Below are 89,285 nucleotides of genomic sequence, written 5' to 3'. Positions count from 1 at the left end.
GCGACTTACATTTTGTAGCGAGGTTAACCGTATAGGGGAGCCGTAGGGAAACCGAGTCTTAACTGGGCGTCTAGTTGCAAGGTGTAGACCCGAAACCGGGTGATCTAGCCATGGGCAGGTTGAAGGTTGAGTAACATCAACTGGAGGACCGAACCCACTAACGTTGCAAAGTTAGGGGATGACCTGTGGCTGGGGGTGAAAGGCCAATCAAACTCGGAGATAGCTGGTTCTCCCCGAAAGCTATTTAGGTAGCGCCTCGGACGAATACTACTGGGGGTAGAGCACTGTTTGGGCTAGGGGGTCATCCCGACTTACCAACCCCATGCAAACTCCGAATACCAGTAAGTACTATCCGGGAGACACACGGCGGGTGCTAACGTCCGTCGTGAAGAGGGAAACAACCCAGACCGCCGGCTAAGGTCCCAAAGTTCTGGTTAAGTGGGAAACGATGTGGGAAGGCTCAGACAGCTAGGATGTTGGCTTAGAAGCAGCCATCATTTAAAGAAAGCGTAATAGCTCACTAGTCGAGTCGGCCTGCGCGGAAGATGTAACGGGGCTCAAACCAGGCACCGAAGCCGCGGATTCACACTAAGTGTGAGTGGTAGGGGAGCGTTCTGTAAGTCTGCGAAGGTGTGTCGAGAGGCATGCTGGAGATATCAGAAGTGCGAATGCTGACGTAAGTAACGATAAAGGGGGTGAAAAGCCTCCTCGCCGGAAGACCAAGGGTTCCTGTCCAACGTTAATCGGGGCAGGGTGAGTCGACCCCTAAGGCGAGGCCGAAAGGCGTAGTCGATGGGAAGCAGGTTAATATTCCTGCACGACTTGTAATTGCGATGGGGGGACGGAGAAGGCTAGGTGGGCCAGGCGACGGTTGTCCTGGTGAAAGTGCGTAGGTGGTGTTTCTAGGCAAATCCGGAGACACAACACTGAGACACGAGACGAACGCACCACGGTGCGGAAGCCATTGATGCCCTGCTTCCAGGAAAAGCCTCTAAGCTTCAGATTACAAGTCATCGTACCCCAAACCGACACAGGTGGTCGGGTAGAGAATACCAAGGCGCTTGAGAGAACTCGGGTGAAGGAACTAGGCAAAATAGAACCGTAACTTCGGGAGAAGGTTCGCTCTTGTTGGTGAAGTCCCTTGCGGATGGAGCTGACGGGAGTCGCAGTGACCAGATGGCTGGGACTGTTTATCAAAAACACAGCACTCTGCAAACACGAAAGTGGACGTATAGGGTGTGACACCTGCCCGGTGCCGGAAGGTTAATTGATGGGGTTAGCGCAAGCGAAGCTCTTGATCGAAGCCCCGGTAAACGGCGGCCGTAACTATAACGGTCCTAAGGTAGCGAAATTCCTTGTCGGGTAAGTTCCGACCTGCACGAATGGTGTAACCATGGCCATGCTGTCTCCACCCGAGACTCAGTGAAATCGAATTCGCCGTGAAGATGCGGTGTACCCGCGGCTAGACGGAAAGACCCCGTGAACCTTTACTACAGCTTGGCACTGAACATTGAACCTACATGTGTAGGATAGGTGGGAGGCTTTGAAGGCGTGACGCCAGTTGCGCTGGAGCCGTCCTTGAAATACCACCCTTGTATGTTTGATGTTCTAACGCAGGGCCCTGAATCGGGCTCGCGGACAGTGCCTGGTGGGTAGTTTGACTGGGGCGGTCTCCTCCCAAAGAGTAACGGAGGAGCACGAAGGTTGGCTAATCCTGGTCGGACATCAGGAGGTTAGTGCAATGGCATAAGCCAGCTTAACTGCGAGACGGACAGGTCGAGCAGGTACGAAAGTAGGTCATAGTGATCCGGTGGTTCTGAATGGAAGGGCCATCGCTCAACGGATAAAAGGTACTCCGGGGATAACAGGCTGATACCGCCCAAGAGTTCATATCGACGGCGGTGTTTGGCACCTCGATGTCGGCTCATCACATCCTGGGGCTGAAGTCGGTCCCAAGGGTATGGCTGTTCGCCATTTAAAGTGGTACGCGAGCTGGGTTCAGAACGTCGTGAGACAGTTCGGTCCCTATCTGCCGTGGGCGTTGGATGATTGAAGGGAGTTGCTCCTAGTACGAGAGGACCGGAGTGAACGAACCTCTGGTGTTCGGGTTGTCACGCCAGTGGCACTGCCCGGTAGCTAAGTTCGGAATCGATAACCGCTGAAAGCATCTAAGCGGGAAGCGAGCCCTGAGATGAGTCATCCCTGACCCCTTGAGGGTCCTAAAGGGCCGTTGGAGACCACAACGTTGATAGGTGGGGTGTGTAAGCGCGGCGACGTGTTGAGCTAACCCATACTAATTACCCGTGAGGCTTAACCATACAACACCCAAGAAGTGTTTCTGGCCTTGTGACAAATACGAAACTACTTACATCAGCTTTCTTAGATTGAAGAATTTGCCTGGCGGCAATAGCGCAGTGGAACCACCTGACCCCATGCCGAACTCAGAAGTGAAACGCTGTAGCGCCGATGGTAGTGTGGCATTCGCCATGCGAGAGTAGGACACTGCCAGGCACCCAATTAAACAGCGGTGTGCAAAATCACATCACTGGCTGCGAGGATGACACCTCATAGACGCGGCAAATGATTTAGCGCAAGCTAACCGAATGCGGAGCGGTAGTTCAGTCGGTTAGAATACCGGCCTGTCACGCCGGGGGTCGCGGGTTCGAGTCCCGTCCGCTCCGCCACTAAATTGAAAGGCCTTCCCTGACGGGAAGGCCTTTTTGCTATCCGGCATTTGTGCATGGGAATCGGGAATCAAGGGACTGCAGACAGGGCTTCGCCTCGCCCACTCCTTGCCAGGCCCGTCTCTGCCCACAACCTCCTGAGCCTCGTGCCCTGCCTCTCGCTCACCTCCACTGACAAACCGCCAGAACGGGCGGTGCTTGGATGCCCCTTTGGCGCACAGTGTTCACTGGCCCGGTCTCTCGACCGGGCTTTTTCATGCCCGGTGTGGCGGTATCTGTGGACTATCTCGGTGGTGGAAAGAGGCCGGGAACCGGCGTCCGCACTCGGAAGAGGCCTGATATGCAGTAAAGAGATAAGCAAAGCGTTTTTTCTTTCTTCATGGAATATGAATAAGCGGGCATGCTGTACTCAACCCAACGATATGGAGTATCACCATGAAACTGCGAATGACCGCTTTGACCCTTCTTTCCCTGCTGGCGCTTGGCCAGGCCAATGCTGCCGAAGTGCGCCTGCTGAACGTCTCCTATGACCCGACTCGCGAGCTGTTCCAGGAGTACAACGGCGCCTTCGCCAAGGAGTGGAAGGCCAAGACCGGCGATGATGTGGTGGTGAGCCAGTCTCACGGTGGTTCAGGCAAGCAGGCACGTGCCGTGGTGGACGGGCTGGAGGCGGACGTAGTCTCCCTGGCGCTGGCCTATGACGTCGATGCCGTGGCCAAGGCGGGTCTCACTGCCAGCGACTGGGAAGGACGGCTTGCCAACAATGCCTCTCCCTATACCTCCACCATCGTCTTCCTGGTGCGCAAGGGCAACCCCAAGCAGATCAAGGATTGGGACGACCTGGTACGCAAGGATGTCGCCATCATCACCCCGAACCCCAAGACCTCCGGTGGCGCGCGCTGGAACTATCTGGCGGCCTGGGGCTATGCCCTGAAGAAGAGCGGCAGTGAAGAGGGGGCCAGGCAGTTCGTCGGCGATCTCTACAAGAACGTGAAGGTGCTGGATTCCGGTGCCCGTGGCGCCACCACCAGCTTCATCGAGCGCGGGCTCGGGGACGTGCTGCTGGCCTGGGAAAACGAAGCCTTGCTGGTACTCAATCAGCCGGGGACCAGCGACAAATTCGAACTGGTAGTGCCGTCTGTCTCCATCCTGGCGGAGCCGCCGGTCGCGGTGGTGGACAAGGTGGCCAAGAAGCACGGCACCGAAGCCGTCGCCAAGGCTTACCTCGACTACCTCTACTCCGACGAGGGGCAGCGGATCATCGCCAAGTATCACTATCGCCCGAGCAACCCGGCGATCCTGAAGGAGACGTCTGCCCAGTTCCCCACCCTGAACCTGTTCACCGTCAAGGATCTGGAAGGTGACTGGAGCAAGGCGCAGAAGAAGCACTTCGCCCAGGGCGGTCTCTTCGACCAGATTTACCAGCCGGGCGGCTAAGACAGGCCGGCCCCTGTGGCAACAGATAGGAGCACCAAGATGAACAAGATCCTTCTGGTTCCCGGTCTGCACAACAGTGGGCCGGATCACTGGCAGAGCCGCTGGCACCAGCAGTTTCCCCAGTGGCAGCGGATGGTGGGTCTGCCCTGGGACAAGCCGGACCTCACGGTCTGGAGCGCCAAGCTGGCCAGCAAGCTCAGGAGCCGGCGCAGCCGGGTCCACCTGGTGGCCCACTCCTTCGGCGCCCTGACGGCCATCGCCGCCGCCAGGCTGCAACCGGACAAGGTCTCCTCCATCCTCATAGTGGCACCAGCGGACCCGGCCCGCTTCGGCATTCCGGATGAGGCGCTGGCGGGATCCATCAAGGTGTCTGCCCAGCTGATCGCCAGCCGCAACGACCCCTGGATGAGCTTCGAGCGGGCCGAATTCTGGAGCCGGCAGTGGCAGGTGCCGCTGTTCGACGCCGGCGATGTCGGTCATATCAATGCCCAGTCCGGTCATGGGGAGTGGAGTCAGGGGCTCAACCTGCTCGGCACTCTCTACCGCCGGGCCGAGATGGTGGTGGAGCCCGCCCCCGCAGAGTGGGGCAAGCGGGCTGCACTCAGTTTTCGCTGACGGTTTGTCATCATCACAAGGAGAGTGTCGGCACGACGCCAGACAGGCTGGCCAACCTGACCCATAGTGACTGTCTCCACGGTCTTCCGGTTTCACCGCTCCGTTTTTTTAGGTCTTTTATTTATATAAAAGACCTTTTTTTATATTTATCGCTCTAAAAGCCTTGTTCCACCGTGGTTAGATAAAAAAGTGCTTAGCAAAGGCGTTATTGATGTTTGTTGTCCCTGGCCCCAGTGAGCAAAATCGCCATATCTAAAGTTATTTATAACAAATGGATGTGTTATGCGATTAAGTTCTTATTCCGTCCTGCCGGGTCTGGGGCCCACGCTGGGCTTCAGTCTGCTCTATCTGGGCATACTGGTGCTGCTGCCGCTCTCGGCGCTGGTGCTGTTCACCGTGAACCACCTGACCGCCGCCGAGTTCTGGCAGGTGATCGGCTCCCCCCGGGTGCTGGCCTCCTTCCGGCTCAGCTTCGGTGCGGCCTTCATCGCGGCGCTGCTCAACAGCCTGTTCGGCCTGATCCTGGCCTGGGTGCTGGTGCGCTACACCTTCCCCGGCCGCAGACTGGTGGATGCGCTGATCGACCTGCCCTTCGCCATGCCCACCGCCGTCTCCGGCATCGCCCTGTGCGCCATCTTCGCCCCCAACGGCTGGATCGGCCAGTGGGTCGCCCCGCTCGGCATCGAGCTGGCCTACAACCCCATCGGAGTGGTGATAGCCCTGACCTTTATCGGGCTGCCCTTCGTGGTGCGCACCCTGCAGCCCGTGCTGCGGGAGGCGGAAACCGAGCAGGAGGAGGCGGCCGCCAGCCTGGGAGCCAATCGCTGGCAGACCTTCGCCCGGGTGCTGTGGCCGACCCTGGTGCCGGCATTGCTGACCGGTTTCGCCCTGGCCTTCGCCCGGGCGGTGGGGGAGTACGGCTCCGTCATCTTTATCGCTGGCAATTTGCCCATGGTCTCCGAGATAGCGCCGCTGATGATCATGAGCCACCTGGAGGAGTATGACTACGCGGGGGCTTCCGCCATCGCCTCCGTCATGCTGCTGATCTCGTTTGTCTTGCTGTTGATCATCAACAAGTTGCAGGCCTGGAGCTGGGCCCGCATCGGAGGGAGCCGTATATGAGCGCATCCAGTGCAAGTCTCGATCTGGCCCCGGGTGCCGTCACTGTGACCCAGGTGCGCCAGCCCCCGGTCATCCGTGAGCCGGCCTGGGTCAAATGGCTGCTGATCACCATAGGTCTGGGCTGGTTTGCCGCCCTGCTGTTGCTGCCGCTGGCCACCGTCTTCATCCAGGCCCTGCGACCTGGGCTGGCCTTCTTCTGGCACGCCATCAGCGAGCCGGATGCCCTGAGCGCCCTCGGGCTGACGGCCCTGGTGACGCTCTGCGCCGTGCCCCTGAACCTGCTGTTCGGTGTGGCGGCGGCCTGGGCCATCGCCCGCTTCCGCTTCCCGGGGCGGCAACTGCTCATCACCATCATCGATCTGCCGTTCTCGGTGTCCCCCGTCATCGCCGGCCTGATGTTCGTGCTGATGTTCGGCAGCCGCGGCTGGTTCGGCGAGTGGCTCGGCGAGCACGACATCAAGATCATCTTCGCCACCCCGGGGATCATCCTCGCGACCACCTTCATCACCGTGCCCTTCGTGGTGCGCGAGCTGCTGCCCCAGATGGAAGCGCGCGGCCCGGAGGAAGAGGAGGCCGCCATCATGCTGGGGGCGAGCGGGTTGCAGATGTTCTGGCGCGTCACCCTGCCCGGCATCCGCTGGAGCCTGATGTATGGCCTGCTGCTCTGTACCGCCCGGGCGGTGGGGGAGTTCGGCGCCGTCTCCGTGGTCTCCGGCCATATTCGCGGCCAGACCAACACGCTGCCACTGCACATCGAGATCCTCTACAACGAGTACCAGACCGGTGCCGCCTTCGCGGTGGCCAGCCTGCTGGCGCTGTTCGGGATCTTCACCCTGCTGGGTGAAACCCTGCTGGCCAGGCTGCGCAGTCAGCCGACCCAGTCCCATTGATCTCGAATTAACGGTTATCAAGAGAGGCATCCATGAGCATTCAGGTGCAAGGACTCAACAAGCATTTCAATCAGTACGCGGCCCTGGCCGATATCAACCTCGACTTTCACGACGGTGAACTGGTGGCCCTGCTGGGCCCCTCCGGCTGCGGCAAGACCACCTTGCTGCGGATCATCGCCGGGCTGGAGCAGGCCGACAGCGGCAGCGTCATCATCCGCGGAGAGGATGCATCGGATCTCCACGTGCGCGATCGCAACGTCGGCTTCGTGTTCCAGCACTACGCCCTGTTCCGCCACATGACGGTGTTCGAGAACGTGGCGTTCGGCCTGAGGGTCAAGCCGCGCGCCGACCGACCGAACGAGGAGGCCATCCGCGCACGGGTCAAGGAGCTGCTGGATCTGGTGCAGCTCAGCCACGTGGCCGGACGCTATCCTACCCAGCTCTCCGGCGGCCAGCGTCAGCGGGTCGCCCTGGCCCGCGCCCTGGCGGTGCAGCCCAAGGTGCTGCTGCTGGACGAGCCCTTCGGCGCCCTCGACGCCCAGGTGCGCAAGGAGCTGCGCCGTTGGCTGCGCGAACTGCATGACGAGCTGCACGTCACCAGCCTGTTCGTGACCCACGATCAGGAGGAGGCGCTGGAGGTGGCGGATCGGGTGGTGCTGATGAACGCCGGCAAGGTGGAGCAGATAGGCACCCCGGCCGAGGTCTATGACCAGCCCGCCAGCGCCTTCGTGCACAGCTTCCTCGGCAGCGTGAACCTGTTCCGCGGCCGGGTGGCCGGGCAGGGGCTCGGCATCGGCGAGCAGCAGCTGGGGGGCCCTATCCCCTCCCACCTGGCGGAGGGGAGCGCGGCCATCGCCTATGTGCGCCCCCACGAGCTGGAGATACTGCCGGCGGACGCCCCGGGGGGCATTCGCGCCACCATCACCCGGCTGCTGCCCATGGGGCCGCGCATCCGGGTGGAGCTGCGTGGTGACGGGGAGACGGGAGGCGCCCACTACGAGGCCGAGCTGAGCAAGGAGGCCGCCCGGGCCTTCGCCCCCGGCCAGGGGGTACGTCTGGTGGCCAGGCAGGCACAGCTCTACCCCGACTACCAGATTTGAGGGCGCGCCGCCCGGCGCGGCCCCCCTTTCAGGCTTGCAACCGGGCAATGATCCCGGCAATCCATAACAAGAGGACGGTGGCCCGAGCCACCGCCACTCAGCGCAGGAGGCGATGAGGTGAACTTTCAGCAGTTGCGTATCATTCGGGAGGCGGCCCGGCGGGATTACAACCTGACCGAGGTGGCCAATGCCCTGTTTACCTCCCAGTCCGGGGTCAGCCGCCATATCCGCGAGCTGGAGGAGGAGCTGGGGCTGGCGCTCTTCATCCGCTACGGCAAGCGGCTGCTCGGCATGACGGAGCCGGGCAAGGAGCTGCTGGTGATCGCCGAGCGCATCCTGGGGGACGCCGACAACATCCGCAAGCTGGCCAGCACCTTCGCCAACCGCGACTCGGGCCGGCTGCTGGTGGCGACCACCCACACCCAGGCGCGTTACGCCCTGCCCCGGGTGGTGAAGGCGTTTCGCGAGCAGTTCCCCCTGGTGCAGCTGGAGCTGCGCCAGGGCAGCCCGGAGGAGATAGTGCGGCTGGTGCAGACCGGCGAGGTGGACATCGGCATCAGCAGCGAGCAGCTCGACAAGAGCGAAGGGGTGGTGGCCTTCCCTTACTACCGCTGGCACCACAACATAGTGGTGCCGGAGCAGCATCCCCTCACCGCCGAGCGGGATCTGACCCTGGCGGCCCTGGCCCACTGGCCCATCGTCACCTACCAGGCCGGCCTCACCGGTCGGGCACGGGTGGACGAGGCCTTTGCCGAGGCGGGCATAGTGCCGCAGATCCTGCTGACCGCCCAGGACTCCGACGTCATCAAGACCTATGTCGAGCTGGAGATGGGGGTGGGCATACTGGCGGACATGGCGTTCGACCCCCAGCGGGACAAGGGGTTGGTGCAGCTGGACGGCAGCCGGCTGTTCGCGCCGCACACCGCCTGGATCGGCCTCAAGCAGGGGCAGTTCCAGCACAACTTCACCTGGCAGTTCATCCAGCTCTGCAACCCCGAGCTGGCGCTGGCGGAGATCCAGGCCAGGGCCATGAGCAACGAGCCGCTGGTCGACTACCAGATCTGAGCGCTTTGCCGCGTCCGAAAAAACAGGGAGCCATTGGCTCCCTGTTTGCTTGTCCGCCTCTTCCCGGTTCCAGAGACAGGCTAGCGGCCGCTCTGGGGGCCCAGCATGCGATACAGGGTGCGATCCCCCTTGATCCTGTGGTGGTAGAGGGCGGCCGCCACGTGCAGCAGGACCAGCGCCGCCAGCGCCAGGCAGCCGACGCGATGGACGCCGAAGAAGAAGGCGTTGACGTCGGGGTCATCGATGGGGTTGGCGACCGGGTAGAGCCAGAACAGGGAGTAGCCCTGCTCCAGCATCAGGAAGCCACTCAGCAGCACCACACACATCAGGCTGTAGAGTAGGGCGTGAGCCAGCCGGGCGGCGGGGTGGTACCGGGTCCGCTCCTCGGGCAGGGGGGGCCGCCAGTGCCGCCAGCCCCAGCGCAGCAGGAAGAGCGGGGTGATCAGGGTCGCCATCGACATGTTCAGCTCAGACAGAAATTGAAACAGCCTTGGGTGGCTGTCGATCACCAGGTGCATCAGGTAGCCCGCCAGGGTGGCGTAGAGGATGACGGCGGCCATCAGCCAGTGCAGCAGGCGGCTCAGGGGGTCATAGTAGTCTTTCGTCATGGGATGTTTCCGAGAGGGCCACGGCGGCACGAGGCCGCGGCAGCCAGGATGACAGGCACAAAAAAGAGGCCGCTCGGGCCTCTTCTGCTTGCGGGGGATCAGTTCACCAGGGTCCAGGCATCCTGCCAGTTGGTGCCCACGCCGGGCTCATACTGGGTCGCGGTACTGGTCCAGATGGTGCACCAGCCGCTGTAGGGGTAGGGCTTGCACTGATAGATCCTGCCGTCCTTGGGCTGCAGCACCTTGGTGCCGGCCTGATAGGAGGACAAGCCTTCCGGGAAGCGGTACTGGTAGTCGCCACCGCTGGCCGGATCCTTGAACATCAGATCCAGGGTCTGCTGCAGGGGGGCGCCGCCCGCCTTGGGCTTGCCCTCTATCACCAGCTGGTGATGACCCGCGCTCAGGCCGCCGACCTCCATGGTGAAGCTCTGGCTGCTGTCCTTGATGTTGGCGCTGGTCTGGCCCTTGGCGGCGCCGCCGTGGTCATACAGGGTGTTGGTGACCGCGAGATCCCCCTCGGCCGTGACGGTGAAATTCAGGGTGACCTTGCCGTTGTCGAGCAGGTATTCGCTCTCCAGGCCGCTCACGCTGATGCTGTCGCTCACCGGGGGTTGCTGCTGCTCGAGCTGGACCTCGACCCGCTGCAGGTTGCTGCCCGCCTTCAGATAGACGGGGTTCTGGCCGTAGACCGGGTTGAACTGGCCATCGCTGCCCTGCTGGCCAGCGCGGATCTGGCTCTGCTCGGCGTTGATCCTGGCGGCCAGATCATGGGCCCAGTTGTTCTTCTGGCCCTGCTCGGCGGAGCCTATGGTCAGCACTGTCTGCAGATCGGTGCGCTCGCCGTTGGCGTCGAATACCCGGGTCCTGGCCTTGTCGCCGACCGCCAGATCGGTGGAGGGGTAGATGGTCCCGCCCTGGCTCCAGGTCAGCGGCGGCTGGGTACCGCCATCGAACTGGGCGTCGATGAGGTTGTAGAAGCTGTTGGCGGTATCGCCCACCTCCCAGACACCGAGGATGACCTGGTAGCCGGTGCGCGCCGGCAGGGTGCATTGATGGGTGACCTGCTTGGGCGGCTGCACCATGCCCCCGTCGATGACGCAGAACGGATTGAGATCGAAGGAGTCCCGGGTCAGCGGCTGATTCGGGTTCCACTCCTGCTTGGTGAGGTAGTAGCGCCAGTTGCGGGTGACGTGGTTGGCGGTGAAGGTCCAGCCGATGGCGAAGGGACCGGCCTGCACCTGGCGCTTGGTCCAGCGGTCGCTGGTCTGGGCGTTGAGCTCACCAAATTGCGGGTGGCCGGCCGAGGCGATCTGGCCGTCGGCGGGGCCGCCATTGGGGAAGCCGGACGGCGCCTCCAGGCTCTGTGGCTCCCACTGGATGGCGCCGCACTGGCTGTTGCCACCCGTCTTGCACAGATAGTTGCGCGACTCCGGCTGGCTGATGTAGCCGTGGGCGAGCACGCCGCCACTGGCCAGCAGCGCCAGCGCCGCCGCGAGGTGATTGAGTTTGATAGTTGCTGCCATACATTCCTCTGTTCGGTGATGTGGGCAGTCAAGTTGGCAGGGGGAATACCCCGTGACACACCTGAGTGTGGCAACCCCGCTATCCTGGACGTCATGTCTTTAGACCGGAGGCTTTGCGTCCTGGCCTTTCAACCAGTTTGCCAAATGACTACAAAAAGGGTCATGTGCCGCCAATGGCGACCCCTCATCATGACTATATTTTGTTAAAAAATTAAGTGTAAAAATTGACAGGTCTGTCTCATCGGAGCAGCGCAATCCGGGATGCCGTCTTTTGGGGGCTGTTCTTCGGGGCTTGGGGGAGACAGCCCGTAGCGGGCTCTCAGGGGGGGTTGATGAGGGTCTGTCCCCTGTCAGCCAGGCTGACAGGGGACGACGAGGTGCCATGTCAGTGGCGTGGCTGAGGGGTGACCCGATGTGCGGACGAGGAGCCCTGAATCGGCCGTGGCGCCAGATCCGGGGCTGTGCTGCCCAGTCTGAACAGGGCCAGGCGCTCGTCCAGACTGCGGGAGAGTCCGGCCAGCAGTTCGCTTTCCCGGGCCAGCTGGGAGGCGGCCTGGGACATCTCGAGCGCCGAGTCGTTGATGCCGCTGACGTTGCGGTTCATGTCCTCCGCCACCATGCTCTGCTGCTCCGCCGCCGTGGCGATCTGGGTCGCCATGTCGCTCACGTGCTGGATGTGGTTGACGATGAGGGAGAGATCCTGACCCGCCTTCTCGGACTGGTTGACGCTGCTCTCCGCCAGTTTCCGGCTGGCGTCCATGGCGTTGGCGGCGGTGACCGCCCGTTGCTGCAACTGGGTGATGGTGCTCTGGATCTCCTCGGTGGAGTGACGGGTCCGACTCGCCAGCTGGCGTACCTCGTCGGCCACCACGGCGAAGCCGCGTCCCTGTTCGCCGGCCCGGGCCGCCTCGATGGCGGCGTTGAGGGCCAGCAGGTTGGTCTGCTCCGAGATGGCGCTGATGACCGCCGTCACCTCGCCGATCTGCATCACCCCCTCCTTGAGCTGGTTGACCTGCAGGGTGGCCTGCTCCACCTCGGTGGCCAGCGCCTGGATGCCGTGCACGCTGGCATGGACATCCTGGTTGCCGAGCCCGGCCTCGCTGGTGGCGTCCTGGGTGTCCCGTGCCGTGTTCTCGGCGTGGCCTGCCACGTCGGAGATGGTGGTGCTCATCTCATTCATGGCGGTGGCGAGCTGGGCCAGCTGATCCCGCTGGCTGTTGACCGCCTGGTTGGTCTGCTCGGCGGAGGCGGCGATGCGCAGGGCGGCATCCGCCACGTTGCGGGCGCCCTGGCTCGCCTCCAGCAGGGCGTGGCGAATGGCATCCAGCCCCTGGTTGGTCGCGCTGGCGACGGCCCCCAGTTCATCCTTGCCGTGCACCGGGATGCTCACCACCAGATCCCCGGCGGCCACCCGGGCCATGGCCCGGTTGATCTCGGCGAGCGGGGTGACGATGGAGCGGCTGATGGCCAGGCCCAGCAGCCCCATCAGCAGGATCACCAGCAAGGTGGCCCCACCCATCAGCCGGTACTGGGACCAGATGGTGGCCTGGATGTCCTGCAGCAGCACGCCGGAGCCCAGGATCCAGCCCCAGGGCTGGTAACCGGCCACCAGCGACATCTTCTGGGCCGCCTCGCCGGAGGGGGAGAGCCACTGGTACTCCAGGCGCCCGCTGCGGCCACCCTTGCCCAGATCCACCATGCGCTGCCAGTGGGATTCGGCGGGCGTCCCGCCCATCTGCTGGCCGACCAGCTCCGGCTTGGCGGGATGCACCACCACGTGGCGGTTCTCGTCCAGCACGAACAGGTAGTTGTCCCCGTCAAAGCGCATGCTGTCGAGCATGGCCTTGGCCTGCGCCTGCGCCTGCTCCGGGGGGAGGGTGGCGGCCAGGGTCTGGATCCGGCTCATGGCCAGATCCAGCACCGCCTGCAGCCTGGCTTCCCGCTCGCTCATCAGATTGCGATGCAGGGCACTGGCCGAGATGAGCAGCAGTGCGAGGAAGCCGATCAGTGCCAGTGAGAGCAGCAGCATCAGCTTGCGACTCACGGCGATATCACCGAGCTTGAACATAGTCTTTTCCTTACTTTCCCATGCGGGTCTGGTTATGGCCGGTCTGCCGGCCGGACCTGATTGTTTTTATTGTTAACATTTATTTAACTTTCAAAGGGTTGTGATGGCTGGTTGCCAATTGGGCGTGCCGGCAACCAGTATAGCCAGCAGACAGCAACCCCTGCTTTTGGTAGCGTGATGACGCGCATCCCGTCGCACAATTTGTCCGCTCTATTTGCAAGAAGTGTGAATGAGTCGGCATCTCACCAAAAAGGAGTGGGCGCCCCCGCGGCTGCCCCATAACAAGAGGGAAGTTATGAGTTCCATTGCCAGGAATTATCTCAACCGGCTCAACGCCGACTACCTGCAGGTGCACAGGCGCAAGGAGGATCTGTTCTGGTCCACCTACATGGGCACCAGCGACGATCAGGCCGGCTTTACCGCCGCCGAGCAGGCCTACAAGGCGTTCTGCGCCGATCCGGCGCGCCTGCCGGTACTGCGTGAAATGCTGGCCCAGGCCGAGGAGGCCGAGCTCAGGCGCGGTCTGGGGGGCTGGATCGCCTTCTTCGAGTGCAATGTCATCGAGGATCCTCAGGCCGCCGCCCTGATGGACGAGCTGGTGGCCGCCGAGGCGGAGCTCTTCGCCCGTCGCAAGGGGTTGAGGCTGACGCTGCTGGACGAGCAGGGTCGCCAGGTGCCCGGCAGTCTGCCCGCCGCCAGCACGGCGCTGGCCGCCAGTAGCGACGAGGCGGTGCGCCAGAGTGCGCTCGCCATGTTCCACACCCTGGAGCAGTGGGTGGTCGGCAACGGCTTCCTCGAGGTGGTGGCCCTGCGCAACCGCTTCGCCCGGGCCATGGGCTATCGGGACTATTTCGACTACAAGGTGCACAAGAACGAGCAGATGAGCCCGGCGCAGCTGTTTGCGGTGCTGGACGACTTCATCGCCCGCACCGAGCAGCGGCTGCACCAGAGCCTGGCCGAGCTGAAGGCCGCCAAGGGGGAAGAGGCCCTGCTGCCCCACAACCTGCGCTACAGCGTTAGCGGCGACGTGACCCGCCGGCTCGACCCCTATGTGCCTTTCTCCCGGGCACTGCAGGACTGGGTTGAGAGCTTCCGCCGCCTCGGCATCCAGTACCGCGGCGCCACCCTGACCCTGGATCTGCTGACCCGGGAGGGGAAGTACGAGAACGGCTTCTGCCACGGCCCGGTGCCGAGCTTCTGGCAGGAGGGGGAGTGGGTCCCCGCCGTGGTCAACTTCACCAGCCTGGCCAACCCGGCCCAGGTGGGCAGCGGCTGGAGCGGGCTCAACACCCTGTTCCACGAGGGGGGCCATGCGGCGCACTTTGCCAACGTCACCGGCAACGCCCCCTGCTTCTCCCAGGAGTTTCCACCCACCTCCATGGCCTATGCCGAGACCCAGTCCATGTTCTGCGACAGCCTGCTGGACGACGCGGACTGGCTCAAGCGCTACGCCAGGAATGCGGCGGGTGAGCCCATCCCAGACGACCTCATCCAGGCCATGATCGCCGCGCGCCAGCCGTTTCGTGCCTTCAACGAGCGCCAGATCGCGCTGGTGGCCTACTTCGAGCGGGATCTCTACGCCATGGCAGAGAGCGAGCGCACACCCGACGCCGTGCTGGCGCTGGCTCGCCGCTGGGAACGCCAGATCCTGGGGGTGGAGAGCCCGCGCCCGCTGCTGGCCATTCCGCACCTCCTGAACCAGGAGTCGGCCTGCGCCTATCACGGCTACCTGCTGGCGCTGATGGCGGTGGAGCAGACCCGTGCCTACTTCCTCAAGCGCGACGGCTACCTCACCGACAACCCGCGCATCGGGCCGGATCTGGCCGCCCACTACTGGGGGCCGGGCAACGGCATGACCCACGACGAGACACTCAGGAGCCTGACCGGCGAGGGCTTCAGCGCCATCCCGCTGGCGACGGTGTGCAACCAGACCGTGGCCGAGGCGTGGCAGCAGGCAGAAGCCTGCATGGCGGCGGCACGCCAGCGTCCGCCGGCGGGGGAGGGCGCCCCGCTCAACGCCCATATCCGGGTGGTGCACGGGGCCGAGCTCATCGCCGACAACCGCGAGTCCGAGGCACGCATGCTGGCGGACTTCGAGGCCTGGATCCGGCGCCAGGAGGCGCCCGCCGGGCAGTCATGACGAGACGAAGCCCCGCCACTGGCGGGGCTTCGTCATTGGGGGCCCGCGTGGCGAACGGGGCTCTCGCCAGGCTGGTCACAGATATGTTTCTCCCGATATATTGAGAATTCATGGCGATCCCATATCATGGCGCTCGCTCGCCACCAGAGAGTGGCGACATTCGGATGATTTGCTAACAAGAGAGCCCTGAAGGCTCGCAGAGGGATGGAAATTGAGAGCCGTATTGCTGTGTTTGCTGGGGCTGTGGCCCGCATTGAGTTTTGCCACCCTGTCCGCCGATATGGTGGTGGTCAAGAAGTCGAGTTATAGCCTGACCCTGATGAAGGATGGCAAGGAAGTCAAACGCTACTGGGTCGCCCTGGGCCCGGCGCCCATGGGGCACAAGCAGCGGGAAGGGGATCAGCGCACGCCGGAAGGCCGCTACACCCTGGACTACAAGAAGAGCAACTCCGGCTTCTACAAGGCGATCCACATCAACTACCCGAACTTGGACGACATCAAGCGCGCCAACGAGCTGGGGGTGAACCCGGGCGGCATGATCATGATCCACGGCCAGCGCAACAGCCTGGGGGATCGCAGGGTGCAGCCGTCCAACTGGACCAATGGCTGCATCGCGGTGCTCAACCACGAGATGGACGAGATCTGGAACGCCATCGAGCCCGGTACCCCCATCATCATCGAGCCCTGATCCCGCCCTCCGACGCCCGCAGCCATGCGGGCGTTTCATTTTGCCGCAGACCATGGCGTGACAGCCAATCCCGCCCCGTGCTAGCTTTTCCGGCTCGCATTGGCAGTGACAAGGATGATCCCATGACGTCAGGAACCCGCCTCCCCGCGCCCGAGCGCACGGGGGGGCTCTGGTGGCGCGCCACCCTGGACATACTCCCGCTCTCCATCTCGGTGATCCCCTGGGGGATCCTGTGCGGCGCCCTGGCGCTGCAGGCGGGGCTGAGCCCGCTGCAGGCCCAGCTGATGTCGCTGCTGGTCTATGCGGGCGCCGCCCAGCTCTCGGCCACCACCTTGTTCGGGGCGGGCACTCCCCTGCTGCCCATCATGGGATCCACCGTGGTGATCACCTCCCAGCACCTGCTCTATGGCTTCACCTTTCGCCGCGACGTGCTGCCGCTCTCCCTGCGCTGGCGGGCCAGCCTCGCCTTCTTCCTGACCGACGAGATGTTCGCGGTGGCGCTCAAGGAGAGAGAGCGCAGCGGCACCTTCAATCCCGCCTACGCGCTCATCGCGGGCTTCGTCTTCTACCTGTTCTGGAACCTGGCGACCCTGCTCGGCATCGCCGCCGGCCAGTACATCGACGGGCTGGACAGTATGGGGCTGGACTTCGCCATCGCCGCCACCTTCATCGCCATGACCATACCCGCCATGAAGAACCTGCCCATGGTGGCGGCCACCCTGGTGAGCGGCGGCACGGCCCTCGTCACCAAGCCGCTGCTGGCGGAGATCCACATCATCGTCTCGGCCCTGGCCGGCATGGTGGTGGGCTATGTGCTGCACCGGATGAGGAGGTGATCATGGGCTGGCTGATGATAGGCCTGCTGGCCCTGATCACCTTCTTCAACCGCTTCGCCTTCTTCTCCCGGCTGACCCGTTACCAGCCCGGCGCCGAGATGGGAGCCTTCCTCAGCTTCTCGGCCCAGTCGGTGCTGACCGCCATCTGGCTGCCCATCGTCTTCAGCTACGAGCCGGGACTCGGGCTGGACTGGGATCCGGACTACCTGGCCGCCACCCTGCTGGTGACCGCGCTGACCCTGCTGCGGCTGCCGACCCTGGTGGTGGTGGTCGTCGGCATGGGGGGCTTCTTCCTGCTGCGCTGGCTGGGGGGCGTGGCCGCGATCCTGCCCTGGCTTTGCTAGGCCCGTGATCCGGCATGGCGGATGTCGTTCTCGGATATCCGCCATGTTGGGAATGTCACTTCAAAAAAGGCCTCCAGAGTGTGAGGATTCTGGCATTCCCCTGTGAGGAGCGAGCCATGTCTTTCACCGACACCTGCCAGCGCATCGTGCGCGACCCCCTGCTCTCGCCGGCCCAGAAGCGCCATGCCCTAGCGCTGGCCGCCGAGAATGCGCTGCCCTATCCCGAGCTGCCCGCCACCGTCCAGGAGGCCATGGCGCGAGGGGTGCTGTGCGACATGTTCGAGGGGCACGCCCCCCACAAGCCGCGCTATGTGCTGCCGGACTATGAAAAGTTCCTGCGCCAGGGCTCGGCCTGGCTGGAGCTGGCGCCGCCAAGGGATTTCGATGAGGCCCTCGACGCCCTGCGCATCCTCTACCACCACGTGCCCTCCGTCACCGGCATGCCGGTCTGGCTGGGCCGGCTCGATCAACTGCTGCTGCCCTTCGTCGGCGCGCTGGATGACGAGACCCTGCATCACAAGCTGAAGGCCTTCTGGATCTACCTGGACCGGGTGCTGCCGGACGCCTTCATGCACGTCAACATCGGCCCCGATGACAACCGCCTCTGCCGCCTGATCCTGCGCATCGACGGCGAGATCCAGCAGGCGGCGCCGAACCTCAGCCTGTTCCACGACCCGGCGCAGACCCCGGACAGCCTGCTGCTGCAGGGGGTCGAGAACATAGCCCTGTGCAGCAAGCCCCACATCGTCAACTACCCGCTGCACCGCGACACCTTCGACAGGCGCGGCTTTGGCATCGTCAGCTGCTACAACGCCCTGCCGCTCGGGGGCGGCGCCAACACCCTGGTGCGACTCTCCCTAAGGGCGGTGGCCGAGCAGAGCGCAGGGGTCGAGGATTTCATGGAGAGAATGCTGCCTCACCACTGCGAGCAGGCGTCCCTGCTGATCGAGGCGCGGGCCGCCTTCCTGCACCGGGAGTCCGGCTTCTTCGACAGCTTCCTGGTGCAGGAGGGGTTGATCGAGGAGGGGCGCTTCGTGCCCATGTTCGGCATCTTTGGCATGGCGGAGGCGGTGAATCTGCTGATGGAGAAGGCGGGGCTGGCGGGGCGCTATGGCCACGACGAGGGGGCGAACCGGCTCGGCCATCGCATCTCGGCCCGGCTCGCCGAGCTGGTAACCAGCCGGCCCCAGTCCCACGCCTGGGGCGGGCGCGCCCTGCTGCACGCCCAGGGGGGACTCAGCCTGGATCAGGGGGTCACCCCAGGGGTGCGCATCCCCTATGGTGAGGAGCCGGATCCCGCCAGCCACCTGCTGGCCCTGGCCCCCCATCACGGCTTCTATCCCTCCGGGATCAGCGAGATCCTGACCCTGGATCCCACCATTCGCCAGAATCCCCAGGCGCTGCTGCAACTGTGCAAGGGGGCCTTCGCCCTCGGCATGCGCGAGTTCAGCGCCAACGTGGCGGACAGCGATCTGGTGCGGGTGACCGGCTACATGATCCGCAAGCGCGATCTGGCCCGCTTCGCGACCGAAGGCTCGCGACTGCAGACCACCTGCCTCGGGGTCGAGGCGAGCGAGCTGACCGGCATCCGCCGTCGGCAGCCCAGGGTGGTGGCCGTCGAGGCGCTCCTGGATGACCATGGCGTGCGATGAGGAGGGCGTAAGAGGGACGGTCAGCCGCTGGCTGCCCTTCTCCTGCGTGGACGGGCCCGGCAACCGGCTGGTGCTGTTCCTGCAGGGCTGCAACTTCCGCTGCCCCGGCTGCCACAACCCGCACACCATAGGGGGGTGCGATCACTGCGGCGACTGCGTGCCCGGCTGCCCGGGCGGGGCCCTGAGTCTGAAGGATGGGAGGGTGCACTGGCTGGAGGCGCGCTGTACCCAGTGCGATCGCTGCCTGGAGATCTGCCCCCGCAGCGCCAGCCCCAAGACCCACGAGATGTCGGTGGCCGAGGTGCTGGCCCTGCTGCGCCGCTACGGTCCGCTGCTCAGCGGCATCACTGTGTCCGGCGGGGAGGCGACCACCCAGCTGCCGTTCGTGATCGCCCTGTTCACGGCCATCAAGGAGGCGCCGGATCTGGCCCACCTCAGCTGCCTGCTCGACAGCAACGGTTCCCTCGCCGAGACCGGCTGGCAGCGGCTGCTGCCGGTGCTGGACGGCGCCATGATCGATCTCAAGGGGTGGCAAGCGCCGGTGCACCGTACCCTGACTGGGCGTGATCGGGATCGGGTGCTGGCGTCGCTGCGGCTGCTGGCCGCCCGGGGCAGGCTCGCCGAGTTGCGCCTGCTCCATGTGCCGGGGCAGAGCGACTTTCTCGACGGGGCGGGCGAGCTGGCGGAGGGGCTGGCCGCCTTCCTGGCGTCGCTGGGCCCCGTGCCCATCCGCCTCAACGGCTTTCGCCATCACGGGGTGCGCGGGGCGGCGCTGGCCTGGCCGCAGGCCAGGGGGGATGAGCTGGTGGCCCTGGCCACCGCCTTGAAGGCCAAGGGGTTTGGCCCCGTGATGCTGCCAGCGATCTGAGCCGGCCGGCGCGTCGCTGCCCTGAGACCCGATATGACGCAACTGTGAACTCTGTCTATATGGCACGCCGTCAGTGGCGGCTAGAATGGGAAAACCGTCCACCATCAACAGATACCCATGAGTGAAGCCAACGCCTTATACCGAGTGCAGTTTATTTGTCACAACGAGCGTTACGAAGTCTATGTCAGGGAAGTGAGCCAGGGTCAGCTGTTCGGCTTCATCGAGATCGCCCACTTCGTGTGGGACAACCACACGGCGCTCATCGTCGACCCCAGCCACGAGAAGTTGAAGAGTGAATTCGCCGACGTCAATCGCACCATGATCCCCATGCACCACGTGCTGCGGGTCGACCAGGTGCGCAAGCAGGGGGCCGCCCGTATCACGGATCTGGGCAGCAACGTCGCCTCCTTCCCCAGCCCCATCTACACCAAGAAACCCTGATCCCCAGGCTGTCTGGCCTCATCGGGGGGCGTCCATCTCCCGGGCCAGCTGCAAGATCCGCTGGCGGAACCAGCGCAGGGCGGGATCGCCCCCCAGGGGGCCATACCACACCAGGCTGTGGGTGACGGCGCCGTAATCGAAGGGGACGGGGCGGCGCGCCAACCCCTGGGGCGCGGCCTGCTCGGCCCAGCCCTCGATGGCGGTGAGGATGAGATCGCTCTGGCGCAGCAGGGCCGCGGCGCTGCCAAAATCCGGCAGGGTGGCGGCGATCTGCCGGCGCACCTGCAACTGGGCCAGGCTCTGCTCGAAGAAGGGGTCGGCCAGCTCGTTGTCGCGGATGGCGATGTGGCGCCAGCTCAGGTAGGCGTCGAGATCCCAGTGCCCGGCCAGCGCCGGGTGATCGTCCCGCAGCAGGCAGACCAGCCTGTCCTCCCTCAGGGTCTCCCACACCAGACCGGGTTGGCCTGGGCCGGGCTGGCTCTGGTCGTGGGGCAGGATCACGAAGTCCAGCTTGCCCGCCGCCAAGGCCGCCAGTCCCTGCTCCTCCTTGTTTCTGATGACGGGCACCAGCCCGGGCACCTCCTGCATCAATTTCCCCAGCACGGGCCCCATGGGCCAGATCATGCTGCTTTCGCGCATGGCGAGGGTCAGCTCCCCCTGCCAGCTGGCCGGTGCAAACCCCTCCTGGCCGGTGAGGCCGTTCAGCTCTCCCAGCAGGCGGCGCAGGCCGGGCCCGATCCGCTCGGCAAAGGGGGTGGGCAGGAGTTGGTTGCCCTGGCGGTAGAGCAACTGATCCCCGAGCAGCTCCCTGAGCTGGTTGAGGGTCTTGCTGACGGTGGAGGGTGTGGTGCAGAGGCGCTCGGCGCTGCGAGTGACGCTCCGGCTGTCCAGCAGCAGGTGCAGGGTGACCAGGTGGCGGCCGCCGAGACGGGAGAGGGAGATCAGATCCATGGCACCTCCGGACAGGATGGCAAGGGAGAAACAAAAAGCCCCGCCTGAGCGGGGCTTGCGGGGATCACCCCTTGAGCACGGCGGCCATGGCGTCGGCCACGTAGTCCACGTTGCGGCTGTTGAGGCCCGCCACGCACATGCGGCCTGAGCGCACCAGGTAGACGGCGAACTCCTCGCGCAGGCGGTCCACCTGCTCCGGCGTGAAGCCGGTGTAGCTGAACATGCCGCGCTGGTTGATGAAGTAGCCGAAGTCGCGGCCCGGCACCTTGGCGCAGAGCACCTCGTAGAGCTTCTGGCGCATGGCCTTGATGCGGGTGCGCATCTCGGTCACCTCGCCGACCCAGAGGGCGTGCAGTTCGGGCTGGCTCATCACCGCCGCGGTGATCTGGCCGCCGTGGGTGGGGGGGCTGGAGTAGTTGCGGCGCACGGTGGCCTTCATCTGGCCCAGCACCCGGCCCGCCTCTTCGGCATCCTGGCAGATGACCGACAGGCCGCCGCAGCGCTCGCCGTAGAAGGAGAGGTTCTTGGAGAAGGAGTTGCTGACGAAGAAGCTGACCCCCGCATCGACCATGGCGCGGATGGCGTAGGCATCCTCCTCCAGGCCGTCGCCGAAGCCCTGATAGGCGATATCCATAAAGGGGATGAGGTGCTTCTCGACCACCAGCGTGATGACCCTGTCCCACTGGGCGCGGGAGAGATCCACCCCGGTCGGGTTGTGACAGCAGGGGTGCAGCAGCACTATGCTCTTGGCCGGCAGTTGGCTCAGGCAGTCGATCATGGCGTCAAACTGCACGCCGCCGGTGGCCGCGTCGTAGTAGGGATAGTCGTGCACCTTGATGCCGGCCCCCTCGAACATCGCCTTGTGGTTGTCCCAGGTGGGGTTGCTGACCCAGACCTCGGAGGTCGGGAAGTAGCGCTTGAGCAGATCTGCGCCGATCTTCAAGGCGCCTGAGCCCCCTATGGTCTGGATGGTGGCGATGCGACCGGCCTTGACCGCCTCATGGTCGGCGCCAAACAACAGGTGCTGCACCGCGGTGCGGTAGTTGGCGGCCCCTTCCATCGGCTGGTAGGGGCGCGGGGCCGGGGCGGCGGCACGGGCGGCTTCGGCCTGCTGTACCGAGGCCAGCAGCGGGATGCGTCCCTGCTCGTCGTAATAGAGGCCGATCCCCAGGTTCACCTTCTGCTCGCGGGCATCTTTGTGGAAGGTCTCGACTAGCGTCAGTATGGGGTCGCCAGCATAGGCATCGACGTGTTCAAACATGGGGGGTCCTTGAGGTTGACTGTCCAATTCGACCGGCCTGGGGCCGGGGCCGTTATCATGGCGCAATCCGGAGGTGGCCTCAAGCTGTTCGAGATGGCGACAAGGGTGACAGCCTCTGTCGTAGCGGGTTCCCTTTCGAGCCCCATGGTGCGCGCCAGCGCGGCCGGTCATCCCCCCCATTTTGGCGGTGCGGGGTGCCTTTTATGGGGTCGCTTGGGTAACATTGGGCACGTATGGCACTAACACGTGCGCATCACCCGGTTGTCCGTCCTTGATCCGGTGCCACTCGAGGCGAATCATTCGTTGCATAATAGGCCGACTATCATTCAACCGTTGCAGTGTGCCCGGGTTCCCAGGCGGGGGCCCAAGATAACAGGTGACCCATCGCCGATGACCCGACACGTCTCTGACTCCGCTTCTCCCTGGCTGGACTGGCACGGCCTGGGCGGCTGGAATATCTATTTTCTCGCCAAGTTTGCCCTGCTCTGGGGGGGCTATCTCAACTTCCATCCCCTGATCAACCTGGTGTTCGCCGCCTTCCTGATCTTTCCCCTGCCCCGGGCGGGGTGGCGCCGTGTCAGGCACTGGCTGGCGCTGCCCATGGGAGTGGGGATCTTCTACCACGACACCTGGCTGCCGGGGATGGAGAGCATTCTCGATCAGGGCAGCCAGGTCTTCTCCTTCACCCTGAACTACTGGCTGGAGCTGCTCGGGCGCTTCATCAACTGGGAGATGGTCGGCGCCGGCTTCGTGATGTTGACCCTCTACCTCTTCATCGCCCAGTGGCTGCGCTTCACCCCCTGGATCCTGCTGGCCCTGCTCTGGCTGTGGCTCTCGCCCCTGATAGGCGATCCCTTTGCCTCCAGGACGGCGGTGGCATCGGGCGGGACATCGGCTTCCCGGCCCGTGCCCGACCGGGGCGCGGTGTCGATGGAAGAGCAGCTGGATCAGAGCGCCCCACCGACCAACGAGAACCTCAACGCCTATCTCGATGATTTCTATCGGGAGGAGCAGGATCGCCTGGTGCGCTTCCCGGACGCCCTGCCCGCACAGGCGGCGCCCTTCGATGTGCTCATCATCAACATCTGCTCCCTGGCCTGGCGCGACGTGGAGGCGAGCGGCCTGACCGGGCACCCGGTCTGGCGCCATTTCGACATCCGTTTCAACCGCTTCAACTCCGCCACCTCCTACAGCGGCCCGGGCACCATTCGCCTGTTGCGGGCCAGTTGCGGGCAGACCAGCCACCAGGGCCTCTATGTGACGGCCCCCAGCCAGTGCCTGCTGTTCGAGAACCTGGCCCGGCTCGGCTTTGCCAAGCAGGTCGCCATGGATCACTCGGGGGCGTTCGGCAACTACCTGACGGGGCTGCAGCAGTATGCCGGGCTGGACGTCCCTCCCATGGACAAGCAGGGGCTGGCCCACGACCTCGCCTCCTTCGATGGGGAGCCCATCTATCGCGGGGACGCCCTGTTCGGGCGCTGGCTGAACGAGCGGACACAGAGCCAGGCGGCGCGCAACCTGACCTTCTTCAACCTCATCGCCCTGCACGACGGCAACCGCTATGCGGCCAGCCGCCAGATAGCCCCCTACAAGGCCAGGCTCAAGACCCTGCTGGATCAGCTGGACGACTTCATGACGACGCTCGAGCAATCCGGCCGCAAGGTGGCCGTGGTGGTGGTGCCTGAGCACGGTGCCGCACTCACCGGGGACAAGATGCAGATGCCGGGGCTGAGGGACATTCCCAGCCCGAGCATCACCCAGGTGCCGGTGGGGGTAGCCCTGCTCGGCACCAGGGCGCCCCACGAGGCGACCCGCATCATCGACACCCCCAGCAGTTTCCTGGCGGTCTCCGAGCTGGTCTCCCGGCTGGCGAGCGGCGACCTCTTCGGCAGCGAGCGCATCGACTGGGATGCCCTGCTGGGCGACCTGCCGCAGACGCCCGCGGTGTCGGAAAACCAGGGCTCGATCGTGATCGAGTACCAGAACCAGTACCACATCAAGCTGGGGCAGGGGGACTGGGTCCCCTATCCCCAGTGAGGAGGCGACGATGCAGCGCGCGTGGCGGCAAGGGGCGCCGGCCCCCTTCGGTGTGCCGGTGGAGGGGCGAGTGGTGAACGACGTGGTCATGGTCCAGCAGGCCTTCGGCGTCAGCCTCGCCTACCAGGACATCGCGTTCCGGGAGCGGCTGAAGGCCCTGCGCGAGCGCTTCCCGCTGCTGGCTGAGCTGGAGCCGAGGGGACCGGCAGGATCGGAGAAGGGGAGGTCTGCATGAATCTTGTCGCGCTGCAGGGGATCCGCGGTGGCGTGGGGACCACCTCCATCGTCGCCGGTCTGGCGCTGGCGGCCCGGGAGCAGGGGGCCAGGGTGCTGGCGGTGGATCTCTGCGAGGACAACCTGCTCGGCATCCACCTGGGCCTGCCCCATGATCACCCCGGAGGCTGGAGCCGGCTGACCAGCCCGGCGCTGGAGTGGTCAGGAGCCCTCCATCGCTACGAGGAGGGACTGGATCTGCTGCCCCATGGCGGCGTGGCGGGGGCCTTCGCAGGCCCCTGGCTGGAGGCCATCCCGGGTTATGACCTGGTGCTGCTGGATCTGCCCATGGGGCCGGTGCCCGAGCTTCCTTGCCGGCGGCTGCTGGTGGTCAACGCCGACGCCAACTGCCATGTGCGGCTTCACCGGCACCGCTGGGCGGCCGACGAGCGCCTGCTGGTGACCCAGTTCACCAGCCACCGCGCCCTGCAGCAGGATCTGCTGGATCTCTGGCAGGCGGGCGGATTGCCCCTGCTCACCCTCCGCCTGCACCGGGACGAGGCGATGGCCGAGGCCATGGCCGCCAAGCAGCCGGTCGGCCGCCATGCCCCCGCCAGCCTGATCGCCCACGAGCTGGCGGCCCTGGCGAGCTGGTGCCTGGGCACCGGGGACGCCGGCCCATGCTGATCCGGCTGCTGGCGCCGACGGCGGGCCTCTGGTGCTCCCAGCGCTATCGCGGGCTGCGCGCCCGGGGCGCCTCCCGCTGGGGGGCCGCCGGGCTGACCCTGGGCTGGCTGCTGGCCTGGGCCCTCTTCCCTCTGGAGCGCCACGGCTGGCAGTGGGTGCTGGGCCATGCCCGGGATCTCTATCCCCAGCTGACACATCCCAGGGCCGGGGACCCGCTGCGCATCCTGTTGCAGAGCCTCTGGATGATAGTGCGCCGTCCCGTGCCCATCCCCCTGCGCTGGCCCGCCTCCTGGCAACGGGTCTGGCACCGGGGCACCCAGGCCCTCGGCGCCTTCCTGATCCGCCAGGAGGAGAAGGGGCTGGCGGCGGCCAGGGCAACCCCCAGGGAGGCGCGCTGGAAGAGCGTGCTGCTCTGCGCGGTGGCCGGTGCCCTCTCCCTGCTCTGCATCACCCAGCCATTCGCCCTGGAGGCCCAGCTGGTGTTCGTCATCATGCTGATGGGGATGGCCTTCATCCTGCGCGCCGTGCCGGGCCGCTACCCCATGCTGATGATGATGGTGCTCTCCCTCACCGTCTCCTGCCGCTACATCTGGTGGCGCTACACCTCCACCCTGGACTGGTTCGACCCCGTCAGCCTGGCCTGCGGCCTGCTGCTGCTGGCCGCCGAGACCTATGCCTGGGTAGTGCTGCTGCTCGGCTACTGGCAGACGGCCTGGCCCCTGCACCGTCCGCCGGCGCCGCTGCCGGCGGACCCGGCCCAGTGGCCCAAAGTGGATCTGATGATCCCCACCTACAACGAGGATCTCGCCATCGTCAAGGGCACTGTCTACGCCGCCATGGGGCTCGACTGGCCCGCCGACAGGCTCACCATCTGGCTGCTCGACGACGGGGGACGGGAGTCGTTTCGTGACTTCGCCGAAGAGGCGGGGATCCGCTATGTGGCACGCCCGACCCACGAGCACGCCAAGGCGGGCAACATCAATCACGCCCTCAAGATGGCCACCGGGGATCTGGTCGCCATCTTCGACTGCGACCACCTGCCGACCCGCTCCTTCCTGCAGATGACGGTGGGCTGGTTCTACCGGGATCCCAGGCTGGGAGTGGTGCAGACCCCCCACCACTTCTTCTCGGCCGATCCGTTCGAGCACAACCTGCAGCGGTTTCGCAAGATGCCGAACGAGGGGGCCCTCTTCTACGGCCTGGTGCAGGATGGCAACGACATGTGGGACGCCAGCTTCTTCTGCGGCTCCTGCGCCGTCATCAAGCGCTCGGCCCTGGACGAGATCGGCGGCATCGCGGTGGAGACGGTCACCGAGGATGCCCACACCTCGTTGCGACTGCACCGCCTCGGCTACACCTCCGCCTATATCCGGATCCCGCTGGCGGCGGGGCTCGCCACCGAGAGCCTCTCGGCCCACATCGGCCAGCGCATCCGCTGGGCGCGCGGCATGGTGCAGATCCTGCGCCTGGACAACCCCCTGTTCGGCAAGGGGCTCAACCTGGGGCAGCGGCTCTGCTACTTCAACGCCATGCTGCACTTCCTGTCGGGCATACCGCGCCTCATCTTCCTGACGGCGCCGCTCGCCTTCCTGATCCTGCACGCCTACATCATCTATGCGCCGGCGGCGGCCATCGCCCTCTACATGCTGCCGCACATCGTCCACAGCGCCCTGACCAACTCCCGGCTGCAGGGCAAGGTGCGCCACTCCTTCTGGGGGGAGGTCTACGAGACGGTGCTGGCCTGGTACATAGCCCGGCCGACCACGGTGGCGCTGTTTGCCCCCCACAAGGGCAAGTTCAACGTCACCGCCAAGGGGGGCATGACGGAGGAGGTGTTCCTGGATCTGGCGGTCTCCCGGCCCTATCTGCTGCTGATCCTGCTCAACCTGTGCGGGCTGGGGTTCGGCATCTGGCGCATCGCCACCGGTCCGGCGGACGAGGTGCCGACCCTGATCCTCAGCATGCTCTGGGCCCTCTACAACATGACCATACTGGGCGGGGCCCTGGCGGTGGCGTTCGAGTCGCGCCAGGTGCGCGCCAACCCCAGGGTGGAGATGGTGATGCCGGCGGCCATCAAGCTGGCCAACGGCCACCTCTACCCCTGCACCGTCAAGGACTACTCCAACGGCGGGGTCGGCATCCTGCTCGAGACGCCCCTGCCCCTGGCCGACAAGGAGCGGGTCTGGCTGCTGCTGCGCCATGACCAGCGGGAGCAGGCGTTCGCCGCCAAGGTGCAGCGGGTGTTCGGCCGCAAGCTGGGGCTGGAGCTGGAACCCATGGAGCAGGCGCAGCACGTCGCCTTCATCCAGTGCACCTTCGCCCGGGCCGACACCTGGTCCCTGTGGCAGCAGCGTCTGGGCAAGGATCGCCCGCTCCACAGCCTGCTCGACATCACGCTGCTGGGGTGGGGCGCCTACTGGCGGCTGGCCCGAACCTCGCCCATCGGCTTTGTTTGTATCCTCCTCGAGAAGCTGGCTCGCTGGCTGCTCTCCTTCGTTCCTCGTCGCGTCTCGCCGGATTTCCGGTCAGGGGCTCCGACCACACAGACAGTGAAAGGATGATGAAACCACCACGCTACCTTATCCCTCTCCTGCTGATGGCGCAGGGGGCGACGGCCGACGAGGCCTCGGGCCCCCGGCCGCAAGTCCCCGCGCCGGTGCGCAGCCTGGCGCTGAGTTTCGAGCAGATGGCGTCGGCGCCGGGCACCCTGTCCCTGCGCGGCAATGCCCCGGACGGGCAGGCGGACTTCACCGTGCGGCGGGACGAGGTGGTCACCCGGGCCACGCTGGACCTCGACTTCACGCCGTCCCCCTCCCTGCTGCCGCTCATCTCCCAGGTCAAGGTCTACCTCAATGACGAGCTGATGGGGGTCACCGCCCTCACCAAGGAGCAGATGGGGGAGCGTACCCATGCCCGCATCGAGCTGGATCCGCGCTACGCCAAGGACTTCAACCGGATCAAGGTGAGCTTCGTCGGCCACTACCAGAAGGTGTGCGAGAACCCGGCGAGCGATACCCTGTGGCTCAACGTCAACCGGGACAGCAAGCTGAGCCTGCAGCTGCAGACCCTGCCGGTGCGCAACGAGCTCTCCTTCTTCCCCATGCCGTTCCTCGACATGCGGGACAATGGCAAGCTGATCCTGCCCATGGTGTTCAGCGGTGCCGTGCCCCTCGAACAGCAGCAGGCGGCGGCGGTGCTGGCCTCCTGGTTCGGCACCCGGGCGCAGTGGCGGGGGCAGCACTTCCCGGTGCTCATCAACCGCTTGCCCGATCGCAACGGGGTGATCTTCGCCACCAACGACGCTCGCCCCGATTTCCTGGCCGACTATCCCGAGGTGAAGGGGCCGACCATCGACATGATCAGCTCCCCCGACAATCCCTATGTGAAGCTGCTGCTGATCCTGGGCCGGGATCAGCAGGATCTGCTGGCCGCGGTCAGCGGGCTGGCCCGGGGAGAGGTGCTGCTGCGGGGCCAGAGCGTGCGGGTGGACGAGGTGAAGCCGCTGGCACCGCGCCAGCCTTACGACGCTCCCAACTGGGTGCGCCTCGATCGCAAGATGCGCTTCGACGAGCTGACGGAGTACCCGGGCCAGCTGCAGGCCACGGGGCGCCGCCTCTGGCCCATGAGCCTGACGCTGCGCCTGCCGCCGGATCTCTATCTGCTGGGGGAGAGCGGCATCAGGACCGAGCTCAAGTATCACCACAGCGCGCTGACCCTGAGGGATGGCTCCCGGCTGGACGTGGCGGTCAACGGCCAGTTCATGAAGTCGTTCCCGCTCGAGCCCGGTGAGGTCAAGGGGGAGCGGTTGCTCACCCTGCCGCTCTGGTTTGCCGAAGACGGCGACGCCACGGCGCTGCGGATGCCCGGGCTCAAGACCACCCAGGCCAACAACCTGAGCTTCTCGTTCGAGTATGCCCAGCAATACATGGGAGGGACGGAGGATGGCCGCTGCGATCTGGTGATGCCGCCGGCCCACCAGGTGCGCATCGACGATGCCTCCACCATCGACTTCACCGGCTATCGCCACTTCATCGAGATGCCGAACCTCAGGGCCTTCTCCTACGGGGGCTTCCCGTTCAGCCGGATGGCGGATCTCGCCGACAGCCAGGTGGTCATGCCGGCCAGGCCCCACCCGGAGCAGATCACCACCTTGCTCGACACCCTGGGCGCCATCGGGGCCGAGACCGGGTATCCGGCCCTCTCCCTGCGCGTCCTCGATGACTGGGAGCAGGCGCGCACGGCGGATCTCGATACCCTGCTCATCGGCACCCTGCCGGAGGAGTTCAGGCGGGATCCGGAGCCGGACGCCCTGCTGCAGGCCACGCGCAGCTGGGTCAATGAGCCGACGCGCCAGCACAGGGGGGATCTGCTCCACAACATGGCCGATCGCCAGCCCCAGGCCAGGGTGGGCATGACGGGCAACGACGCCATCGCCGTCATCCTGGGGCTGCAGTCCCCGACCCATGATCAGCGCAGCCTGGTGGCCCTGCTGGCGGACGGGCCCGCGGGGGTCAGGCTGCTCAACGACACCCTGCAAACCCCAGCGCAGCGCAACCAGGTGGCGGGCTCGGTGACCCTCATCCGGGAGTCCGGGGTGAAGAGCCTGGAGGTGGGCGAGCGTTACGAACTGGGCTATCTGCCGTGGTGGGAGCGCCTCTGGCAGCTGTTCGCCCGCTATCCGCTGCGCCTCGCCGGGCTGACCCTGGTCTGTATGCTGGTGCTGGGCTGGGGCCTGCGGGTGCTGCTCGCCAGTGCCAGTCGCCGCCGTCTGAAGGAAGACTAAGAGATGACTCAGATGAAGAATGCCTGTGGAGCCCTGATCCTCTGGGCCCTCTGTTCCCTGCCGGCCCTGGCCGCCTGTCACTGGCCGGAGTGGGACCATTTTCGCCAGCACTACATCAGCGAGGAGGGCAGGGTCATCGATCCTGCCGACGGTCGCCGGATCACCACCTCGGAAGGGCAGAGCTACGGCCTCTTCTTCGCCCTGGTCAACGACGACAGGGAGACCTTCGCCCGCCTGCTCGACTGGACCGAGCGGGAGCTCGCCCGCGGCGATCTGACCGGCTTCCTGCCGTCCTGGCTCTGGGGACGGCGGGAGGACGGCAGCTGGGGCGTGCAGGACGAAAACAGCGCCTCCGACTCGGATCTCTGGATAGCCTACAGCCTGCTGGAGGCGGGGCGCCTGTGGGACAACCACAGCTACTCGGCCATCGGTACCCTGCTGCTGCGCCGCATCGCCCGGGAAGAGGTGGCCAGCCTGCCGGGGCTGGGGCCGGTGCTGCTGCCCGGTGCGAAAGGCTATGAGGGGGAGGGGCGCTGGACCCTGAACCCGAGCTACCTGCCACCGCAACTGCTGGCCCGCTTCGCCCCCTTCAAGGGACCCTGGGGGGAGATGAGGGCCCTGCTGCCCAGGCTGCTGCAGGAGAGCGCGCCCCTGGGCTTTGCCCCCGACTGGGTGGACTGGCAGACGGACAAGGGGTGGCAGGTGACGGCGGACAAGGGCGATCTCGGCAGCTATGACGCCATCCGCGTCTACCTCTGGCTCGGCATGTTGAGCGAGGAGGATCCCGCCAGAGCGCCCCTGGTGGCGCACTTCGCCCCCATGCTGGCGAGCACGGCCGCACAGGGCGCGGTTCCCGAGCGAGTCGACACCCGCAGCGCCCAGACCAGGGGCAAGGGGCCGGCCGGCTTTGCCGCCGCCCTGCTGCCCCTCTCCCGGGGCGGGCCCATGGAGGCCACCCTGCGCGGCCAGGTGTCGGCCCATGGCCTGGATGCCGACGCCTATTACGGCAGCGTACTGAGCCTGTTCGGTGCCGGCTGGGATCAGGGGCGCTACCGCTTCGCCGCCGACGGCACCCTGCAACCGGACTGGAGCGCGTCATGTCGGGCAGAGTGATCCTGGGGGGCCTGCTCGCCTGTCTGGTGAGCGGCGCCCTGGCGCAGGAGACCGTACGGCCTGTGCCCTGGCTGCTGGAGCAGGTCAGGATAGGGGAGGCCCGCGGGCGGGAAGATCTCGTCAGCAACAGCCTCTACTCCCTCTCCCTGGTGGAGCCGGACCACCCCGAACTGCTGGCGGCCCAGGCGCGCCAGGCCCTGCGCCAGGGCAAGACCAGGGAGGCCGAGGCGCTGCTCGCCCGGCTCGGCAAGCTGGATCCCGACTCCCCCCTCTATCGCCAGGGCATGGCGAATCTCGCCCTGAGCGAGCCGGCCCGGCGCCAGCAACTGCAACAGGCGAGGCTGCTGACCAACGCCGGTCGCCTCGAGGAGGCGGAGCGCCTCTATCGCACCCTGTTCTCGGGGGATCTGCCCCCCAATCTCGAGGTGGCGGTGGAGTACGCCCTGCTGCAGACGCGCATCCCCGCCATGAAGGCGAAGGGGCTGGCGGCGCTGGAGGCGCTGAACCGGCAATATCCGGGCGAGCCCAGGGTGCGGGGCGGGCTGGCTCGCCACTACCTGGCGGGCGGACGCCAGGAGGAGGCCCTGGATCTGCTGCGCCAGATGGCACGGGATCCGTACCAGCGGGACGAGGCCGCCGAGATCTGGTTTGCCCATGTCGAGACCATGCCGGTCGGGCCCGGGAGCATGGCGGCGCTGCAGGAGTACATAGTGCTGTTCGGCGAGGGGGCGGATACCACCAAAGCCGAGGCGATGCTCGAGACCCAGGAGGCACAGTGGGCCTCGCCCGCCTACCGCTCGCGCCAGTCGGCGCTGGCGCGCACCGCCGGCGGCACCGCCTCCATCGCCGAACTGCGGCAGGCCCTGGCCGCCAATCCCGGGGATCCCGAGCTGATGGGGGCCCTGGGGCAGGCCTACTCCCGCAACGATCAGCGGGCGCTCGCCATCACCCAGTTCGAGCGGGTGCTGGCACACCCCGAGGCGACCGACAAGGACAAATGGCGCAGCCTGCTGGCCACCAACCGCTACTGGCTGCTGGTGAGCCAGGGGCGCAGCGCCCTCGAACGGGAGCAGTGGGAGGAGGCGGCGACCCTGTATCGCCGTGCCATCACCCAGGATGGTCGTGAGCCCGAGGCCTGGCTGGGCCTGGGGGACAGCGAACGGGGCCGTCATCGCGACGCCGACGCGGAGTCCGCCTACCGCAGGGCGCTCGCCATAGGGGGCGCACGGGAGCGGGCACTGGCCCGCCTGTTCGACCTCTACAAGGAGCAGGATCCGGCGCGGGCCCTGGCCCTGCTGGCGCAGCACGGCACTCCGGCCATGCAGGCCGAGGGCAAGCGGCTCAGGGCCGAGCTGTTGCAGGAGGAGGCCGACCGGCTCGATCGGGACGGCCAGCTCGCGCAGGCGCTCACCCGGCGTGAGCAGGCGCTCACCCTCACCCCGGACGAGCCCTGGTTGGCCTACCGGGTGGCCGATACCCGGGCCCGCCTCGGGGAGGCCGGGAGCGGGGAGCGGCTCTTGCGGGAACGGCTGGCGGCGCGGCCCCAGGACGCCGCCCTGCGCTACGCCACCGCCCTCTATCTCTCGGGGCAGGACAAGACGGTGGAGGCGAGAGGGGTGCTGGCCGCCATCCCCAGGTCCGGCTGGACACAGGACATGGATGCGCTGGATCGGCGCCTTGCCCGCGGCGAGGTGCTGGCCAAGGCCAGGGCGAGCCATGCCCGGGGAGATGATGCCGGGGCCGAGCGGCTGCTCCAGCCGCTGCAACCCGATGAGGAGGTGACCCTGATGCTGGCGGACTGGGCCGCCGAGCGGGGGGAGCTTGCCCTGGCCGAGCACCATTACCGCCAGGTGCTGGCCCGCACGCCGCAGCAGCCCGAGGCCAGGCTCGGCATGGCCGAACTGGCCCGGGCCAGGGGGGACGGGGCAGAGGCCCGGCGCTGGCTGCCGGCCTGGCCGGTCAGCCCGCTGTCCCCGGAGGCGTTCAACTACTACCGCCGGGTGGCGAACCTCTATCAGGCGCTGGGAGAAGGCGAAACGGCCGGGGCCATCTTCGCCGGCTACGAGCCCCTGGTGTCGGAGCAACCGGCTTCCCAGCAGACGGCCCTGTTCTGGCGCGATGCGGCCCGCCAGCGCTTCGCGGCCCACGACACCGAGGGGGCCCTGGTGCGGGATCGCAAGGGGCTGGTGGCCGCAGGCCTCGCCCCCCGCGAGGAGCTGGACGAGGGGGAACTGACCCGGCTGGCCCGCAGCCAGGACGGGGAAGGATGGCTGGCGTCCGGCCTGCGCAGCGATCTCGACAGGCATTACCGGCAGAGCCAGACCACCCTCTCCCTCGACAGCGACTACTGGGGATCCAGCGGCACCGGGGGCTACTCGGATCTGCGGGCCCTGACCCAGATGGCGCAGCTGGATACCCCCCTGGCCGGTGGCACCGCCTTCGGCCGGCTGGAGCTGGTCGACATGGATGCGGGGCAGCTGCCGGACTCCCCTTACCGGGCGCAGTTCGGTACCTGCGCCGCCCGCGACTGCCGGGGGCAGGAGCACCAGCAGAGTCGGGGCACCACCCTGGCGGCGGGCTGGCAGCGGGGGAACTGGGCCTTCGATCTCGGTACCACGCCGCTCGGCTTCGAGGTGGTGGACTGGGTCGGTGGTGCCACCGTGACCGGTGACTGGCGCGAACTGGGGTGGGGGCTCACCCTCTCCCGGCGGCCCGTCAGCAGTTCACTGCTCTCCTACGCGGGGACGGTGGATCCGGGGACGGGCATCAGCTGGGGCGGGGTGCGAGCGAACGGGGTGCGGCTCGATCTCAGCCATGATCTGGGGGGCGCCGTCGGCTTCTGGGGCAGCGCCCAGCAGCACCTGCTGACCGGCAAGAACGTGCCGGACAACTGGCGCACCCGGCTCATGGGGGGCGGTTACTACAAGTTCGTCAACGAGACGCACCGCCGCGCCAGCGTGGGGCTCAGCACCATGCTGTGGCATTACCAGCAGGATCTGGGCGGCTACACCCTGGGGCAGGGGGGCTACTACAGCCCGCAAGGGTACTTCTCGCTGTCGGTGCCGGTCAGCTACCGGCAGCGCACGCCGGACTGGTCCTGGGAGCTGGGCGGTTCCGGTTCCTGGTCCCACTCCCGCACCGACGACAGCCGTCGCTACCCGCTGGAGGGCCTGCTGCCCACCGGCTTGCCGGACAGCAACGCCCCCGTGCAGGGGGGCAGCAGCAGCGGTTTCGGCTATACCCTGAACGCCGTGGTGGAGCACCGGCTGACCGAGCACTGGCGCATCGGCGGGCGGGTGGACATCCAGCAGGCGGATGACTATGCCCCCAGCCATGCCACTCTCTTCCTGCGCTACACCTTCAAGCCCTGGCAGGGGGATCTCGACATGTCGCCGAGGCCCCTGACCCCCTACGCCGACTTTGACTGACAGGGGCGCCTGGCCTGGCCGGGCGCCCTCATTTCAGATAGGAACGCAGCACCCGCACCACCTGGTCCAGATCCTCCAGCCGCTCGGCCGGGGTCGCCTCCTCGGCACCCAGATGCTCGCGCATGTGTCCCTCCAGCACCTCCAGCATCAGGCCGTTGACGGCGCCGCGGATGGCGGCGATCTGCTGCAGGATGGCGGCGCAGTCGCTCCCCTGCTCCAGGGCGCTCTCCAGGGCGCCGGTCTGGCCCTTGATGCGGCGCACCCGCGCCAGCAGCTTCTTCTTGCCGTGAATGGTGTGTGACATGCAGGATCCTCTCGCGCAATAAAACTATACTGGGGTATAGTATATTGCATCCTCGTCTTCAGGAGAAATCCATGTCATCCCTCACCTCATGCCACTGCCACCAACCCGTCGTGCACCAGGGCAATCCCCTTGCGGAGCAGAAGACCCGCTGGGCCGTGCTGCTCACCGTCATCATGATGGTGGCGGAAATCGGCGGCGGCTGGTTCTACAACTCCATGGCGCTGCTGGCAGACGGCTGGCACATGAGCTCCCATGCCCTGGCCCTCGGGCTCTCCGTGCTGGCCTATCGCGCCGCCCGCCACTTCGCCCGGGATCACAGGTTCAGCTTCGGCACCTGGAAGATCGAGGTGCTGGGGGGCTTCAGCAGCGCCCTGCTGCTGGTGGGGGTGGCGGGAGTGATGCTGTTCGAGTCGGTGGCCAGGCTGCTGAATCCCAGCCCCATCCACTACCAGCAGGCGATCGGCATCGCCCTGCTGGGCCTGCTGGTCAACCTGGCGTGCGCCTGGCTGCTCAGGGACGATCACGGCCATCACCACGGCCATCACCACGACCACCATGATGATCATCACCACGGCCATGACCATCATCACGGTCATCAGGATCTGAACCTGCGCGCCGCCTACCTCCACGTGCTGGCGGACGCGGCCACCTCGGTGCTGGCCATAGTGGCGCTGGTGGGGGGCATGCTGTGGGGGGCCGACTGGCTGGATCCCCTGATGGGCATAGTGGGGGCCGTGCTGGTGGCGATCTGGGCCCGGGGGCTGCTGCGGGACACGGGGCGCGTGTTGCTGGATGCGGAGATGGACGCCCCCCTGGTGGCGGAGATCCGCGAGGTGATAGCCGAGCTGCCGGGCGCCGAGATCCGCGATCTGCACGTCTGGCGGGTGGGGCAGACGCAGTATGCCGCCGCGATGTCGTTGCAGATGACAACCCCCTTGCCGGCACAGGCGATCCGCGAGCGGCTCGCCATCCACGAGGAGCTGGTGCACCTGACCATAGAGGTGGCCGGAGGCTGAGGTCCCGCCGGGGTCAGCGCTGTCCCTCGCTGCCCCCCAGATCCTGCCAGAGGGAGCCCAGCATCAGCCTGAGCAGCAACCCCGGGGGGTCATCGAGCAGTTGGCCTGGCTCCAGCAGCAGGTGGCCGTCGGCGCGAAAACCCAGGCTGGCGTGGACCTTGCCCTCCTCGCCGCACACCTGGATGAGGCCGTTCAGGGCCCCCCGTTCGCCGGGCTGGCAGCGCAGGCGCAGCTCCCGCGGCTCTCCCAGCAGGGTGAAGGCGCGGGAGAGGGGCGGACTCTCCTCGTAGTCCGGCCAGTTGAAGAAGTGGTAGCGCTCGGCGAGCGCACCGGCCTGCTGGCAGAATTGATCGAACAGCTGGGCAATCCCCTGATACTCCTGATCCAGCCGCCTCGCCTGCTCCTCAATCCGTTTCATCTCTCATGGCTCCCTCTATCCGCTTGATTAGGCATTGATTTCGCCCGTGTTACCCATCTCTCTGCTGGTATGGGCCGAAAGTGCCTGCCGGTCTGTGAGCCCGATCCAATTTTCGTTATGAAAACGTTATCTTGTTGAAACGGGTTGGTTTTTTTTGCCCATCCGCTCACATTTACGACAATCTCCGCTGATTAATATGACACCGCTCGGCCACGACCGGGCACCTCGAGTATCGAGACCAACTACAGCGGGAATTATAAAAAAATGGATATGAAAAAGACCAAGGTGGCGCTGGTAACAGCCTCACTGCTCGCGCTTTTGTCAGGCTGTAACGACAACAGTTCTTCACCCTCCACCCCGACTCCCCAGGATGAGCCCGTCGCTCGCCTTCCCAATGTGCAACCCCCGGCCGAGCAGCTGGTGGCCGGTCCCAATGAGGCGGTCATCGCCCTGGTCGACACCCAGAGCAGCGCGGCCCGTGGCGTCGACGGCCCCTTCGCGGGTCACAGCCTGCACCTGTGGAACAACGACGCCTGCAACTCCACCGCCGACGGCGGCCTGAACGCGAGCTGGGACGACAAGAGCAAGACGCCGTCCGCGGCGGACAGCTTCGGCCCGAGCTGGGTGGTGCCCCTCAGCAAGATGGAAGGCTGCATCAACTTCATCGCCCGCAACGGCGATCTGGCGAACCTGACCGGCGCCGACATGAAGGTGGTCTTCAGCGATCACCCGGATCGCACCGTGGCCATCGTCGCGGGCAAGAACGAGATCTTCGGCAGCCGGGCCGACGCCTTCACCGCCGCCTTCGGCGTGGCGGGGGCCAGCGCCCACCTGATCGACGGCAACACCCTGATCTGGCAAGGGGGCAAGGACAAGCCCCACGTCCGCCTCTACTACACCGAGTCCGGCACCATCACCGCCAACGCCGAGGGGGTGTTCGACTTCCCCTACATCAAGCTGACCCCGACCAGCCTGACGGCCGAGCAGCAGGCCAAGTACCCGCATCTCAAGGATGCCGCCGCCTTCGCCCTGCCGGCGGGGCAGGATCTCAAGCCCCTGCTCAAGGGTGAGCTGGTGGCCATCGGCACCGATGCCGACGGCATCCTGCAGGGCGCCACCCTGGTGCAGAGCGCCGGCGCCCTCGATGCCCTCTACAGCGAAGCGGCCACCAAGCTGGCCTACGGTGCCGTGGTCGAGGGGGGCAATGTCACCTTCCGGCTCTGGGCACCGACCGCCAAGTCGGTCAAGCTGGCGCTGTTCGACGAGCAGCACAACGCCATCGGCGAGCGTGCCATGACCCTGGACGAGGCCAGCGGCAGCTGGAGCGTGCAGGGGGGCAGCGATCTGGTGGGCAAATACTATCGCTACGACATCCAGGTCTATCACCCGGTCAGCCGCAAGCTGGAATCCTATCAGGTGACCGACCCCTACTCCCTGAGCCTGGCCATGAACTCCGAGTTCAGCCAGGTGGTGGATCTCGACGATCCGGCCCTCAAGCCGGACGGCTGGGATAGCCTGAAGGCGCCCCACAGCCAGCAGAACCCCGCCGACATCACCATCTATGAGGCCCATGTCCGGGATCTGACCGGCAACGACGCCTCGACCGATGCAGAGAAGCGCGGCAAGTTCCTCGGCCTGACCCAGCCCGACAGCGTGCCGGTCAAGCACCTGCAATCCCTGGCCAAGAGCGGCGTCAGCCACCTGCACCTGCTGCCGGTGTTCGACATCGCCACCGTCAACGAGGATCCGGCCAAGGTGGCCAACATCGGCGACGACTTCAGCAAGCTGTGCGAGGTCAATGCCGAGGTCAAGAACTCCAAGTTTGCCAGCCACTGTGGCGGCGGCCAGACCATCGAGGCCGTGCTGGCAGATCTGCAAGCCAGCGACAGCAAGGAGAACCCGGTCGTGCAGGAGCTGTACGGCTATCTGCGCGGCGTGGACTCCTTCAACTGGGGTTATGACCCCTACCACTACACCACGCCGGAAGGCTCCTACGCCACCGATGCGGAGGGGACGACCCGGATCAAGGAGTTCCGCGAGATGGTCATGGCCATCAAGCAGAACATCGGCATGAACGTGGTGATGGACGTGGTCTACAACCACACCAACGAGGCGGGCCTGGGGCCGAAGTCCGTGCTCGACAAGATAGTGCCCTGGTACTACCAGCGCCTGAACCCGGAGACCGGCTCGGTGGAAAACTCCACCTGCTGCTCCAACACGGCACCGGAACACGCCATGTTCGCCAAGCTGATGGATGACTCCCTGGTCACCTGGGCGCGGGACTACAAGATCGACGCCTTCCGCTTCGACCTGATGGGTCACCACCCCAAGGATCAGATGGTGCAGGCCCTGGCCGAGGTGAAGAAGGTCAACCCGGACATGTACTTCTACGGCGAGGGGTGGAACTTCGGGGAGGTACAGGATGACAAGCGCTTCGTGCAGGCGACCCAGAAACACCTTGCCGGTACCGGCATCGGCTCCTTCTCCGACCGGTTGCGGGATGCGGTGCGCGGCGGCAGCCCGTTCGACGGCGGCGACGCCATCCGCAAGACCCAGGGCTTTGGCAACGGCGCCCTGGTGGATGCCAACGAGGTGGACGGCGTCGATCTCGCCACCGCCCTGCACCAGTCAGACCTGGTGCGCCTCGGCATGGCGGGCAACCTCAAGGAGTTCGTGCTGACCGACAAGGACGGCGTGCCGAAGAAGGGGTCCGACATCGACTACAACGGTCAGCCCGCGGGCTATGCCCAGGATCCGACCGAAATCCAGAACTATGTCGACAAGCACGACAACCAGACCCTGTTCGACAACCTGGTCTACAAGGCGCCGGCGGGGGCCGATCTGGTGCGGATGCAGGGGGTGTCGCTCGCTACCGCCATGCTGGGTCAGGGCATTCCCTTCACCCACGCAGGGGTGGAACTGCTGCGCTCCAAGTCCATGGAGCGGGACAGCTATGACTCCGGCGACTGGTACAACCGGGTCGACTATACCCTGGGCGACAACAACTTCGACAAGGGCCTGCCGCGCAAGGACAAGGATGAGGCCAACTACGAGTTGATCGAGCAGGTGCTCGGCCAGCACGCCAAGCCGGGTTCGGCCGAGATGGCGCAGATGGTGAGCTTCTACCAGGAGCTGTCCGAGCTGCGTCAATCCTCCCGCCTGCTGCGTCTGGGCAGCGGTGCCGAGGTGATCAAGCGGGTTGACTTCCGCAACACCGGGCCGGATCAGACTCCGGGTCTCATCGTGATGACGGTGGACGATGGCAGCAAGGCCGGCGCGGATCTGGATCCGGCCATCGACGGCCTGGTGGTGATGATCAACGCCACCAGCCAGAGCCAGAGCATCGGCGACTTCCGTGACGGCGACGATCAGCCCATCGACCTCTCCGGTCTGGTGCTGAGCGGTGCCCATCGCGACGTCGACAGCATCGCCAGCGGCGCCGCCGTGGGGAACGGTGAGCTGACCCTGGGGGCCTGGTCCGCCGCCGTCTTCGTCAAGCCGCAGAACGGCGCCCAGGGCGCGGGTCTGCCGGTGAGCAAGAAGACGGATCTGAGCACCTTGCCACCCTTCGGTGATACCGAGGTGTTTGTCCGTGGCTTCTTGGGGGCCTGGGATCCGGTCAACAAGATGAGCTTCAGTGGCAACTACACCTATGAGTTCACCACCGAAGTGACGACGGATCAGCTGGGGACGACCCAGGTGAAGATCGCCGGCAGCGACTGGGGCGGCCCCGTCAACTACGGCAAGTGCAGCGATACCGACCAGCTGGCAACCGGCCAGGTCAGCGCGCTCTGCGCCAACGGCGGGGATCTGCCGTTCAATGTGGACAAGGCGGGCACCTACAAGTTCGTCTTTACCGCCATGAACAAGGACAAGCCGACCTTGAGCGTCAGCTACACCGAGCCGGTGCAGGGCTGCAAGGTGCTGGATACGGTGGCGGGCAACCCGCTCGGCTACAACCTGTTCGTCAAGGGTGAGCTGTCTGGCTGGAATCCCCAGCCTCAGTACCAGTTGAGCTACAAGGGGATGGAGGGCGATCTCGCCATCTATCAGGTCGCGTTCAACTACACCGGCACCACAGAGTTCAAGGTGGCCAACGAGGACTGGAGCAAGGAGTACCTGATCAATGGCGGTGGTGAAGTTCAGGCCGAGACAGGCTATCCGTTTGCCTTCTCCCAGCCAGCCAGCGCCAACAACAAGATCACCCTGCCGCAGGGTCTGTGGAGCGTGCTGGTGAAGGTGGATCCGGCTGCGGCTAAGCCGGGCACCGCCGTGATCCAGGAGTGCAGCGCCAAGTAAGCCTTCCCATTGAGCCCGGGGCTGGCTCGGCAGCCCCGGGTTGAATTCCGCCTCGCCAAGGGCGGGATAACACCGAGAGAGTAAGCAAAGCGCGACTGCCGACCGGCAGGCGCGCTTTTTCTTTGTCGTCGTGGGCGAGGCAATAAAAAAAGCCGCCCCACTGGGGGCGGCTGTTGGCTGTGCCGTTAAGGGCCGGCTTAGCGCTTGCGCAGCAGGCGCAGGGCGTTGGCGGTGACCAGGGCGGTGGCGCCGGTATCCGCCAGCACCGCTATCCACAGACCCGTGATGCCGAGCAGGCTGGTGACCAGGAAGACGGCCTTGAGCCCCAGCGCCAGCGCTATGTTCTGGTGGATGTTGGCGAGCGCCGCGCGCGAGAGCCTGATCATGGCGGCCAGGCCACCGAGCTGGTTGTGGGTCAGGGCCGCGTCCGCGGTCTCCAGCGCCACGTCGGTGCCGCCCCCCATGGCGATGCCGATGCTGGCCCGCTTCATGGCCGGGGCGTCGTTGATGCCATCCCCTATCATGGCCACCCTCTGGGTCTCGGCGAGTCTGGCTATCTCCTCCACCTTGCCCTGGGGCAACAGGCCGGCGCGCCAGCTCATGCCGAGTTCGGTGGCGATGGCCTCGGCGGTGCGCGGGTTGTCCCCGGTCAGCATAAGGCTCTGCAATCCCAGCACCTTGAGCTCCTGCAAGGCCGCCGCGGCCTCGGGCCGGATCTGGTCCCGCAGGGCCAGCAGGGCCGCCGGGGCGGTGTCGGGCTGAGCGAGCACCACCACCGTCTTGCCCTGCTGCTCCAGGGTGGCAATCCTGGCCTGCACCGCCGCATCCAGGGCGGCGACCCGGCTCGGTGCCAGCAGCTGCCAGAGGGTGCCGTCGATGCGACCCTCCACCCCCATGCCGGGCAGGGCACGCAGCGCCTGGGCCGCGGCGAGGCTGAGGCCACGTTCGCCGGCCGCCGCCACAATCGCCTTGGCCAGCGGGTGATGGGAGCCCTGCTCGATGGTTGCCGCCAGGGCCAGCAACGCGTCCTCACCCCGGTCGTTCAGGGCGATGACGTCGGTCAGCTGCGGCTTGCCCAGGGTCAGTGTGCCGGTCTTGTCGAACGCCACCGTATCGATGTGGGCGAGGCGCTCCAGGGCCGCGCCCCCCTTGATCAGGGCACCCTGGCGGGTGGCCGCCGCCAGGGCCGAGGTGACGGCCGCCGGGGTGGAGATGACCAGGGCGCAGGGGCAGCCGATCAGCAGCAGCGCCAGGGCGCGGTAGATCCACGGATCCCACGCCTGGCCGAAGGCGAGCGGTGGCACCAGCATCACCAGCAGGGCGATCAGCATCATGGCCGGGGTGTACCAGCGGCTGAAACGGTCGATGAAGCGCTCTATGGGGGCGCGCTGGCTCTCGGCCTCCTCGATCAGGTGCAGGATGCGGTCGATGGCGTTGTGGCCGGGCTCGGAGACCACCTCCAGGCGCAGCACCCGATCCGCCGCCAGACTGCCGGCGGGCACCCTGTCACCCCGGCGGCGCTCCACCGGGATGGATTCGCCGGTCAGGGCGCTCTCGTCGAAGGCCCCGAGCGGGTCGAGCAGCACGGCATCGGCGGGCAGTCGGGCGCCCGGGGCGATCTCGACAAGGTCGCCGGGACGCAGCTGCTCGGCCGCCACCTCTTCACGCAGCTCCCCTTCGGGGGTCTTGCGGAGGCGCAGCGCCTTGTCCGGCACCAGCGCCATCAGGGCGGTGACCCCGGCGCGGGCGCGGCCGGCGGCGTAGGATTCCAGATGCTCCCCCAGCATGAAGAGCAGCAGCACCATGGCCGCCTCGGCGGTCTCGCCGAGGAACAGTGCCCCCACGGCGGCGACCGTCATCAGGGTTTCGATGGCGAAGGGGGAGCCGCTTTGGGTCAGTGCCCAGGCCTTGCGGGCGACGGGCCAGAGCCCCCAGAGGGTCGCCAGGACAAACAGCGGCTTGCCGAGGGTGTCCGGCAACAGGGCGGCGATCCCCATCAGGGCCGCCAGCGACAGGGGTTGCCCATATTTGCTGAACAAGTTGCCCAGCGTCGCCAGCCAGGGGCTGCGCTGCTTGTCATCGGCTTTTATCGCCTGGGTGTTTCCCTTGAGCTGGAAACCGGCGGCCAGCACGGCGGCGGTGACGGGATCGGGGGAGAGGCCGGGGGCCAGATCCACCACCAGCTTCTCGGTGGCGAACAGCACGCGAGCCTGGGTGACCCCCTCGACCCGGCTGACGGCGGTCTCTATCTTGCGGGCGCAGCTGGGGCAGTCCATCCCCAGCACCTGCCAGCTGTGGCGGCGGCTGTCGCGGGTGGGGGCAGGCAGGGGGCCGTCGGGGGCGTGTGCATGATGCGCAGGGGGCGGGCTTTTGGCCCCGGCGGGGGGATCCTCATCCCCGGTACATTCGCCTGTGCCGTGCTCCTGGTGATCCCGGGAGGCCTGACGCTGGCAATCCTGGGTCGGGGCGGCGTTGTCGCAGCAGTGGCTGTCGTGCTGGTGCTCGTGGGGGGCGGCCTTGACGATGCCCTTGATGGGGGCGGCATGGGAATGGCCGCAGCAGGATTTGCTCATGATGAGTCCCTCTTGAGTGGATCCCGCCCCTGCGGGATCCCCGATGTCTGGACCCAGTGTAAACCTTGGTCTTTAGTCCAAGGTCAAGCCCGGTTTGTGGTCTTTGTCCGGGGGCCTGATCCCAAGTCCCGTGGCTGGAAAGCGCGGGGGACGGGAGCAGGGCGCAAATCCCTCTTGTTAGCGGGTGTTTGTCCCCGCCCGGCAGGCCTATACTGTGGACCCTGGATCCCACATCAATCATCAAGGACCTAACATGAGCAATACCGTCACCCTGCAAGGCAACCCTGTCTCCGTTTCCGGTCACTTCCCCGTCGCCGGCGAGCAGGCCAAGCCCTTCTCCCTGGTTGCCAAGGATCTGTCCGATGTGACCCTGGCGAACTTCGCCGGTCAGCGCAAGATCCTGAACATCTTCCCGAGCGTCGACACCCCGACCTGCGCCACCTCGGTGCGCAAGTTCAACGAGCAGGCCAGCGCCCTGAACAACGCCGTGGTGCTGTGCATCTCTGCCGACCTGCCGTTCGCCCAGGCCCGTTTCTGCGGCGCCGAGGGGCTGGACAAGGTGGTGAACCTCTCCACCCTGCGCGGCGTCTCCTTCCTGCAGGACTATGGCGTGGCCTTCTCCTCCGGTCCGCTGGTGGGTCTGGCTGCCCGTGCCATCGTCGTGCTGGACGAGCACGACAAGGTGCTGCACAGCGAGCTGGTGGCCGAAGTCGCCGACGAGCCGAACTACGCCGCCGCCCTGGCTGCCCTGTAATTCGCGCCCTCTCCTGATTGCCTGACGGCCTGCCCCGTGTACACGGGGCAGGCCGTTTTCATTGCATATCCCGATCCTTTTACTTATGGGACGGCTCTGGCTAGACTTCGCCCCCACATCCTCGTTCAGCCTCTATCTGCGTAGCCCCATGACCTTTGACGAACTCTCCCTCGCTCCCACCCTGCTGGCCGCCCTGCCCGCGACCCTGCACACGCCCACCCCCATCCAGTGCCTGGCCATACCGGCGGCGCTGGCCGGCCGGGATCTGCTGGCCCTGGCCCGCACCGGCAGCGGCAAGACCCTGGCATTCGGCCTGCCGCTGCTGCAGCGGCTGGACGCGGCCTCCGATCGGGTGCAGGGACTGGTGCTGGTGCCGACCCGCGAGCTGGCCAGCCAGGTGAGCGCCGCCCTGCAAGGGGTGGCCGAAGGATTGGGGCTGCGGGTCCTGACCCTGTGCGGTGGCGTTGCGCAGGAGCTGCAACAGGCCGAGCTGGCCCTGGGGCCGCAACTGCTGGTGGCGACGCCGGGGCGGCTGCGGGACTTGCTGGCCCAGCAGGTGCTGGGGCTGGGCGCGCTGCGCTGCCTGGTGCTGGACGAGGCGGACCGCCTGCTGGAGATGGGCTTCTGGCCCGATATCCAGTGGCTGCTGAAGGCGATGCCCGCCGAGCGTCAGACCCTGCTGTTCTCGGCCACCCTGCCGGCCGAACTGGATGCGCTGGCCACCGGTCTGTTGCGGGATCCGGTGCGTATCGAGACCGAGCCCCTCCACAGCCTGGTGGGCGAGATCGAGGAGCGGCTCTATCTGGTCAACAGGAGCAGCAAGGTGCCGGCGCTGATCGCCCTGCTCAAGGCGCACGACTGGCCCCAGGTGCTGGTCTTCATCAGCGCCAGGGACGACGCGGACGGAGTGGCGAAGAAGCTCGCCAGGGCGGGCATTGCGGTGGCGGCCCTGCACGGGGACAAGGAGCAGGCGGTGCGGGAGCAGGCGCTGGCCGACTTCAGGGCGGGCAGGGTGCGGGTGCTGGTGGCCACGGATCTGATGGCGCGGGGCATTCACGTGGAGGCGCTGCCCCTGGTGATCAACCTGGATCTGCCTGCCCATGCCCCCGTGTATGTGCACCGCATCGGCCGCACCGCCCGGGCCGGGCGCAGCGGGCTCGCCATCTCCCTCACCTGCCACGGCGATGGCGGGGCGCTCGAGGCGATACGGGCCCTGACCGGACGGGCCCTGCCGCTGGCGGTGCTCGACGGCTTCCCGGTGACCGATCAGCCGGCGAGCGGGGAGGGCAAGCGGGCCCCCAGGGACAAGCAGGCAAACCGGCGCACCCAGGGCAAGCGCAGCATCAGGCAGTTCAAGGGCAAGGCCTAGGCGCGACGCTGCCCGGTTGGGCAGTATCAAAGGAGGCCTGTTTCGGTATGCTCCATGGACTGGACCATGGAGGATAGCGGATGACGACCCTGGTAATGGGGCCCCTGCTGGGGCTCGAATCTGAGACACAATACAGCATCTGTTTCCTGGCGGTGGCGGGCTTCAAGGGGGCCAGCGTCAGGATCAATGGCAGGCTGCTGACCGCCAGCAAGCAGGCGGATACCCCCAGAGGAGCGTTCTGGCGCGCCGTCTGGTCGGCGACCCCGGAGGCCCGGGCCAGCACGATCGATTACGAGATCCTGCTGGACGGTGTGGCCGCCCGGGATCTGGCCGGGATCAGCCAGTGGCAGTTTCATCTGCCGGGGCGGGAGGAGCGGGTGCGCATCGGGTATGCCTCCTGCAACGGTTTCTCCGACTTCAAGCTGCTCACCTCCACCCCCCAGCCCTATGTGATGTGGGACAAGCTGGCCGCCGAGCACAGGGAGCATCCCTTCTCGCTGTTGCTGATGGGCGGGGATCAGGTCTATGCCGACTCCCTCTGGACCTCGGTACCGACCCTGAAGGCCTGGAACGAGCTGGATCGGGTGGAGAAGGTCAAACGCAAGGCGACCCGGACCATGGTGGAGCAGCTCGATCGCTTCTATTGCGAACTCTACTGCCGGCAGTGGAACCGCCCCGAGGTGGCCGCCATGCTGGCCCGGGTGCCGAGCGTCATGATGTGGGACGATCACGACATCTTCGATGGCTGGGGCAGCTATCCCGCCGACTTGCAGGGCTGTGAGGTCTATCAGGCCATCTATGCCGCCGCCGCCAAGTATTTCCGGCTGTTCCAGCTGCGCTCCGCTGCCAATGCCTCCCTGCTGGATCCTGCGAACCTGGCCCATCACTCCTGGCGACTGCGTTTTCGGGGCTACCAGATCCTGGCCCTGGACAACAGGGCGACTCGCACCCAGAGCCAGGTGATGAGCCGGGAGCAGTGGGATCAGATCAACGGGGTACTGGCCGATTGCGGCGAGGGGCACCTGCTGGTCATGACCGGGGTGCCCGTGGTCTATCGCGACTTCTCCTTCACCGAGGCGGCGTTCGATGCGACCCCCTGGGAGGAGGAGCTGACCGACGATCTCAAGGATCACTGGCGCGCCAAGTCACACGAGGGGGAGCGGGCCCGCCTCATCATGCGGCTGCTGGACAACGCCAAGAACCGTCGCCAGCGGGATCCTGGCTGCAAGACCCTGATCCTCTCCGGCGACGTGCACGTGGGCTGCCTCGGGGTGATCCAGGACAAGCGGGACGGGGTGCTCAACGTGCACCAGCTGGTCTCCTCCGGCATAGTGCATCCCTGCCCCACCCAGTTCCAATGGACGGGGATCCTCGCCATGACCAACGACGATCCCGAATACCTCGACGAGAGCCGGCTGATCCGCGCCGAGCTGATCAAGCCGTTCGGCGCCCCCGTCTATCTGCGCACCCGCAACTTCGCCACCCTGCAGATGGGCAGCGACAACAAGCTGTGGGCCAACTGGCACTGCGAGAACGGGCTGGCGGCCAGCTATCCGCTGGCCTGATGACCCGGCAAACATCAAGGGCCCTGACGGGCCCTTTCTCTTGTGGCGATCAGACTCCCCAGGCCGTCGCCGGTTCAGGGCCGGCCCTGCTCCTGGGCGAAGAAGTCGCGCCTAAACTGGCCGAGCACCACCTCCCTGTGCTGCTGCCAGCTGGCCTCGTCCATGTTGCCCCGGCTGGCCGCCAGCTGCTGCTCCAGCTCGGCCAGCTGCTGCTGGTAGTGGCTGCGCTGCGCCAGCTGCTGTTGCCGGCTGGCGGCGAACTGCACGGTCGCCTCGGCCTGCCCGGCCGGCAGGAAGTGGCGGGCTAGGGTCGCCAGCTCCTCGTCCCCCCACAGCTGGCGCGCCTGCTGCAAGCGGGCATCCGGGTTGAACAGATCCGCCGCCAGATCCGGATGATCCGCCGCCCACTCATCCTGCAGCCGGGTGAGGGCCGTCAGCCGCTCGGTCAGGGTTAGCTGCTCGCTCTCCTGCGCCAACTGCTCGAGTGCCAGGGCGTAGCGCCCCTGCAGCCGAAACAGGCTCTCCCCCTCGCTCAGCCATTGGGCCTCTATCGCCTCCAGATCGGCGAGCCGCTCGGCCAGCGGCTGCTCGCTGTCGCTGACCTCGCTGGCGAGCTGCCGATTCATCTCGTCCGGCAGATCGCGCCAGCTGGCGGGCGTCTGTGCTGGGCTGGCTGGCGCGGCGGTGGTGGCAATCGGGCCGGTGACGGGGGCCAGTGGCGGCTGTGTCTGCGGTGACTCGGCGGCGGCTGGCCGAGCGCTCTGGCTGGTGAGTGCCGGCCGCTCGGGCGCCTCCTGCCAGCCGAGGTGGAGCAGCAACAGCGCCAGCACCGCCAGGGCCAGGAACCCGTAACGGCGCTTCATCGGCTGATCTCTCCCTTGACCGGGAAGTGATCGGAGAGGTTGCTGGCGGGCCAGAGGCTGCCATCGCTGCTGCGCGGGATCCAGACGCTGTTGAGGTTGTGGCTGACGGCGCCGTACTCCCGGCTCACCACCAGATAGTCCAGATACTCGACGTTGGCACCGCCGGAGAGGGGCCCGCCGGCGTAGGGGTTGATCCTGGGATCGAAGGTGGCCTCGGTGTAGCCGCCATAGGCGGGCTCATGGGCGTTGAGGTTGGCCAGCATGCCGGCGTAGTCGTCGGCGAACTTGCGCTTGTTGACGTTGAAGTCGCCACCGTAGATGACGGTGTCGCTGGCCGGGATCCCGAGGCTGGCGGCCAGGGTGCGGATCTGGCCGAACTGGATCTGGCGCAGCCGGCGCGCCTCGTCGGTGTCGAAGCTGGCGGTGTGGGTGGCAAACAGGTGCCAGGCCTTGCCCCCCTTGATCACCTCGGCGTACATCACCCCCTTGTCGGCGAAGCAGTCGGTGCCGGTGCACTGGGGATAGACCAGCTGGGCCTCGCGCACTATGGGGTAGCGGCTGACGATCACCACGCCGCCGTCGTGGATGTTGACCCCGGGCTTGTCGAGCACCTTGGTCTGGTAGGGGTACTCCTTGGCCAGCGCCTGCAGGAAGCCCTCGCGCCGACCGTCGAACACCTCCTGCAACAGCAGGGCGTCATAGCCCTTGAGATGATCGGGCAGCAGCGCCAGCCGCTCGCCGATGCTGGCGGCGATCACCGGCAGGGCCCAGACGTTGTAGCTGGCGACCTTGAGCTTGTCTTCTGCCGGTTCCGGCTGCTCCCGCTGTTGTGGTGGGGTGAGCATGTAGTGCAGATCGTCGTAACGGCCGGTGAACTTGGCGGCGAAGGCCAGCTCCTGCGGTCCCCGGGTGCGATGCAGGGCGCGATCGTTCTGCCAGCCGGAGCTGGCGGTCGGCGTCTCGCCGCCGTGCTGCAGGGTGCTGTTCCACCAGGTGCCCTCCATCCGCTGGTTGAGGCGATAGGTGTCGCCGCCGGCGGTGGTGACACGGGTTTCGAACAGATAGTGCTTGCCCGCCTGCACTCCCTCGTAGCGATTGAAGCTGAGCACCATGGCGCTCTCCCAGGGGCCCAGCTCTGTCCTGTGCTGAATCCACTGGCTGCCTGCCTGCAGCTGGCCGCTGCCGCTTTGGCTGACCGTCAGTTGCAGGGGGGCCGGGCTGTTGTTGGTGAGGTAGACATCTGTGTCGGCCAGCGCCTGCAGCGGCAGGGCGCCGGCGAGCAGCAGGGCGGCATAGCTCAGAGCGTTGTGCATCATGAAGTCCTTTTGGTCGAGGCACGATGGAAAGTGACTGTTATGGCGGGCGTTGGAGCAATCTCATTTACATTTTTGTTACAAATGTATGAAAGGCCCCATATGGGGAGGAGAAACGGAGGAGGGGAGCGCAACCGGGTAGGGCCGGCGTCTGGCATCAAGGGGTGGCGGCGGAGAAATCGCAGCGCGTCCGGAGACGCGCCTGGCTACACGGAGGGCAATCTCAGTCGTGGAACTGGGTGATCAGGCGGGAGAGGTTTTGCAGCCGCTCCACCAGCAGGGTGATGCCATCCAGCGCCTGTCGGCTGTTGTCCGCAGTGTGGCTCGCCAGCTGATGGATCTGCTGTATCCCCTGATCCAGGGTGCTGGTGACATCCGCCTGCTGGCTGACCGCCTGGGCTATCTCGTCGCTGGTGTGGGTCACCCGGGTCAGCATCTGGTTGATCTGGTCGAGCACCTCGGCGGTGGCCCCCATGTGCTGCTGGCAGCGTTCCGAGGTCTGCGCCCCCTGGGCCATGCCATCTGACAACTGCCGGGTGCTCTGCTGCAACGCCCCTATCATCTCGCTGATCTCGCCGGTGGAGCTGCGGGTCTTCTGGGCCAGGGCCCGGATCTCGTCGGCCACCACCGCAAAGCCGCGCCCCTGCTCGCCGGCCCGGGCCGCCTCGATGGCCGCATTGAGGGAGAGCAGGTTGGTCTGATCCGCGATCTGCCCGATGACCTCCAGGATGCCGCTGATCTTCTGGCTGTCCTGGTTCAGGCGGGCCAGCACCGCCTGACTGGCATCCAGCTCCTGATGCAGCTGGTTCACCGAGGCGCGAGTGGTCGCGAGCGCCTGCCGGCCGCTCTCAGACACCTGCTGCACCTCGCTCACCAGGGCGTTGGCCTGGTGGGCGTTGTCGGCCACGTCGCGAATGGAGTGGCTCATCTCGGTGATGGCCGCCGCCAGCTGCTCGCTCTGGGCCCGCTGCTGTTGCAGGTGGGTGTCTATGGTCTGGATATGGCCCCTGTCATCCTCCGCCGCCTGCAGGATCTGCTGGTTGGTGTCGGCGCTGCGCCCCACCACGGCCCTGAGCTCGGCCTTCTTCATGCGCAGCAGCAGCTCGAGGGCCCCCAGACCGTCCTGCCGCCGGGCGTAGAGCACCTGGCACAGGGGCGTGCCCAGCTCCTCGCCGGCCATGGCCAGCAGCCGGGCCAGCCGCCGCTGCTGGTGCCAACCATGTCCCATCTGGGCCAGCAGGCAGAGCAGGGTGATGGCGCCCCATCCGGCCTGGCCCGTCACCAGGGCGGCCCCCATGCCCGCCAGGGCCAGCCCGCACAGCAGCAGGGTGAGCTGTCCCGGCTCCAGGGTGAGGCGGCTGAGCCAGGGTAGCGCCCTGCCGGCGCGGATCCGGGCATAGAGCTGCTCCGCCCAGGCGATGTCGTGATCCTGCGGACGGGTGCGGACCGACTGGTATTCGATGATCTGCCGCCGTTCGTTGAGGATGGGGGTGACATAGGCATTGACCCAGTAGAACTGGCCGCTCTTGGTGCGGTTCTTCACCAGCCCCATCCAGCTCTTGCCCTGCTGCAGCCGGCGCCACATGTCGGCGAAGGCGGCCTTGGGCATGTCGGGGTGGCGCACCAGGTTGTGGGGCACCCCCTCCATCTCGGCGGCGCTGTAGCCGGCCACGTCGCAGAAGTGCTGGTTGGCGTAGGTGATGTGACTGCTGGGATCCGTGGTCGAAATCAGCGAGATGTAATCGGGGAAACGGATCTCCCCCTCTTGTGGGTTTGTGGTCATGTGCGCATCCTGAATGAGCCAAGTAACTGATAAATTTGTTTTTATTTTTTGTGACTGTTACGGCGTCATTGTAGATGCGGGGTGTGACACCACCTTGGCTTGGGTCAACAAATCCACGGGATGAAGACTGAAAAAAGTCGTAGATGGCGGGCCTGCGCGGCGGGATCAGCTTCGGGGGGTGAAGTCGTGGATCTCCCCCGTTCTCGGCTTGAAGCGGGGATCCCGGCCCGTATCCCCGTCGACCCAGGCCATGGCCTGGCAGAAACTCTCCTGCTTGGCGAAGGCCTCGCGAGCCCGATCGATGGCTCGCTCGGCGTTGCGCCGCTCCATCTTGCTGGCCTTGCGATCGCTGAACTGCTTCTGCTGGTCCAGCATCCATTCGAGGAAGGCCTGGCGGCACTCGGTTTCACTGGCGGCCTGGGCGGGGAGGGTGATCAACAGGGCAATCAGGGGCAGACAACGCATAGGGCGATCGAATCAACGGGCTGATGGACGAAGAGAAGCGGCATTCTATGCCGGGAACTTGAACGAGAACAGTGTCAGGAGGGGGCCAGACAGGCTGGCCCCTCGATTGCTCAGTGCTTGACGAGGTAGAGCTGGCGGCTGTAGGCCACGTCCTCCGGGTTGTTGATGGGATAGCCCTTGAGCCAGGGCTTGATGAGCCGGGCATTGGTGTACTGGTAGATGGGGGCGATGGGGGCCTCCTCCTGCAGTATGGCTTCGGCCTCGTCGAACAGGCGGCCGCGCTCGGCGGGATCCTGGCTGGCGGCCGCCCTGGTCAGCAGGGTGTCGTAATGGGGGTTCGCGAAACGGGCCATATTGCCGCTGTGGCCGGATCCCCAGAGGCCGAGGAAGGCGGACGGGTCGTTGTAATCGGCCACCCAGGAGGAGCGGATCACCTCGAACTGGCCGCTCTGGCGGCTGTCGAGGTAGCTCTTCCACTCCTGGTTGGTGAGCTCGACCCTGGCCCCCAGCTTCTGCTTCCACAGGTTGGCGATGGCCAGCGCCATCTTCTTGTGGATCTCCGCCGTGTTGTACAGCAGGGTCAGCTTGAGGGGCTTGTCCGGGCCGTAACCGGCCTCCTTGAGCAGCGCCCTGGCCTGCTCGTCGAGCGCCTGCTGGCTGTGGGTGGAGATCAGGTTGGGCTTGGGCGCGAAGCCGGCGGTCACGTCCGGGGTGAAGTGGTAGGCGGGCTTCTCGCCTGTGCCCAGCACCTTGTCGGCAATCAGGCCCCGATCGATGGTGTAGGAGAGTGCCTTGCGCACCCGCACGTCGTCGAGAGGCGGGCGTTGGGTGTTGAAGGCGTAGTAGTAGGTGCCGAGCTGATCCGGGGTATGGACCTCGCCCGGGATCTGCTGCATCAGCTTGTGATACTGCTCCTTGGGGAAGGACTCGGTGATGTGCAGATCCCCGGCCAGGTAGCGGAGGGTGGCCGCGCTCTCCTGGTTGATGGGGACGAAGGTGACCTTGGTCAACACGGTATGGGCGCGATCCCAGTAGTAGGGGTTCGGGGTCAGCTCCAGCTTCTCGTTCACCACCCGGTGACTCAGCACGAAGGCGCCGTTGCCCACCAGCTTGCCGGGCTGGGTCCACTGGCTGCCGTATTGTTCCATGCTGGCCCTGTGCAGCGGCGACAGGCTGGGGTGGGTCAGCAGGCTCAGGAAGTAGGGCACCGGCTGGGAGAGGGTCACCTGCAGGGTATGCTGGTCGAGGGCCTTCACCCCGAGCGCCTCGGGGGCCAGCTTGCCGGCCACGATGTCGTCCACCTTGTCGAAGCGGGCAAGCTGGGCGAACCAGGCGAAGGTGGCGGCTTCTTTCGGATCGACCAGCTTGCGCCAGCCGTAGACGAAGTCGGCGGCGCGCACGGGATCCCCGTTGGACCAGCGGGCATCGGGCCTCAGGTGGAATGTGAACTGCCGATTGCCCCTGTTCTCCCAGCGGGCGGCCACCCCGGGCAGCACCTTGCCGTCCGGCCCCTGGGTCAGCAACCCCTCGTAGAGATCCCTGAGCACCTGCAGCTCCGGCAGGCCGACCAGCTTGAGGGGGCTCAGGCTGGCCGGCTCATCCTTGATATGACGCACGACCGCCTGTTCGGCGGCGAGTTCAGTGCCGGGCGGTACATCGGCGGCCTGGACACTGACGCAACCCAGCAGGGCCAGCAGGGGGCTCCATCCTTTCATGGCGAATCCTTCAAATTGTGTGAAGCGGGGAGAAAAGTCGGCGAGAATGCATCGCCGGCAGACGGGAAATCATGATATCCCCTTTGCTGGTCAGACCGCCAGAGTGAGTCCCATGATATCCGGGGTGGCTGTCAACGTGCGCCCGTCTGGAGCGCGAGGAGGAGAGAGTGATGAGAGCATGGATCTTGTTGGCCTGTGTGCTGAGCCAGGGGGCCTGGGCGCTGGCCCCGTGCGAGAAGGAGAGCCCGGTGGGGAGCTGGTGCGAGGTGCCCATCGACCAGCTTCATCCGACCCAGGGCGGGGTGGGCCAGCTCCAGGTGGACGCCACGGCGCAGGAGCTGGCGGACAAGAGCGAGAAGCAGCTCGACAAATTGATGAAGAAGAAAGAGATCCCCATAGTGATTGCCCCCGATGGCGGCTACTGGCTGGTGGACAGGCACCACCTGACCAAGGCGCTGTGGCAGCAGGGGGTGAAGCAGGCCAGGGTCAAGGTGATCGCCCGGCTGCAGGACAGGGCCAATTTCTGGAGCCAGATGCAGAACAACCACTGGGCCTGGCTCAAGGATGAACGGGGCCGGCCCCTGACCCCGGAGCAGCTGCCCCGGCACATCGGGGATCTGCCGGACTACCCCTACCGCACCCTGGCGGGGCTGCTGCAGGATGCGGGCTACTTCAGCAAGGGGGAGCAGGTCTATTTCGTCGAGTTCGCCTGGGCCAGCTGGCTCGGCCAGCAGATGGGCTGGCAGCCGGTCAACGAGGCCAACCTCGCGGAGCGCCTCGCCGAGGCCAAGCGCCTGGCCTGCGGCGCCAAGGCCGGCACCCTGCCCGGTTATCCCGGCAAACAGTGTCGCGTCAACCAGCCAAGAGCGGCGGGCTGAGGGATCCTGCACAAAGGCTCGGGTTGATATTTATTCTCGATTGGCCATGATACAGGTTCCACTCGTGTCGGCAGAGGAGAGGAAGATGGCGAATCAACACTGGCAACGTTACATGCTGGAGGCGGAAAACGCCCTGGGCATGGGGGCACTTGGCACGGCCATCTGCCTCTATCAGCAGGCCCTGGGCGAGGTGTATGAACTGACGTCCGGGGATCTGGACGAGCTGGCCAGCATGCGGGTCGCCACCTGTCACCGCATGGCCGACTTCTGGCGTGCCATGGACGAACCCGCCTATGAGCTGCGCTACCTCAAGCTCGCCTCCGAACTGGTCACCGCCCTGGTGCCCCAGTGCCCCAACCGGGCGTGCGAATCCCTCATCAGCGAGCTGGGCTGCTGCCGCGCGGCCCTGCTCGCCTTCCTGAAGCGCCACCCCAACCCCGAGATCGCCCGACTGATCCAGGTGCAGGACAAGGTGCAGGGCTGCGAGCTGATCGGGCGTTTTCGCCTGAACTAGCGATTGGCCCTCAGCGCCTGAGCCGGTGGGCGATGCGGCGCTGGGCCTCCTCCCCCTGCAGGGCCTGGGAGAAGGCACGCGCCTCCAGATCGATGACGAAGTGCACCGCCTGCTTGAGCTCCTGCCTGAGCAGCGCCTTGCTCTTTTGCAGCGCCTTCGGCGGCTTGGCCGCCAGCCTCAGCCCCTGCTCCCGGGCGAAGGGGAGCAGTTCGGACGCAGCCAGCACCCGGTTGGCGAGTCCGAGGCGCAGCGCCTCGGAGGCATCCATGGGGTCGGCCAGCAACAGCAGCTCCGCCGCCTTCAGATGGCCCACGGCGCGGGGCAGCAGCAGGCTGGAGGCGAACTCGGGCACCAGCCCCAGCTCGACGAAGGGCAGTTGCAGCCTGGCGTTGTCCGCCAGATAGACCAGATCGCAGTGCAGCAGCAGGGTGGTGCCTATCCCCACCGCCGGGCCCGCGACGGCGGCGATCACCGGCTTGGGAAAATCGGCCAGGGTGTGGAGGAACTGCAGTATGGGGTCGTCGGCCTCCAGGGTCTCCTTCCCCACGAAGTCCGCGAGATCGTTGCCGGCGGTGAAGCAGTCGGGCTGTCCCTGCAGCAGCAGGGCATGCACGTGCTCGTCCCGGGTCGCCTGGCGCAGCGCGTCGGCAAGGGCCTGATACATCCCGGCGTTGAGGGCATTGCGCTTGTCCGGCCGGTTGAGGGTCAGGATGAGCAGGCCATCCTGCTGTTCGGTCAGAATTGTGAGGGGCATGTCTGAATCCTTGTTGTCGGGGCTGCCAAAAGCTTGCCATAGGGGGTAAGCTTCGCTTCGTTTAACAACATCATAAAAGGATTTCAACCATGTTCAAACGTGCGTTTTACTCCAGCCTGGCCCTGCTCCTGGCCGCCCCCGCGCTGGCCAAGGTCGAGGCCGTCGACGGCTATGTGCGCCTGCTGCCCCCGGGCTCGCCGAACACGGCGGCCTTCATGGTGCTCAAGAACGATGGGGACAAGCCGGTGGCGCTGGTGGCGGCGGCTTCCCCGGAGGCGGGTCGTGCCGAGCTGCACACCCATCTGCACGAGAACGGGGTGATGAAGATGCGCCAGGTGGAGCGCATCGAGATCCCCGCCAGGGGGGAGGCCGTCCTCAAACCCGGCAGCCTGCACATCATGCTGTTCGAGGTGCGCGAGCTCTCCCAGGGGACCCCTTTCCCGCTGACCCTGACCCTGGACGATGGCCAGAGCCTGGGCCTGAGCCTGCCGGTGAAGCCCGTCGAGCCGATGAAAGGCATGCAGCACTGACATTTCTGGACGCTTGTTCAGCTTTTTACTCTAGGTATTCCGTGCACTCCGGGTAAAATGATGGCCTTTCCCGTCCATGATGGAGCCTTATGATGAAGAAGACCTTGATTGCCGGTTGTGTACTGGCCCTGTTCAGCCACGCCGCCACCGCCGCCGATGACTGGCGGTTTGCCGCGGGTGCCGATCTGTGGAACGCCCAGGGCAGCGGCCAGGTCAGCGGTGTGAGTGCTGGCAGCTATGACGAGAACTACAACTGGAGCGGCTACCTGCAACTGGAGCACGGCATTCTGCTGCTGCCCAACGCCAAGTTCGAGATGTCCGACTTCAGCAGCAGCGGCGGCGCCTTCAACAACGATCTGCTGGCCTATGATCTGAGCCTCTACTATCGCCTGTTCAACAACGACCTGTTCCAGATCGATCTGGGTCTGACCGGTCGTCGTTACGACGGCGATTTCAACACCCAGCACTACTCCTATGACAAGGACGTGCTGATGGCCTACACCGGCGGTGAAGTGCGCATCCCGGGGACGGGCTTTGCGGCCTTCGGCGACATGCGCGTGCAGGATGCCGACAACTACGACTACCGTCTGGGCGGTTCCTACAAGTTCTCCACCGTGCCGCTCAAGATCCGTGCCGGCTGGCGTGAGGCCGAGATGGACTTCGACCGCGTCGACCAGACTATCGACGGCTGGTTCATCGGTGGCGAGTTCACCTTCTGATCTGACGCCCCGGGCGGCGCATCACGGCTAAGTGATGGCTGGCTCTGATGAGGAGAGAAGATGGGCCATATCATAGTGACTGGCGCGGGCTCCGGGCTCGGGCGTGCACTGACCATAGGACTGGTTGAGCGCGGCCATCGCGTCTCCATGATGGGTCGCCGCTACCAGAAACTGCAGGAGCAGGAGCAGCGCCTCGGCAGCGCCGTGGTCGGCATCGCCGCCGATCTCGCGCACCACGAAGAGGTGGACGTCGCCTTTGCCGCCGCAGTGGAGTGGGGCGGCCTGCCCGATCTGGTGCTGCACTGCGCCGGTGTCGGCGAGTTCGGCCCGGTGGGCGTCTACACCGCCGAGCAGATCCGCCGGGTGGTGGAGAGCAACCTCGTCTCCACCATACTGGTGGCCCAGCAGACAGTGCGTCTCATCGGCGAAAAGGGCGGCGTGCTGGCCAATGTGCTCTCCTCGGCGGCCCAGGCCGGCAAGGCCAACGAGAGCCTCTACTGCGCCTCCAAGTGGGGGATGCGGGGCTTTCTGGAGTCCCTGCGGGCCGAGCTCAAGGGCTCGCCCCTGCGGCTGGTGAACCTCTATCCGAGCGGGATCCGCAGCGAATTCTGGGAGAACTCGGATCACGTGGACCCGAGCGGCTTCATGACTCCGGAAGACGCGGCGGCCTACATGCTGGACGCCCTGGAGGCGCGCAGCAGCTGCCATGTGACCGATCTCTTTATCGGTCGCAATGGCTGAGGCGCCGTGAGCCGGCCCTGTCGCCAGATGACAAGGAAACAAAAAGCGCGCCATTTGGCGCGCTTTTTTCTAAATTATCTTCTTGCCTGCCTGTCTTTACGCCGGGCCATCATGGATTTGAAGGCGGGTAAATTTAATACCGACATGGCATGAATGATTGATGATGCATGTCGGCACATGTTACTTCCGAGCCGCATATTCCCGCAGGAAGGATGGGATCACCTGTTTTGGCTTCTTGCCAAGGGTCAGCAGCAATTCAAAATCCGGGTCGATAATGCCATATCGACACGCCAGCTCTTCCAACAAGGCGAGCCAGAGGTGGGCCGTCACCTCGGCATCCGCCAGGGCGCGGTGAAACACCCCGTCATTGGGCAGGCACCGGTATTGCACCAGGGTACCCAGCTTGTGATCCGGGGCATCGGGAAACAGGCGCCTCGACAGCAGCAGGGAGCAGGCGAACTGCCCGCGGTATTGCGCCGGCAATCGCTCTAGTTCCGCATCCAGAAAGCGCTTGTCGAAGGAGGCGTTGTGGGCGACCAGATTGTCATCACCGATAAAGTCGACGAAATCCGCCATCACCTCGTTGCAGGGGGGAGCCTGTTTCAGCATGGCATTGCTGATCCCGGTATATTGCTCGATGAAGCTGCTCACGTTGAAGCCCGGATTCATCAATGCCGAGAAACGCTCGCTGATATGGCCATCCTTGATTCTGACGGCACCGATCTCGATGGCTCTATCCCCTTGTCCGGGTGAAAGCCCTGTGGTCTCGAAGTCGAGCACGACAACGGTATTGGCTGAGGCGATGGACATGACTTCTCGGGCAAGCTGGGTAAAGAGCGCCAGTCTAGGAAATCAGCCGTGCCGTGTACAGGGCAATACAGTTATCTCAATGGTTCACGCTGGAGGCGCATTTTTGTGCATCATGGCTGAGAGCCATATAAAAAGCCCCGAGTGCCGTTGCTCTCGGGGCTTTCTTATGAAAAGCGAAAGGCGGTGTCGGCGTTATCAGCGACCCAGCTTGCCCTTGAGCAGGGCGACGATCTCGCTGATCGCCACTTCCTGCTTCTCGCCGGTGCGGCGGCACTTGTACTCCACCACGCCGTTGTCGAGGCCGCGGTCGCCGATGACGATGGCGTGGGGGATCCCCAGCAGCTCCATGTCGGCGAACATCACGCCCGGGCGCTCCTTGCGGTCATCGAACAGCACATCCACACCGGCGGCCTTCAGCTCGGCGTAGAACTGCTGTGCCTGCTCGGCCACGCGCTCGGACTTGTGCATGTTCATGGGGACGATGGCCACTTCGAACGGGGCGATGGCGTCCGGCCAGATGATGCCGTACTGGTCGTTGTTCTGCTCGATGGCGGCGGCCACCAGGCGGGAGACCCCGATACCGTAGCAACCCATCTCCATGGTGACGGACTTGCCGCCCTCGTTCAGCACGCTCGCCTTCATGGCTTCGGAGTACTTGGTACCCAGCTGGAAGATGTGACCCACTTCGATGCCGCGCTTGAGCAGCAGCTTGCCCTGGCCGCACGGGCTCGGGTCGCCTTCCACCACGTTGCGCAGGTCGGCAACTTCATAGGTGGCGATGTCGCGATCCCAGTTGGCACCGGTCAGGTGGAAGCCGGTCTCGTTGGCGCCGCAGACGAAGTCCGCCAGGTGGGCGGCGCTGCGATCGACGATGATGCGACCGGCAAAGCCGACCGGGCCGATGGAGCCTGCGTCGCAACCGGCGGCAGCTTTGATCTGCTCGTCGTTGGCGAAGGTCAGCGGGTTGGCGACGCCAGAGAGCTTCTCGGCCTTGATCTCGTTCAGCTCGTGGTCGCCACGCAGCACCAGGGCGATGACCGCCTGCTTGCCGTGCTCGTCCGCTTCGCCCAGCACCAGCAGGGTCTTGGCGATGGCGGCTGGGGCCACGGCCAGGAAGGCGGCCACTTCGTCGATGGTGTGCACGGCCGGGGTGGCGACCTTGGCCAGGGCCTTGGTCGCGGCAGGACGCTCGCCCGCCGGTGCCAGCGCCTCGGCCATCTCGATGTTGGCGGCGTAGTCGGAGCTGTCGGAGAAGGCGATCAGATCCTCACCGCTCTCGGCCAGCACCTGGAATTCGTGGGAGCCGGTGCCGCCGATGGAGCCGGTATCGGCCTGCACCGGACGGAAGTTCAGGCCCATGCGGGTGAAGGCGGCACAGTAGGCGGCGTGCATCTTCTCGTAGGTCTCGACCAGAGAATCCTTGTCGATGTGGAAGGAGTAGGCATCCTTCATCAGGAACTCGCGGCCGCGCATCACGCCGAAGCGGGGGCGCACTTCGTCGCGGAACTTGGTCTGGATCTGGTAGAGGTTCAGCGGCAGCTGCTTGTAGCTGTTCACTTCATAACGGACCAGGGCGGTGATCACCTCTTCGTGGGTCGGGCCCAGCACGAAGGGACGGTTGTGGCGGTCGGTCAGGCGGCACAGCTCGGGACCGTAGTCATCCCAGCGGCCGGACTCCTGCCACAGCTCGGCGGGCTGTACCACCGGCATGGAGACTTCGATGGCACCAGCATTGTTCATCTCTTCGCGAACAATGTTCTCGATCTTCTTCAGCACCCGCAGGCCGGTCGGCAGCCAGGCGTACATGCCGGAGGCGAGTTTGCGGATCATGCCGGCGCGCAGCATCAGCTGGTGGCTGATGACCTCTGCGTCGGAGGGGGTTTCCTTGAGAGTGGAAAGCAGATATTGGCTGGTACGCATCGCGGTAGACCTTCGCTAGTTCGGGCGGCTTGGCCCTGGAAAATTTCAAGTGCGGAATTTTAACAGGCCGAGCCTCGTGGCCCAAGGGCTAAATTCAGTCTGGTGAGGGCGAGGCCGGGGGCGGCCTATGCTGGATACTTATCCAGTTATTCTTTATGCTAGTGGCCAATTTGGAAAGAGTCTGCGTGGCGAGGAAGAGAACATGATCGGTCGCTTGAGAGGCGTCATCATCGAGAAGCAACCCCCCGAGGTCCTGATCGAAGTGGGGGGCCTGGGGTACGAGGTGCACATGCCCATGAGCTGCTTCTATGATCTGCCGGAATTGGGGAAGGAGGCGGTGATCCACACCCACTTCGTGGTGCGGGAAGATGCCCAGTTGCTGTATGGCTTCAATCACAAGCAGGAGCGGGCGCTGTTTCGCGAGCTGATCAAGACCAACGGGGTCGGCCCCAAGCTGGCGCTGGCGATCCTCTCCGGCATGACGGCCACCCAGTTCGTGATGAGTGTCGAGCGCGAGGAGATAAGCTCTCTGGTCAAGCTGCCCGGGGTGGGCAAGAAGACCGCCGAGCGGCTGGTGGTGGAGATGAAGGACAGGCTCAAGGGCTGGGTCAGCCACGATCTCTTCTCCCCGGCCGAGATCGCCCTGCCTGCCAAGGAGAGCCCGCTGCGCGCCCCCGATGCGAGCGAGGAGGCGGCCAGCGCCTTGGTGGCACTCGGCTACAAGCCGCAGCAGGCGAGCCAGATCGTCACCAAGGTGGCGGTCGAGGGGATGTCGGTCGAGGCCATCATCCGCGAATCCCTGCGCAGCCTGGTGTGAGTGTGACCATGAACAGAGCGGATCACCCCCTGCCGTGCGCCGGTGCGAGCGGGGATGCAGCGCGTGAGGTAGCCCATGATTGAAGCGGATCGTCTCATCTCGGCGGGGGCTGCCCGCGAGGACGAGATCATCGATCGGGCCATCCGGCCCAGGAAACTGGCCGATTACACCGGGCAGGATCACGTCTGCGACCAGATGGAGATCTTCATCGAGGCGGCCCGCCAGCGTGGGGAAGCCCTCGATCACCTGCTGATCTTCGGTCCGCCCGGTCTCGGCAAGACCACGCTGGCCAACATCGTCGCCAACGAGATGGGGGTCAACATCAAGACCACCTCGGGCCCCGTGCTGGAGAAGGCCGGCGATCTCGCCGCCCTGCTCACCAACCTGGAGCCGAACGATGTGCTCTTCATCGACGAGATCCACCGCCTGAGCCCGGTGGTGGAAGAGGTGCTCTACCCGGCGATGGAGGACTACCAGCTCGACATCATGATAGGGGAGGGCCCCGCCGCCCGCTCCATCAAGCTCGACCTGCCCCCCTTCACCCTGATCGGCGCCACCACCCGGGCCGGTTCCCTGACCAGCCCGCTACGGGATCGCTTCGGCATCGTCCAGCGGCTGGAGTTCTACAACGTCAAGGACCTCACCGACATCGTTTCCCGCAGCGCCCGCTGTCTCGGCCTCGACATGTCGAGCGACGGGGCGCTGGAGGTGGCGCGCCGCTCCCGGGGCACGCCGCGCATTGCTAACCGATTGTTAAGACGGGTGCGGGATTTCGCCCAGGTGAAGTCCGACGGGCGGATTGACGGACCCATTGCGGCCCGCGCCATGGACATGCTGGACGTGGACAACGAGGGTTTCGACTTCATGGATCGCAAGCTATTGTTGGCCGTCATCGACAAGTTTATGGGGGGGCCCGTGGGGCTCGACAACCTGGCCGCCGCCATCGGCGAGGAGAAGGACACCATCGAGGATGTGCTGGAACCCTATCTGATCCAGCAAGGCTATCTGCAACGTACACCCAGAGGGCGGATCGCGACCCAGAGAGCCTATGCGCACTTCGGCCTGGAACGGCCGGCAGAGCAGTAAGCGCCGCGATGTGAACGAAAAAACCGCCCTCGAGGCGGTTTTTTGTTGTGCGTGTAAAAAAAAGCCCACGGCGGATGCGGTGGGCAAAGACAATTCAGGATGGATGTTCACAGACTGTGAGGGCGTCTGCAGGCCGGTCGGGAAAAAACAAAGGAGCCGTCGCGAGGCCTCAGAGTCGGTTCATTTGATAGAGTTGAACGAAAGAAAGCTTGTAGTAACGGATGGTCTTGGCAACAAACTTTTTCATCATTAATCCCAACAAACAGGTTCGAAATGTTCATCGAATACGTACCGGGAACCCGGAATGACCGGCCTGTATCCAGAGGTATGCCCTCACTGCGAGGCGCATTGTAGGAGCTCTTGCCGGGAGGAACAAACAAGAAAATCTATGGGCTTTTGATTAGATAAAGTAATGATTTCACTGGGGCGGGATATACGCATAAACATGTGTTTTTACTGGTTTTAAATTGCTTTTATGATGAGCCGCATCATTTTTTAAATAATGAAATAATGAGCGCGCTTTTTATGGCTTTCACTATTTGATTAACAGAATTGAAACTATTTTGTTTCTTTATAAAATTGATTTAAATCAATAATTTATGTTCTTGTGTTTTTTGTGATGCGGTTCGCACAATTAATATGAATTGGCTCGTAAGTTGCCTTGAAAAGGCATGTATTGACGGTGGTTTTACATTGATTTCAATCAAATAAAGGTGATATAAAACAGCGATCATTATAGGCGGGAATAGAACCATAGTTATTGTTTGAAAGATGTTAAACATTAGCTTTTTTTGTTCTCGTATATTGCCTTGTTGTTAATGTGGTGGCAGTCGAATCCGGTCAGTCCGCGAGGGGTGATCGACCATTCGGGGACTTCCAATGGAAGCTTTGTCCTTAAAACTCAAAATAGCCGTGCCAATAATCGGTGAGGAAACATCATGATTGCTGAGCATGTGGTAGACCTATCGCGGTTCCAATTTGCCGCGACGGCCCTTTATCACTTCCTGTTTGTACCCCTGACGCTGGGAATGGCCTTCCTCCTGGCGATCATGGAGTCTGTCTATGTGATGACCAACAACACTGTCTACCGGGACATGACCAAGTTCTGGGGCAAGTTGTTCGGGATCAACTTTGCCCTGGGGGTCACCACAGGGCTCACCATGGAGTTTCAGTTCGGTACAAACTGGGCCTACTACTCCCACTATGTCGGCGACATCTTCGGGGCCCCGCTGGCCATCGAAGGGCTGATGGCCTTCTTCCTGGAGTCCACCTTCGTCGGCATGTTCTTCTTCGGTTGGGATCGCCTCAGCAAGCGCCAGCACCTGGCCGCCACCTGGCTGATGGCACTCGGGACCAACCTCTCCGCCCTCTGGATCCTGGTCGCCAACGGCTGGATGCAGAACCCGGTGGGTGCCGAGTTCAACTTCGAATCCATGCGCATGGAGATGGTGAGCTTCGCCGACCTGGTGTTCAACCCGGTCGCTCAGGTCAAGTTCGTCCACACCGTCGCGGCAGGCTACACCACGGGCGCCATGTTCGTGCTGGGCATCTCTTCCTACTACCTGCTGAAGCACCGTGACGTGGCCTTTGCCCGTCGCTCCTTCGCCATCGCGGCGGCGTTCGGCATGGCCTCCATCCTCTCCGTGCTGGTGCTGGGCGACGAGTCTGGTTACGAGACCGGCGAGGTGCAGAAGGTGAAACTGGCGGCCATCGAGGCCGAATGGAACACCGAGCCGGCGCCGGCCTCCTTCACCCTGTTCGGCATCCCGAACCAGGAGGAGATGCGCACCGATTACGCCATCAAGATCCCCTATGCCCTCGGCATCATCGCCACCCGTTCCCTGGACGGCCAGGTGACCGGCCTCAAGGATCTGAAGAGCGAGCACGAACTGCGCGTGCGCAACGGCATGACCGCCTACGAACTGCTGACCAAGCTGCAATCCGGTGACAAGTCCGAGGATACCCGCGCCCGCTTCGACGAAGTGAAGCAGGATCTGGGCTACGGCCTGCTGCTCAAGCGCTACACCCCGAACGTGACCGACGCCACCGACGAGCAGATCAAGGCCGCCGTGGATGATTCCATCCCGCAGGTGCTGCCGCTGTTCTTCGCCTTCCGCATCATGGTCGCCTGCGGCATCCTGATGCTGGTGCTGATCGGTCTGGCCTTCTATGACAGCACCCGCCACAAGATCGGCGAGCGCAAGTGGCTGCTCAAGGCGCTGCTGTGGGGCATCCCGCTGCCCTGGATCGCCATCGAGGCGGGCTGGTTTGTCGCCGAGTATGGCCGTCAACCCTGGACCATCGCCGAGATGCTGCCGACCTACGTCTCCGCATCCAACATTCCTGCGTCCGAGATCTGGTTCTCTCTGATCGGGATCTTCCTGTTCTACACGGTGCTGCTGATCATCGAGATGTACCTGATGTTCAAGTATGCGCGCCTGGGCCCCAGCAGCCTGAAGACGGGCAAGTACCACTTCGAACAGAGCAAGGCATAAGGAGAGTGACCCATGTTTGATTACGAACTGTTGCGTCTGGTCTGGTGGGTGCTGGTCGGCGTGCTGCTGATCGGTTTCGCCATCACCGACGGTTTCGATATGGGGGTGGGCGCCCTGCTCCCCTTCGTCGGTAAGAAGGATGTGGAGCGTCGGGTGATGCTCAACACCATGGGACCGCACTGGGAGGGCAACCAGGTCTGGCTGGTGACCGCCGGTGGCGCCCTGTTCGCGGCCTGGCCCATGGTCTATGCGGCGGCCTTCTCCGGCTTCTACATCGCCATGATCCTGACCCTGATGGCGCTGTTCTTCCGTCCGGTCGGCTTCAAGTACCGTTCCCTGCAGGAAGACGCCAAGTGGCGCTCCAACTGGGACTGGGCCCTGTTCGCCGGTAGTGCCATCCCCCCTGTCATCTTCGGGGTGGCGTTCGGCAACCTGCTGCAGGGGGTGCCGTTCAGCTTCAACCAGTTCCTGATGATGACCTATCACGGCAACTTCTTCGGTCTGCTCAATCCGTTCGGCCTGCTGGCCGGTCTGGTGAGCCTCTTCATGATCATCACCCAGGGCGCGACCTGGTTGATGATGAAGACCGAAGGTGAAGTGCTGGCGCGTTCCCGCACCGCCGCCATGATCTTCTCCCTGCTGACCCTGGTGCTGTTCGCCCTGGCCGGTGTCTGGGTGAGCGGCATGGATGGCTATGTGATCGTGGGCTCCGTCGCCACCGACGCCGTCACCAACCCGCTCCACAAGGAAGTGGTGGTGCAGGCCGGTGCCTGGATGCAGAACTACGGCCTCTACCCCTGGATGATCGCCGCTCCCGTGCTGGGTCTGGCGATGTGCCTGCTGACCGCAGTGGCGGCCAAGCTGGACAAGGGCTGGGTGGCGTTCCTGTTCTCCTCCCTGGCCATCGCCGGCATCATACTGACGGCGGGCTTCTCCATGTTCCCGTTCGTGATGCCCTCGAGCCTGGAGCCGTCCCAGAGCCTGACCATGTGGGATTCCACCGCCTCCTTCAACACCCTCAAGGTGATGACGGTAGTCGCAGTCGTCTTCGTACCGACCGTGCTGGCTTACACCATCTGGACCTACATCAAGATGTTTGGCCGGGTGAGTAACAAGCACATCGAAGACAACCAACAATCGCTCTACTAAGAAGGTGCCCTGATATGTGGTATTTCACCTGGATCCTGGGGCTGCTGCTGGCCTGTGCGTTTGGCATCATCAATGCGCTCTGGCTGGAGCACACCGAGAACCTGGATCGTCAGATAGATGAAGACAAGTGACAGGCTTGCCCGGCTGGCCGCTCCCCTGGAGCGCCAGCCATGGCAGGGTCTGATGCTGCTGGCGGCGGCCCTGTTGGCCGTCGCCATCCTGCAGGCACCGAACCTGGTCGCGGCGAATACCAGTGACCACGGTCTCTGGCTCGCGCCCTGGCTGATGTGGGCGGTCTGCTGCGGGGTCATGCACGGCCTGGGGTTTCACCCGCGCAGCCTGGTCGGCCGCGTGCTGTTCTTTCCCTGGCTCGCCCTGCCAAGCCTGTTGTACGGGCTCTGGCTGACCAGCAGCTATTACCTGTCATGAATGCAGAGGGGGAGGCCGGCGTTTAGCCGCCTCCCCCTGTTTTTCGTCCCCTCGGGGGTGGCTGTCTTATCCCGGCTTCAGCCCGTCTGGTATGTTCGGCGGAGTCTGTCCGGGAACGGGTTATTTCCTGCCATAAAAAACGGGGGGAGATGGGATTTCCCTGTCTCCCCCTGCTTCTTTCCTATTCAGCCCTGCGCTATGATAGCCCCCCATCTGACTGTCGAATGGATCACAGATTTTTATGGGGGAAGTCTCTGAGTTTCCGGTGCGTGTCTACTACGAAGACACGGACGCCGGAGGCATCGTCTACAACGCCAACTATCTCAAGTTTATGGAACGGGCCCGCACCGAATTCCTGCGCGCCGGCGGCATCGAACAGGATGTCCTGCTGCAGGAGGGCATCGCCTTCGTGGTGAGTCGCACCGAGATCGACTTTCGCGCCGCCGCCCGCTTCAACGAACTGCTGACCGTACTGACGCAAGTGACTGAAGTGAAACGCGCCTCCATGCGCTTTTCACAGCAGATACTGGCGGCTGATGGGCGGCTGATCACCCAGGCCGTGGTTCAGATTGCCTGTGTCAGCCATCCGCAAATGAAACCTGTCGCAATACCTGAAAAAATCAAGGGAGTGCTGTTAAGTGCACGCTGAAATTTCGTTTATTGGCCTGTTCTGGCAAGCCAGTCTGTTGGTCAAACTGGTCATGATGACCCTGATGGGCATGTCGGTCGTCTCCTGGGCGCTGATCATCCAGCGTTCCAAGGCCATCAAGGCAGCCAATCTCGCCTCCGAGCAGTTTGAAGACAGATTCTGGTCCGGGGTCGACCTCAATCGCCTCTACCAGGAGTCCTCTTCCCGTCGTGACGACATCGAAGGCATGGAAGACATCTTTTACTCCGGCTTCAAGGAGTATGCCCGCCTGCTCAAGGCTGGGGCTCGCGGCCAGGATGCGGTGATGGACGGTACCTATCGCGCCATGCGGGTCTCCCTGTCCCGCGCGGTGGACGATCTCGAGTCCAACCTGCCGGTGCTGGCGACCATCGGCTCCATCAGCCCCTATATCGGTCTGTTCGGTACCGTCTGGGGGATCATGAACGCCTTTATCGCCCTGGGTCAGGTGCAGCAGGCGACCCTGCAGATGGTGGCGCCCGGCATCGCGGAGGCGCTGATCGCCACCGCCATGGGCCTGTTCGCCGCCATCCCGGCCGTTATCTTCTACAACCGCTTCACCAACAAGGTCGAGCGGCTGGAAAACGCCTACGCCAACTTCATGGACGAGTTCACCACCATACTGAACCGCCAAATCGCACAGCAGGGTGAGAAGTAATGCAAACCTATCAGCGGCTCAAACGCAAGAAGGTCGCCGAGATCAACGTGGTGCCCTACATAGACGTCATGCTGGTGCTGCTCATCATCTTCATGGCGGTGACGCCGGTGATCACGCAGGGGGTCAAGGTGGATCTGCCCCAGGCGGAATCCGAGCAGTTGCCGGAAGATTCCAAGCCGCCTTTCATCGTCAGCGTGAACACCGAGAGCGAGTACGTCATCAAGGCCGGCGAGGCCGATGACGAGCCGGTGCCGAGCGGCACGCCCGAGGCGATGCAGCAATACATCACCGAGAAGGCCATGGGCTACCTGGCCATCAACCAGAACGCCCCCGTGGTGGTGGCCGGTGACAAGTCCGTGCGTTACGAAGAGGTGATCCTGCTGATGGTGGCCCTCAAGAAAGCCGGTGTGCCTCAGGTTGGTCTGATGACGGATCCGGTGAACTGACGGAGATGGATGTGAAGCGTGGTATTTCCGGTTATCTCGTCGCGTCGCTGCTGCTGCATCTGATCATCGGCATCATCCTGCTGGTCGGCGTCGACTTCAGCAAACCCAAGCGCCCCGAGTCCAAGGGACAGATCGTCAATGCGGTCATGATGGACAGCGAAATGCTGGAACAGCAGATGCAGCAAATCCAGCAGCAGAAGCAGGCCCAGCCCAAGGCGGTGCAGCAGCAGAAGGACAAGGAAGACGCCGAGCGCGTCAAGCGCGAGCTGGCACAGGAGCAGGAGCGCCTGCGCATCGCCGAGACCAAGCGCAAGCAGGCCGAGGAGGCGACCCGCAAGGCCGAGGCCGACAAGCAGAAGAAAGAGGCTGAACAGAAGCTGGCGGAAGAGAAGGCCCAGAAAGCCGAGGAAGCCCGCAAACTCGAGGAGCAGAAGACCAAGAAGGCCGAAGCCGAACGCAAGGCGGCGGAAGAGGCCAAGGCGCTGGCGCTGAAGAAAAAGAAAGAGCTGGAGAAGAAGCAGGCCGAGGAGAAGGCCAAGGCGGAAGAGGCCAAGGCCAAGAAGGCGGAGGCCGAGAAGAAGGCCAAGGCCGAAGCGGAGAAGAAAGCGAAGGCGGAAGCCGAGAAGAAAGCCAAGGCGGAGGCCGAGAAGAAGGCCAAGATCGAGGCTGACAAGAAGGCAAAAGCTGACGCAGAGAAGAAGGCGAAGGCCGAGGCCGAGAAGAAAGCCAAGATAGAGGCGGAGCGCAAACGCAAGGCGGCCGAGGAGGCCAAGCTGCAAAAAGAGATGGAAGCCATGATGGAGCAGCAACTGGCGGCTGAAGCCAATGCGCGCAGTCAGGCTGCGTCTGCTGCCGCCAAGGGCGAAGTCGACAAGTACGCCGCCCTCATCAAGGCCACGGTCGAGCGTTACATGATTTTGGATCCCACCATGCGGGGCAAAACCTGTACTATCGGTGTCAAGTTGGCCAGCAGCGGCTTCGTCATCTCGGTGGACAACGGCCAGGGCGACCCGGCTGTCTGCCGCTCCGGCAAGGCGGCGGTGCTGAAGGCCAATCAGTTGCCGGTGCCGAAGGATCCGGCGGCATTCGAGATGTTGAAGGAGTTTAACCTCAAGTTAGAACCGAGCATCTAAGCGTGATAAAACGGGGTCGTTGACCGGGGTTGGCAGTATCTGCTGATAAAGGAATCTCACCTCTCATTTTTTTGGAACAGAGTATTTAAGCCATGATAAGAAAAGTGTTTTTTGCTTTGGTTGGCTGCCTTCTGCTAGGCCAGAGCGCTCAGGCGGCCTTGGACATCGTCATCACCGGCGGTATCGACAGTGCGCGCCCCATCGCCATCGCCCCCTTCAAGTGGGAGGGCAATGGCCAGTTGCCGCAGGACATCGCCGAGGTGGTTTCCAACGACCTGATGCGCAGTGGCAAGTTCAAGCCCCTGTCCCGCAGCCAGATGCCGCAGACCCCGAGCACCAGCGGCGAGATCAACTTCGCGCCCTGGGCTTCCCAGGGGGTGGAGGCCGTGGTGGTCGGCTCCATCGCCGCCGTGGGTGACGGCACCTACAAGATCAACTTCGAGCTGGTCGATGTGCTGAAGGGCCAGCTGGCCAAGGCACAGGGCGGCGAGGCGAACGGTTACATCCTGGACAGCCGCATGGCGACCATCCCGGGTGCCCAGATGCGCCAGTTCGCCCACCGCATCTCCGACATCGTCTACGAGCGTCTGACCGGTGAGCGTGGCGCCTTCCTGACCCGGTTGGCCTATGTGTCGGTCCAGCAGGGCACCCAGTTCCCTTACCAGCTGCGCATCTCCGACTACGACGGCTACAACGAGAAGACCCTGCTGCGCTCCCGCGAGCCGCTGATGTCCCCGGCCTGGTCGCCGGATGGCAGCAAGCTGGCCTACGTGAGCTTCGAGAACCAGAAGTCCGAGATCTACGTGCAGGACATCTACACCCAGCAGCGCAGCATGATCACCAGCTTCCGCGGCATCAACGGTGCCCCTGAGTGGTCGCCGGATGGTCGTCGTTTGGCTATTGTTCTGTCCAAGGACGGGCAGCCGGATCTCTATGTTGTTGATGTTGCTAGCAAGCAACTCACTCGAGTCACAAATAACCGCACCATAGACACCGAACCCTCCTGGATGCCGGACGGTCAAACTTTGCTGTTCACCTCTGAACGTGGTGGCAAACCCCAGATTTATAGCGTAAATTTGGCGACTGGCGTCACTCGCCGGATGACCTGGGAAGGGGATTCCAACCAGGGGGCATCCATCACGCCGGACGGCAAGTCCATGGTGATGGTGACCCGGGTTCAGGGACAATATCGCATCGCTCGCCAGGATATGGAAAACGGAGCCATGCTGGTACTGACTCAGAGTGCTCTGGATGAATCGCCAAGTGTGGCTCCCAATGGCAGCATGATCATTTATGCCACCATCTATCAGGGTCGTAAGAGTCTTGCATTGGTGTCGACCGACGGTCGCTTCAAGGCAGTGCTTCCGACCAGTAGCGGTGAAATTCGTGCACCAGCTTGGTCGCCCTTCTTGAATTGATAAAAAAATCGCTTGTTTTTTGTTTTGTTATAAAGGTTTAAGGAAATAGCATGCAACTCAATAAACTGCTCAAGGGTCTGGCCATCGCACTGCCACTGTTCACCCTGGCCGCCTGTAGCTCCTCTTCCGACTCCGACGCCGCTGGCGCCGAGTCCGGCATGACCGACGGCATGGGCGGTGTACAAACCGGCGGCGCCAACGGCATGTTGTCCCCGGAAGAGCAGATGCGTCAGAAGTTCGAAGCGCTGCAGCGCGACAACGTGATCTACTTCCCGTACGATGGCTACGACATCCAGGGTCAGTACGCCGACCTGCTGGATGCCCACGCCAGCTACCTGCGTGAGCGTCCGAGCGTCAAGGTATTGATCGAAGGCCACGCGGATGAGCGCGGCACTCCGGAATACAACATCGCACTGGGCGAGCGTCGTGCCAAGGCCGTTGCCAAGTATCTGCAAACCCTGGGTGTGCAGGCCGAGCAGCTCTCCATCGTCAGCTATGGCGAAGAGAAGCCGCTGGATCTGTCCCACACCGAGGAAGCCTTTGCCAAGAACCGCCGTGCGGTCCTGGTTTACTAAGGTTTGAATCGAACGAAGTTCGTTTATATGCAAGCGGCCATTTCGATGGCCGTTTTATTTGCACTAAACGCCAAGGTTTGATCCGAATGAAATCTGTATAAGCGAGCGACTATGGCGCTGGCCGTTTTATTTGCACTAAACGCTAAGGTTTGATCCGAATGAAATCTGTGTACAAGCAAGCTGTTGTTGCGCTGGCGGTATTGGTTGCTCTGAATGCGCAAGCGGCGGCACCGGTGAGCGATCTCAGTGGCGACAGCGGCAGTGCCGTGGCCCTCAGTGGCAACAACGGTGCCATAGTGCCGACGGGCAGTCTGGAAGACAGGGTCGCCCTGCTGGAACGCACCCTCAACGCCCGTCTGCGCCTGCAGGCCGAATTGCAGCAGCAGGTCGACTCCCTGCAAGGGGAGGTCTCCGAACTGCGCGGCCAGCTGGAGCAGCAGACCTACCAGATGGAGCAGTCCCAGGAGCGCCAGCGCCAGCTCTACCAGGAGCTCGACAAGGTGGCGAACAGCCAGCCTGCCGCCGCCCCGGCACAGCCAGCCGCCGCTGCTGCGACCCCTGCCGCGGCAGCCAATTACTCGACCAACCAGGACGAGAATCAGGCCTACGACGCGGCCGTGAACATGGTGCTCAAGGAGAAGAACTACGACAAGGCCATCCCCGCCTTCGAGGGCTTCATCAAGCAATTCCCCAGCTCCAGCTATGTCCCCAATGCCCATTACTGGCTCGGTCAGCTGATGTTCAACAAGGGCGACAGAGCCGGTGCCGCGAGCCAGTTCACCACGGTGGCAAACAAGTACAGCAAGTCGCCCAAGCGGGCCGACGCCCTGCTGAAGCTCGGCATGCTGGCCCAGCTCGATGGCAAGAAGGCGGAAGCCAAGGCCTTCTATGAGCAGGTGATCAAGGGGTACCCCAACACCTCGCCGGCCCAGTTGGCCAAGCAGAGCCTGGGCAAGCTGTAACATTGCTGCATGTCACTGTTTTAGTAACAGTCTTGTAAAGATGCTCTTGCTTTGTATGCGCAGTGAACAAACAGATTTAATTTAAGATTTTTCTATTGCGCCAGGATGATAAATCCGTAATATAGGCCGCCGTCAGAGCCGGTGCAGTAGTGCAGTCGGTCCTGGTCGTGGTGAGGGTCGTTAGCTCAGTCGGTAGAGCAGTTGACTTTTAATCAATTGGTCGCTGGTTCGAATCCAGCACGACCCACCATTTCTTCACAACGGGTGAAGACAGCATTCCCAGGTCGTTTAGCTCAGCTGGGAGAGCACCTCCCTTACAAGGAGGGGGTCACTGGTTCGAGCCCAGTAACGACCACCATGCTTTAACACTGTCCGCCACATGCGGTCGGTGACAGGTTCAGGATGTGGGTCGTTAGCTCAGTCGGTAGAGCAGTTGACTCTTAATCAATTGGTCGTAGGTTCGATCCCTACACGACCCACCACTCTTGGACGCACAGATTCCCAGGTCGTTTAGCTCAGCTGGGAGAGCACCTCCCTTACAAGGAGGGGGTCACTGGTTCGAGCCCAGTAACGACCACCATGATTTAACACTGTCCGCGACATGCGGTCGGTGACAGGTTCAGGATGTGGGTCGTTAGCTCAGTCGGTAGAGCAGTTGACTCTTAATCAATTGGTCGTAGGTTCGATCCCTACACGACCCACCACTCTTGACCGCACAGATTCCCAGGTCGTTTAGCTCAGCTGGGAGAGCACCTCCCTTACAAGGAGGGGGTCACTGGTTCGAGCCCAGTAACGACCACCACTTTCTTGAAATAGAAAGAAAAAATGATACAGATGGGTCGTTAGCTCAGTCGGTAGAGCAGTTGACTTTTAATCAATTGGTCGCTGGTTCGAATCCAGCACGACCCACCATCATTTCAAGAATCCCAGGTCGTTTAGCTCAGCTGGGAGAGCACCTCCCTTACAAGGAGGGGGTCACTGGTTCGAGCCCAGTAACGACCACCATGCTTTAAAAAATGATACAGATGGGTCGTTAGCTCAGTCGGTAGAGCAGTTGACTTTTAATCAATTGGTCGCTGGTTCGAATCCAGCACGACCCACCATCATTTCAGAATCCCAGGTCGTTTAGCTCAGCTGGGAGAGCACCTCCCTTACAAGGAGGGGGTCACTGGTTCGAGCCCAGTAACGACCACCATGCTTTAAAAAATGATACAGATGGGTCGTTAGCTCAGTCGGTAGAGCAGTTGACTTTTAATCAATTGGTCGCTGGTTCGAATCCAGCACGACCCACCATCATTTCAGAATCCCAGGTCGTTTAGCTCAGCTGGGAGAGCACCTCCCTTACAAGGAGGGGGTCACTGGTTCGAGCCCAGTAACGACCACCATGCTTTAAAAAATGATACAGATGGGTCGTTAGCTCAGTCGGTAGAGCAGTTGACTTTTAATCAATTGGTCGCTGGTTCGAATCCAGCACGACCCACCATCATTTCAGAATCCCAGGTCGTTTAGCTCAGCTGGGAGAGCACCTCCCTTACAAGGAGGGGGTCACTGGTTCGAGCCCAGTAACGACCACCATATTGAGAAGCCCGCAGCGATGCGGGCTTTTTCGTTTCTCTCTTTCATCAGGTCCGCAGTCGTTCGAGCTCGCTCGCCAGGGTGGTGGCCGCCTGCTCCAGCACCTCGCTCAGGCGATGGCTGGCGCTCGCCTCCTGCCCCAGGGTGGTGGCGGTATCCCCGATCCGCATCAGGTTCTGGTTGATGGTGTCGCTGACGGCGCTCTGCTGTTCGGCCGCCGTGGCCACCTGGCTGATGTGGTCGTGGATCTGCTGGATCTGGACCACCACCTGACCGAGCGCCTCGAAGGCATGATCTGTCCCCTCGACCGTGCTGACCGAGCGGGTGATGCCCGTGCTCATCAGTTGCTGGCTGCTGCTCACCTCGGTCTGCAGACTGCCGATAAGCTGGCCAATCTCGTCGGTGGATGCCCGGGTCTTGTTGGCCAGCGCCCGCACCTCGTCCGCCACCACCGCAAAGCCTCTGCCCATGTCGCCGGCCCTCGCCGCCTCGATGGCGGCGTTGAGGGCCAGCAGGTTGGTCTGTTCGGCGATGGCCCGGATCACGTCGAGAATGCGGCTGATGTTGGCGCTGCTCAGCGCCACCTGGGCGACCGCCTTGTCCGCCTGGTGCATGTCCTCGACCAGGGTATGGATCTCGCTGCGGGCCTGGCTCAGGGTCTGCTGGGCCCTGCTGACATGGTGGGTTGCCGCCTCCGACTCCTGCGCCGCCTGCTCGGCGTAGCCCGCCACGCTGACTGCCGTGGTGCTCATCTCGTGCATGGCGCTGACCACGCTCTCCAGCTCCAGGCTCTGCTCGTCCAGGCTGCTGCGCATGGTCTCGGCCGTCTGCTTCATGCCTCTTGCCTGCTGATGTACCTGCTGCCCTACTTGCTTGCTGCCCTGCACCATGGCCCTCAGCTTGCCGAGGAAGGCATTGAGGTGTCTGCCAAGCTCGATGAGCTCCTGGTGGGTGTCGATGCGCATCTGCTGGGTCAGATCGCCCTCATTGCTGGCGAGGTGGGAGACGTGGCGGCTGATGAGGGAGAGGGGGGCCGTGATGGTCTGGATGAACCAGATGAGCAGTGCCAGCGCCAGCAGGGTGATGATGACGATGGCGATCAACTGCTGCTGCTGGGTGGCTTGCAGCAGGCTGCCGAGCTGGCTGCTGATGGTGTCGGCCTGGCTGAGGGCCAGTGCCTTGGGCACCTTGATCATCAGCCACCACTGGCTGTCGGCAGCCTCGATCCGGATCGGCTGCTGCAGGATGAAATCGCTGTCTGTCTCCTGAGGTTGTCCGTTCGGGGCAACCAGTCCGGCCTCCGTCAGGGGACGCCCCAGCTTGCCGGCGTGGCGGTTGCTGCCGACGATGAGCCCCATCTTGCTGACCAGGGTCACCTCGGCCTGGTTATCATAGAGTTGCTTGCCGAGCTGCTCGGCCAGTTGCTGGAAGATGGGCAGGTTCATGTCGACACCGGCGATCCCGACAAACTTGCCCTCCTTGAGGATGGGCACCGTCAGGCTGGTCATCAGCATCTTCTGGCCCGGGCCTATCTCGTAGAGGTAGGGCTCCATCAGGCAGGGTCGCAGGGTGTCGCGGCCACAGAGGTACCACTCGCTGTTGCGGATGCCGAATTCATTGCGTGAGGTATCGAACTTGGCGTCACTGGTAGCGGCATCTATGGTCTGCTGCGTTATGTTTTCGTTCTGTTCCCGGGTGAAGTAGACCTCCAGGCTGCCCTTGCCGGCAACCGAGTGACTCGCGCCCCCCTGCCAGTCGGCGTCCTGTCCGTCATAACCGTTGGGTTCGAACTGTGCGTAGATAGAGCTGATCCCGTCTGCCTGGCGCAGACGACTGTGCAGCAGGAGCTCTACCTGGGGGCGGCCCAGCATGCGATCAGGCTGGGCCATGCTGCCCTCGAGCTGCGCCGCCATGCCGAGGGGTATCTGGTAGGCCTGCTGCAACTGGTCGGTAATCTGCTGAGCGTAGCGTTCGGCCTGGAATTGCAGGGCGCGTGAGACCTCCTGCTCCAGGGCGCCGCGAGTCTGGGCCACAATCTCGGTGCGCAGGCTGTTCAGGGAGGATGACTGCATCAGCGTCATGGCGACGCCACTGGCGAGAAAGAGTCCAAGGGTGAGCAGCAGCAACTTGGTTTTGAGAGAGCGTTGTTTCATTCGACAACTCCTTTTGGCAAGAATGACAACGATTGATCCGGGCGGGTTCTGACAGTTGTACTGTACTGGATTTGTTGATGGGTTTGTGCGCGGCTTCTGGTTATAATTTTGGCCTTTCCAAGCGTTGATGGAACAGTCGCAATGAGCAATGCACTGAACAATGTCCCGCCGGTAGTCGAGATGGACTACCCCTTCCCGGCCAAGCCGAAGCCCCTGAGCGCCGAGCAGAAGGCGACCCTGATCGCCGAGATCAAGACGCTGCTGCAGGAGCGCCAGGCCGTGCTGGTTGCCCACTATTATACGGATCCCGAGATCCAGGCCCTGGCCGAGGCCACCGGCGGCTTTGTCGGCGACTCTCTCGAGATGGCCCGCTTCGGCCGCGACCACGCCGCCCAGACCCTGATCGTGGCCGGGGTGCGCTTCATGGGGGAAACCTCAAAGATACTGAGCCCCCACAAGCGGGTGCTGATGCCGACCCTGGAGGCGGAGTGCTCCCTCGATCTGGGCTGCCCCATTGACCAGTTCTCCGCCTTCTGCGATGCCCATCCCGACCATATCGTGGTGGTCTACGCCAACACCTCGGCGGCGGTGAAGGCGAGAGCCGACTGGGTGGTCACCTCCAGCATTGCGCTGGAGATCGTCGAGCACCTGGACAGCCAGGGTCACAAGATCATCTGGGGACCGGACAGGCACCTGGGCGCCTATATCGAGAAGAAGACGGGGGCCGAGATGCTGCGTTGGCAGGGCCACTGCATCGTCCACGACGAGTTCAAGGCCAAGGCGCTGCGTGAGCTCAAGGCCCAGAACCCGGATGCCGCCGTGCTGGTGCACCCGGAATCCCCGGCCTCCGTCATCGAACTGGCGGATGCGGTGGGTTCCACCAGCCAGCTCATCAAGGCGGCCAAAGAGCTGCCCCAGCAGAAGCTCATCGTGGCCACCGATCGCGGCATCTTCTACAAGATGCAGCAAGCCTGTCCGGAGAAAGAGATGGTGGAGGCACCGACCGGTGGCGATGGCGCCACCTGCCGCAGCTGCGCCCACTGCCCCTGGATGGCGATGAACGGCCTGGTGGCCATCAAGGAGGCGCTGACCGACGGCGCCGAGCGCCACGAGATCCAGGTGGATGAAGCGCTGCGCCTGAAGGCTCTGATCCCCCTGGATCGCATGCTGAATTTTGCCGCCGAGCTTAAGCTCAAGACTCAGGGCAACGTCTGATCGTCTCTGATGACAAGATGCAAAGAGGGCTCCCGCGGGAGCCCTCTTTCTTTATCCGTCAGCCGTATCGTCAGAGGATCACGGTGGAGAAACTGTGCTCCTCGTCGGGTGCTACCGTGACTCCGGCCTCGTCGGTGATGGCGGCCTCGACGCAGAGCATGGTGCGATAACCGTCGTCGCTCATGTCGGCCATGGCGCTGGCGCCTTCCTGCCAGGGGGTCCAGACCACCACGCTGTCGTGGTTGCCGCTGACCACCCGGGTGGTGCGCTCGCCATCCTGCACGCTGACCATGGCATCGGGCTGGCGATAGATGCGATCCATGGCCGCCGTCACCGTCAGGGGGCCCTGCTGACGTTCTGGCTGGCCGGTCAGCTTGTCCAGGTAAGGCTCGCCCAGGCCGGTCAGGGTCACCGCTTCCGGCGCGCTGATCTGCAGATAGGTGTGCAGGGCGGCATTGTAGGTGAGCGGCGCCTTGCCGGTGTTGCGGGTGGTCAGCACCAGGGAGAGCTCCTTGCCTACCAGCACGTCCAGCTCCAGCTCGAAGGCATGGGGCCAGAGGGTACGGCTGGCATCGCTGTCGCGCAGGGACAGATGGACGAGCGTGCCATCCCCGTGATCGGAGACGCCGTCCAGAGTCCACAGGCTGGTGCGGGCGAAGCCGTGGGCCGGCTTGCCGCTGCCAACGCGGGCGGGGGAGGGGCCGAACCAGGGCCAGCAGAGGGGGATGCCGCCGCGGATGGGCTTGCTGCCATCCAGTACGGCCTTGTCGCTGAGCCAGAGGGAGGCGGGCTCGCCATGGCGCCGATAGCTCAGCACGTGGGCGCCAAACAGGCTGATCTCGGCCCTGGCGTGCTCATTGTCTATGGTCAGCAGGGGCAGGCCGTCCTGGCTAAGGGTGCAGTGGGCAGTCAGCGTACGTGTCGGTGTCATAAAGGCTCCAGTGCTGGGGGACATTCAGAAAGGGTCCGTGATTCAGAATACAAAAAGGCGGCCATTGGCCGCCTTTTTTCAAGCTACGCGATTGCGCATCCCAAATTACTTGGAGATGTGAGCGATCAGGTCCAGAACCTTGCTGGAGTAGCCCATTTCGTTGTCGTACCAGGAGACGACTTTCACGAAGGTCTTGTTCAGCTGGATACCAGCCTTGGCATCGAACACGGAGGTCTGACGCTCACCCAGGAAGTCGGTGGAAACCACTTCGTCTTCGGTGTAGCCCAGCACGCCCTTCATGGCGCCTTCGGAGGCAGCCTTCATGGCCTGGCAGATTTCAGCGTAGGACGCTTCTTTCTTCAGGTTGACGGTCAGGTCAACAACGGACACGTCCGGAGTCGGAACGCGGAAGGCCATGCCGGTCAGCTTGCCGTTCAGTTCCGGGATGACCACGCCAACGGCCTTGGCAGCACCAGTAGAGGACGGGATGATGTTCTGAGCCGCGCCGCGGCCACCGCGCCAGTCTTTGGCAGACGGGCCATCAACGGTCTTCTGGGTAGCAGTGGTAGCGTGAACTGTGGTCATCAGGCCGGATTCGATACCGAAGGTATCGTTCAGAACCTTGGCGATGGGGGCCAGGCAGTTGGTGGTGCAGGAAGCGTTGGAAACGATGTCCTGGCCAGCGTAGGAATCCTGGTTGACGCCCATGACGAACATCGGAGTGGCGTCCTTGGACGGACCGGTCAGTACGACTTTCTTGGCGCCGGCAGCGATGTGCTTGCGAGCGGTCTCGTCGGTCAGGAACAGGCCGGTGGCTTCGGCAACAACGTCAACACCGATCTCGCCCCATTTCAGGTTGGCCGGGTCACGCTCAGCGGTAACACGTACGGTTTTGCCGTTGACGATCAGGTTGCCGTCTTTGACTTCAACAGTGCCCTTGAAGCGACCGTGGGTGGAGTCGTACTTCAGCATGTAAGCCATGTAGTCAACGTCGATCAGGTCGTTGATACCAACCACTTCGATGTCGGAACGCTCAGCGGCCAGACGGAATACGAAACGACCGATACGGCCAAAACCGTTAATACCTACTTTGATAGTCATAATTGGTTACCTAACTGTTCAGTAGTCAAAGAAAATTCCGTTTGTAAATTTACTAGAACTCACCTGCGAGTCAACCAACAATCTGCGCGAAATTGCGCTATATCATGAAAAACTGTGAAATTTATTTTCGGTTTATGTAACTGGCTACCAGCTTTTGTTGAATGCATCATCAGCAACGTCGGGTGCAGAGAACAACAATAGTGCCTGCCCGGTCACACATCCAGCCGGGGAGATATGTAAAAATGTGCGCGGTTTAGCATGGCCAAAGAGCCACTGTTCAAGTACCACCATAAAAATTAATCACAAAATAGTGTAGACAGAATCCACAGCGGGAATTCTCAAACTATGACCACCCTGATTGAACAGCTGGCTGCCGCCAAAGGCATCGCCAGTGAGTATGTTGATGCCTGGGGCCAGCCGGCCCTGGTATCCGAAGAGAGCAAGGCCGCCATGCTGGGCGCCATGGGTTACCGCGTCGACGACGAGGCCGCCCTGACCGAGCAGCTGGAGCAGGAGCATCGCCAGCACTGGCTGCGGCCACTGGATCCCGTGATGGTGGTCCGCAGTGGCGAACCCATCAGCCTCGAAGTCCGTCTGCCCATCGAATTCGTCAACGACGCCCTCACCTGGCAGCTCCAGCAGGAGCAGGGTGCCGTGCTGTCCGGTCAATTCACTCCCATCGAGGGTGAGCTGGTCGGGGTGGCCGAGTTCGAGGAGATGGAGTGCCAGGCCTATCGCGTCACCCTGGATGTCCAGCCGGCGCTGGGTTATCACCAGCTCATCCTGTTGGAAGAGGGCAATGACGAGCCGCTGGCCACCATGCGTCTCATCGTCGCCCCCAAGTCCTGCTACAAGCAGGCGCCCATCGCCAACGGTCGCAAGGTGTGGGGCCCGAGCGTGCAGCTCTACTGCCTGCGCAGCCGCCACAACTGGGGCATCGGCGACTTCAGCGATCTCGGTCAGCTGGTGGAGAAAGCAGCCGCCTGGGGTGCCCACTTCGTCGGCCTCAACCCCATTCATGCTCTCTATCCGGCCAACCCGGAGAGCGCCAGCCCCTACAGCCCCTCTTCCCGTCGCTGGCTCAACGTCGCCTACATCGACGTGGAGGCGGTGCCCGAGTTCCTGGGCAACGATCGCCTGAAGGCGGAGGTGGCGAGCCCGGCCTTCCAGCAGCACCTCACCTCCCTGCGGGTCAAGGACAACGTGGACTACACCGGCGTCATCCAGACCAAGATCGGCATGCTGCGCCAGGTGTTCGACCAGGCCAGCTTCAGCGCCGAGCGCCAGGCGGCGTTCGATGCCTTCGTGGCCGCCGGTGGCGACAGCCTGCAACAGCAGGCGGCGTTCGATGCCCTGCAGGCCCACTTCTATGCCAAGGGCGACAACGCCTGGGGCTGGCCGGTCTGGCCTGAGCAGCTCCGTGACTACCACAACCCGGCCGTTGCCGCCTGGATGGCCGAGCACAACCAGGACGTGGCCTTCTACCTCTACCTGCAGTTCCTGGCCGACGAGCAGCTGGCCCAGGCCGATGCCCGCGCCAAGGCCGCCGGCATGGTGATGGGGATCTACCGGGATCTGGCGGTCGGCGTCTCCGAAGGCTCCACCGAGATCTGGGCGAACCGGGATCTCTACTGCCCGAAAGCCTCGGTCGGTGCGCCGCCCGACATTCTCGGCCCCCTCGGCCAGAACTGGGGCCTGCCCCCCATGAACCCGAACCAGCTGTTCGAGGCGGCCTACCAGCCCATGGTGGATCTGTTCCGCGCCAACATGCGCTCCTGCGGTGCCCTGCGTATCGACCACGTGATGGCCTTGCTGCGCCTGTGGTGGGTGCCGCCCGGAGAGTCCGCCGCCAAGGGTGCCTACATCTATTACCCGGTGAACGACCTGCTGGGGATCCTGGCCCTCGAATCCCACCGCAACCAGTGCCTGCTGATCGGCGAGGATCTCGGCACAGTGCCGGAGGGGATCGAAGTGACCCTGAAGGAGAACGGCGTCCACTCCTACAAGGTGTTCTTCTTCGAGCGCTCCAAGGACGATGGCGGCTTCATCTCCCCGGCCCACTACGCCGAGCAGGCGATGTCGGCCCTGACCACTCACGACATGCCGACCCTCAAGGGCTTCTGGCATTGCGACGATCTGGCGTTGGGACGCGAACTGGGCCTGTATCCGGATGAAGAGGTGCTCAAGACCCTGTATGCTGATCGCCACCAGGCCAAGCAGCGGATCCTTGACAGCCTGCATGCCCATGGGGTCATCTCTGGCAATATCAGCCATGACGTGAACTGGGTCGGCATGAACACCGAGCTCAACCACGGTCTGCAACTGCACATGTCCCGCGGCAGCTGTGCCCTGTTCAGCACCCAGCTGGAAGACTGGCTGGAGATGGACAAGCCGGTCAACGTGCCGGGCACCAGTTACGAATACCCCAACTGGCGTCGCAAGCTCTCCCGGGATCTGGAGGATATTTTCGCCGATGAGGCGCTCAAGAATCTGGCGGGCAAGATGAGCCGGGCCCGTGACGAGGCCAGCCGTTGAGCCTTAATCGCCAACATGTGACTCACTTTCATCCGCTTCGGCCCAGGCCGAAGCGGATGTTCAGCCATCAAAGGAAATGTCGATGCCCGTTGAACGTTTGGTTGCCGCCCGCTGTGCCGATCCCTTCTCCCATCTAGGCCTGCTGGCCAATCCGGATGGGCCAGGCCTGAAACTCACCGCCTGGTTGCCCGATGCGCTCGAGGTCCGGGTCAGAGACCTCAAGTCAGGCAAGATAGTTGCCACCCTGACCGCCGCTGACGAAGCGGGCCTCTTTGAAACTGTTTTCACCCGCCGCAAGAATCCCTTTCCCTACCAGCTCATCGCCAGCTACGCCGACGCCAGTGCCGACATCATCGACCCCTACCAGTTCCAGGCCGCCGCCTGGGAGGGGCTGGCGGAGCTGACCTGGCAACCGGAAAACCTCTACCACACCCTAGGTGCACAACTGCGCACCGTGGAGCACCTCGGCCAGCAGGTGGAAGGGGTGCGCTTTGCCGTCTATGCGCCGAGCGCCACCGCGGTGAGCCTCATCGGCGACTTCAACTTCTGGGATGGCCGTCGCCACCCCATGCAGCGCAGCCAGTGCGGTCACTGGGTGCTGTTCGTGCCGGGGCTCAAGGCCGGGGATCGCTACAAGTTCGAGCTCAAAGACCCCATGGGCAACCGGCTGCCCCACAAGAGCGACCCGGTGGGCTTCTATTGCGAGCAGTACCCCTCGTTCGCCTCCGTGGTCTATGACCACGATCAGTACCAGTGGCAGGATGCCGCCTGGCGCGAGAGCCAACGCAACGACAAGCGGGAGCAGCCGCTCTCCATCTACGAGCTGCACGTGGGCTCCTGGAAACGTCACCCCAACGGCGACAGCCTGAACTGGCGCGAGCTGGCGGTGGAGCTGGTGAACTACATCAAGGAGATGGAGTACACCCACATCGAGCTGCTGCCGGTCTCCGAGCACCCCTTCAGCGGCTCCTGGGGTTACCAGCCCGTGGGCATGTTCTCCCCCACCAGCCGCTACGGCAGCGCCGACGACTTCAAATACTTCGTGGACCAGTGCCACCAGGCCGGGATCGGCGTCATCCTCGACTGGGTGCCCGCCCACTTCCCGTCCGACGCCCACGGCCTGGCCCGCTTCGACGGCACCCCGCTCTACGAGTACGAGGATCCGCGCCGTGGCTGGCACCCGGACTGGAACTCCTACATCTATGACTTCGGTCGCGATACCGTGCGCCAGTTCCTGGTGGCCAGCGCCCTGTTCTGGCTCGACAAGTTCCACGTCGACGGCCTGCGGGTGGATGCGGTCGCCTCCATGCTCTATCTGGATTACTCGCGCAACGCCGGCGAGTGGGTGCCGAACGTCGATGGCGGCAACCACAACTACGAGGCGATCAGCCTCTTGAAGTGGACCAACGAGGAGGTGTACGGCAAGTACCCCCACGCCATGACCATCGCCGAGGAGTCCACCGCCTTCGCCGGGGTCTCCCGCCCCACCTTCCTCGGCGGCCTGGGTTTTGGCTTCAAGTGGAATATGGGCTGGATGCACGACACCCTCAGCTACATGCAGAAGGAGCCCATCCACCGCCGTTACCACCACAACGAGATGACCTTCTCCATGGTGTACCACTATGACGAGAACTTCATTCTGTCCCTCTCCCACGACGAGGTGGTCCACGGCAAGCACTCCCTGCTCTACAAGATGCCCGGCGACGAGTGGCAGCAGGCCGCGAACCTGCGCGCCTACATGGGCTTCATGTATGCCCACCCCGGCAAGAAGCTGAACTTCATGGGTACCGAGATCGCTCAGAGCAACGAGTGGAACCACGACGCCCAGCTGCCCTGGCACCTGTTGCAGTATCCCAAGCACGGCGGCCAGCAGCGGCTGATCCGGGATCTCAACCACCTCTATCGTCACGAGGCTGCCTTGTATCAGGCCGATTATGAACAGGCCGGTTTCCGCTGGCTGGATCACAACGACGCCGACAACAGCATCTTCGCCTGGCTGCGGGCGGACAAGCTGGGGGCGCATCCCCTGATGGTGGCCTGCAACTTCACCCCAGTGCCTCGGGTCGGCTATCGCCTCGGGGTACCGGCGGCCGGCCACTATCGGGTGGTGCTCAACACCGACAGCGAGCATTACTGGGGCAGCAACTATGATGTGGGTCTGGTCTTCGTCGCCGAGCCGACGCCCTGGCAGGGCATGGCGCACAGCATAGTGCTGGATCTGCCGCCGCTCGCGACCTTGTTCATCAAACAGGAGTCTTGATGTTCGCAATGGAAAACGGGGTTGATCACCCGCTGGGCGCCCGGCTCGACGAGACGGGCTGCCACTTCTGCGTCTGGGCACCGCAATCGGACAAGGTGGAGCTCTGCCTGTTCGACGAACAGGAGCAGGAGCAGGCCCGGCTGGCCCTGCCCGGCCGGCGAGGCCAGTACTGGTTCGGCCATGTGCGCGGCGTCAAGGCCGGTCAGCGCTACGGTTATCGGGTCCATGGCAGCCCCCAGGACGGTCTGTTGTTCGACCCGGACAAGCTGCTGATCGACCCCTATGCCAGGGCACTGAGCCGTCCTACCTACTGGGACGACGCCCTCTATCAGGGGGACAGCGCGGCCATGGTGGCCAAGTCCGTGGTGGTGGACGATGCCTTCGACTGGCAGGGGGTCGGCAAGCCCGGCATCCCGCCCGAGCGGGTCGTGCTCTACGAGACCCACGTCAAGGGTTTCACCCGCCAGCACCCCGGGATCCCCAAGGAGCTGCAGGGCACCTATCTGGGCATCAGCCACCCGCTGATGATCGAGCACCTGCAGTCGCTGGGGGTCACCTCGGTGCAGCTGATGCCGGTGGCGGCCTTCATGTCCGAGCCCAGGCTCGAGCAGCTCGGGCTCACCAACTACTGGGGCTACAACCCCATCGCCTTCTTCGCCCCCGAGCCGCGCTACGCAGCGAAGGAGGCGGTAACCGAGTTCAAGACCATGGTGCGGGAGCTGCACCGGGCCGGGATCGAGGTGATCCTGGACGTGGTCTACAACCACACCGCGGAATCCGGCTTCGACGGCCCCATGCTGTCGTTCAAGGGGTTCGACAACGCGGGCTACTACGCCTTCGAGTCGGGGGCCCACGGCCCGGACTACCACCGTCACGCCAACGTCACCGGCTGTGGCAACAGCGTCAATCTGGATCATCCCAACACCCTGCGGCTGGTGCTCGACGCCCTGCGCTACTGGGTCACCGAGATGCAGGTGGACGGTTTCCGCTTCGATCTGGCGGTGACCCTGGCGCGAGAGGCGGGGGAGTTCGATCCCATGAGCGCCTTCTTCAAGGCCATGATGGCGGATCCCGTGCTGGCGCGGGTCAGGCTCATCGCCGAGCCCTGGGACATAGGCCCCTTCGGCTATCGTCTCGGCCAGTTCCCGAGCCAGTGGCTGGAGATCAACGACCGCTATCGCGACACGGTGCGCGCCTTCTGGCGCGGCGACGCGGGCAAGATGGGGGACTTCGCCACCCGGCTGGTGGGCTCGCGGGATCTCTTCCCGAAGAACTGGCGCGCCCCCCACACCAGCGTCAACTACCTCTGCTATCACGACGGCTTCACCCTGGAGGATCTGGTCTCCTACAACCAGCGCCACAACCAGGCCAACGGCGAGGACAACAGAGACGGCCACGGCCACAACCTCTCCCATAACCACGGGGTGGAGGGGCCGACGCTCGACCCCAGGGTGAACAACCTGCGCCAGCAGCAGAAGCGCAACCTGATCGCCACCCTGCTGCTCTCCCAGGGGACGCCGCACTTCCTCGCCGGGGACGAGATGGGCCGCAGCCAGCTTGGCAACAACAACGCCTACTGCCAGGACAACCAGATCAGCTGGGTCAACTGGCAGTTGCGCCCGGAGGACGAGCGGCTGCTCGCCTTCACCCGTCAGATGATGGCGCTGCGGGCGGAATCCGGGGTCTTCTCCAACCTGCAGCTGAGCGACGACAGCTGGAATGGCAAGGCGACCAGCTGCCACCAGGTCAACTGGTACCACCCGGACGGCCACCAGCTCACCGATCAGGACTGGCATGCCCCCATGGGCCAGGCGTTCGCCATGGACATCGGCATGATCGGCTGCACCGGCGAGCGCTGGTTCGTGCTGTTCAACGCCAGCGATTACGACATCCAGTTCCGCCTGCCACCGCCGGGGGAGGGGATGGAGTGGATCCAGACCATAGACACCGCCACCAACGACGGCCTGCCCTTCCTGCCGGACGACATCAAGCGGCAGGTGGCGGTCGGGCGCGCCCACTCCCTCAAGCTGCTGGAGCGGGTCGCCCTGCCGGCGGTGGCCCTGGCCAGGGAGGGGGTAGTCGCCACGCAGGATGTTGCCGCCGTGTTGCCAACGGGATCACTGTTCCCGCTGGCGGGGTAGAGTGAAACGGCCTGACTCGGTATGCTGGTCACCGCTACCCATGGCAAGGAGTCCATATGAATGGCAATAATCCTGGACGGTGGCGTAGCAATCCCGAGAACCGGGCAGTTTCATATCTGCCCGGTCAGCATGACGAGGAGTCAGTATGAGCGGTAACAATCCCGAGCAGTGGCGCAGCAAGTTGAGCGCCGAGCAGTTTCACGTCTGCTGGGAGAAGGGGACGGAGCGGCCCTACAGCGGCGCCCTGCTGCACAACCGCAAGAGCGGCGACTACCTGTGCGTCTGCTGCAAGAGCGTGCTGTTTCACTCGGATGCCAAATTCGATTCGGGCTGCGGCTGGCCCTCGTTCGATCGGGCCATCGAGGGGACAGTGACCTACACAGAGGACAACAGCCACGGCATGAAACGGGTGGAGATCACCTGTCGCCAGTGCGGCTCCCACCTGGGTCACGTCTTCCCGGACGGGCCGACCGAGACCGGCCAGCGCTACTGCGTCAACAGCCTGAGCCTGGACTTCGATCCCGACGCCTGACGCTGCCCGCCTCGAATGCGTAAAACGGCGCCCCTGCCAGCAGGGGCGCCGTTTTCTTTTGCCGTCTCAGCCTCAGGCCAGCAACAGGGCGGCGCCCACCAGCAGGGAGGCCAGCGCCAGTATGGGCAGCTTCTGCACGCGCAGCAGGTAGAAGCCGACGGCGGCCAGCGCCAGATCGGTTGGGGCCAGCACGGCGCTCTGCCACACCGGCTGATAGAGGGCGGCCAGCAGCAGGCCCACCACGGCGGCGTTGATCCCCGCCACGGCCCCCGCCAGGCGAGGCTGGGCAAGCCAGCGTTGCCAGCAGGGGCCCATGGCCCACAGCAGCAGGAAGCCCGGGAGGAAGAGGGCCAGGGTGGCCAGCAGGGCGCCCGCCAGCGGGGTCGCCGGCAGCAGCATGGCTCCGAGGTAGGTGGCCAGGGTGAACATGGGGCCGGGCACCAGCTGGGCCAGGCTGTAGCCGGTCAGGAACTGCTGCTGGCTGAGGCTGTGCCCCACGCTCTCCTGCAACAGGGGCAGCACCACGTGGCCACCGCCAAACACCAGGCTGCCCGCCCGGTAGAAGTCGGCGATCAGCTGGCTGGTGGGGCCGCTGGCCACCAGGGGCAGGCCGACAAACAGCAGGGCGAACAGCAGCAGGGTCGGCCAGTGAGGCTGGCTCGCCAGCTCCTTTGATGGGGCCTGCGCCGCCTCGGCCTGCTCACGATAGGCGCAGAGCAGGGCCGCCCCGAGCAGCAGGACGAGCTGGGCCAGCAGGCCGGGCTGCCACCAGAGGGCGGCGGCGGTCACTACCATGACCCCCTGTTGCAGCGTCGTCTTGCAGAACTGGCGGCTCATGGTGAGCACGGCATCGGCCACCACGATGAGCGCCAGCAGCTTGAGACCGTGCAGGGCGGCCTCCAGCCAGAGGTTGTTGCTGAGCAGACCCACGCCGACGGCGGCAGCCAGCAACAGCAGGAAGGAGGGGAGGGTAAAGCCGATGAAGGCGGCCAGGGCGCCGCCGAGCCCGGCCCGGTGGCGGCCGATGGCAAAGCCGAGCTGGCTGGAGGCGGGGCCGGGCAGCAGCTGGCAGAGGGCCAGCAACTGGGCGAATTCGGCCTGGGTCAGCCACCCCAGTCGCTCGACGAAGGTGCGCTGAAAATAGCCGATATGGGCGGCCGGCCCGCCAAAGCTGACACATCCCAGCCACAGAAATTGAATGAATACCTGTCCCACGCCACCACTCCTGTTCCGTCATCAAAGGCAGTGGTGGGATGATATGACAAAGCGATGAAGGTTTTATGACTATTCGGGTGACCAGGATGGCAGATAGCAGTCCCCGCCAGCCAGCAGGTGATGGCTTATGGGGTGGGCTGGCTCGACACCGGCAGATAGCAGCGCCCCGCCAGCCAGCGCGCGATGGTTTATGGGGTGGGCTGGCTCGACACCGGCAGATAGCAGCGCCCCGCCAGCCAGCAGGCGATGGCTTATGGGGTGGGCTGGTTCGAGGTCGGCAGGTAGCAACGATTGGCCAGCCAGCAGGCGATGGACTGGCGGCTAGCGTCGAAGTGAGGCTCTGGCAGGGCCTTGGGATCGCACCAGATCCAGCCCTCGCACTTCTCCGGCTCCAGCAGTTGCGGCTCCCCTTCCACCTCGGCCAGCAGGGTGACAGAGACGTAGTGCAGCCCGCTCTCTCGCCAGGTCTCCAGGTTGTTGGTGACGGCGATGACGCGAGGCTGCCGGATGACGAAGCCGGTCTCCTCTTCCACCTCCCGGATGGCCGCCGACTCGAAGGTCTCCCCCAGCTCCAGATGGCCGCCGGCGATGGACCAGTAGGGGGCATGGCTGCCCTTGCGCTTGCCGAGCAGTACCTGGCCCTGGCCATTGGTGAGAATGACGCCGACACCGACGCGGGGATAGGGGGTAGACATAAGGAATGCTCCTTGCTGGGGGTGATGTAGGGTAAATGGGTTGGTCAGGATGACACGTTCATCGACCACTGACGCGGGGATAGGGGGTAGACATAAGAAATGCTCCTTGCACAAACGGCGGATTGCGCCCTGAAAAACGGGCCCACCTTAGGGCGGATGGGCCCGTCATGCAAGCAGTCTGCGGCCTGAGGCGCCAGTTCTGCGGATCAGTCCAGCTTGACCAGCATCTTGCCGGTGTTGCGCCCCTCGAACAGCCCGATAAAGGCCTGCGGCATGCTGGCCAGCCCAGTGCTGACGGTCTCCTCGGCCTGCAGGGCGCCGGCCTCGAAGGCCGGGATGGCCTCGGCCAGGAACTCCCCGTAGTGCTGCCAGTGATCGGAGACCAGCAGCCCCTGGATCAGGATGCGCTTGCGGATCACCTGGGCGAGGTTGCGCGGCCCGCTCCCCTGGCCGTTGTACTGCTCGATGAGGCCGCACAGCACGATGCGACCGTACAGCGCCATGTGATTGAGGGCTGCGTCCAGCATGGCGCCGCCCACGTTCTCGAAGTAGACGTGGATGCCCTCCGGGGCGAGGCATGCCAGCTCGGCATCGAGATCCGGCGTCTCCCGGTAGTTGATCACCGCATCGGCGCCGAGCGTCTTGAGATAGGCGACCTTGTCGGCCGAGCCGGTAGAGCCGATGACCCTGGCGCCGGCCTGCTTGGCGAGCTGAACCGCCATGGTGCCGACGGCCCCCGACGCCGCCGAGACCAGCAGGGTCTCGCCCGCCCGCAGGCGGGCCACCTTGTGCAGCCCGGCCCAGGCGGTCATACCCGGCATGCCGAGGGCGCCGAGAAAGAGTTGGGGCGGCAAGCGGGTGTCGGGCAGTCTGGTCAGCTGAGCGCCGTTGGCGACGAAGCGATCGCGCCAGCCCTGCATGCTGCTCACCCGGTCACCCACCGCAAAGTCCGGGTGACGCGAGGCTTCCACCACGCCGATGGCGCCGCCATCGAGGGGGCCGTTCAGGGGAAAGGGAGGCACATAGCTCTTGGCCTCGCTCATGCGACCGCGCATGTAGGGATCCACCGACAGCCACTGGTTGGTCACCAGCACCTCGCCCTTCTGCAGGGCGGGCAGGGGCACTTCCCTGAGGGCGAAATCGTCCGGGGTGGGGAGGCCGGTGGGACGGCGCAGCAGTTGGATCTGATGGCTGATGGCATTCATGGGCATTCTCCGGCAGTGGGGCCGCGCGCTGGGAT

The 89,285-nt window shown here is 64.4% G+C and carries 70 protein-coding genes, 15 tRNA genes, 2 rRNA genes and 1 riboswitch (1 of these 88 cut by a window edge); of the genes, 65 read left to right on the top strand and 22 right to left on the bottom strand.

The genetic code is table 11. The annotated features are described in order from the left end of the window. From R2B70_RS16725 to cbl, 9 genes are all read left to right on the top strand, one after another. Nucleotides 1-2,318: ribosomal RNA gene (locus R2B70_RS16725) — 23S ribosomal RNA — on the top strand; it begins 571 nt to the left of the window's first position. A 78-nt stretch (nt 2,319-2,396) separates the two neighbouring features. Continuing rightward, nucleotides 2,397-2,511, top strand: a 5S ribosomal RNA gene (gene rrf, locus R2B70_RS16720). A 96-nt stretch (nt 2,512-2,607) separates the two neighbouring features. Then, nucleotides 2,608-2,684: transfer RNA gene (locus tag R2B70_RS16715), tRNA-Asp, on the top strand. Nucleotides 2,685-3,119: 435 nt separating this feature from the next. Next, nucleotides 3,120-4,121: a sulfate ABC transporter substrate-binding protein gene (locus tag R2B70_RS16710; protein WP_209794760.1), complete on the top strand. Its 1,002-nt coding sequence runs from the start codon at nt 3,120-3,122 to the stop codon at nt 4,119-4,121. Between the two features lie 39 nt (nt 4,122-4,160). Beyond that, entirely contained in the window at nt 4,161-4,736 is a 576-nt protein-coding gene (locus tag R2B70_RS16705; RefSeq protein ID WP_209794759.1) for an RBBP9/YdeN family alpha/beta hydrolase, read from the top strand. A gap of 282 nt (nt 4,737-5,018) precedes the next feature. Beyond that, a complete protein-coding gene (gene cysT / locus R2B70_RS16700; protein WP_216991654.1) occupies nt 5,019-5,858 on the top strand; it encodes a sulfate ABC transporter permease subunit CysT in 840 nt (279 codons plus the stop codon). Next, nucleotides 5,855-6,748 (top strand): sulfate ABC transporter permease subunit CysW, encoded by an 894-nt coding sequence (gene cysW / locus R2B70_RS16695; RefSeq protein ID WP_219142833.1) that lies wholly within the window; start codon nt 5,855-5,857, stop codon nt 6,746-6,748. Before cysT ends, cysW begins: the two co-directional genes overlap by 4 nt. A 32-nt stretch (nt 6,749-6,780) precedes the next feature. Continuing rightward, nucleotides 6,781-7,848, top strand: coding sequence for a sulfate/molybdate ABC transporter ATP-binding protein (locus R2B70_RS16690; RefSeq protein WP_042078608.1), 1,068 nt, complete (start codon nt 6,781-6,783; stop codon nt 7,846-7,848). Nucleotides 7,849-7,965: 117 nt separating this feature from the next. Next, nucleotides 7,966-8,913, top strand: coding sequence for an HTH-type transcriptional regulator Cbl (gene cbl, locus R2B70_RS16685; RefSeq protein WP_209794757.1), 948 nt, complete (start codon nt 7,966-7,968; stop codon nt 8,911-8,913). Nucleotides 8,914-8,993: 80 nt separating this feature from the next. On the opposite strand, the gene R2B70_RS16680 is transcribed toward cbl, so the two are convergent. From R2B70_RS16680 to R2B70_RS16670, 3 genes are all read right to left on the bottom strand, one after another. Continuing rightward, the gene (locus R2B70_RS16680; protein WP_318162031.1) at nt 8,994-9,521 is read right to left on the bottom strand and encodes a cytochrome b; all 528 of its coding nucleotides are present in this window, start codon (nt 9,519-9,521) and stop codon (nt 8,994-8,996) included. Nucleotides 9,522-9,619: 98 nt separating this feature from the next. Further along, entirely contained in the window at nt 9,620-11,044 is a 1,425-nt protein-coding gene (gene gbpA / locus R2B70_RS16675; RefSeq protein WP_318162030.1) for an N-acetylglucosamine-binding protein GbpA, read from the bottom strand. A gap of 66 nt (nt 11,045-11,110) precedes the next feature. Continuing rightward, nucleotides 11,111-11,196: riboswitch (cyclic di-GMP riboswitch) on the bottom strand. Between the two features lie 233 nt (nt 11,197-11,429). After that, nucleotides 11,430-13,112, bottom strand: a complete 1,683-nt coding sequence (locus R2B70_RS16670) for a methyl-accepting chemotaxis protein (RefSeq protein WP_318162029.1) — start codon at nt 13,110-13,112, stop codon at nt 11,430-11,432. Between the two features lie 295 nt (nt 13,113-13,407). Between R2B70_RS16670 and R2B70_RS16665 the strand changes: the two genes are divergently transcribed. The 7 genes from R2B70_RS16665 (at nt 13,408) to R2B70_RS16635 (ending at nt 20,081) form a co-directional block, all read left to right on the top strand. Continuing rightward, the gene (locus R2B70_RS16665) at nt 13,408-15,252 is read left to right on the top strand and encodes a M3 family metallopeptidase (protein ID WP_209794753.1); all 1,845 of its coding nucleotides are present in this window, start codon (nt 13,408-13,410) and stop codon (nt 15,250-15,252) included. 211 nt (nt 15,253-15,463) lie between these two features. Then, nucleotides 15,464-15,940: a L,D-transpeptidase family protein gene (locus R2B70_RS16660; protein WP_081843603.1), complete on the top strand. Its 477-nt coding sequence runs from the start codon at nt 15,464-15,466 to the stop codon at nt 15,938-15,940. A gap of 122 nt (nt 15,941-16,062) precedes the next feature. Beyond that, nucleotides 16,063-16,776 carry an AzlC family ABC transporter permease gene (locus tag R2B70_RS16655; protein WP_209794752.1) on the top strand — a complete coding sequence of 238 codons (714 nt, stop codon included), beginning with the start codon at nt 16,063-16,065 and terminating at the stop codon, nt 16,774-16,776. A 2-nt stretch (nt 16,777-16,778) separates the two neighbouring features. Beyond that, a complete protein-coding gene (locus tag R2B70_RS16650) occupies nt 16,779-17,120 on the top strand; it encodes an AzlD domain-containing protein (protein WP_318162028.1) in 342 nt (113 codons plus the stop codon). A gap of 116 nt (nt 17,121-17,236) precedes the next feature. Then, entirely contained in the window at nt 17,237-18,772 is a 1,536-nt protein-coding gene (locus R2B70_RS16645) for a YjjI family glycine radical enzyme (protein ID WP_318162027.1), read from the top strand. Continuing rightward, a complete protein-coding gene (locus R2B70_RS16640) occupies nt 18,759-19,640 on the top strand; it encodes a YjjW family glycine radical enzyme activase (RefSeq protein ID WP_318163368.1) in 882 nt (293 codons plus the stop codon). The genes R2B70_RS16645 and R2B70_RS16640 overlap by 14 nt, the downstream gene beginning before the upstream one ends. A 117-nt stretch (nt 19,641-19,757) precedes the next feature. Further along, the gene (locus R2B70_RS16635; protein ID WP_042078620.1) at nt 19,758-20,081 is read left to right on the top strand and encodes a DUF1820 family protein; all 324 of its coding nucleotides are present in this window, start codon (nt 19,758-19,760) and stop codon (nt 20,079-20,081) included. Nucleotides 20,082-20,099: 18 nt separating this feature from the next. On the opposite strand, the gene R2B70_RS16630 is transcribed toward R2B70_RS16635, so the two are convergent. Further along, nucleotides 20,100-21,032 (bottom strand): LysR family transcriptional regulator, encoded by a 933-nt coding sequence (locus R2B70_RS16630; RefSeq protein ID WP_318162026.1) that lies wholly within the window; start codon nt 21,030-21,032, stop codon nt 20,100-20,102. 64 nt (nt 21,033-21,096) lie between these two features. Next, nucleotides 21,097-22,293: an amino acid aminotransferase gene (locus R2B70_RS16625; protein WP_318162025.1), complete on the bottom strand. Its 1,197-nt coding sequence runs from the start codon at nt 22,291-22,293 to the stop codon at nt 21,097-21,099. A 390-nt stretch (nt 22,294-22,683) separates the two neighbouring features. On the opposite strand from R2B70_RS16625, the gene bcsG reads away from it, so the two are divergent. From bcsG to bcsC, 7 genes are read left to right on the top strand one after another with little or no spacing between them, the layout of a single operon-like run. Continuing rightward, nucleotides 22,684-24,330 (top strand): cellulose biosynthesis protein BcsG, encoded by a 1,647-nt coding sequence (gene bcsG / locus R2B70_RS16620; protein WP_318162024.1) that lies wholly within the window; start codon nt 22,684-22,686, stop codon nt 24,328-24,330. A gap of 10 nt (nt 24,331-24,340) precedes the next feature. Continuing rightward, entirely contained in the window at nt 24,341-24,565 is a 225-nt protein-coding gene (gene bcsR, locus R2B70_RS16615; protein ID WP_042078624.1) for a cellulose biosynthesis protein BcsR, read from the top strand. Then, nucleotides 24,562-25,230, top strand: a complete 669-nt coding sequence (gene bcsQ, locus R2B70_RS16610) for a cellulose biosynthesis protein BcsQ (protein WP_209794745.1) — start codon at nt 24,562-24,564, stop codon at nt 25,228-25,230. The genes bcsR and bcsQ overlap by 4 nt, the downstream gene beginning before the upstream one ends. Further along, nucleotides 25,224-27,791, top strand: a complete 2,568-nt coding sequence (gene bcsA / locus R2B70_RS16605; protein WP_318162023.1) for a UDP-forming cellulose synthase catalytic subunit — start codon at nt 25,224-25,226, stop codon at nt 27,789-27,791. Before bcsQ ends, bcsA begins: the two co-directional genes overlap by 7 nt. After that, complete coding sequence (gene bcsB, locus R2B70_RS16600; protein WP_318162022.1) at nt 27,788-30,013, top strand: cellulose biosynthesis cyclic di-GMP-binding regulatory protein BcsB; 2,226 nt, start codon at nt 27,788-27,790, stop codon at nt 30,011-30,013. The genes bcsA and bcsB overlap by 4 nt, the downstream gene beginning before the upstream one ends. Before the next feature lie 3 nt (nt 30,014-30,016). Next, the gene (gene bcsZ / locus R2B70_RS16595; RefSeq protein WP_318162021.1) at nt 30,017-31,126 is read left to right on the top strand and encodes a cellulose synthase complex periplasmic endoglucanase BcsZ; all 1,110 of its coding nucleotides are present in this window, start codon (nt 30,017-30,019) and stop codon (nt 31,124-31,126) included. Then, nucleotides 31,111-34,554, top strand: coding sequence for a cellulose synthase complex outer membrane protein BcsC (gene bcsC / locus R2B70_RS16590; protein WP_318162020.1), 3,444 nt, complete (start codon nt 31,111-31,113; stop codon nt 34,552-34,554). The genes bcsZ and bcsC overlap by 16 nt, the downstream gene beginning before the upstream one ends. 28 nt (nt 34,555-34,582) lie before the next feature. Here bcsC and R2B70_RS16585 read toward each other — a convergent pair whose 3' ends face one another. Continuing rightward, a complete protein-coding gene (locus R2B70_RS16585; protein ID WP_209794741.1) occupies nt 34,583-34,858 on the bottom strand; it encodes a metal/formaldehyde-sensitive transcriptional repressor in 276 nt (91 codons plus the stop codon). A gap of 71 nt (nt 34,859-34,929) precedes the next feature. Here R2B70_RS16585 and dmeF point away from each other — a divergent pair, with 71 nt between their 5' ends. Then, nucleotides 34,930-35,874, top strand: a complete 945-nt coding sequence (gene dmeF, locus R2B70_RS16580; RefSeq protein ID WP_318162019.1) for a CDF family Co(II)/Ni(II) efflux transporter DmeF — start codon at nt 34,930-34,932, stop codon at nt 35,872-35,874. A 13-nt stretch (nt 35,875-35,887) separates the two neighbouring features. On the opposite strand, the gene R2B70_RS16575 is transcribed toward dmeF, so the two are convergent. Continuing rightward, entirely contained in the window at nt 35,888-36,292 is a 405-nt protein-coding gene (locus tag R2B70_RS16575; RefSeq protein ID WP_209794739.1) for a hypothetical protein, read from the bottom strand. Between the two features lie 264 nt (nt 36,293-36,556). Here R2B70_RS16575 and pulA point away from each other — a divergent pair, with 264 nt between their 5' ends. Continuing rightward, nucleotides 36,557-40,591, top strand: coding sequence for a pullulanase-type alpha-1,6-glucosidase (pulA, locus tag R2B70_RS16570; protein WP_318162018.1), 4,035 nt, complete (start codon nt 36,557-36,559; stop codon nt 40,589-40,591). Between the two features lie 197 nt (nt 40,592-40,788). Here pulA and R2B70_RS16565 read toward each other — a convergent pair whose 3' ends face one another. Continuing rightward, nucleotides 40,789-43,164: a zinc/cadmium/mercury/lead-transporting ATPase gene (locus R2B70_RS16565; RefSeq protein ID WP_318162017.1), complete on the bottom strand. Its 2,376-nt coding sequence runs from the start codon at nt 43,162-43,164 to the stop codon at nt 40,789-40,791. A 253-nt stretch (nt 43,165-43,417) separates the two neighbouring features. Here R2B70_RS16565 and tpx point away from each other — a divergent pair, with 253 nt between their 5' ends. The 3 genes from tpx to R2B70_RS16550 all read left to right on the top strand — a co-directional run bounded on the left by tpx (nt 43,418) and on the right by R2B70_RS16550 (nt 46,852). Beyond that, nucleotides 43,418-43,918, top strand: a complete 501-nt coding sequence (gene tpx / locus R2B70_RS16560; RefSeq protein ID WP_042074074.1) for a thiol peroxidase — start codon at nt 43,418-43,420, stop codon at nt 43,916-43,918. Between the two features lie 148 nt (nt 43,919-44,066). After that, a complete protein-coding gene (locus R2B70_RS16555) occupies nt 44,067-45,287 on the top strand; it encodes a DEAD/DEAH box helicase (RefSeq protein ID WP_318162016.1) in 1,221 nt (406 codons plus the stop codon). Nucleotides 45,288-45,367: 80 nt separating this feature from the next. Then, a complete protein-coding gene (locus R2B70_RS16550; RefSeq protein WP_318162015.1) occupies nt 45,368-46,852 on the top strand; it encodes an alkaline phosphatase D family protein in 1,485 nt (494 codons plus the stop codon). 74 nt (nt 46,853-46,926) lie between these two features. On the opposite strand, the gene R2B70_RS16545 is transcribed toward R2B70_RS16550, so the two are convergent. From R2B70_RS16545 to R2B70_RS16525, 5 genes are all read right to left on the bottom strand, one after another. Next, complete coding sequence (locus R2B70_RS16545) at nt 46,927-47,715, bottom strand: hypothetical protein (RefSeq protein ID WP_318162014.1); 789 nt, start codon at nt 47,713-47,715, stop codon at nt 46,927-46,929. Then, nucleotides 47,712-49,028, bottom strand: a complete 1,317-nt coding sequence (locus tag R2B70_RS16540) for a sphingomyelin phosphodiesterase (protein ID WP_318163367.1) — start codon at nt 49,026-49,028, stop codon at nt 47,712-47,714. Before R2B70_RS16540 ends, R2B70_RS16545 begins: the two co-directional genes overlap by 4 nt. 223 nt (nt 49,029-49,251) lie before the next feature. Beyond that, nucleotides 49,252-50,811, bottom strand: a complete 1,560-nt coding sequence (locus R2B70_RS16535; RefSeq protein ID WP_219142820.1) for a methyl-accepting chemotaxis protein — start codon at nt 50,809-50,811, stop codon at nt 49,252-49,254. A gap of 165 nt (nt 50,812-50,976) precedes the next feature. Continuing rightward, nucleotides 50,977-51,276: a hypothetical protein gene (locus R2B70_RS16530; RefSeq protein ID WP_318162013.1), complete on the bottom strand. Its 300-nt coding sequence runs from the start codon at nt 51,274-51,276 to the stop codon at nt 50,977-50,979. A gap of 110 nt (nt 51,277-51,386) precedes the next feature. Next, nucleotides 51,387-52,991, bottom strand: a complete 1,605-nt coding sequence (locus tag R2B70_RS16525) for a peptide ABC transporter substrate-binding protein (protein WP_318162012.1) — start codon at nt 52,989-52,991, stop codon at nt 51,387-51,389. A 170-nt stretch (nt 52,992-53,161) separates the two neighbouring features. Between R2B70_RS16525 and R2B70_RS16520 the strand changes: the two genes are divergently transcribed. Both R2B70_RS16520 and R2B70_RS16515 read left to right on the top strand, forming a co-directional pair. Further along, nucleotides 53,162-53,869, top strand: a complete 708-nt coding sequence (locus tag R2B70_RS16520; protein WP_219142818.1) for a ParB-like protein — start codon at nt 53,162-53,164, stop codon at nt 53,867-53,869. Nucleotides 53,870-53,954: 85 nt separating this feature from the next. Beyond that, on the top strand, nt 53,955-54,383 hold the full coding sequence (locus R2B70_RS16515) for a DUF2753 family protein (protein WP_318162011.1): 429 nt from the start codon (nt 53,955-53,957) through the stop codon (nt 54,381-54,383). A 10-nt stretch (nt 54,384-54,393) separates the two neighbouring features. Here the strand turns inward: R2B70_RS16515 and R2B70_RS16510 are convergent, their stop codons facing one another. Next, nucleotides 54,394-55,137 carry an enoyl-CoA hydratase-related protein gene (locus R2B70_RS16510; RefSeq protein WP_318162010.1) on the bottom strand — a complete coding sequence of 248 codons (744 nt, stop codon included), beginning with the start codon at nt 55,135-55,137 and terminating at the stop codon, nt 54,394-54,396. An 89-nt stretch (nt 55,138-55,226) separates the two neighbouring features. On the opposite strand from R2B70_RS16510, the gene R2B70_RS16505 reads away from it, so the two are divergent. The 3 genes from R2B70_RS16505 to R2B70_RS16495 all read left to right on the top strand — a co-directional run bounded on the left by R2B70_RS16505 (nt 55,227) and on the right by R2B70_RS16495 (nt 57,127). Next, nucleotides 55,227-55,667 carry a copper chaperone PCu(A)C gene (locus tag R2B70_RS16505; protein WP_042074090.1) on the top strand — a complete coding sequence of 147 codons (441 nt, stop codon included), beginning with the start codon at nt 55,227-55,229 and terminating at the stop codon, nt 55,665-55,667. Nucleotides 55,668-55,759: 92 nt separating this feature from the next. Beyond that, on the top strand, nt 55,760-56,386 hold the full coding sequence (locus R2B70_RS16500; protein ID WP_042074091.1) for a TIGR04219 family outer membrane beta-barrel protein: 627 nt from the start codon (nt 55,760-55,762) through the stop codon (nt 56,384-56,386). 60 nt (nt 56,387-56,446) lie between these two features. Beyond that, nucleotides 56,447-57,127, top strand: a complete 681-nt coding sequence (locus R2B70_RS16495; protein WP_201934653.1) for an SDR family oxidoreductase — start codon at nt 56,447-56,449, stop codon at nt 57,125-57,127. Nucleotides 57,128-57,307: 180 nt separating this feature from the next. Here R2B70_RS16495 and R2B70_RS16490 read toward each other — a convergent pair whose 3' ends face one another. Beyond that, nucleotides 57,308-57,937 carry a PolC-type DNA polymerase III gene (locus R2B70_RS16490; protein ID WP_219142816.1) on the bottom strand — a complete coding sequence of 210 codons (630 nt, stop codon included), beginning with the start codon at nt 57,935-57,937 and terminating at the stop codon, nt 57,308-57,310. Nucleotides 57,938-58,132: 195 nt separating this feature from the next. Next, a complete protein-coding gene (locus tag R2B70_RS16485) occupies nt 58,133-59,857 on the bottom strand; it encodes a proline--tRNA ligase (protein ID WP_318162009.1) in 1,725 nt (574 codons plus the stop codon). A 202-nt stretch (nt 59,858-60,059) separates the two neighbouring features. Between R2B70_RS16485 and ruvA the strand changes: the two genes are divergently transcribed. The 27 genes from ruvA to R2B70_RS16350 all read left to right on the top strand — a co-directional run bounded on the left by ruvA (nt 60,060) and on the right by R2B70_RS16350 (nt 73,267). Continuing rightward, nucleotides 60,060-60,674 carry a Holliday junction branch migration protein RuvA gene (gene ruvA, locus R2B70_RS16480; protein ID WP_042074096.1) on the top strand — a complete coding sequence of 205 codons (615 nt, stop codon included), beginning with the start codon at nt 60,060-60,062 and terminating at the stop codon, nt 60,672-60,674. A gap of 75 nt (nt 60,675-60,749) precedes the next feature. Further along, nucleotides 60,750-61,760, top strand: a complete 1,011-nt coding sequence (gene ruvB, locus R2B70_RS16475; protein WP_042074100.1) for a Holliday junction branch migration DNA helicase RuvB — start codon at nt 60,750-60,752, stop codon at nt 61,758-61,760. Nucleotides 61,761-62,698: 938 nt separating this feature from the next. Continuing rightward, entirely contained in the window at nt 62,699-64,255 is a 1,557-nt protein-coding gene (locus R2B70_RS16470; protein WP_209794724.1) for a cytochrome ubiquinol oxidase subunit I, read from the top strand. A gap of 12 nt (nt 64,256-64,267) precedes the next feature. Beyond that, on the top strand, nt 64,268-65,404 hold the full coding sequence (gene cydB, locus R2B70_RS16465) for a cytochrome d ubiquinol oxidase subunit II (protein WP_042074103.1): 1,137 nt from the start codon (nt 64,268-64,270) through the stop codon (nt 65,402-65,404). 14 nt (nt 65,405-65,418) lie between these two features. After that, nucleotides 65,419-65,535 (top strand): cytochrome bd-I oxidase subunit CydX, encoded by a 117-nt coding sequence (gene cydX, locus R2B70_RS16460; protein ID WP_005331536.1) that lies wholly within the window; start codon nt 65,419-65,421, stop codon nt 65,533-65,535. Between the two features lie 52 nt (nt 65,536-65,587). Then, nucleotides 65,588-65,833, top strand: coding sequence for a cyd operon YbgE family protein (locus tag R2B70_RS16455; RefSeq protein ID WP_209428935.1), 246 nt, complete (start codon nt 65,588-65,590; stop codon nt 65,831-65,833). Nucleotides 65,834-66,074: 241 nt separating this feature from the next. Then, nucleotides 66,075-66,482: a tol-pal system-associated acyl-CoA thioesterase gene (ybgC, locus tag R2B70_RS16450; RefSeq protein ID WP_318162008.1), complete on the top strand. Its 408-nt coding sequence runs from the start codon at nt 66,075-66,077 to the stop codon at nt 66,480-66,482. Between the two features lies 1 nt (nt 66,483). Then, nucleotides 66,484-67,158 carry a protein TolQ gene (tolQ, locus tag R2B70_RS16445; protein ID WP_213320854.1) on the top strand — a complete coding sequence of 225 codons (675 nt, stop codon included), beginning with the start codon at nt 66,484-66,486 and terminating at the stop codon, nt 67,156-67,158. Further along, entirely contained in the window at nt 67,158-67,604 is a 447-nt protein-coding gene (tolR, locus tag R2B70_RS16440) for a protein TolR (RefSeq protein ID WP_042074109.1), read from the top strand. Before tolQ ends, tolR begins: the two co-directional genes overlap by 1 nt. A 5-nt stretch (nt 67,605-67,609) precedes the next feature. Further along, nucleotides 67,610-68,737: a cell envelope integrity protein TolA gene (gene tolA, locus R2B70_RS16435; RefSeq protein ID WP_318162007.1), complete on the top strand. Its 1,128-nt coding sequence runs from the start codon at nt 67,610-67,612 to the stop codon at nt 68,735-68,737. Nucleotides 68,738-68,829: 92 nt separating this feature from the next. Next, nucleotides 68,830-70,155 carry a Tol-Pal system beta propeller repeat protein TolB gene (gene tolB, locus R2B70_RS16430; RefSeq protein ID WP_042074111.1) on the top strand — a complete coding sequence of 442 codons (1,326 nt, stop codon included), beginning with the start codon at nt 68,830-68,832 and terminating at the stop codon, nt 70,153-70,155. Between the two features lie 50 nt (nt 70,156-70,205). Next, nucleotides 70,206-70,730: a peptidoglycan-associated lipoprotein Pal gene (gene pal / locus R2B70_RS16425; RefSeq protein WP_010672877.1), complete on the top strand. Its 525-nt coding sequence runs from the start codon at nt 70,206-70,208 to the stop codon at nt 70,728-70,730. A 158-nt stretch (nt 70,731-70,888) separates the two neighbouring features. Next, nucleotides 70,889-71,692: a tol-pal system protein YbgF gene (gene ybgF / locus R2B70_RS16420; protein ID WP_209794722.1), complete on the top strand. Its 804-nt coding sequence runs from the start codon at nt 70,889-70,891 to the stop codon at nt 71,690-71,692. 174 nt (nt 71,693-71,866) lie between these two features. Beyond that, a tRNA-Lys gene (locus R2B70_RS16415) sits at nt 71,867-71,942 on the top strand. Between the two features lie 32 nt (nt 71,943-71,974). Beyond that, nucleotides 71,975-72,050: transfer RNA gene (locus R2B70_RS16410), tRNA-Val, on the top strand. Nucleotides 72,051-72,098: 48 nt separating this feature from the next. Continuing rightward, nucleotides 72,099-72,174, top strand: a tRNA-Lys gene (locus R2B70_RS16405). A 22-nt stretch (nt 72,175-72,196) separates the two neighbouring features. Further along, nucleotides 72,197-72,272, top strand: a tRNA-Val gene (locus tag R2B70_RS16400). 48 nt (nt 72,273-72,320) lie between these two features. Continuing rightward, a tRNA-Lys gene (locus R2B70_RS16395) sits at nt 72,321-72,396 on the top strand. Between the two features lie 22 nt (nt 72,397-72,418). Continuing rightward, nucleotides 72,419-72,494: transfer RNA gene (locus R2B70_RS16390), tRNA-Val, on the top strand. A 34-nt stretch (nt 72,495-72,528) separates the two neighbouring features. Continuing rightward, nucleotides 72,529-72,604: transfer RNA gene (locus R2B70_RS16385), tRNA-Lys, on the top strand. A 17-nt stretch (nt 72,605-72,621) separates the two neighbouring features. Continuing rightward, nucleotides 72,622-72,697 (top strand) — tRNA-Val (locus R2B70_RS16380). Between the two features lie 22 nt (nt 72,698-72,719). Then, nucleotides 72,720-72,795: transfer RNA gene (locus tag R2B70_RS16375), tRNA-Lys, on the top strand. A gap of 16 nt (nt 72,796-72,811) precedes the next feature. Then, nucleotides 72,812-72,887: transfer RNA gene (locus tag R2B70_RS16370), tRNA-Val, on the top strand. A gap of 22 nt (nt 72,888-72,909) precedes the next feature. Then, nucleotides 72,910-72,985 (top strand) — tRNA-Lys (locus R2B70_RS16365). Nucleotides 72,986-73,001: 16 nt separating this feature from the next. Next, nucleotides 73,002-73,077 (top strand) — tRNA-Val (locus R2B70_RS16360). Between the two features lie 22 nt (nt 73,078-73,099). After that, a tRNA-Lys gene (locus R2B70_RS16355) sits at nt 73,100-73,175 on the top strand. Nucleotides 73,176-73,191: 16 nt separating this feature from the next. Next, a tRNA-Val gene (locus tag R2B70_RS16350) sits at nt 73,192-73,267 on the top strand. A gap of 47 nt (nt 73,268-73,314) precedes the next feature. Here R2B70_RS16350 and R2B70_RS16345 read toward each other — a convergent pair. Then, complete coding sequence (locus R2B70_RS16345; RefSeq protein ID WP_318162006.1) at nt 73,315-75,420, bottom strand: methyl-accepting chemotaxis protein; 2,106 nt, start codon at nt 75,418-75,420, stop codon at nt 73,315-73,317. A 141-nt stretch (nt 75,421-75,561) separates the two neighbouring features. On the opposite strand from R2B70_RS16345, the gene nadA reads away from it, so the two are divergent. Then, nucleotides 75,562-76,635, top strand: coding sequence for a quinolinate synthase NadA (nadA, locus tag R2B70_RS16340; protein WP_318162005.1), 1,074 nt, complete (start codon nt 75,562-75,564; stop codon nt 76,633-76,635). A gap of 70 nt (nt 76,636-76,705) precedes the next feature. Here the strand turns inward: nadA and R2B70_RS16335 are convergent, their stop codons facing one another. Further along, nucleotides 76,706-77,566 (bottom strand): D-hexose-6-phosphate mutarotase, encoded by an 861-nt coding sequence (locus R2B70_RS16335; RefSeq protein ID WP_209794719.1) that lies wholly within the window; start codon nt 77,564-77,566, stop codon nt 76,706-76,708. A 105-nt stretch (nt 77,567-77,671) separates the two neighbouring features. Beyond that, a complete protein-coding gene (gene gap, locus R2B70_RS16330) occupies nt 77,672-78,667 on the bottom strand; it encodes a type I glyceraldehyde-3-phosphate dehydrogenase (protein WP_042074119.1) in 996 nt (331 codons plus the stop codon). Nucleotides 78,668-79,012: 345 nt separating this feature from the next. Here gap and malQ point away from each other — a divergent pair, with 345 nt between their 5' ends. The 4 genes from malQ (at nt 79,013) to msrB (ending at nt 86,135) form a co-directional block, all read left to right on the top strand. Continuing rightward, on the top strand, nt 79,013-81,202 hold the full coding sequence (gene malQ / locus R2B70_RS16325; RefSeq protein ID WP_318162004.1) for a 4-alpha-glucanotransferase: 2,190 nt from the start codon (nt 79,013-79,015) through the stop codon (nt 81,200-81,202). A gap of 82 nt (nt 81,203-81,284) precedes the next feature. After that, nucleotides 81,285-83,462: a 1,4-alpha-glucan branching protein GlgB gene (gene glgB / locus R2B70_RS16320; protein ID WP_318162003.1), complete on the top strand. Its 2,178-nt coding sequence runs from the start codon at nt 81,285-81,287 to the stop codon at nt 83,460-83,462. Next, on the top strand, nt 83,462-85,603 hold the full coding sequence (gene glgX, locus R2B70_RS16315; RefSeq protein ID WP_318162002.1) for a glycogen debranching protein GlgX: 2,142 nt from the start codon (nt 83,462-83,464) through the stop codon (nt 85,601-85,603). The genes glgB and glgX overlap by 1 nt, the downstream gene beginning before the upstream one ends. A 145-nt stretch (nt 85,604-85,748) precedes the next feature. Beyond that, nucleotides 85,749-86,135, top strand: a complete 387-nt coding sequence (msrB, locus tag R2B70_RS16310) for a peptide-methionine (R)-S-oxide reductase MsrB (RefSeq protein WP_042074125.1) — start codon at nt 85,749-85,751, stop codon at nt 86,133-86,135. Between the two features lie 72 nt (nt 86,136-86,207). Here msrB and chrA read toward each other — a convergent pair whose 3' ends face one another. The 3 genes from chrA to R2B70_RS16295 form a co-directional block, all read right to left on the bottom strand. Then, complete coding sequence (gene chrA, locus R2B70_RS16305) at nt 86,208-87,350, bottom strand: chromate efflux transporter (RefSeq protein ID WP_318162001.1); 1,143 nt, start codon at nt 87,348-87,350, stop codon at nt 86,208-86,210. 251 nt (nt 87,351-87,601) lie between these two features. Continuing rightward, entirely contained in the window at nt 87,602-88,045 is a 444-nt protein-coding gene (locus R2B70_RS16300) for an NUDIX hydrolase (protein ID WP_318162000.1), read from the bottom strand. Nucleotides 88,046-88,251: 206 nt separating this feature from the next. Beyond that, nucleotides 88,252-89,250, bottom strand: a complete 999-nt coding sequence (locus R2B70_RS16295; protein ID WP_318161999.1) for an NADP-dependent oxidoreductase — start codon at nt 89,248-89,250, stop codon at nt 88,252-88,254. Between the last annotated feature and the right edge of the window lie 35 nt (nt 89,251-89,285).

The organism is Aeromonas sp. XH, from assembly GCF_033348475.1.
In the GTDB taxonomy this organism is placed as follows: Bacteria; Pseudomonadota; Gammaproteobacteria; order Enterobacterales; family Aeromonadaceae; genus Aeromonas; species Aeromonas sanarellii.
Note: the sequence above shows the minus strand (reverse complement) of the source record. Positions and strands in the feature narration are given on the sequence as shown.

Excerpts from the sequence above, each read along its gene's own strand:
- cysT (WP_216991654.1), top strand. The coding sequence starts at position 5,019 with ATGCGATTAAGTTCTTATTCCGTCCTGCCGGGTCTGGGGCCCACGCTG.
- bcsA (WP_318162023.1), top strand. The coding sequence starts at position 25,224 with ATGCTGATCCGGCTGCTGGCGCCGACGGCGGGCCTCTGGTGCTCCCAG.
- R2B70_RS16575 (WP_209794739.1), bottom strand. The coding sequence starts at position 36,292 with ATGAAACGGATTGAGGAGCAGGCGAGGCGGCTGGATCAGGAGTATCAG.
- bcsQ (WP_209794745.1), top strand. The coding sequence starts at position 24,562 with ATGAATCTTGTCGCGCTGCAGGGGATCCGCGGTGGCGTGGGGACCACC.
- R2B70_RS16645 (WP_318162027.1), top strand. The coding sequence starts at position 17,237 with ATGTCTTTCACCGACACCTGCCAGCGCATCGTGCGCGACCCCCTGCTC.
- R2B70_RS16545 (WP_318162014.1), bottom strand. The coding sequence starts at position 47,715 with ATGAAGCGCCGTTACGGGTTCCTGGCCCTGGCGGTGCTGGCGCTGTTG.
- tolR (WP_042074109.1), top strand. The coding sequence starts at position 67,158 with ATGCAAACCTATCAGCGGCTCAAACGCAAGAAGGTCGCCGAGATCAAC.
- nadA (WP_318162005.1), top strand. The coding sequence starts at position 75,562 with ATGAGCAATGCACTGAACAATGTCCCGCCGGTAGTCGAGATGGACTAC.
- dmeF (WP_318162019.1), top strand. The coding sequence starts at position 34,930 with ATGTCATCCCTCACCTCATGCCACTGCCACCAACCCGTCGTGCACCAG.
- msrB (WP_042074125.1), top strand. The coding sequence starts at position 85,749 with ATGAGCGGTAACAATCCCGAGCAGTGGCGCAGCAAGTTGAGCGCCGAG.
- R2B70_RS16470 (WP_209794724.1), top strand. The coding sequence starts at position 62,699 with ATGATTGCTGAGCATGTGGTAGACCTATCGCGGTTCCAATTTGCCGCG.
- tolB (WP_042074111.1), top strand. The coding sequence starts at position 68,830 with ATGATAAGAAAAGTGTTTTTTGCTTTGGTTGGCTGCCTTCTGCTAGGC.
- R2B70_RS16650 (WP_318162028.1), top strand. The coding sequence starts at position 16,779 with ATGGGCTGGCTGATGATAGGCCTGCTGGCCCTGATCACCTTCTTCAAC.
- ybgC (WP_318162008.1), top strand. The coding sequence starts at position 66,075 with ATGGGGGAAGTCTCTGAGTTTCCGGTGCGTGTCTACTACGAAGACACG.
- ybgF (WP_209794722.1), top strand. The coding sequence starts at position 70,889 with ATGAAATCTGTGTACAAGCAAGCTGTTGTTGCGCTGGCGGTATTGGTT.
- R2B70_RS16655 (WP_209794752.1), top strand. The coding sequence starts at position 16,063 with ATGACGTCAGGAACCCGCCTCCCCGCGCCCGAGCGCACGGGGGGGCTC.
- R2B70_RS16540 (WP_318163367.1), bottom strand. The coding sequence starts at position 49,028 with ATGCACAACGCTCTGAGCTATGCCGCCCTGCTGCTCGCCGGCGCCCTG.
- R2B70_RS16530 (WP_318162013.1), bottom strand. The coding sequence starts at position 51,276 with ATGCGTTGTCTGCCCCTGATTGCCCTGTTGATCACCCTCCCCGCCCAG.
- R2B70_RS16345 (WP_318162006.1), bottom strand. The coding sequence starts at position 75,420 with ATGAAACAACGCTCTCTCAAAACCAAGTTGCTGCTGCTCACCCTTGGA.
- cydX (WP_005331536.1), top strand. The coding sequence starts at position 65,419 with ATGTGGTATTTCACCTGGATCCTGGGGCTGCTGCTGGCCTGTGCGTTT.
- R2B70_RS16665 (WP_209794753.1), top strand. The coding sequence starts at position 13,408 with ATGAGTTCCATTGCCAGGAATTATCTCAACCGGCTCAACGCCGACTAC.
- R2B70_RS16710 (WP_209794760.1), top strand. The coding sequence starts at position 3,120 with ATGAAACTGCGAATGACCGCTTTGACCCTTCTTTCCCTGCTGGCGCTT.
- bcsB (WP_318162022.1), top strand. The coding sequence starts at position 27,788 with ATGATGAAACCACCACGCTACCTTATCCCTCTCCTGCTGATGGCGCAG.
- ruvA (WP_042074096.1), top strand. The coding sequence starts at position 60,060 with ATGATCGGTCGCTTGAGAGGCGTCATCATCGAGAAGCAACCCCCCGAG.
- R2B70_RS16680 (WP_318162031.1), bottom strand. The coding sequence starts at position 9,521 with ATGACGAAAGACTACTATGACCCCCTGAGCCGCCTGCTGCACTGGCTG.
- R2B70_RS16295 (WP_318161999.1), bottom strand. The coding sequence starts at position 89,250 with ATGAATGCCATCAGCCATCAGATCCAACTGCTGCGCCGTCCCACCGGC.
- R2B70_RS16510 (WP_318162010.1), bottom strand. The coding sequence starts at position 55,137 with ATGCCCCTCACAATTCTGACCGAACAGCAGGATGGCCTGCTCATCCTG.
- R2B70_RS16335 (WP_209794719.1), bottom strand. The coding sequence starts at position 77,566 with ATGACACCGACACGTACGCTGACTGCCCACTGCACCCTTAGCCAGGAC.
- R2B70_RS16300 (WP_318162000.1), bottom strand. The coding sequence starts at position 88,045 with ATGTCTACCCCCTATCCCCGCGTCGGTGTCGGCGTCATTCTCACCAAT.
- glgB (WP_318162003.1), top strand. The coding sequence starts at position 81,285 with ATGCCCGTTGAACGTTTGGTTGCCGCCCGCTGTGCCGATCCCTTCTCC.
- R2B70_RS16515 (WP_318162011.1), top strand. The coding sequence starts at position 53,955 with ATGGCGAATCAACACTGGCAACGTTACATGCTGGAGGCGGAAAACGCC.
- R2B70_RS16690 (WP_042078608.1), top strand. The coding sequence starts at position 6,781 with ATGAGCATTCAGGTGCAAGGACTCAACAAGCATTTCAATCAGTACGCG.
- R2B70_RS16535 (WP_219142820.1), bottom strand. The coding sequence starts at position 50,811 with ATGACCACAAACCCACAAGAGGGGGAGATCCGTTTCCCCGATTACATC.
- bcsG (WP_318162024.1), top strand. The coding sequence starts at position 22,684 with ATGACCCGACACGTCTCTGACTCCGCTTCTCCCTGGCTGGACTGGCAC.
- R2B70_RS16705 (WP_209794759.1), top strand. The coding sequence starts at position 4,161 with ATGAACAAGATCCTTCTGGTTCCCGGTCTGCACAACAGTGGGCCGGAT.
- glgX (WP_318162002.1), top strand. The coding sequence starts at position 83,462 with ATGTTCGCAATGGAAAACGGGGTTGATCACCCGCTGGGCGCCCGGCTC.
- pulA (WP_318162018.1), top strand. The coding sequence starts at position 36,557 with ATGGATATGAAAAAGACCAAGGTGGCGCTGGTAACAGCCTCACTGCTC.
- tpx (WP_042074074.1), top strand. The coding sequence starts at position 43,418 with ATGAGCAATACCGTCACCCTGCAAGGCAACCCTGTCTCCGTTTCCGGT.
- R2B70_RS16630 (WP_318162026.1), bottom strand. The coding sequence starts at position 21,032 with ATGGATCTGATCTCCCTCTCCCGTCTCGGCGGCCGCCACCTGGTCACC.
- tolA (WP_318162007.1), top strand. The coding sequence starts at position 67,610 with ATGGATGTGAAGCGTGGTATTTCCGGTTATCTCGTCGCGTCGCTGCTG.
- R2B70_RS16520 (WP_219142818.1), top strand. The coding sequence starts at position 53,162 with ATGAGAGCATGGATCTTGTTGGCCTGTGTGCTGAGCCAGGGGGCCTGG.
- cydB (WP_042074103.1), top strand. The coding sequence starts at position 64,268 with ATGTTTGATTACGAACTGTTGCGTCTGGTCTGGTGGGTGCTGGTCGGC.
- bcsC (WP_318162020.1), top strand. The coding sequence starts at position 31,111 with ATGTCGGGCAGAGTGATCCTGGGGGGCCTGCTCGCCTGTCTGGTGAGC.
- gbpA (WP_318162030.1), bottom strand. The coding sequence starts at position 11,044 with ATGGCAGCAACTATCAAACTCAATCACCTCGCGGCGGCGCTGGCGCTG.
- R2B70_RS16500 (WP_042074091.1), top strand. The coding sequence starts at position 55,760 with ATGAAGAAGACCTTGATTGCCGGTTGTGTACTGGCCCTGTTCAGCCAC.
- gap (WP_042074119.1), bottom strand. The coding sequence starts at position 78,667 with ATGACTATCAAAGTAGGTATTAACGGTTTTGGCCGTATCGGTCGTTTC.
- cysW (WP_219142833.1), top strand. The coding sequence starts at position 5,855 with ATGAGCGCATCCAGTGCAAGTCTCGATCTGGCCCCGGGTGCCGTCACT.
- bcsR (WP_042078624.1), top strand. The coding sequence starts at position 24,341 with ATGCAGCGCGCGTGGCGGCAAGGGGCGCCGGCCCCCTTCGGTGTGCCG.
- R2B70_RS16455 (WP_209428935.1), top strand. The coding sequence starts at position 65,588 with ATGCTGCTGGCGGCGGCCCTGTTGGCCGTCGCCATCCTGCAGGCACCG.
- R2B70_RS16670 (WP_318162029.1), bottom strand. The coding sequence starts at position 13,112 with ATGTTCAAGCTCGGTGATATCGCCGTGAGTCGCAAGCTGATGCTGCTG.
- R2B70_RS16565 (WP_318162017.1), bottom strand. The coding sequence starts at position 43,164 with ATGAGCAAATCCTGCTGCGGCCATTCCCATGCCGCCCCCATCAAGGGC.
- R2B70_RS16635 (WP_042078620.1), top strand. The coding sequence starts at position 19,758 with ATGAGTGAAGCCAACGCCTTATACCGAGTGCAGTTTATTTGTCACAAC.
- R2B70_RS16625 (WP_318162025.1), bottom strand. The coding sequence starts at position 22,293 with ATGTTTGAACACGTCGATGCCTATGCTGGCGACCCCATACTGACGCTA.
- R2B70_RS16585 (WP_209794741.1), bottom strand. The coding sequence starts at position 34,858 with ATGTCACACACCATTCACGGCAAGAAGAAGCTGCTGGCGCGGGTGCGC.
- ruvB (WP_042074100.1), top strand. The coding sequence starts at position 60,750 with ATGATTGAAGCGGATCGTCTCATCTCGGCGGGGGCTGCCCGCGAGGAC.
- pal (WP_010672877.1), top strand. The coding sequence starts at position 70,206 with ATGCAACTCAATAAACTGCTCAAGGGTCTGGCCATCGCACTGCCACTG.
- bcsZ (WP_318162021.1), top strand. The coding sequence starts at position 30,017 with ATGACTCAGATGAAGAATGCCTGTGGAGCCCTGATCCTCTGGGCCCTC.
- R2B70_RS16640 (WP_318163368.1), top strand. The coding sequence starts at position 18,759 with ATGGCGTGCGATGAGGAGGGCGTAAGAGGGACGGTCAGCCGCTGGCTG.
- R2B70_RS16525 (WP_318162012.1), bottom strand. The coding sequence starts at position 52,991 with ATGAAAGGATGGAGCCCCCTGCTGGCCCTGCTGGGTTGCGTCAGTGTC.
- R2B70_RS16550 (WP_318162015.1), top strand. The coding sequence starts at position 45,368 with ATGACGACCCTGGTAATGGGGCCCCTGCTGGGGCTCGAATCTGAGACA.
- malQ (WP_318162004.1), top strand. The coding sequence starts at position 79,013 with ATGACCACCCTGATTGAACAGCTGGCTGCCGCCAAAGGCATCGCCAGT.
- R2B70_RS16490 (WP_219142816.1), bottom strand. The coding sequence starts at position 57,937 with ATGTCCATCGCCTCAGCCAATACCGTTGTCGTGCTCGACTTCGAGACC.
- R2B70_RS16495 (WP_201934653.1), top strand. The coding sequence starts at position 56,447 with ATGGGCCATATCATAGTGACTGGCGCGGGCTCCGGGCTCGGGCGTGCA.
- R2B70_RS16485 (WP_318162009.1), bottom strand. The coding sequence starts at position 59,857 with ATGCGTACCAGCCAATATCTGCTTTCCACTCTCAAGGAAACCCCCTCC.
- R2B70_RS16555 (WP_318162016.1), top strand. The coding sequence starts at position 44,067 with ATGACCTTTGACGAACTCTCCCTCGCTCCCACCCTGCTGGCCGCCCTG.
- R2B70_RS16505 (WP_042074090.1), top strand. The coding sequence starts at position 55,227 with ATGTTCAAACGTGCGTTTTACTCCAGCCTGGCCCTGCTCCTGGCCGCC.